Raw genomic sequence first — 111,570 nt, forward strand, 5'->3', positions numbered from 1 at the left:
GGAATATTCTAGTAATTTTGTCGGAGCGGTCTGGGGGTAGGGGCAAGTTTGTAAGTTATATTCTTTTAAATAAAAGATGCAGGGAAACGTCCTGCAAGTCAGTAGGACCGCAAGAGTAAGAAGCAGAGGCTGAAGAGTGGATGTCGTGGCGTTAAAACGGCTGACGGAGAGCCTGTTGGCTCCCCGTCAAACCAGCGTACTCAGCTGTTTGGCAGCAGACGGCAGGTGATGCTCTTGATGTAGCGAGTCTCGGCAATGGCCGGGTGTACCGGGTGATCCGGGCCCTGACCGCCGCGCTCCAGCATCTGGATGTTGCGGTCCAGGTGACGGGCGCTGGTCAGCAGAATGTTCTGCAGGTCGTCTTCCGGCAGGTGCATCGAGCACGAAGCGCTGACCAGGATGCCGTCCTTGCTAAGCAGGCGCATGGCTTGCTCGTTCAGGCGACGGTAGGCGCCTTCACCGTTTTTCATGTCTTTCTTGCGTTTGATGAAGGCAGGAGGGTCGGCCACGATGACGTCGAAACGCTCTTCGCTGGCTTTCAGTTCCTTCAGGGCTTCGAACACGTCGCCTTCGATGCAGGTCATTTTTTCGGCGACGCCGTTCAGTGCGGCGTTGCGCTCGACGCCGTCGAGGGCGAAGGCCGAAGCGTCGACGCAGAACACTTCACTGGCGCCGAAGGCAGCCGCTTGAACGCCCCAGCCGCCGATGTAGCTGTACAAGTCCAGTACGCGCTTGCCTTTGGCGTAAGGTGCCAGACGCGCGCGGTTCATGCGGTGGTCGTAGAACCAGCCGGTTTTCTGTCCCTGGATGACTGGTGCTTCGAATTTCACGCCATTCTCTTCCAGAGCGACCCATTCCGGCACCAGGCCGAACACGGTTTCGACGTAGCGGTTGAGGCCTTCGGCATCACGGGCAGCGGAGTCGTTCTTGAAAAGAATGCCGCTTGGCTTGAGCACTTGGGTCAGTGCCGCGATCACGTCATCTTTGTGAGCTTCCATGGTCGCCGAGGCGATCTGGACTACCAGAATGTCGCCGAAACGGTCGACCACCAGGCCTGGCAGCAGGTCGGAGTCGCCGTAGACCAGGCGATAGAACGGCTTGTCGAACAGGCGATCGCGCAGGGACAGGGCAACGTTCAGGCGATGCACCAGCAGCGACTTGTCCAGCGGCAACTTGATGTCGCGCGACAGCAGGCGGGCGCAGATCAGGTTGTTCGGGCTCATGGCAACGATGCCCAGCGGTTTGCCGCTGGCGGCTTCGAGAATCGCCTGGTCGCCGGCCTTGAAACCGTGCAAAGGCGTAGCGGCTACATCGATTTCGTTGCTATAGACCCACAAGTGGCCGTTCCGCAGGCGACGGTCGGCGTTGGCTTTGAGGCGCAGGCTAGGCAGGGACATGACGTCGCTCCGGAAAAAAGAGCGGGAGTATAGCGTGTTGAGGGAGTGGCGGGTTTGGTGGTCGATGAAACGCGGAGTCAGTAAGGTGCGGAACCTGTGGGAGCGAGCAAGCCCGCTCCCACATGAATGCGCTTGACTGACTGTCGGATCCATCTTCTTAAGGGTTAGAATCCCCGCCTGACCCGGAGTGTGTACTTATGTCCCAAGAGCTGACGAGCGAACAGATTCAACAGTCCCTGCAAGGCATCAGCGTGCCGGCCCAGCCGCAGATCATGGTGGATCTGCAGATGGAGCAGTACATGCCCGACCCGGACCTGGAAGTGATCGCCAAGCTGATCTCCCAGGACCCAGGCCTGTCCGGCGCCTTGCTGAAAATCGTCAACTCGCCGTATTACGGCTTGAGTAACAAGATCACCGCGATCCAGCGGGCAGTGAATCTGTTGGGCAGCCGTTCGATCATCAACCTGATCAATGCGCAGTCGATCAAGGGCGAGCTGAACGACGACGCCATCGTCACCCTCAACCGTTTCTGGGACACGGCGCAGGACGTGGCGATGACATGCCTGACCCTGGCCAAGCGTGTCGGAATCCAGGCCGGCGATGAAGCCTATGCACTGGGCCTGTTCCACGATTGCGGCATCCCGTTGATGCTCAAGAAATTCCCCGACTACATGAAAGTGCTGGAACAGGCCTATGGCAATGCCAGCGCCGAATGCCGCGTGGTGGATACCGAGAACAAGCAATACAACACCAACCACGCCGTGGTCGGGTATTACACCGCCAAGTCCTGGCGTCTGCCGGAACATGTCACCCAGGCTATTGCCAACCATCACAATGCCCTGGCCATTTTCAGCGATGAGTCATGCCGCAATACGCCGCTGAAAAACCTGCTGGCAATCCTGAAGATGGCCGAGCACATTTGCGCTTCCTATCGGGTGCTGGGCAACCAGTCTGAAGACCACGAATGGAACAATGTCGGGCATCTGGTGCTCGATTACATCGGTCTGTCGGAATACGATTTCGAAACCCAGAAACAAGAAATTCGCGACCTCGCCACGCGTTGAGTGTCGAACCTCGCCTGATTCGAGAGCCCCATGCCTGAACTGCCGGAAGTCGAAACCACCCGCCGCGGGATTGCACCGCACCTGGAAGGCCAGCGCGTCAGCCGGGTGATCGTGCGTGAGCGCCGTTTGCGCTGGCCGATCCCCGAAGACCTGGATGTGCGGCTGTCCGGTCAGCGCATCGTGCTGGTGGAACGGCGTGCCAAGTACCTGCTGATCAACGCCGAAGTCGGCACGCTGATCAGTCATTTGGGGATGTCGGGGAATCTGCGGCTGGTGGAAGTCGGCATGCCGGCGGCCAAGCATGAGCATGTGGACATTGAGCTGGAATCGGGCCTGGCCTTGCGTTACACCGACCCGCGACGCTTTGGCGCGATGCTCTGGAGTCTGGACCCGCTGAACCACGAACTGCTGGTTCGCCTAGGGCCGGAGCCGTTGACTGACCTGTTCGACGGCGAGCGACTGTTCCAGCAATCGCGCGGACGCTCCATGGCGGTCAAGCCGTTCATCATGGATAACGCGGTGGTGGTCGGCGTCGGCAATATCTATGCGACCGAAGCGTTGTTTGCGGCCGGCATTGACCCTCGCCGTGAAGCCAAGAGTATTTCCCGGGCGCGCTATTTGAAACTGGCGATCGAGATCAAGCGCATCCTTGCCCTCGCCATCGAGCGCGGCGGCACCACGTTGCGGGACTTTATCGGCGGCGACGGTCAGCCGGGTTACTTCCAGCAGGAACTGTTCGTGTACGGCCGTGGCGGTGAGCACTGCAAGGTCTGTGGCACGGGGCTGCGGGAAGTCAAGCTTGGGCAGCGCGCCAGCGTCTTTTGTCCGCGCTGTCAGAGCTGATATCGGCTACGGTCTATAGTCAGTGTTCTTACTGCCTAGCCGAAGGACCGTGCCATGAATTTGTTTCGAACCCTTGTCGTTGCGCTGCTGCTGAGCGCCGGTGCGCCCGCGCTGGCGGCTGAGAACGGCAGCGGCGATCCGCGTTACACCATCCAGAACCCACCGGCCTACGCCATGCTTGGCGATTTACTGATTGCCCGACCATTGTTGGTAGCGGCGACAGTGATCGGTGCCGGGGCGTTTGTGGTGTCGTTGCCGTTTACCGCGTTCGGTGGCGGTATTGGCGATGCGGGGCAGGCGTTGGTGGTCGATCCGGCGAAAGCCGCATTTGTGCGGTGCCTGGGGTGCATCGGGGAGGGGTTTGAGCAGCGGGAGTGAAGTCAGTTACATCTACGGTGTGGCTGATGGCCTCATCGCGGGCAAGCCCGCTCCCACAAGGACCGCGTAAACCCTGTGGGAGCGGGCTTGCCCGCGATGGCGTCTTCGAAGTTGCCGAATGACTCAAACCTTGCCGGTAATCTTGCGGTACTTCTCCATCAACTGTTCTTCAGTCTCCGGATGAGCCTCGTCCAGCGGGATGCAATCCACCGGGCAGACCTGCTGGCACTGCGGTTCGTCGTAGTGGCCGACACATTGTGTGCACAGGTTCGGGTCGATCACGTAGATCTCTTCGCCCTGGGAGATGGCGGCGTTCGGGCACTCGGGTTCGCAGACGTCGCAGTTGATGCAATCGTCGGTGATGATCAGGGACATGCTAACTCCAGCCGGGGCGGCAGGCCCGGGCGCAATAAATCAATGCGCACAATTGTGCCGCATTGGCGCCCGCAGTGCACGCGGGCGCGATCAAGTGCAGCGATCGAAGATTGCGATAGCCGTAAAAGATCGCAGCCTTCGGCAGCTCCTACTTTTTAAAGCGCAGGGTGAGGGCGTCGGCCACCGCCGGGTGGACGAACTTGGTGATATCGCCGCCCAGGGCCGCGATTTCACGCACCAGCGTCGAGGAAATGAATGAATAACGCTCGGACGGTGTGAGAAACAGGCTTTCCACATCCGGTGCCAGTTGGCGATTCATGTTGGCCAGCTGGAATTCGTATTCGAAGTCCGACACCGCGCGCAAACCACGCAGGAATATGTTGGCGTTCTTCTCTTTGGCGAAATGCGCGAGCAACGTCGAGAAACCGACGACTTCAACGTTCGGCAAATGTTTGGTGACCTCGCGGGCCAGCTCCACACGTTGTTCCAGGGGAAACAGCGGGTTTTTTTTCGGGCTGGCGGCGACGGCGATGATCACGTGATCGAACAGGCGCGAGGCGCGTTCGACCAGATCGCCATGGCCCTTGGTAATAGGGTCGAAGGTACCTGGGTACAACACTCGGTTCATCGCGTCGTCCTGGCGGGAGTCCGTTGGGGAGTCGGATGGTATCGCAGCCTTCCCGGTCGGCCAAGTCGCCTGTTGGGTAAGAAAGCACTATAGACGATGGGAATATTCCGCGTTTTCATGGGTTTTTCAAACGTTCGGCCAGCGAAGTGGCCAATTGCGCCGTCAGTCCGTAGACCGACAATTGGGGGTTTGCGCCAATGCTGGTGGGGAAAAGCGAGCCGTCATGAATCGACAGATTACGCAGTTGATGATGTCGACCAAGGCTGTCGGTCACAGCGCTTTTCGGATCTTCACCCATGGCACAACCGCCCATCACATGGGCACTGCCCAGACGCGTGCGATACAACTCAAGTCTCAAATCGTCGATCAATGCGCGCGCTTCGGCGAGGGTTTTCACGTAACGAGCGTCGGCGTGCATCGGCATCACGGCGTTGGCGCCACCGGCGAACTGGATCTCGGCCATGCTGTGGAAAGCCCGACGCACCCCGTCCCAGGTATACGGTGAAACCTGATAGTCGAGCACCGGTGTACCGTCACCGCGCAATTCGACGCTGCCACCAGGGCTGTCCGGGTGAAAACCGTCCCGCAGCAACGCCAACATGGCATGGGTGTGCGGCAGGTTTTCCATATGCCGGGCGCTTTCCGTGCCGAAGCCGCCAAGCAGGGTGCTGGCCAGCGCGGGGTGCAGCGGTGGAACCTCCAGTTTGTAAGACATCTTGCCGGTGGTGCCATCCTGCCACTGGAAATGGTCGGAATAGATCGACTGCGGCGCGCCATAGAACGGGTTGATCACCTCATCAAACAGCCCGGCGGACATGTTTACCAAGTGCAGGAAGGTCCGTTTACCCAGCCGCTCGTGAGGATCCGGCGCTTCGGAGCGCATTAGCAGCGCCGGGCTGTTGATCCCGCCGCCGGCCAGCACGTAATGCCGAGCCTTGACCGTAATCGTGCGTCCGGTAGGCGCAACGCAACGCTCATCCATCGCCACACATTGCAAGCCAGTGACCTTGCCGTCTTTGATCGACAGCTTTTCGGCGCGGGCCAGATAGAGTAGCTCGCCACCTTTTTCCAGGGTCGCCGGAATGGTCGTGACCAGCATCGATTGCTTGGCGTTGGTCGGGCAACCCATGCCGCAGTAGCCGATGTTCCAGCAACCGCGCACGTTGCGCGGAATCACATGCCAGGCGTAGCCGAGTTTTTCGCAGCCTTTGCGGATGACGTCGTTGTTGGCGTTGGGCGGCACCGGCCACGGGGCGACGCCCAGGCGTTGTTCCATTTGCTCGAACCAGGGCGTCATTTCGGCCGGCGTGTGACCTATGACGTCGTGCTCTTTGGCCCAGTGTTCCAGCGTCGGGTCCGGGGTGCGAAAGCTTGAGGTCCAGTTGATCAGCGTGGTGCCGCCCACTGCACGGCCCTGAAGGATGGTGATCGCGCCGTCCTTGCTCATGCGCCCGATGCCTTCCTGATAGAGGCTGGTGTAGGCCTGGTCTTCGAGCATCTTGAAATCGCTGCTGGTCTTGAGCGGGCCTTCTTCGATCAGCAACACCTTGTAGCCGGCGGCGCTGAGGATTTCGGCGGTGGTCCCGCCGCCGGCGCCGCTGCCGATGATTGCCACGTCCGTTTCGAGGGTCAGGTCCTGGGTCAGTCGGGCGCCGTTGTAGGTTTTCCAGCCACGGGCCAGGCCTTCGCGGAACGGATCGGGTACGGGCATGATGTTCGGGTTCTCTTATTATTTTGGATTCGGTGGTGATGCGGCTGACGCCATCGCGGGCAAGCCACGCTCCCACAGGATTTGAGATGGACCACCCTTTTGTGAGCGACTCAAACCCTGTGGGAGCGTGGCTTGCCCGCGATAGGGTCGACTCGGTCTCAAACGGTGGGCGGCCCCGGATACCCGCAATGCGCCCACGATTCAGCCCGGCTGTACCACGCCATCATCACCATTTGCAGCAACGAGCTGTGGCCCATGCGCAGCAGGCTCAACGAACTGTTTTCCCAACGGTCGAGAAAGTGCCGGATCTGTTCGCTGCTGGCGTTTTCCCAGCTGCCCCAGATTCCGGTCAGTGGCCCGCGAGTCACGGCCATCCCCAACACATCGAACAATTGCCGGGTCAGTTTGAGCATTTCCGGCGACAGGTGATTCAGGCCGTTATCCAGGCTGTACAGGGTCTCGGCGACGGCAGCCGGCATTTTTTCGATGGACACGGCGCCGTCGAGCATCACCGGAATCACTGCCCGCAGAAACAGCAGGTCACTGTTGCGAAGAATCGCGAAACCGCTGGCCGGGTTGCTCGATGAGCAGCCGCTGAGGCTCGCGCCTAATCCGGCCGTCGCTAGAAAAGCGCTGGCGCCGAGGCTGAATTTAAGCAAGCCGCGCCGTGATAGCGCGGGAGTGTCGGACAGGCTTGGGCTCATTATTGTTATTACCCGGCGGTGATGATCGTTAGCGGATAAACAGCTTCTGGATCAGTTTCTGAATGGACTTGCCGTACGGCGGATAGATCAGCTTCGCCGCATTGAAGCGCTGTTTGATCAGCACGCCTTTGGCCTTGCTGAAGGTCAGGAAACCTTCGTGGCCGTGGTAGTGGCCCATGCCCGAGGCACCGATGCCGCCGAACGGCATGTCGTCCTGAGCAACGTGCAGCAAGGTGTCATTGAGGCAAACGCCACCGGAATGGGTTTCGTTGAGGACGCGGTTTTGCTCGCGCTTGTCGTAGCCGAAGTAATACAGCGCCAGTGGGCGAGGGCGTTGGTTGATGTAGGCAAACGCTTCGTCGAGGTCTTTGTACGGCACAATCGGCAGCAACGGGCCGAAGATTTCGTCCTGCATCACCGTCATGTCGTCGTTGACGTTGAGCAGCAGGCTATGACCCATGCGCCGGCCCTGGCCCTGATCGAACAGCGGAATCAGCAGCGCGCCCTTGCTGGTGGCGTCGCTGAGGTAACCGTTGAGCCGCGCCAGCTGCCGGTCGTTGATGATAGCGGTGTAGTCCGGGTTGTCGGCCAGCGTCGGATAAAACCCGCGAACCGCCTGGCGATAGGCTTCGACGAAAGAGCCGATGCGGTCTTCCGGCACCAGCACGTAGTCCGGGGCGACACAGGTTTGCCCGGCGTTGAGGGTCTTACCGAAAGCGATGCGTTCGGCGGCGTCCTCAAGCGGCACATCGCGGGAAACGATGGCCGGGGACTTGCCACCCAGTTCGAGGGTCACTGGCGTCAGATTCTCGGCCGCCGCGCGCATCACGTGTTTGCCGATGCTGGTGGCGCCCGTGAACAGCAAATGATCGAAACGCAGCCGTGAGAACGCGACACCGATATCGGCCTCACCCAGCACCACGCAGACCAAGTCCTGAGGGAAAACCCGGCCCAGCAATTCCTTGAGCAGCAAACCAGTGGCGGGGGTCGATTCGCTGAGTTTGAGCATCACCCGATTGCCCGCCGACAACGCACCCACCAGCGGCCCGATGGCCAGGTAAAGCGGGTAGTTCCACGGCACGATCACTCCGACCACGCCCAACGGCTGATAAACCACTTTGGCCGATGCTGGCTGAAAGGCGAGGCCGACTTTGCGTCGCGAGGTTTTCATCCAGCCTTTGAGGTGCCGGCTGGCGTAGTGAATGCCGTGCAGGCTGGGCATCAACTCGGCGAGCAGGGTTTCATCGGCGCTGCGGTGGCTGAAGTCCTGGCTGATGGCGTCGATCAGGGCCTGGCGCTCATTGCTCAGCAGGTCCCGCAACGCTTTTAGCCATTGCTGGCGCTGAGCCGCGGGTGGCATCGGGTTGACTGCATACGCCGCGCGTTGAGCGTCGAACAGGGTTTGGAGCTCGTCCAGAGGCTGCTGCAGGTTCTTCAAGTAGGCGATGTCAGCAGGCATGGTCGCTCCGGATTTATTGTAATGAGGAACTTTTTAGAGTCCATGCTCTAGAAAGTCAAATGGCACTCTGACACAGCTTTGTTTTATCCATGCGCGGATAGGTCGTAAGATGCCCCTCATCGCACTCTGAATTAAAGCTCAAGCCATGGCCCCTCGGATCAAAACCAGCGAGCGCATCGTGCAGAACAGCCTGGAGCTGTTCAATCAACAGGGCGAGCGCAGTATCAGTACCAACCACATTGCTGCCCACATGGAGATTTCCCCGGGCAACCTGTACTACCACTTCCCCAACAAGCAGGCGATCATCGCCGTATTGTTCAGTGAGTACGAAAACCTGGTGGACAGCTTCCTGCGCCCGCCCCAGGGCCGCGCCGCAACGGTCGAAGACAAGCGCTTCTACCTCAAGGAATTGCTCTCCGCCATGTGGCGCTACCGCTTCCTGCATCGTGACCTCGAGCATTTGCTCGACAGCGATCCCGAGCTGGCCGCCCGTTACCGGCGCTTTTCCCAGCGCTGCCTGATCCAGGGTACCCACATCTATGCGGGCTTCGTCGAGGCCGGCATTCTGTGCATGGACAAGGTTCAGATCGAATCCCTGACCCTCAATGCCTGGATCATCCTCACATCGTGGGTGCGTTTTCTGTGCACCACGCGGGAAAACTCCAATCATCTGAGCGAACAGGCCATCAAACGGGGCGTGTATCAGGTACTGGTGCTGGAGGCCGGATTCGTCACCGATCAAGCTCACGATGCGGTGAATGCACTGTTCGAAGAGTTTTATGTGCCGCTGGCCCAGGCGCTGGAAGAAGTGGGATAAAGAGTGCAGCAGGATTGAAGCCGACAAAATCACAGGAGCCCGTTATGCCCATTGCGCAACTGATCAGCCCGCAAGCGTTGGACCTGAAAAAGGAGACGCCGGGGCTGGTGATTCTGGATTGTCGTTTTGCCCTCGAAGACCCTGATTACGGTCAACGCAGCTACGCCGAAGGGCATATTGCCGGATCGAGCTTTGCCGATCTTGAGCGTGATTTGAGCGGTGCAGTGGTCAAGGGGGTTACCGGGCGTCATCCATTGCCTGAACCCGTCGACTTGATCGAACGCTTTCAAGCCTGGGGCATCAACGCCGACAGCGAAGTGGTTTTGTACGATGACGGTCCCGGCGCCTACGCGGCGCGGGCCTGGTGGTTGCTGGCGTGGCTGGGCAAGCGCGATGGCGTATTCATTCTCGATGGAGGGTTGAAAGCCTGGCACGCCGCCGGATTGCCCCTGAGTCTTGATGCGCCGTCGATCACCCGTGGCACCTTCACCGGGACGCCGGACGCTTCGTTGGTGCTCAGCGCCGAACAACTCCAGCAACGTCTCGGCCAGCCCTCGCTGACCTTGCTCGACGCCCGCGGCTTGCCGCGCTTCAAGGGCGAAGTAGAGCCGATCGATCCGATTGCCGGGCACATCCCCGGCGCACAATGTGCCGCGTTCACCGATAACCTGGGCAGCGACGGGCGGTTCCTGCCGGCCGAACAGCTCAAGCAGCGGTTTGCCACAAAGCTCGGTGATCGTTCACCGACGGAGTTGGTCGCGTATTGCGGTTCCGGTGTGACCGCCTGCCACAACTTGTTCGCCCTGTGCCTGGCGGGTTATCCGTTGGGGTCGTTGTATGCCGGGTCGTGGAGTGAGTGGATCAACGATCCCGCGCGAGGCGTCGCCAAGGGCGAATAATCCCCTATCCATTGTGGGAGCGGGCTTGCTCGCGAAGACGATGTAACAGTCGACATTGATATCGACTGACCCACCGTCTTCGCGAGCAAGCCCGCTCCCACATTTGGATCTTTGTAGTCATCCATAACCGGGTAGTTGCCGCGCACTGCGATACGCCCCCGGTCCTACGCCATAAACCTGTTTGAACTGCCGACTCAGATGGCTCTGGTCGGCAAAACCCAACTGCGTCGCGACTTCCAGCGGCAGGCAGCCGCGCTGTAACAGCGCCCGTGCCCGGGCGATACGCTGCTGCATCAACCAGGTGTGTGGCGGCATGCCGGTGGCTCTGCGGAACACCCGGGCGAAGTGGAAAGGCGACAGGTTCACCGTCGCCGCCAGTTCCTCCAGCGAGGGCGGCGCCGCCAAGCGTGATTGCAGCAGTTCCTTGGCCAGGGTCACCGCCCGGTGCTCCTTGCCTGGTTTACCGGCGACCGGGACGGCTGCGTGACGTTGCAACAGCGACAGCATCATTTCCCGCCAGACCGTCTGCTGTTGCAGCGCCGTGGACGGACTTTCCAGCAACCGATGCAGTTGGCAGAACCCCTTCACCAGGTCTGGATCGCGATACAACGTGGCACTAAATGCCGGCAAGGTATCGGTAGGCAGTTCGAGCTCGTCCAGCAGTGAAAGAATCTGTCCACTGTCGGGATAAAACGCCCGGTACAACCAACCGTCTTCCGTTCCTTTGTGGCCGGTGTGCAGTTCATCCGGGTTGATCAGCACCAGCGTGCCGCTGCCGGCCAGATGCTCGGCGCCGCGATAGCGATAACGCTGGGCCCCGGCCATGATCATGCCGATCACATAGCCGTCATGCACATGGGGGGCGAAGCGGTGCTCGATGTAGCGCGCGGACAACAACTCGACCCCGGCCAACGGCGCCGTTTGCCAGAAGTGAATCGACTCGCCCTGAGCGGAATCCATGGGTTACTTGCGCCCTGTGGTGGCGAGCCATTGGGGAATGCGCCTTTCCAGGTAGTAACCCGGTTGCCGGAACGAGCCCTCGACGAAGCCGACATGGCCACCCTTGGCCTGCAACTCGAATTGCGTGCAGGCAGACAACTCGTCGGCTTGCGGCAGGCTATGAGGAAAGACAAACGGGTCATCCGCCGCCTGGATAATCAAGGTCGGTGTGCGAATCTCTCCAAGGAAATAACGACTCGAAGCGCGGCGATAGTAATCCGCGGCATCGGCGAAACCATTCAGCGGTGCGGTGACCCGGCCATCGAACTCCCAGAAGGTGCGCATGTTCTCCAGCGAGCCCAGCGCCGCCAATGCCGCCAGGCCATCCTGATGCCCTTCATACTGGAACCTGCGCTGCTTGTTCTTGATGTAGGCGACCATCTCCCGCATGAAATGCGCTTGATAGAATTTGGAAAAACCCTGGCTGATGCGATCGGCACAGTGATCGAGGCGAAACGGCACCGACACCGCCACGGCGCCGAGCACCCCGCTGTTGCTACCGGTTTCGCCCAAATGCTTGAGCAACACGTTACCGCCCATGGAATAACCGACCGCATACAACGGCGCGAGGGGGCGTTGGGTGCGCAGGTGCTTGATGGTTTCCGCCAAATCTTCACTGGCCCCGGAATGGTAGCTGCGCGGCAACAGATTGGGCTCGCCGGAGCAACCTCGCCAGTTCAGCGCGACACTGGCCCAACCCTGGGTGCTGAGCGCCTTCTGCATCCCGGCCACATAAGGCGAATTCGACGAGCCGGTCAGGCCGTGCAATACCAGCACCAACGGTGCATTCGCGCTGTGGGGGCCGTGCCAGTCCAGGTCAAGGAAATCGCCATCTTCAAGCCACAATCGCTCGCGCTCACGCTCGATATGTGTGGTTTTGCGCCATAGCGGTCCCCACAAGGTTTGTAAGTGCGGATTGCCCAGACCGTAGGCGGGCGTGAAGGCGGGAGTGAAACGTTCTGGCAGATGGGACACGATTGCTCTCGATGCAGCGGTGCTTACCCGCAGCGTTAACTGACTGAGCTTCGCACCGTTTTTACAGGCCGGACTAACCGGCGTTCCCTGCCATACGTTGCCACAACGCGTAGTACACCCGTCCTGATTTTTGCTCCCGATGCAGGCGCCAATTTTCTGGCAAACCCAATATCGACGGTGCCGTTTCGCTTTCAGTGTAGACCCACGCATCGTCACTCAGCCACTGACGCTCTTCGAGCAAAGTGCAAACGGCAGGCAACAGATTCTGATTAAACGGCGGGTCGAGAAACACCAGATCGAACGCCGTGGCTGGTTGGGTTTCCAGATAGCGCAAGGCGTCGGCAGTCTGTACCTGACCGGTCGTGCAGCGCAGGGTGCCCAGATGTTCCTTGATGCTCGCTACTGCGATGTTGCTCGCATCCAGTGCCTGGCCCATGGCTGCGCCACGGGACAAAGCCTCGAGAAACAACGCGCCGCTACCGGCAAATGGGTCGAGCACCTTGGCCCCGGCGACATAAGGCGCGAGCCAGTTGAACAGGGTTTCACGGACTCGGTCCGGCGTTGGACGCAAGCCTGGCGCATCGGGGAAGCTCAGCTTTCGGCTGCCCCATTCACCGCCGATGATGCGCAGTTGATTCACACCGTTGTGCACGTTGTGAACAGGTTTTTTAGAACGCGATGGACTGGCCATTAGTGCTCCGGAACCCCGAGCGGTTGCTCGGCAGGTTTGTCAGATGGGGCCGGCAACGGCTTTTGTGGCACGGTCGGGCCAGCGCTGACGATGACCAGTTTGTCCGTGCTCAGGTGTTTGTTCAATGCGGCTTTGACTTGCTCGACGGTCAGGCTCTGGGACTGCTGCATGAAGTCTTCCAGATAGGTCAGCGGCAAGTTGTAAAAACCCATGGCGCCAAGCTGCCCGACGATATCGGCGTTGCTGGCGGTGGACAGCGGGAAGCTGCCGGCCAGTTCGCGCTTGGCGTCGTCGAGTTCTTTCTCGGTGGGGCCGGTCTTAAGATAATCGGCGAGCACGTCCTGCACCAGTTTCAGCGTGCCTTCGCTCATCTCGGCGCGGGTTTGCAGGTTGATCATGAACGGGCCGCGAGCCTGCATCGGGCTGAAACCCGAATACACGCCGTAGGCCAGGCCGCGCTTCTCGCGCACTTCGCTCATCAAGCGAGTGCCGAAACCACCGCCGCCAAGGATCTGATTGCCCAGGGACAGCGCTGCGTAATCCGGATCGTCACGGTCGATGCCCAGTTGCGCGATCATCAGGTTGGTCTGCTTGGACGGAAACTCGATATGGCCAATGCTCGACTTGGGGTCAGTCGGCTGTTCGATTTTCGCCAGGGCCGGGCCTTTGGGCAGGTCGGCGGACACTTGGGCGGCAACCGCCTCGGCTTCAGCGCGCGACAGGTCGCCCACCAGCGCAATCACCACATTGCCGGCGGCGTAGGCTTTCTGATGGAAGGCTCGCAATTGCGCCAGGGTGATGGGTGGAATGCTCTTCGCCGTGCCGTCGCTTGCATGCGCGTAGGGGTGATCGCCGTACAAGCGATTCATCAGCTCGATGCTGGCGAGTTTGCCGGGGTTCTGTTTCTGATATTCGAAGCCGGCCAGCATCTGGTTCTTGATGCGCGCAAATGAGTCGGCGGGGAAGGTCGGTTTGCCGACGACTTCAGCGAACAGCTTCAAGGCAGGCTCGCGTTTGTCCGCGGCACTGAGGCTGCGCAGCGACGCAATCGCCATGTCTTTATAGGCGCCATTACCGAAGTCGGCCCCCAGGCCTTCGAAGCCTTGGGCGATAGCGCTGACGTCTTTGCCAGCCACACCTTCATTGAGCATGGCGTTGGTCAGCAGGGCCAGGCCGGATGCATCGCCGTCCTGGCTGCTGCCAGCGGCGAAGATCAGGCGTATATCGAACATCGGCAGCTCACGGGCTTCAACGAACAGCACCTTGGCGCCTTCGGTCGTGTTCCAGGTCTGCACGTTCAGCGAGCGATGGCTTGGGGCCTTGCCGTCGAGTTCTGCCAGCGATTGCAGCTTCTGGCTCGCCTTGGCTTTGTCGAGGGCTTCGCTGGCGCTGGTTTCGTCAGACTTGGAGAAATAAAAGGCGGCAGCCCCGAGCAATGCAATGACGACCAGGCCGATCAGGGCCAGGCGCGGTTTTTTACGCTCACTCATGAGTCGTCTCCTCTGGCAGTACATGGGCGACGCTGAGACGTGCGCGGGTGAAATACAGCTTGGCGGCTTTCTGGATGTCTTGCGGGGTCACGCTTTCCAGATCGGCGAGTTCGGTGTCCATCAGTTTCCAGGACAGCCCGACGGTTTCCAGTTGGCCGATGGCGGTGGCCTGGCTGGTGATCGAGTCACGCTCGTAGACCAGGCCGGCAATGACCTGCGCTCGCACCCGCTCCAGCTCTTCAGTGGACGGCGCGGTGGTTTTCAGCTGTTCGAGCAGTTTCCACAGGCCGGCTTCCGCCTGGGCCATGGTTTTCTTCTTCTGGGTGTTCGGCGTGGCCGACAAAGTGAACAGACTGTCGCCGCGGGTATAGGCGTCGTAGCTCGACGAACCGCCGGACACCAGCTCTTCGCCGCGTTCCAGTTGCGTCGGGATCCGGCCGCTGTAGCCGCCGTCGAGCAGGGCGGAGATCAGGCGCAGAGCGTTAACTGAACGCTTGTCTTCGGCGGTAGCGATGCTCGGCACGTTGAAGGCCAGCATCAGGCTCGGCAATTGAGTCTGCACATGCAGGGTGATCTTCCGTTCGCCGGGCTCGGCCAGTTCCAGCGGGATTTTCGCTGATGGCACGTCGCGCTTGGCGATCGGGCCGAAGTAACGCTGGGCCAGGGTTTTGACTTCATCCGGGGTCACGTCACCGACCACCACCAGGGTGGCGTTGTTCGGTACATACCAGGACTGATACCAATGGCGCAGTTCTTCGATTTTCATGCGGTCGAGGTCCGCCATCCAGCCGATGGTCGGCGTGTGATAACCGCTGGCGGGGTAGGCCATGGCCATGAAGCGTTCATAGGCCTTGGACATCGGCTTGTCGTCGGTGCGCAGGCGACGTTCTTCCTTGATCACCTCGATCTCGCGGGTGAACTCGTCGGCTGGCAGGCGCAGATTGGCCATGCGGTCCGCTTCCAGCTCGAAGGCCACGCCCAGACGATCACGGGCCAGCACCTGGTAATAGGCGGTGAAGTCATCGCTGGTGAAGGCGTTTTCTTCGGCACCGAGGTCGCGCAAGATCAGCGAGGCTTCACCGGGGCCGACCTTCTCGCTGCCCTTGAACATCATGTGTTCCAGCGCATGGGACAGCCCGGTCTGGCCCGGGGTCTCATAGCTTGAGCCAACCTTGTACCAGACCTGGGAAACGACGACCGGCGCACGATGGTCTTCGCGCACGACGACCTTCAGGCCGTTGTCGAGGGTGAATTCGTGGGTGGGTTGTGGATCGGCAGCCAGGGCTGAAAGTGGCAGACAAACTGTGCTGAACAGCAGGCCTGCAGCGCGGCGGGCTAAAGCATTCATTCGTTTTTAAACCTTTGGGGCTGCCCGCTTGGTCTTAGCCTAGGCGGGCGAGGAGGTGCTAGGATACTGATCCGTTTTACTGGCGGCCACGCCTATCAGGCCTTTGATCGGTCAGTAGGTTGTTTGGGTTTGCGGCTTGGGCTTTGAGTTTGTCAGCTAAACTCTGCGTTTTCGCCGACGATGCCGTTCCAGTCCTTCGTATTGATCAAACTTTGAGGTGCCGTTGGTACCTCGACAAAATGTTGCGCGTGAACAAGCTGGATGAATCGCAGTCTGTTCTGCATCGAATTATTTATTGCCGAGGCGCCCTTTGGCGCGTCGCTACCGTGAGATAGCCGTCCTCCATGTTTGGTTCCAACGACGACAAGAAGACCCCAGCTGCGGCTGGCGAGAAGAAAAGCCTGTTCGGATGGCTGCGCAAAAAGCCGCAGGAACCCGTTGTCGAACAGCCACAGCCACTTTCTGAGGCAACCCCTGCGCCAGTCATGGAAGAAGTGCCCGCGCCGATTGCCCTGCCGATCGCCGAGCCGGTGCTGCAATCCGCGGCCGAGCCTGCTTCTGAAACCGTAATCGTGGCCCCATTGCCGCTGACGCCCGTCGCCGAGCCGTGGCTGACGTTGCCGGTGGCGGAAGAGCCGGTGGCACTGGTCGAAGATGAGCAAGCAGCTCATATCACGCCGCCGATTCCGGCCCCGACTGCGTTCGCTCCTGAGCCGGTTCGGGCGCCAGTGGTTGCGCCGGTTGTTGAGCCTGTGTTCGTGGCTGAGCCTGCGCCGGTTGTTCCAGAGCCTGTAGTGCCGGCATTTGTTGCTCCCGCTCCGGTTGCTCCGGTTGCTCCGGTTGTTCAAGCGCGAGAGCCAGAGCCAGAGCCAGCACCTGCACCTGCACCGGTCATCGTTCCGGTTGTCGCCACGCCCGTTGCTCCAGTTGAAACTCCGGTCGAGCCTGTGCGTACCGAAGAGACCAAGGCCGGTTTCTTCGCCCGCCTCAAGCAAGGCTTGTCCAAGACCAGCGCCAGCATTGGCGAGGGCATGGCCAGTCTGTTCCTCGGCAAGAAAATCATCGATGACGAGTTGCTCGAAGACATCGAAACCCGTCTGCTGACCGCCGATGTCGGCGTCGAAGCGACGTCGGTGATCATTCAGCGCCTGACTCAGAAAGTCGCCCGCAAAGAATTGGCCGATGCCGATGCACTGTACAAATCCCTGCAGGCCGAACTGGCCGCCATGCTCAAACCGGTCGAGCAGCCACTGAAAATCACCTCACAGAACAAGCCGTTCGTGATTCTGGTGGTGGGCGTCAATGGTGCCGGCAAGACCACCACCATCGGCAAACTGGCGAAGAAGCTGCAACTGGAAGGCAAGAAAGTCATGCTCGCCGCCGGTGACACCTTTCGCGCCGCAGCGGTCGAGCAGTTGCAAGTCTGGGGTGAGCGCAACAAGATTCCGGTCATCGCCCAGCACACCGGCGCCGATTCGGCTTCGGTCATCTTCGATGCCGTGCAGGCCGCCAAGGCCCGTGGCATTGACGTGCTGATCGCCGACACCGCCGGTCGTTTGCACACCAAAGACAACCTGATGGAAGAACTGAAAAAAGTTCGTCGGGTAATCGGCAAGCTCGACGCCGATGCACCGCACGAGGTCCTGTTGGTGCTCGACGCCGGTACCGGCCAGAACGCCATCAACCAGGCCAAGCAATTCAACCAGACCGTCGAATTGACCGGCCTGGCGCTGACCAAACTCGACGGCACCGCCAAGGGTGGGGTGATTTTCGCCCTGGCCAAGCAGTTTGGCTTACCGATTCGCTATATCGGCGTCGGCGAAGGCATCGACGATTTGCGTACTTTTGAAGCAGAACCCTTTGTCCAGGCATTGTTTGCCGAGCGGGAGCGTTCATGATTCGTTTCGAACAGGTCGGTAAACGCTACCCGAATGGTCACGTCGGCTTGCATGAGCTGAGCTTTCGAGTCCGTCGGGGCGAATTCTTGTTTGTCACCGGCCATTCCGGCGCTGGCAAAAGCACCTTGTTGCGGCTGTTGCTGGCCATGGAGCGTCCGACCACCGGCAAATTGCTGCTGGCAGGGCAAGACCTGAGCACCATCAGCAATGCGCAGATTCCGTTCCTGCGCCGGCAAATCGGCGTGGTGTTTCAGAACCACCAGTTGCTGTTCGATCGCACGGTGTTCAACAACGTCGCGTTGCCGTTGCAGATCCTTGGCCTGTCCAAGGCCGAAGTCGCCAAGCGCGTGGACTCGGCCCTGGAGCGCGTGGCGCTCTCGGACAAAACCGATCTCTACCCCGGCGACCTGTCCACCGGCCAGCAACAGCGCGTCGGCATCGCCCGCGCCATCGTTCACCGTCCAGCCTTGCTGCTGGCGGACGAACCCACCGGTAACCTCGACCCGCGTCTGGCGGCAGAAATCATGGGCGTGTTCGAAGACATCAACCGTCTGGGCACCAGTGTGCTGATCGCCAGTCACGACCTGGCATTGATTGCCCGCATGCGTCATCGCATGCTCACGCTGCAGCGTGGCCGATTGATTGGTGACGGGGAGGCTGGCGTATGAGTGCAACACGTAGCCCCAAGGTTTCCGAGCGCGTGGCCCCGAAGGCCGCCGATCCGCAACCGCAGCAGAAGAAAAAGCGCGACGATGACGATGGTCCGGATTTCTCTACGCTGTTCCGCGCCTGGGTCGAAAGCCATCGTGCGAGTCTGCTGGACAGCTTGCGCCGCTTGGGCAAACACCCGATCGGCAGCTTTTTCACCTGCATGGTGATGGCGGTTGCCCTCAGTTTGCCGATGGGTCTGTCACTTTTGCTGAATAACGTCGAGCGCCTCGGTGGTTCCTGGCAGCGTGCGGCGCAGATTTCCCTGTACCTGCAACTCGATGCCAGTCCTGAACAAGGCGAGTCGTTGCGCGAGCAGATCAAGGGCATGCCGGGCGTGGCCGACGCCGAATACGTGGGTCGCGATCAGGCGCTGGAAGAGTTCCAGCAGCAGTCTGGACTGGGCGAAGCGCTCAAGGAACTTCCGGAAAACCCGCTGCCGGGCGTGGTCCTGGTGACCCCGAATGAGGTCGACAAACCCGCGCTTGAAGCATTGAGACAAAAACTTTCCGAATTGCCGAAGGTACAACAAGCGCAACTTGATCTAGTCTGGGTCGAGCGTCTGGCAGCCATCCTCAAGCTGGGCGACCGTTTTGTCTTCGGTCTGACCGTGCTTTTGGTTTCTGCATTACTTTTGGTGATAGGCAATACCATTCGTCTTCATATTGAAAACCGCCGCACAGAGATAGAAGTGATTAAACTCGTCGGCGGCACTGACAGCTATGTGCGCAGGCCCTTTCTGTATATGGGTGCGCTTTATGGCTTTGGTGCAGGGATTCTTTCCTGGGGTGTGTTGGCGTTCGGCCTGAACTGGCTGAACGACGCGGTAGTTGGACTGGCCGGTTTGTACGGCAGTGATTTTGCGCTGGCCGGAGTGCCAGTTGCCGACGGTCTATCGCTCTTGCTTGGCGCGGTGCTGTTGGGGTATATCGGTGCATGGATTGCAGTCGCACGCCACCTGCGGGAGCTTGCGCCAAAGTAATATCATTTTGCTCGTATTGACCTTTCAGCGTTTATGGGAACTTGTTTTTTGGTTTCCGGTCAATTTTCGCAGTGCTGAACTGCACGAGTTATGTAAGTCGGAGGTTTTTTCGTATGACCAATTCTTTGCAGCCTGCATATGCTCTGGTCCCGGGTGCGAACCTGGAGGCCTATGTGCACACGGTGAACAGCATTCCATTGCTGACGCCGGAGCAGGAGCGTGAACTGGCCGAGAGTCTCTATTATGAGCAGGATTTGGGGGCGGCTCGGCAGATGGTGCTCGCCCACCTGCGTTTTGTCGTACACATTGCCCGTAGCTATTCCGGCTACGGCCTGGCCCAGGCTGACCTGATCCAGGAAGGCAACGTCGGCCTGATGAAAGCGGTCAAGCGTTTCAACCCGGAAATGGGTGTTCGCCTGGTGTCCTTTGCGGTGCACTGGATCAAGGCGGAAATCCACGAGTTCATCCTGCGCAACTGGCGGATCGTGAAAGTCGCGACCACCAAGGCTCAGCGCAAGCTGTTCTTCAACCTGCGCAGCCAGAAGAAACGTCTGGCCTGGCTGAACAACGAGGAAGTCCATCGCGTGGCGGAAAGCCTCGGCGTAGAGCCGCGGGAAGTGCGCGAGATGGAAAGTCGCCTGACCGGCCATGACATGGCTTTCGACCCGGCCGCGGAAGCGGACGACGACAGTGCATTCCAGTCGCCGGCCAACTATCTGGAAGACCACCGGTACGACCCGGCCCGTCAACTGGAAGACGCCGACTGGAGCGACAACTCCAACCACAACCTGCACGAAGCGCTTGAAGTGCTGGACGACCGCAGCCGCGACATCCTCTACCAGCGCTGGCTGGCAGAAGAAAAAGCCACGCTGCACGACCTGGCGCAGAAGTACAACGTGTCGGCCGAGCGTATTCGTCAGCTCGAGAAGAGCGCGATGAACAAGCTCAAGTTGTCGATCGCTGCGTAACCCGCGCGAAGGCAATAAAAAACGCCCCGATCATTTGATCGGGGCGTTTTTGTTTGGGCCCATTTTTCAGCTTCGCCTTGGTCCCTGTGGGAGCGGGCTTGCCCGCGAAGGCGTAGTGTCAGTCGACATCAATGTTGAATGATCAGCCGTCATCGCGGGCAAGCCCGCTCCCATAGGGTTCTATAGTGCCCAAAAAATCGTGAGCGGTTACTGAGACCAAGGTGCCCGACGCGAATCGTTGAGCCCGAGCAGATAACTGTCCCCACCCAACTGACTCATCTGCTGGCGAATCCACCCGGCCCGTCTTGCAACGTAAGAGGTTGGATGGCTGGCGCTCCACACCCGCGGGTTCGGCAGTACCGCAGCCAGCAAACTCGCCTGCTGTCGGGATATCGAGCGAGCGCCGACACCAAAGTGATGCCGAGCCGCCGCTTCGGCGCCAAACACCCCTTCATCCCACTCGACGCTGTTGAGGTACACCTCAAGAATCCGCTGCTTGGGCCAGAACACCTCGATCAGCCCGGTAAACCAGACCTCCAGGCCTTTGCGCAGCCAGCTGCGGCCAGACCACAGAAACAGGTTCTTCGACACTTGCTGGCTCAGGGTGCTGGCACCGCGAATCGAGCCGCCGCGTTCGTTATGCGCAAACGCCGCCTGAATCGCGCCGATATCAAAGCCCCAATGCTCGGGAAACTTCTGGTCCTCACCGGCAATCACCGCGACTTTCAGGTTGTCGGAGATTTCATCCCAGGGTTTCCAGATGCGCTGCAAGTCAATCGGCTCGCCGTCGAACCAGGATTCGATCTTGCGCTCGACCATCAGCGCCGTTCCCGGTGGCGGCACCACCCGAAACAGCAACACCAGCAATACGCTACCGCCCGCGAACCAGAGCAGGGCCTTTGTGAGACGACGGAAAATTAACTGCAGCATAGAGATGGCTTGGCCGAACCCATTGAGCCGGCCATTATACAGACCCTGTTGATCGAGTCTGACTGGAGTTCTTCATGTTGCGTGGCTTCCTGATGTTGGCTGCTTTCTTCGGTTTCACCGGCGTAGCCTTGGGCGCATTCGCCGCCCACGGCCTGAAAAGCCGCCTGGCGCCTGAGTATTTGACGATTTTCCATACGGGCGTCACTTATCAACTGGTGCATACCTTGGCGTTGCTGGGTGTGGCGCTGTTGGCCGCGCAGATTCCCTGTCGCCTGATTACCTGGGCCGGAGCGTCATTTGCCATTGGTATTGTGTTGTTTTCCGGCAGCCTGTACCTGCTGACGATGACCGGCGTCAGCAAGCTCGGGATCGTTACACCCTTCGGTGGCCTGGCGTTCCTGGTCGGCTGGGTTTGCCTGGGGCTTGCCGCCTGGCGGTTGAGCTGACCACGCGGTCCATTTCGTGACGAATGGCTTGGGTCGGCCTGACTGATCGGGCTAGAATGCCAGCCCCTAAAAATGATGGCGGCATTCGGCATGCGCATTCAATTGAACGGCGAATCCCTTGAACTGCCCGACGGTGAAACCGTTGCGGCCCTGCTGACCCGTCTGGAACTGACCGGGCGCCGGGTGGCGGTCGAACTCAATCTGGATATCGTCCCGCGCAGCCAGCATGCCGACACCACGCTGAACGACGGCGATTGCGTCGAAGTGGTCCACGCCATCGGCGGCGGCTAGCTGCCCGGCCCGAGCGGCCACAGAATATTCTGCAAGAACCTCACCCCTACAGAGGATTTCCCATGAGCATCGTTCGTAGCGACAAGCCCTTCGTCCTGGCCGGTCGTACTTACCAGTCGCGTTTGCTGGTAGGCACCGGCAAATACCGCGACATGGAAGAAACCCGTCTGGCCATCGAAGCCTCGGGTGCCGAGATCGTCACCTTCGCCGTGCGCCGCACCAACCTCGGCCAGAACCCGGGCGAACCGAACCTGCTCGAAGTCCTGTCGCCGGATCGCTACACCTTCCTGCCTAACACCGCCGGTTGCTACGACGCCATTGAAGCCGTGCGCACCTGCCGCCTGGCCCGTGAGCTGCTCGACGGCCACAATCTGGTGAAGCTGGAAGTGCTGGCGGATCAGAAAACCCTGTTCCCCAACGTGATCGAAACCCTCAAGGCCGCCGAAGTGCTGGTCAAGGAAGGCTTCGACGTGATGGTGTACACCAGCGATGACCCGATCATTGCCCGTCAACTGGCGGAAATCGGCTGCATCGCGGTCATGCCGCTGGCCGGTCTGATCGGTTCCGGCCTGGGGATCTGCAACCCGTACAACCTGCAGATCATCCTCGAAGAAGCGAAAATTCCGGTGTTGGTGGATGCCGGTGTCGGTACGGCTTCCGACGCCACCATCGCCATGGAACTGGGCTGTGAAGCGGTGCTGATGAACTCGGCCATCGCCCATGCCCAGCAGCCGATCATGATGGCCGAAGCCATGAAACACGCCATCGTTGCAGGTCGCTTGGCCTACCTCGCCGGCCGCATGCCGAAAAAACTCTATGCCAGCGCCTCCTCGCCGCTGGATGGTCTGATCAAGTAAGAGCCATTGATGACTGAATCAAACGACACGCCTATCCAGACGGAAGAAGGCGAAGAGCGCCAACACCGCCGCATCAAGAGTTTCGTGATGCGCGCCGGGCGCATGACCGAAGGCCAACAGCGCGGTCTGGACCAAGGCACGCCGCTGTTTGTGCTGCCACTGGCGGACGCGCCGGTGGACTTCGACCAGGTATTCGGTCGCTCGGCACCGCGCTCCCTGGAAATCGGCTTCGGCATGGGCCATTCGCTGCTGGAAATGGCCGCAGCTTCGCCGGAGCAGGATTTCATTGGCGTTGAAGTTCATCGTCCGGGTGTCGGCGCGCTGCTCAATGGCGTGCTGACTCAGGGCCTGACCAACCTGCGTGTCTACGATTGCGATGCGATCGAAGTGCTCAACCGTTGCATCGCCGACAACAGCCTTGATCGCCTGATGCTGTTTTTCCCGGACCCGTGGCACAAGAGCCGTCACCACAAGCGTCGTATCGTTCAGGCATCGTTCGCTGAACTGGTGCGCAGCAAGCTGAAGGTCGGCGGCATTCTGCATATGGCGACCGACTGGGAACCGTACGCCGAGTACATGCTGGAAGTGATGAACGTCGCGCCGGGTTATCGCAACCTGGCCGAAGACGGCAAATGCGTGCCGCGCCCGGCCGAACGCCCGATCACCAAGTTCGAACGCCGCGGCGAACGTCTTGGGCATGGCGTGTGGGATTTGAAGTTCGAAAAACTGGCGTAAAACCTGTGGGAGCGGGCTTGCCCGCGATGGCGGTTTGACAGTCAACAGAGATGTTGAATGTTATGGCCTCATCGCGGGCAAGCCCGCTCCCACATTGTTTTGTGTGCTATTCGAATTTAGCGGCGGTCGGCTACGACGCCGATCAGCACCAGCACCACCAACAATACCGGCGCCAGGCTGTAGTTGTTGAACTGGCTCAGGCCTTTGATGATCCATGGCGTGGCATAGATCAGCGCCACGCCGCTGCCGACCATGCACAGCAGGGCCATCAGCGGGACGCGCAAGGCGCCGGCGATGCTGCCCAGGCGTTGGTCGACCCAGCCTTTGATGTCGGCGCCAAACAGCACCAGCAGGCAGCCCACCAGCGCCAGAGAGATTTCCGACAGGTTGCTACGGCTCCAGCGGGACACGGTGGCGAGCAGGTCGAGTACCAGATCCATTCGATTTCCTTATGTCAGAAATTTCTGCAGCAAGTCATTGAGAAAGAGTTGTCCGCGCATCGTGGCCGCCAGACGTGACGGTTCGACCTGCATTAAGCCGCTTTGTTCGGCCTCGCGGCGGCTTTCGGCAAGGCTTTCCAGGGGCAGTCCGGTGCGCTCCGGATACAACCGCGCTTCGACGCCCTCGGTCAGGCGCAAGGCGTTCATCAGGAACTCGAACGGCAGTTCTTCGTTGGTCAGCGCCTTCTCGCCAGCCTTGAAGCTTTTGGCCGGATTGAGGTAATCCTTCGGCAGGCGGGTCTTCCAGGTGCGCACGATGCGCCCGTCCGGATGGCTGAGCTTGCCGTGGGCACCGGCGCCGATGCCGATGAAGTCGCCGAAACTCCAGTAATTGAGATTATGCCGCGCCGGACGGCCGGGTTGGGCATAGGCCGAGACTTCGTACTGCGCGTAACCGTGTTCGGCCAACAGCGCCTGACCGGCCTCTTGAATGTCCCACAGGGTGTCATCTTCCGGCAGCGTCGGCGGCTGGTTCCAGAACACCGTGTTCGGCTCCAGCGTCAACTGATACCAGGACAGGTGCGTCGGCTTCAGGGCAATAGCCTGGCGCAGGTCGTTCAGAGCGTCATCCAGGGACTGATCGGGCAAACCGTGCATCAGGTCCAGATTGAAGTTCTCGAAGCCTGCCTGACGGGCCATGCCGGCGGCACGCACGGCTTCGTCGCTGTTGTGAATCCGCCCCAGGGCCTTGAGTTTCTCTTCCTGAAAGCTCTGGATGCCGATCGACAGGCGATTGATGCCCAGCGCCCGGTAAGCGCGGAATTTCTCCTGCTCGAACGTTCCGGGGTTGGCTTCCAGGGTGATTTCGATGTCACTGGCAAACGGAATGCGTTGTTCGACGCCCTTGAGCAAACGGCCCAGAGCCTCGGCGCTGAACAGGCTCGGCGTACCGCCACCGAAGAAGATCGAGCTCAGTTCGCGGCCATAGACCGCATGCAGATCCTGATCGAGGTCGGCCAGCAAGGCGTCGACATACTCTTCTTCCGGCAGCACCGGGCTGGCGGTGTGGGAGTTGAAGTCGCAATAGGGGCATTTGCGTACACACCACGGGATGTGGATGTACAACGCCAAGGGCGGCAGCACGGGCAGGGCCGCTCGAGGCGATTGTGCGGCGCCGCCGAAGATCAGCGGCGACGCGGATGATTCAAGGGTCATATCAGGCCTAGACGCTGGCGCAGCAGATCCATTGCACGGGCGCGGTGGCTGATGAGGTTCTTTTCGCTCGGGCTCAGCTCGGCGCTGGAGCAATCGCGCGATGGCACCCAGAACAGCGGGTCGTAGCCAAAACCGTGTTCGCCGCTGGCCTGGGTCAGGATGCGCCCATGCCACAGGCCTTCGCAGAGAATCGGTAGCGGATCATCGGCATGACGCACCAGCGCCAATACGCAGACGAACTGCGCGCCGCGCTCGGCCTGTGGCACGTCTTTCATCACGTCGAGCAGTTTGGCGTTGTTCGCCGCATCGCCCTTGCCGTCGGCGTAACGGGCCGAATAGATACCCGGCGCACCGCCGAGGAAGTCCACCGCCAGCCCCGAATCGTCGGCCAAGGCCGGCAGGCCGGAAATGCGTGAGGCATTGCGCGCCTTGAGAATGGCGTTCTCGACGAACGACAGGCCGGTTTCTTCAGGCTCGACGCTGCTGAACTCGCCGATCGAGCGCAAGTGCACCGATTCGCCGAGCATGGCCTGGAGTTCCTTGAGTTTGCCGGCGTTATGGCTGGCCAATACGAGTTGCGTGAAATTCATCATTGGCCGGGGAAGAGCTCTTGGTTGAAATTGATGGTGTTGATTTTGTCGCCGGTCTGCACCTTGATTTCAAAGGTGCGGATTTCCTGCTGCGGTACCGGGAACTGGGCGATGTAGTAGACCGCGCCTGCTTCAGTGATCTGCTTGAACTTCAGCGGCACTGGGGCGCTGATCAGGTCCTTGACCGTCCCGCTGACCTGCGCTGTCTGCGGTTTACCTTCCTTGAGGACCGATACGTTGATCACGCCCTGGTTTTTGCTGCGAGTCAGCTCGGCGGCTTTGGCGATATCCGGGGTCAGGAAGGTGGAATTGAAGGTGTTGTAATGCACCGTCACGTCGCCAAAGGTTTCCTTGCGCTCGCCCTTGATGACATCGGCGGCCATGGCGGTGACGCTCAGGCAGGCAGTAAGTAAAAACAGTGCTAGACGACCCATGATGGTTCTCCTCGAAGTGTCGGGATTCAGACCGCGACCTTGTGGTCCGGCAGACCGGGGCTGCTGACGCGATAGATGCCGATCTCACCTAACAGATTAGGCCATAGCTTACTGGCCCACCCATGCCGATGCTGTTGATCCACGGCAAGCCGATCAATGACCTTGGCTTCACGTTCGCGACACAGCGCTTCAAAGTCTTCGAAAGTACAGAAGTGGATGTTCGGCGTGTTGTACCAGGTGTACGGCAGAAACTCCGAAACCGGCATCCGGCCCTTGCTCGCCAGGTACCAGCGGCAGCGCCAGTGACCGAAGTTGGGGAAGGTGATGATGCACTGGCGACCGACCCGAAGCATTTCGTCGAGGATCTTGTCCGGGTAGTGCACAGCTTGCAGGGCCTGGGTCATGACCACGATGTCGAAGCTGTTGCTGGCGAAGTTGCCCAGGCCCTTGTCCAGGTCTTGCTCGATGACGTTGATGCCCTTGGCCACGCATTCGGCAATGTTGTCCGGGTCGTTTTCCAGGCCATAGCCGGTAACCTGCTTGTGGTCACGCAGCCAGGTCAGCAACTCGCCGTCACCGCAACCGAGGTCGAGCACGCGGCTGCCGGCGGGGATCCATTCCTGGATGATTTCCAGATCGGCTCTCATGTCTTCCTCAAAGCGCTATACGGTTCATGTAATTGCTGAAGGCCTGCAAGTAACGCGGGATCGGAATCAGGAAGGCGTCGTGGCCTTGCGGAGCGTCGATCTCCAGGTAGCAGACGTCTTTCCTGGCTGCCATCAGCGCGTCCACCAGTTCCCGCGAGCGGGCAGGGGAGAAGCGCCAGTCGGTGGTGAACGACATCACACAGAACTTGGCGGTGGCACCGGCGAAAGTTTTCGCCAGGTCATCGTTGAAGTTCGCCGCCGGGTCGAAGTAGTCCAGCGCCTTGGTCATCAGCAGGTAGGTGTTGGCGTCAAAACGTCCGGAAAATTCCTCACCCTGATAGCGCAGGTAGCTTTCGACCTGGAACTCGACGCTGTGGAAGTCGTAGTTGAGCTTTTCGCTCTTGAGGCCGCGACCGAATTTCTCACCCATGGAGTCGTCGGACAGGTACGTGATGTGCCCGACCATCCGCGCCAGCATCAGCCCGCGCTTGGGGATCACCCCCGCTTCCTGGAACGAGCCGCCGTGGAACTCCGGATCGGTGAGGATCGCCTGGCGTGCGACTTCGTTGAACGCGATGTTCTGCGCTGACAGTTTTGGTGCCGAGGCGATGGCCAGGCAGTGCCGCACGCGGTCCGGGTAGGTGATGGTCCATTGCAAGGCCTGCATGCCACCAAGGCTGCCGCCGATCACCGCGGCCCATTGGTGAATGCCGAGCAAATCAGCGAGACGCGCCTGGCTATGGACCCAGTCTTCCACGGTCAGCACCGGGAAATCGGCGCCGAATGGCTTGCCGGTTTCCGGATTGATGCTGCTGGGGCCGGTGGAACCGTTGCACCCGCCGAGATTATTCAGGCTGACCACGAAGAACTTGTTGGTGTCGATCGGCTTGCCGGGACCAATGCAGCTGTCCCACCAACCGGGTTTGCGGTCGTCGGGGCTGTGGAAGCCGGCGGCGTGATGGTGACCGGACAAGGCGTGGCAGATCAGCACGGCGTTGCTCGCCGTAGCGTTCAGCGTGCCGTAGGTTTCATAGATCAGGTCATAAGCGGGCAACGAACGTCCGCAGGCCAAGGCCAGGGGTTCACTGAAGTGCGCCACTTGCGGCGTCACCAGACCAACAGAATCGGGGGGAAAGGCAGCTGGCATCGACCCTGCTCTCATTGAAATGAGGCGTAAGTCTAAAGACCGCTGCCCGTAGCAGCAAGCGACGACCAACGATCGTTCCCACGCTCTGCGTGGGAATGCCGCCATGGACGCTCTGCGTCCGCTTTTGAGGTGACGCGGAGCGTCACGGGATGCATTCCCACGCGGAGCGTGGGAACGATCAGGGTGGTGTCAGGCCGGGTAGCCCCGGCAGCTTCTTCGGCGAGCAAATCCGAACTCGCTTCTGCCGGTTCAGCTCCCCGCTGATCAAGCTCACCTGACTCTTGGAAACCCCGAACGCCTTGGCCAGAAACGCTATCAAATACGCATTGGCCTTGCCTTCAACCGGCGGTGCAGTCAGGCGGATCTTCAGGCGATCGCCATGCAGCCCGCAGAAATCATCGCTGCGGGCCGCAGGTTGCAGGTGACATTCCAAAATCAGGTCATCACCGTCCCAACGAAAGTAACTCATCAGATCAGGCCGAACAGTTCCTTCGGCATGAGGGCGTAGTACGCAAGGCGTGGAATCAGCCAGCTTTGCAGCAACTGCAGTGCGATAAACGCGAAGATCGGCGAGATGTCGAGGCCGCCCAGGTTCGGCACGATCCGGCGGAACGGCGCGAGTACCGGTTCAGTGATCTGCTGGACCAGTTCTGCGCCCGGATTGTGGCTGCCAGGAGCAACCCAGGACAGAATCACACTGATGATCATCGCCCAGAACAGAATCTTCAAAAACAGCGCAAAGATACCAATCAATGCCCACGGCGCCAGAAACAGCACGTCGACCTCGTAGCCTTTGAGCAGCAGGATGACCGCGTACAGCGCCATTTGCACGATCAGCGCCAGTACCAGCGACGACATGTCCAGGCCGAACATGCTCGGGATAACCCGACGCAGTGGCTTGAGCAGCGGTTGAGTGGCTTTCACGGCGAACTGGCAGAGCGGGTTGTAGAAGTTCGCCCGCACCAGTTGCAGAATGAAGCGCAGCAGCACGATCAGCAGATACAGGCTGCACAGGGTTTGAATCACAAAAATGGCAGCGTCATTGAGTCCGAGCATCATTGATTCCTTTGTAAGAGCTGATTAGCGGCCGAGTTGCTCAGCCATCTCGGCCGAGCGGTGCGCAGCGGCGCCGAGTGCTTGTTCTACCAGGGCTTCGAAGCCGCCAGCCTGGAATGACTTGATCGCCGCTTCGGTGGTGCCCGCAGGCGACGTCACACGACGACGCAATTCAGCTGCGTCGACATCGCTTGCGACTGCCATGTGTGCAGCACCCAAAGCGGTTTGCACGGTCAGTTGGGCGGCGATGTCCGCTGGCAGGCCGAGCTTCACGCCCGCAGCGGTCATGGCTTCGATCAGCAGGAAGAAATACGCCGGGCCCGAGCCGGAAACAGCGGTGACCGCGTCCAGTTGCTGTTCTTCGTTCAGCCACAGGGCAATGCCAACCGCCGACAGCAGCTCTTCAGCTTGCTGGCGTTGTTCGGAGTTCACTTCGCTGGTGGCGAACAAACCGCTTACGCCCTGACGCAGCAGCGCCGGGGTGTTAGGCATGCAGCGCACGATAGGTTGGGCGCCAAGCCAGTTGTTCATGCTGGCGCAGGTGATGCCGGCCGCAATCGAAACCACCAATTGATTCGGCTTGAGGCTTGGGCGAATGGCTTCGCAAACGGCTTTCATCGCTTGGGGTTTGACCGCCAGCACGATCACGTCCACGCCCTGAATGGCGTCGGCGTTGTCGGCAAACACTTCGATGCCGTGTTCGGCGCTCACGCGGGCACGGGTTTCTTCACCCGGATCACTGGCGCGGATTTGCGCGGCGTCCAGACCTTTGGCGCGCAGGCCGCCGATCAGGCTGGCGGCCATGTTGCCGGCTCCGATAAAGGCAATACGAGTCTTGCTCATGTCAGGTCCTTATAGAGAGGTGAGTCAGCCATGTTCATGGTCGACTGTAATCACGGGCGCCAAACAGGGCCGTACCGATACGGACCCAAGTAGCGCCCTGGGCGATGGCCGACTCGAGGTCGTGGCTCATGCCCATGGAAAGTGTGTCGAGTGGCAGATTCAGGCTGGCTTGCAGGCTTTGCACGGCAGCAAAGGCGGCGTCCTGGGCGGCACGATCTTCAGTCGGCTCGGGAATCGCCATCAGCCCGCGAAATTTCAAGCGCGGCAGAGCGCTGATGGCATTGGCCAGGGCGGGTAAATCAGCCGGGGTGCAGCCGGACTTGCTGGCTTCACCACTGACGTTGACCTGGATGCAGATGTTCAAGGGCGGCAAATCGGCAGGGCGTTGTTCGGACAGGCGTTGTGCGATTTTCAAGCGATCCACGGAATGCACCCAGTCGAAGTGCTCGGCGATAGCACGAGTCTTGTTCGATTGAATGGGGCCGATGAAGTGCCAGATCAAGGGCAGGTCGGCCAGTTCGAGCTGTTTGCCCAAGGCTTCCTGCAGGTAGTTTTCGCCAAAGTCGCGGATCCCGGCGGCATAGGCTTCACGCAGGGCCTCGGCGGGCTTGGTTTTGCTCACGGCCAGCAGTTGGATGCTGTTCTCATCGCGGTGGGCGGCTTTGGCTGCTGCCTGGATGCGTGAACTAACCTGAAGAATGTTGTCTGCTATCGTGGACATCAAGAGGCGCCAGCGGTCTGAAGGTTCGCGGCATTCTACTGGAATTGAGGAGCGCTATGGATATCACTGAGCTGCTGGCTTTCAGCGCCAAACAAGGCGCGTCTGACCTGCACCTGTCCGCCGGCTTGCCACCGATGATTCGTGTTGACGGCGATGTGCGGCGCATCAACCTGCCGGCCCTGGATCACAAGGAAGTGCATGAGCTGATCTACGACATCATGAACGACCTCCAGCGGGTGGACTTCGAGAAGCATCTTGAAACCGATTTTTCCTTCGAAGTGCCCGGCGTGGCGCGTTTCCGGGTCAATGCCTTCAACCAGAACCGTGGCGCGGGCGCGGTATTCCGGACCATTCCGTCGAAGGTCCTGAGCATGGACGATCTGGGCATGGGGGACGTGTTTCGCAAGATTACCGAAGCGCCCCGAGGCCTGGTGCTGGTGACCGGCCCGACCGGTTCCGGCAAGTCCACCACGCTGGCGGCGATGATCGATTACCTGAACAACCATCGCCATCACCACATACTCACTATCGAAGACCCCATCGAGTTCGTCCACGAATCGCGCAAATGCCTGATCAATCAGCGCGAAGTCCATCGCGATACCCGCAGCTTCGCCACGGCGCTGCGCTCGGCCCTGCGCGAAGACCCGGACGTGATTCTGGTGGGGGAAATGCGTGATCTGGAGACTATTCGGCTGGCTTTGACTGCCGCAGAAACGGGTCACTTGGTATTCGGCACGCTGCACACCACGTCGGCGGCGAAAACCATCGACCGGGTGGTGGACGTGTTTCCGGGCGACGAGAAATCGATGGTACGTTCAATGCTCTCCGAGTCGTTGCTGGCGGTGGTGTCGCAGACATTGATCAAGAAAGTCGGCGGCGGGCGAATTGCCGCCCACGAAATCATGCTCGGCACCGCAGCGATCCGTAATCTGATTCGCGAAGACAAGGTGGCCCAGATGTACTCGTCGATTCAGACCGGAGGGTCGCTGGGGATGCAGACACTGGACATGTGCCTGAAGGAGTTGGTGACCAGGGGCGTGATCAGCCGCGAGCATGCGCGGGAGAAGGCGCGGTCGCCGGATAACTTCTGACAGGAAGTTGATCGTTCCCACGCTCTGCGTGGGGGAATGCCTCAAGGGACGCTCCGCGTTCCAGCTTTCGAAAGGGACGCGGAGCGTCCCGGGCTGCATTCCCACGCAGAGCGTGGGAACGATCAGTGTCGGATCAACGCTGAACAATCCGCAATGCGTTCTGTTCTTTTGGCAGAACCCGCTTGGCAACCACGTAGTGGCTTTCCCAGTACGGTTTCTTCAGGGTGTCGATGCTCACCGACTTGCCACGACGTGGTGCGTGGATGAAGCGGTCGTTGCCCAGGTAGATAGCAACGTGATTCACCCGGCGGCTCTTGAGTTTGAAGAAAATCAGGTCGCCTGGCTTCAGATCGTTGCGATCGACTTTCTCGCCATGACCACTGGCCATGGCATTGGAAGTGCGTGGCAGGTCGAACGTGGCGTCGTTGAACGCGTATTTCACCAGACCGCTGCAATCGAACCCTTTACTTGGGCTGCTGCCCCCCCAACGATAAGGCGTACCGAGCACGTTTACCGCACGGCTCAACACGTTGCTGCTTTCCTTGGTCGCCATCGGCGGGACTAGCTTGCTGTTTACGCTGCTCAGTTGGCTGGAGCGTTTTACTATTTGCTTGTTTTTGCTCGAAGGAGCAGAAACGTGGGATTTTGGGGTGTAACCATTAACGTTAGGAAGACGTTGCTCACGATTAGTGGCGTGGGCGGCCAGTGGCAATAATAGGCAAATGGTTAGCCATGTCTTGAAAAATGGACGCATTAGGCAAGGCTCATATGGGTGAACGCGCAACTTTATAACAGCTTTTTTGGCCCTTCCGAGGCCGTTGGTCGATTCACTTTGGCGGCAACGGAACCAAACAAGCTGAAAATTGACGCGATTGTCGGACAGAAGTCAGGCCCTACAAGGCTTTGACGGGAACGAAGGTAGCATCTGCCGTATGTCGGCCACCTGTAAAAAAGTCACAAAGAATTCAAGAATATTTCTCTATCGCGTGAATCGAGGCCATCCATGAACACCTATCGACAACCCGTTTCACAGCAAGATACGCACAGCAAAGTGATCGGTTACCTGCTGTGGATTTTTGGTTTTACCGGGGCTCACCGCTTCTATTACGGCAGGCCGGTGACCGGGACGATCTGGTTTTTCACCTTCGGCTTGCTGGGTATCGGCTGGCTGATCGACCTGTTTCTGATCCCTTCCATGGACCGTGAAGCGGACCTGCGTTTTTCCGCCGGCCCCATCGAATACAACGTTGCGTGGATTCTGTTGACGTTTCTCGGGGTATTTGGCGTACACCGGATGTATCAGGGGAAGTGGGTCAGCGGATTGCTGTACCTGGTGACGGGCGGGGTGTTCTTTCTGGGGGTGTTGTATGACTTCTGGACGTTGAATGACCAAGTGTCGATTCGCAACGCTCAGAATAGAGGCGCCTTCCAGTAAGTCATCGCGGGCAAGCCCGCTCCCACAGTGGATGTGTTGTGCGCAAATCTTGCGGCCAACCGAATACCCTGTGGGAGCGGGCTTGCCCGCGATTGGAGCACCGCGTTTTACGCCTGATGGCTGATCCGCCCATCCACCAACGTGTAACGCACCACACCCGGCAGGCTATGGCCAATGAACGGGCAGTTTTCGCCCTTGGACAGCCAGGTTTCACCAGCCACGGTCGAGGCCGCAGGGTCGAACAGCACGATATCTGCCGGCCCACCCACAGCCAACTTGCCCGCTGGCAGACGCAACGCTTCGGCAGGACCGGCGCTCAAGCGTGCTAGCAGAGTCGGCAAGTCGAGCAAACCATCTTCCACCAAGGTCATCGCCAGCGGCAGCAGCAGTTCAACACTGCTGATGCCAGGCTCGGTGGCGCCGAACGGTGCCAGTTTGGCATCGCGCTCATGGGGCTGGTGATGGCTGGAGATGGCTGACACCACCCCCGACTTCAGCGCTGCCCGCAGGCCATCGCGATCCGCACGGGTGCGCAGCGGCGGCTGGACGTGATAGAGGCTGCTGAAGTCGATCAACGCTTCGTCGGTGAGGATCAACTGATACAACGCCACATCCGCCGTGACCTTCAGGCCACGGGCCTGAGCCTGAGCGATCAGTGCCACACCGCGGGCGCTGGTGAGCTGGCTGAAGTGCGCACGCACGCCGCTTTGCTCGACCAGCAGCAGATCCCTGGCCAAGGCTACGGTTTCAGCGGTTTCCGGAATGCCCGGCAAACCGAGGAAACTCGCAGTCGGGCCTTCATGGGCCAAGCCACCTTCGGCCAGATCATGGTCCTGCGAGTTGAAAATCACCGTCAGGTCGAACGTCGCCGCGTATTCCAGTGCCCGGCACAGGGTGCGGGTGTTGCGAAAGCTCTCAAGACCGTTGCCAAAGGCCACGCAGCCGGCATCGCGCAACGCGACCAATTCGGCCAACTGCTCGCCGTCGAGGCCTTTGCTCAGAGCGCCGATCGGGAACACTTTGGTGTTGCCCGCCTCGCGGGCGCGGTCGAGGATCAGTTCGGCCACGGCCGAGGTGTCCAGCACTGGTTTGGTTTTCGGTGGGCAGCACAGGCTGGTCACGCCACCGGCCGCAGCGGCGCGGGTTTCGCTGGCGATCGAACCTTTGCGGCTGTAGCCCGGCTCGCGCAGGGCGACGTTCAGGTCAACCAGGCCCGGGGCGGCCACCAGGCCTTTGGCGTCGATGGTTTCTACAGCAGTGAAACCGGCTGGAGCGGCGCCAAGGGCGACGATCTTGCAGGCTTCAACGTGGATATCAGTCACTTGATCCAGGCCGCTGGCCGGATCGATAACGCGTGCGCCGAGAATGCTGAGCTTCACTGGGCGTTCTCCTGCTCGAATTGGCGCTGGGCTGTTTGCCCGCTCATGGCCATGGACAGCACGGCCATACGAATCGCGATGCCGTAGGTCACCTGATTGAGGATCACCGAGTGCGGACCGTCGGCCACCGCCGACTCAATTTCCACCCCGCGGTTGATCGGCCCCGGGTGCATGACGATGGAATCAGGTTTGGCGCCGGCCAGGCGCGCGGTGGTCAGGCCGAACAGGCGGTAGAACTCGCCTTCGCTCGGCAGCAGGCCGCCGGTCATGCGTTCACGCTGCAGGCGCAGCATGATCACCACGTCGACGTCTTTCAGGCCTTCGGTCATGTCGGTGTAGACCTTCACGCCGTATTGCTCGATGCCGATCGGCAGCAGGGTTTTCGGCGCAATCACGCGGATGTCCGGGCAGCCAAGGGTTTTCAGGGCGAGCATGTTCGAGCGCGCCACCCGCGAGTGCAGGATGTCGCCGACGATGGCCACCGAGAGGTTTTCGAAGCCGCCCTTGTGCCGACGGATGGTGAGCATGTCGAGCATGCCCTGGGTCGGGTGGGCGTGACGGCCGTCGCCACCGTTGATGATCGCCACTTGCGGGCAAACATGCTCGGCGATGAAGTGCGCGGCGCCGGAGTCACCGTGACGCACGACGAACATGTCGGCGGCCATGGCTTCCAGGTTGCGCAGGGTGTCGAGCAGGGTTTCGCCCTTGCTTGCCGACGACGTCGACACGTTCAGGGTGATCACGTCGGCCGACAGCCGTTGGGCCGCCAGTTCAAAGGTGGTGCGGGTGCGGGTGGAGTTCTCGAAGAACACGTTGCACACGGTCTTGCCGCGCAGCAACGGGACTTTCTTCACTGCCCGGGCACCGACTTCGAGGAATGAGTCGGCGGTGTCGAGGATTTCCGTCAGCAGCTCGCGGCGCAAACCGTCGAGTGAGAGGAAGTGGCGCAGCTGGCCCTGATCATTGAGCTGCAGCGGGCGCTTGGTTTCTAGAGGCGTCATCGCGAGGGGGACTCTCAATAGGGCGAGTTAAAGGGCGAGGTCTTGCAGTTCGAGCTTGAGTTCCGGGCCAGACAACTTCACGCGCTCATGGGCTGCCAGCGACAGCGTCGCGCCAACCACATTCGGGCGGATCGGCAGCTCACCGGCGTCCAGGTCCAGCAGGCACACCAGCGTCACGCTGGCCGGGCGACCGTAGTCGAACAGTTCGTTCATCGCGGCGCGGATGGTCCGACCACTCATCAGCACGTCATCGATCAGCACCAGATGCTGGCCTTCGATCTCGAACGGCAGTGCCGATGGGCGTACTTGCGGGTGCAGGCCGTTCTGGCTGAAGTCGTCGCGGTAGAACGAAACGTCCAGGGTGCCCAGGGGCGAATCGCTGCCCAGTTCATCGAGCAACGCCTGCGCGACCCAGACGCCACCGGTCCGAATGCCGATGTAACGCGGTTCGCTGATGCCACGGTTTTCCAGATAAGCCTTGAGACGGGTCGCCATCTGGCTGATCAGTTCGGCGGGATTGGGCAGGCTCATGGTTTGCTCCTTCTTGGTCCCGAGCCGGATGCTGCTTGAGTGGTGGCTCGGGTTGTAGCTTAGGGAGACGCCGCAGCGGCTCTTCAGAATTAGTGCGGTCAGGATTCGAACAGTGCGGTGTTTTCGTCGAGCCAGCCTTGCAGCAGCAGGGCGGCGGCGATGGCATCGACCGGGTTGTCGCGGTAACTGCCTTTCTGGCCGCCACGGACCAGGCGTTCGCCCTTGGCCTCGAAGGTGGTCAGGCGCTCGTCGTGAGTATAGAAGGGCAGGTTGTAGCGGCCGTTCAGGCGTCGGGCGAACTTTTCGGCCCGCAGGCACATATCGCTGGGTGTGCCATCCATGTTCAGCGGCAGGCCGACCACCACAGCGTCGGGTTTCCACTCTTTAATCAGGGCTTCGACCTGATTCCAGTCGGGAATGCCGTTTTGCGCCTTCAAGGTGCACAACTCGCGGGCCTGGCCGGTAATCACCTGGCCGACCGCAACGCCGATCTGTTTGGTGCCGTAGTCGAAACCCAAAATCAACCGCAGGGCCATCAGGCGTGCCCCGCCTGGCTGGTGAGCAGGCTGAGGTTGATACCCAAATGCTTGGCCGCTGCTTCGAGGCGCAATTCGCTGCTGGTGTTGAACAGGATGTCGGCGTGGAACGGGCAGGTCAGCCAGGCGTTATCGGCCAGTTCGGCTTCCAGTTGCCCGGCTTCCCAACCGGCGTAGCCGAGGGTGATCACGCTTTTAGCAGGGCCGACGCCGTCGGCGATGGCGAACAGCACATCCTGGGAGGTCGACAGCGACAACTCGCCGTCCAGATCAACGGTGGCCTGATAGGTTTTTCCCGACGGGTGCAGGACAAAACCGCGATCGGTTTGCACCGGCCCGCCGATAAAGATCGGCACATGCTGGCAGAGCACTGGCGGTTCGATATCGGGGCGTAATTGCTCGAGGATATCGGCCAGGTTCAGGTCCTGCGGGCGGTTGACCACCAGCCCCATGGCACCATTGGCCGTATGCTCGACGATGTAGGTCAAGGTGTGCGCAAAGTTCGGGTCGGCCATGTGAGGCATGGCGATCAGGAAGTGATGCTTGAGGTAGCTGGGGCTGACGTTCTTCATGAGCGCTAGTGTGGCGTTGGAGGGGCGAACTGACAAGCCGGGGATGCACAGGAAATGCCCCGAATCCCAGCAAACAACCTGTTCCCTGTGGGAGCGGGCTTGCCCGCGATGACGGCGGCACATCCAAAATAGTAGCGTCAGACAGACCGCTATCGCGGGCAAGCCCGCTCCCACAGGGATCCGTGGGGTGTCAGTTGCTGGAGAGCCGATCCCCGCGCGCAAACTTCCAGGTGCGGATGATTTCCAGACGGTCGATATCCGACAGATCCCCGGTAAACGGTGCAAACGGTGCCGCGAGCCTTACGATGCGCTGCGCCGCCTGGTCCAGCAACGGCTGGCCGGACGACTCCAGCACCAGCACTTCATACAGCGAACCGTCGCGGTTGATCGAGACCATCAGTCGCAAATTGCCGTAAATCTGTTTGCGCCGGGCTTCGTCGGGGTAGTTGAGGTTGCCGATGCGCTCGACCTTCTTGCGCCATTCATCTTTGTACCAGGCACCCTTGTCGCGCATGGTCGACGCGGCGCTCAAGCGGTGGATGCGCGGGCGCTTGGCGTACAGCTGTTGTTCGTTGGCCAGTTCCGCTTCCAGGCTGGCGATGTCGCTGGACAGCTGCGCGCTGTCGAACGTCGGTGCCGCCACTTGGGGTTTGGTTTGGGGCTTGGGTTCTTCGGTCTTGGTTGCGGCTTTTTTCGGCTTCGGCGCGACGGTGGTTACAGACGTCTTGGGCGCGGCTTCCTGCACTTGAGGCTTGGCCGCCGGCGGTGGGGTGACTTGCTGCACCTTGTTGTCCTGGAATGGCGCGACCTCGGTGGTCTTGGGAATCGCCTTTTTCTCCAGGGTGCCGCTGCCTTCCTGATTTTCCTGGGCGAGAAAATCAGCTTTCTCAGGCTTCTTTTCGCTTTTGAAAGTGGCGAGGGTAATTTCCAGGGTTTTACTGATTTGCTGGGGTTCGACCATGGAGAACCCGACGCCCAACAGCAAGGCCAGGTGAATCAGCGCCGCCAGAAACAGGGTAAAACCGAGGCGATCAGCCGGACGCACGCCACGGTGGGCGAGTTCTGGGGGCAGATCGGACGGGAGTGTCATAACAAGAAAACCAACATCGCGTTTTTTACAAGCCGGGGATGATAACGCAATGTTGGTTGTTTCTTGGCTGTTCTCGATCAACGCGTCTTGAGCTTCTGATCGATGGCATCCATCAGAAGGCCACCAATGTCGGTGCCGAACGCGTTATCGATCTCGCGAATGCAGGTCGGGCTGGTGACGTTGATTTCGGTCAGATGCTCACCGATTACGTCGAGACCGACGAACAGCAAGCCCTTCTCACGCAGGGTCGGGCCGACTTGCGCAGCGATCCAGCGATCTTTCTCGGTTAGCGGTCGGGCTTCGCCACGGCCACCGGCGGCGAGGTTGCCACGGGTTTCACCGAGCGCGGGAATCCGGGCCAGGCAGTAATCCACCGGCTCGCCGTCGATCATCAGGATGCGCTTGTCGCCATCAACGATCGCCGGCAGGTAACCCTGGATCATGATCTGCTGACGGCCATGCAAGGTCAGGGTTTCGAGGATCACCGACAGGTTCGGGTGGCCAGCGGTGTGCCGGAAGATCGACGAGCCGCCCATGCCGTCCAGCGGCTTGAGGATCACGTCACCGTGATGGTCGGCGAATTCACGCAACACATCCGGGCGACGGCTGACGATGGTCGGCGGCGTGCACTGCGGGAACAGCGTGGCGAACAGCTTTTCGTTGCAGTCGCGCAGGCTTTGCGGCTTGTTGACCACCAGTACGCCGGCATTTTCCGCTTGTTCCAGCAAATACGTGGAGTAGACGAATTCCATGTCGAACGGCGGATCCTTGCGCATCAGGATCACGTCCAGGTCGCTCAGCAGCGCATCGCTTTCGGCGCCCAGCTCAAACCATTTTTCCGGGTTGGCGAACACCTTCAGCGGACGCATCCGCCCGCGAGCCTCGCCTTCAGCCTGATACAAATCGCGCTGTTCCATATAGAACAGTTCCCAGCCACGCTTTTGCGCGGCCAGCAGCATGGCCAGCGAGCTATCCTTTTTATAGGAGATGCTGGCGATAGGATCCATGACAATCCCGACGCGAACGCTCATGGGGTTTTCCTCGAAATTGGGGTGGAAAGTGTTGTGAAAAAGTGGCGTCAGAGTGGCGCTGAGTGTGTTCCCGGTCAAGGAAAAACCACCGCCAGGGTCGCCCGATAGATTGGATGGGGAGACTGTGCTAAAAAGGCTGCCATGCCGTGTTGGCCCTTGAGTATCAAGGGTTTCGGGCCACCGACGAGTGGCAAACGGACATATTGATTCACAAAGGCGACGGTAGAGCCCCTATGGAACAGCATTCCAGCGCCTTGAAGGTCATGGTGATCGATGATTCGAAAACGATTCGTCGCACCGCCGAAACGCTATTGAAAAATGTGGGCTGTGAAGTCATCACCGCAATCGATGGTTTCGATGCCCTGGCCAAGATTGCCGACAATCACCCCGGCATCATCTTTGTCGACATCATGATGCCGCGTCTGGATGGTTATCAGACCTGCGCTTTAATCAAGAACAACAGTGCGTTCAAGTCCACGCCAGTGATTATGCTGTCGTCCAAGGACGGGTTGTTCGACAAGGCCAAGGGGCGGATCGTCGGTTCCGACCAGTTTTTGACCAAGCCTTTCAGCAAGGAAGAACTGCTGAACGCGATTCAGGCCCATGTACCGGGCTTTGCCGCCGTTTCGCCGCAGTAGGACACGCACAGTGATGCTCGGCCATGGGGCCCGGTGTCGACAAGAATGGGGAAGACCATGGCACGTATTCTGATCGTCGATGATTCGCCGACTGAAATGTACAAACTGACCGGCATGCTCGAAAAGCACGGGCATGAGGTGTTGAAAGCCGAAAACGGCGCCGACGGCGTGGCCCTGGCCCGTCAGGAAAAACCCGACGCGGTGCTGATGGACATCGTCATGCCCGGCCTCAACGGTTTCCAGGCGACCCGTCAGCTGACCAAAGACCCGGAAACCGGGCATATTCCAGTGATCATCATCACCACCAAGGATCAAGAAACCGACAAAGTCTGGGGCACGCGCCAGGGCGCCAAGGACTACCTGACCAAACCGGTCGACGAAGACACCCTGATCAAGACCCTGAACAACGTGCTGGCCGGTTGATCGTCCGGCCATGACCGAGTCGCTGACGGCTTTCGAACTGCTGCTGCAGATTGACCAGCGCTGTCGTCTGCTGGCGGCGGACCTGCCGTCCCAGGCGATCCGCCAGGACAGCTGGAGCGGCATCGGCTTTCGTTTGGGCGAGCATTGGTACGTCGCGCCCATGGGCGAAGTCAGCGAAGTCCTGCACGAACCGCGCGTTACACAATTGCCGGGGGTCAAACCCTGGGTCAAGGGCGTGGCTAACCTGCGCGGGCGTCTGCTGCCGATCATGGATTTGCATGGCTTTTTTCATGGTTATGAGCCCGGCCATGAACTGCCTGCCTTGCGCAAGCAACGGCGAATATTGGTGGTGGAACACAACGATGTGTTTGTAGGGTTGATGGTCGATGAGGTCTTCGGTTTGCAGCACTTTGCCCAGGACAGTCTGGAGCCGGTGCCGGCCGATGACTTGCAAGGGCCGATGTCGGCGTTCGTCAAAGGCCGGTTTCAGCGGGAACAGAATTGGCAGGTGTTCAGCCCGTTTGCGTTGGCGCAGTCGCAAGGATTCATGAACGTCGCCGCATAACCTGTGGGAGCGGGCTTGCCCGCGATAGCGGTGCGTCAGGTTCAATAAATGTCGACTGACACGCCCTCATCGCGGGCAAGCCCGCTCCCACAGGGTTCCTGTCAGGTCTCACAAGGGTGTTGGTTAACAGGCGAGGACCGATGATAAAAGCTAAAACAGACAAGCCAGAAGGGTCGCGCAGTCGGTCGCAGATCATCGTGCTGTTCATCGCGCTGATCGTCTTCATCATGCTGCTGTTCGCCAACTTCGCGTACCTCAACACCCAGGCGAATTACGACAAACAGTACATCGGCCACGCCGGTGAGCTGCGCGTGCTGTCCCAACGCATCGCCAAGAACGCCACTGAAGCCGCCGCTGGCAAGGCCGCGGCGTTCAAGTTGCTCAGCGATGCGCGCAACGACTTCGCCCAGCGTTGGGGCTATCTGAAGAAAGGCGATCCTTCCACCGGCCTGCCGCCGGCACCGTCCACCGTGCGCCCGGAAATGCGCGCCGTACAGCTGGATTGGGAGCGCTTGCTGAAAAACACTGACGCCATTCTCTCCAGCGAACAGACCGTGTTGTCGTTGCATCAAGTCGCCGCGACGCTGGCCGAAACCGTGCCGCAGTTGCAGGTCGAGTATGAAAAGGTCGTCGAAACCCTCCTGCAACGTGGCGCCCCGGCCACTCAGGTGGCGATGGCCCAGCGTCAGTCGCTGTTGGCCGAGCGGATTCTTGGAGCGGTGAACACCGTGCTGTCCGGCGATGAAAACTCGCAGCAGGCGGCCGATGCTTTCGGTCGCGACGCGGCGCGTTTCGGCCTGGTGCTCAACGGCATGCTTCAAGGCAATTCGGCACTGAAAATCAGTCAGGTCGAAGACCGTGATGCACGCGCCCGGCTGACCGAGATTTCCGAACTGTTCGAATTCGTCTCGGGTTCGGTGGACGAAATCCTCGAAACCTCGCCGGAGCTGTTCAAGGTCCGCGAATCGGCCACCAACATCTTTACCCTGTCGCAAACCCTGCTCGATGAAGCCTCGCACCTGGCCAGCCGTTTCGAAAACCTCGCTGGCGGGCGCAACACCGATACCATCGGCGGCTATGTGCTGGGCTTGCTCGCCTTGATGTCGATCATCCTCATCGGCCTGGTGATGGTGCGCGAAACCAACCGTCAGCTGCGTGAAACCGCCGAGAAAAACGAGCGTAACCAGAACGCGATCATGCGTTTGCTGGACGAAATCGAAGACCTCGCCGACGGCGATCTGACCGTGACCGCCTCGGTGACTGAAGACTTCACCGGGACCATCGCCGACTCGATCAACTATTCCGTCGACCAACTGCGCGATCTGGTAGCGACCATCAACCTCACTGCCGGCCAAGTCGCTGCCGCCGTGCAGGAAACCCAGGCCACCGCCATGCACCTGGCCCAGGCCTCGGAGCATCAGGCCCAGCAGATTTCCGAAGCCTCGACGGCGATCAACGACATGGCCCAGTCTATCGATCAGGTCTCGGCCAACGCCGCCGAATCCTCTGCGGTGGCCGAACGTTCGGTGGAGATCGCCAACAAGGGCAACGAAGTGGTGCACAACACCATCCACGGCATGGACAATATTCGCGAGCAGATTCAGGACACCGCCAAGCGCATCAAGCGGCTGGGTGAGTCTTCTCAGGAAATCGGCGACATTGTCAGCCTGATCGATGACATTGCCGATCAGACCAACATCCTCGCCCTCAACGCGGCGATTCAGGCCTCCATGGCCGGTGATGCCGGGCGCGGTTTTGCGGTGGTGGCCGACGAAGTGCAGCGCCTGGCCGAGCGTTCGTCCGCGGCGACCCGGCAGATCGAAACACTGGTGCGGGCGATTCAGACCGACACCAACGAAGCGGTGATTTCCATGGAGCAGACCACCACCGAAGTGGTGCGCGGCGCGCGTCTGGCGCAGGATGCCGGAGTGGCCCTGGAAGAAATCGAAGGTGTATCGAAGACCCTCGCGGCACTGATCCAGAGTATTTCCAACGCCGCGCAGCAACAGACTTCGTCGGCCGGCCAGATTTCCCTGACGATGAACGTGATCCAGCAGATCACCACGCAGACCTCGTCCGGCTCCACCGCCACCGCCGAGAGCATTGGCAACCTGGCGAAAATGGCCAGTCAGCTGCGACGTTCGGTGTCCGGTTTCACCTTGCCGGCCAAGTCTGCGGACAACGCTTGAACCGCCTCTGGGCGGATGCATCTTGATTGGAGTGGTTATGGGTGATCGGCACGACTATGTGGCCCTTGAGTGGGTCAAAGGCGAGATTGCCGAAACGCTGAAGCAGGCTCATCAGGCAATCGAAACCCTGATCGACGACCCGCAGGCGACGCACGCGCTGAGCGAGTGTCTGGCCTGTGTCCATCAGGTTCACGGTAGTTTGCAGATGGTCGAGTTTTACGGCGCGGCCCTGCTCGCCGAAGAAATCGAGCAACTGATCAGCGCCTTGCAGCAGAACCGCGTCAACCATCGTGACGAGGCGATCCATCTGTTGCTGCACGCCCTGGGGCAATTGCCGACTTACCTCGACCGGGTGCAAGGCGCCCGTCGCGATTTACCTTTAGTCGTGTTGCCGCTGATCAACGACCTGCGCAGCGCCCGTGGCGAAAGCCTGTTATCGGAAACCAGTCTGTTCAGCCCGCAACTACCGGAGCTGCCGCCCCTGAGCCAAGACGCCCTGGCGCTGCTGGAACCGTCCGACTTGCCAAATGTGCTGCGCAAATTGCGGCAGATGTTGCAGATGGCCTTGGTCGGTTTGTTGCGCGAGCAGGATGACGAAACCCACTTCGGTTATCTGGCCAGGGTGTTTGCGCGCCTCGAAGCGCTGTGCGGCAATGCGCCCCTGAGCCCGTTATGGCAAGTCGCTTCGGCGCTGGTCGAGGGCATGCGCAATGGCTCGATTGCCAACAGCCCGGCGTTGCGCAGCCTGTTCAAGGACGCCGACAAAGAGCTCAAGCGTTTGCTCGAACAAGGCATGCCCGGGATCAATCAACCGGCACCGCCAGAGCTGCTCAAGAGTTTGTTGTTCTATATTGCCAAGGCCGAACACCCCACCGGGCAGATGCTGACCATGAAAGATCGCTACTCACTTGACGATGCGCTACCCGACGGCGCAATGGTCGATGAAGAACGGGCACGGCTGGCCGGCCCTGACCGCGACGCCATGCGCTCGGTATTGTCGGCGCTGTGCGAAGAGCTGGTGCGGGTCAAGGAGCGCCTTGACTTGTTCGTGCGCAGCGACCGTCAGCACACCTCGGACCTCGAGAGCCTGCTGGCGCCCCTGCGGCAAATCGCCGACACCCTGGCGGTGCTCGGTTTCGGCCAGCCGCGCAAGGTCATCATCGATCAACTGGCGGTGGTGCTAAGCCTCGCTCAGGGCCAGCGTGAGCCCAACGACGCGACCCTCATGGACGTCGCCGGGGCCTTGCTCTACGTCGAAGCGACCCTGGCCGGCATGGTCGGTACCGTGGAGCCGGAAAGCCAGGAAGACAGCCGTCTGCCGACCACCGACCTGACGCAGATCCATCAGATCGTGATCAAGGAAGCGCGCATTTGCCTGCAACAGGCCAAGGACATGATCGTCGACTACATCGACGCCGACTGGGACCGCCAGCATTTGCAACCCTTGCCAGCGTTGCTGACCCAGGTGCGCGGTGCGTTGGCGATGATTCCGTTGACCCGCGCGGCGAGCCTGGTCGAGACCTGCAACGGCTTCATCCGCGAGCATCTGCTGGTGGACCCCGGCCAGCCCGGCTGGCAGCAACTGGACAGCCTGGCCGACGTCATCACCAGCATCGAGTATTACCTGGAGCGCCTCAGCGACGACCCCCAAGCACCGGGGGAACACCTGCTCGACGTCGCCGAAAAAGGCCTGGCCTCTCTCGGCTTCTTCCCCATCGAACAGCAGGTGCCGATGCTCAAGGATGTACTCAGCCCCAGTGAAGCCCTGGTCATGCAGGACATGCAGGAACTGGACGACCCCGAAACTGTTCAGTCTCTGGCCGATGTGTTGGCCAGCCCGGTGTCGTCCGTCAACCCGCCAGCCCTGACCACGCCGGGTAGCCTGTTGCCGCCACCCGCCGGTGAAGTACCGGTGGACGATGAGCTGCGAGACGTCTTCCTCGAAGAGACTGACGAGGTGCTGGAAATTCTCGAGGAGTATCTGCCGCGCTGGTCGGCCAGTCCCGACAGCACATCGGTCTTGAGTGAATTACGCCGCGCCTTCCACACCCTCAAAGGCAGTGGCCGGATGGTCCGTGCGCTGGTGCTGGGTGAGTTGGCCTGGGCGGTGGAAAACCTGCTCAACCGCGTGCTTGAACACAGCGTCGCCCCAGGGCCGGCGGTGCAACAACTGGTGGGCGATGCACTGAAGCTGTTGCCGGAACTGGTGGCCGAGTTTGCCGCTAATGCCCAGCGCCAACGCAACGATGTCGATCAATTGGCCGCCCGCGCCCATGCCCTCGCCAAGGGTGATAAGCCGGTGCCCGATGAGGACGTGCAGGACGTCGCGGCGCTCGATCCGCTGTTGCTGGAGATCTTCCGCAACGAAGCCGAAACCCATTTGAGCAGCCTCAACCGCTTCCTCGACCAAGCCTCCGAGCACGTACCGCTGCAGGCCAGCGACGAGTTGCAGCGGGCGTTGCATACGCTCAAGGGCAGCGCCTCGATGGCCGGCGTGCTGCCGATTGCCGAGCTGGCGGCGTCGCTGGATCAACTGGCCCGGGAATACAAGGCGCACCGGATTGCCCTCGACCTGGACGAAGTCGAATTGCTGCTGGAAGCCGAAGGGCTGTTCCGCCTTGGGCTGCGACAGCTCAAGAGCGACCCGTTGGCCGACATTCCCGATGCCCGCTCATTGATCGAGCGGACCCACGCAGTGCTGGCCGAGCGACTGCAAAGCCTGTCGAGCGCACCCAACACGGGGCTGCGGATCAAGCGCGATCCGCAACTGATCAACAACTTCCTCGCCCAGGGCATGGACATCCTGCTGGACGCCGAAAGCCTGTTGCAGCGCTGGCAGCAGCATCCCGGCGAGCGGCAGGAACTCAGCGCGCTGCTGGACGAACTGACCACCCTCGGCGAAGGCGCGCACCTGGCCGATCTGCATCCGGTGGATGAGCTCTGCGAAGCGTTGCTCGACCTGTATGGCGCCGTGGAAGAAAGCAGTCTGGCGGTCAGCGACAGGTTTTTCCATGAGGCGCAAAGTGCCCATGAAGCGCTGATCAACATGCTCGACGAACTGGCTGCCGGCCAGGAAGTCACTGCGCAACCGGAGCGCGTTCGGGCCTTGCGTGGCTTGCTCGATGAGAGTCTCGACCCCTCGTCCATGGGCCTGATCCGCAGCGACGGCAGTCGCACCCTGAGCATCCGCGAACTGGGCAGCGCCACCGCCGAGCTGGAGCAGAGCGCGACTCAGGTTGAGCTGGACGACGAAATCGTTTCGATCTTCCTTGAAGAAGCGGTGGATATCCTCGAAAGCGCCGGCCAGGCCTTGCAGCGCTGGCTGAGTGACCCGGATAACGCCGCGCCGCTGTCGTCCTTGCAGCGCGATTTGCACACCCTCAAGGGCGGCGCGCGGATGGCCGAGGTCGAGCCGGTCGGCGATCTGGCCCATGAGCTTGAAAGCCTTTACGAAGGCCTGGTGGATCGCCGCTACAGCCACAGCGAGGCGCTGGCGCAGTTGCTGCAAGAGAGCCATGACCGACTGGCCATGTTCCTTGATCAGTTGCGGCACAACCGTCCGTTGGGCGACCCGTGCGAATTGATCCAGGCTATTCGTGAGTTTCGCTTGGGCAATGCCGGCAGTGCGGACGTGATTGAACCGGCGGCCAGCAATGATTCGGCGAGCCATGATTCCGAGCTTCTGGAGATCTTCCTCGAGGAAGGTTTCGACATCATCGAAAACTCCGGCGCGGCACTGCTGCGCTGGCAGGCCGAGCCGTCGAATCGCCAGGAAGTGGAAACCCTGCTGCGCGATCTGCATACCCTCAAGGGGGGCGCGCGGATGGTGGAAATTGCGCCGATTGGCGACCTGGCCCATGAACTGGAATTCCTCTACGAAGGCTTGTCGGCGGGCGTGCTGCAACCCACCACCGAGTTATTTTCGTTGTTGCAACGCAGCCATGACCGACTGGCGCAGATGCTCGACGCCACCCGCGCCGGTCAGCCATTGCCGCCGGCCGATCGGCTGATCGATGCGATCAAGAATTTCAGCCATCCGGCGGTGCCCGAAACTTCGGCACCCGTGACGCTGCCTGTAGCGCCTAAAACCGAGCCAACCGCACCTCAATCCGAAGGCACCGACACGGTCAAGGTTTCGGCGGAGTTGCTCGACGACCTGGTCAACCTGGCCGGGGAAACTTCAATCTTCCGTGGCCGCATCGAACAACAGGTCAACGACGCACGGGTGGCCCTGAGCGAGATGGAAACCACCATCGAACGTATGCGCGACCAGTTGCGCCGTCTCGATACCGAAACCCAGGGGCGGATTCTCAGCCGTCAGCAAGTCGACGCCGAGCGCTTGGGCTACGAAGAGTTCGACCCGCTGGAGATGGACCGTCACTCGCAGCTGCAACAGTTGTCTCGGGCACTGTTCGAGTCTGCCTCCGACCTGCTCGACCTCAAGGAAACCCTCGAGCGGCGTAATCACGACGCGGAAAACCTGCTGCAACAGCAAGGCCGCATCAACACCGAATTGCAAGAAGGCCTGATGCGCACGCGCATGGTGCCGTTCGAGCGAATGCTGCCGCGTTTGAAGCGTATCGTTCGTCAGGTCGCCAGCGAACTGGGCAAGGACGTGGACTTCGTCGTTGGCAACGCCGAAGGCGAGATGGACCGCAACGTCCTCGAACGCATGGCCGCGCCGCTGGAACACATGCTGCGCAACGCCGTCGACCATGGGCTGGAATCGGCCGAGGTGCGGATCGCGGCGGGTAAACCGGCCCAAGGCAAGATCACCCTCGACCTGTCGCGAGAGGGCGGCGACATCATTTTCGACATCCGCGACGACGGTGCCGGCGTGCCGCTGGACGCCGTGCGACGCAAGGCAATCAAACGCGGGCTGCTCGACCCGGACAGCGACATCAGCGATCACGACGTGCTGCAATTCATTCTGCAACCGGGGTTCTCCACCGCCGAGAAAATCACCCAGATCTCCGGGCGTGGCGTCGGCATGGACGTGGTTCACGAAGAAGTCCGGCAGCTCGGCGGCAGCATGATCATCGACTCTGTGGCGGGTCAGGGCGTGCATTTCCGGATTCGCCTGCCATTCACCGTGTCGGTCAACCGCGCGCTGATGGTGCAATGCGGGGAGGATCAATACGCGATCCCGCTGAACACCATCGACGGCATCGTTCGCGTGTTGCCCAACGAACTGGAAGGGCATTACCGGCTCGATCCGCCAACCTACGAATACGCCGGGCAGCGTTATGAGTTGTGCTATCTCGGCGAACTGCTGAAAACCAGCACCCGTCCGAAACTACTGGGCCAGAGCCTGCCGTTGCCGGTGTTGCTGGTGCAGTGCAACGAGCGGCATGTCGCGGTGCAAGTGGATGCCATGGCCGGCACCCGGGAAATCGTGGTCAAAAGCCTTGGCCCGCAATTCGCCGCGGTGCAGGGTTTGTCCGGCGCGACGATTCTGGGTGATGGCCGGGTGGTGCTGATTCTCGACCTGCTGGCGCCGATCCGCGCGATGCAAGCGCGGGTGCCGCAACGGCCGGTGACCCAGGACGTAGAGCCCGAGTCGCAACGACCGTTGCTGGTGCTGGTGGTCGATGATTCGGTCACCGTGCGCAAGGTCACCAGCCGTTTGCTGGAGCGCCACGGCATGAACGTGCTGACCGCCAAGGACGGTGTCGACGCCATGCTATTGCTGGAAGAACACAGGCCCGACCTGATGCTGCTGGACATCGAAATGCCGCGCATGGACGGCTTCGAAGTGGCGACTCAGGTGCGCGCTGACGAACGCTTGCAGCATCTGCCAATCATCATGATCACCTCCCGCACCGGCCAGAAACATCGCGACCGCGCCATGGCCATCGGCGTCAACGACTACCTCGGCAAGCCATACCAGGAATCGGTGCTGCTCGACAGCATCGCCCGGTGGAGCAAAACCCATGCATGAACACCGCTCCAGCAACCTCACCGGCCTGTTGCTACCGTTGGCCGACCGCAACCTGATCCTGCCCAACGTCGCTGTCGCTGAACTGATCGACTATCAGCCGGGGGCTTTCGATCTCGATACACCACCGTGGTATCTGGGGCGGGTGGCGTGGCGGGAACGGCAAATTCCATTGCTCAGTTTCGAGTCGGCGTGTGGCAATAAAGTCGCGATCGGGGAACGGGCGCGGATCGTCATTCTCAATGCCCTTGGCGGGCGGCCTGAGCTGAAGTTCATTGCGCTGCTGGTGCAGGGGATTCCGCGTTCTTACAAGCTCGACAGTCAGTTGAGCTATGTGGATGTACCGTTGTGTTCGCTGGAGAAGGCGGCGGTGCAGGTGGGTGAGCAAGTGGCGAAGGTGCCTGACTTGCTCGCGCTGGAAGACCTGCTTGTTACAGCAGGGTTAGCCCACTGATCGTTCCCACGCTCCGCGTGGGAATGCCTCAAGGGACGCTCCGCGTTCCATCTCGCGAAAGGGACGCAGAGCGTCCCGGGCTGCATTCCCACGCAGAGCGTGGGAACGATCGTTTGTGCGCTAAACCCCGGCCCGAGCCTTCATCTGCAACGACTCATGATGATCCAGCACGCGCTCCACCAACAACTGCACGCCATCGGCCAAACGGCTGAGCGCCAAGGCTACGGAGCGGCGTGAGCCTTCCACATCGTCCGCCAGATCGGCCGCAATGGCGCTGATGGACAGCAGGTCTTCGGAGGCATTGGCCAGAAGGGCTTCGGTGTCGATATCGGGGGAGACGGTGAAGAGCTGGGATTTGCGGCGTTTGGCCGGTTTTTCGTGGAGTGGGGGGAAGTAATGGGAGAAGGCGCGGTCGGCGGCTTCCTTCATTTTTTCTGCATCGAGGGAGGCTTGGGAATCGACGTCGGTTTCCGGGGGATTGGGAGTAGCTTTGAACATAGTGAAGCTCCATTTAATGAGTTTCAGCTGCTCCATCGGGTTCCAATCGAAGGGGTGGCAGCTGTACGCGGGCTGGAACCCGGGCAAACGGACAAAACCCGACAGACACTAAGGTCTCCCGCGCACAGCCGCCATAACGGAGTGCACACATTAAAGGTGCGCAAGCATACGTTATGAAAGGCGCTTTTGCCTCGTTAACACCACGGGGTTCCAATCCCGGTCGCTGAGTTTGCAGCGACCCCCAAACGATAAAGATCAACGCAAAACCGCACCAGTCAGCGGGTTCCGGCATTGCTGTAGGCAGCGACGCCAGACTGCGTAGCCTCACACCGTTCCTACAGACAAACTTTTAAACACAAAACCCCAGGCTGTCGGACCTCGCCACAAAGGTTTATGCGTCAGGTTGAAGATTCCCAAAAAGGGACCGTTCGGTCCTATTTTGGGACTTCTCGGTTGTTTACTCTCTGCCATGAGCTACGGGGATTGTTCTGGCCCCTTCGCGGGCAAGCCCGCTCCCACAGGTCTTGTGGGTGGCTCAGGATTCGCTGATCGTTCCCACGCTCTGCGTGGGAATGCCTCAACGGACGCTCCGCGTTCGGCTTTTTGGGACGCAGAGCGTCCCGGGCTGCATTCCCACGCGGAGCGTGGGAACGATCATGAGACTCCATAACCAACCATTACCCTGACCGTAACAATCCAACACGCTGCTTGATTGATGCCCCCCACCCAACACTCCTAAGGTGACCCCACGACAGCGAACCCGTGGAGTGGTCATGACAACAACAATATCCCCCGACTCGCGATGGACGCGGCGGCGCAGCGAAAAGCAGCGGCGTCTCGAGCTGGTGAAGGGGCTTGCCGACGGTGTGGTGCTGCCCACCGACAAGATCGTTGCGGCGCTGGAGGCGTTGATTCTGCCCGGCGACCGTGTGGTGCTGGAGGGCAATAACCAGAAGCAGGCGGATTTCCTGTCTCGCTCCCTGGCCAAGGCCGATCCGGGCAAGCTGCATGACTTGCACATGATCATGCCCAGCGTCGGGCGTTCCGAGCACCTGGACCTGTTCGAGCGCGGCATCGCGCGCAAGCTCGACTTCTCGTTCGCCGGCACCCAAAGCCTGCGCATCAGCCAGTTGCTCGAAGATGGCCTGCTGGAAATCGGCGCGATCCACACCTACATCGAGCTCTATGCGCGGCTGGTGGTGGACTTGATCCCCAACGTCGTACTCTCGGCCGGTTTCATGGCCGACCGTGCCGGCAACATTTACACCGGCCCAAGCACCGAAGACACGCCCGCGTTGATCGAACCAGCGGCCTTCAGTGACGGCATCGTCATCGTCCAGGTCAATCAATTGGTGGACGATGTCAGCGACCTGCCTCGCGTGGATATCCCCGCGTCCTGGGTCGACTTCGTGGTAGTGGCCGACAAGCCGTTCTACATCGAGCCGCTGTTCACCCGCGACCCTCGGCACATCAAGCCTGTGCACGTGTTGATGGCGATGATGGCGATCCGCGGGATCTACGAAAAACACAACGTTCAGTCGCTCAACCACGGCATCGGTTTCAACACCGCCGCCATCGAATTGATCCTGCCGACTTACGGCGAGTCCCTCGGCCTCAAGGGTAAGATCTGCCGCAACTGGACGCTTAATCCGCACCCGACCCTGATCCCGGCCATCGAAAGTGGTTGGGTCGAAAGCGTGCATTGCTTCGGCACTGAACTGGGCATGGAAAACTACATCGCCGCCCGGCCTGATGTGTTCTTCACCGGGCGCGATGGTTCCCTGCGTTCCAACCGGATGTTTTGCCAACTGGCCGGGCAATACGCAGTGGACCTGTTCATCGGCGCGACGTTGCAAGTGGATGGCGACGGTCATTCCTCCACCGTGACTCGCGGTCGTCTGGCCGGTTTCGGTGGCGCGCCGAACATGGGCCACGACCCGCGCGGTCGCCGCCATGGCACGCCGGCCTGGCTCGATATGCGTCACGACGATGCGCCCGAAGCGTTGCTGGAGCGCGGCAAGAAACTCGTGGTGCAGATGGTCGAGACCTTCCAGGAGGGCGGCAAACCGACCTTCGTCGAAACCCTCGACGCGGTGGAGGTGGCGAAGAAAAGCGGCATGCCGTTGGCGCCGATCATGATCTATGGCGACGACGTCACCCACCTGCTCACTGAGGAAGGCATCGCCTATTTGTACAAGGCCCGTTCCCTCGAAGAACGTCAGGCGATGATCGCGGCCGTGGCCGGGGTGACCGCCATCGGCCTGCGCCATAACCCCAAAGACACCGCGCGCATGCGCCGCGAAGGCCTTATCGCCTTGCCCGAAGACCTCGGCATCCGCCGTACCGACGCCACCCGTGAGTTGCTCGCAGCGAAAAGCGTGGCCGATCTGGTGGAGTGGTCCGGTGGCCTCTACAACCCGCCCGCAAAGTTCAGGAGCTGGTAATGCACGCATTCAACCTGCAACCGAAACCTTTAACCCTGGCTGAGCGGCTGGCGGATCTCGCGGTGGACGCGCTGATCGACGAAGCGGATCTGTCGCCGAAACCGGCGCTGGTGGACCGTCGCGGCAATGGTGCGCACACCGATTTGCACCTCGGGCTGATGCACGCTTCGGCGTTGTCCCTGTGGCCGGCGTTCAAGGCAATGGCGGACGCGGCCATCGAGTTTGGCGAAGTCGGTTTATCACTGCGCGAAACCGTTGGGCGGATTGGTCGTGAAGGCGAGCAAGAAATGCTCGTCACCACCAACGGCGTGAACACCCATCGTGGGGCGATCTGGGCGTTGGGTCTTTTGGTCACTGCCGTCGCGCTGGAACCTCAATCCTGTGCCGCAAGCTCAATCGCTTTGCGCGCTGCGCGCTTGGCCTTGCTCGACGACCGTTACTCGCCACGTCCTTTAAGCCACGGTGTCCAGGTCGCCCAACGCTACGGCGCACGCGGTGCTCGTGAAGAGGCGCAGCTTGGTTTCCCTGCAGTGATTCAACGCGCACTGCCGCAACTCAAGCTTAGTCGCGCCGCCGGCCACGGCGAACAGAACGCCCGGCTCGACGCCTTGCTGGCGATCATGACGACACTGTCTGACACCTGCGTGCTCTACCGCGCAGGCGAGCTTGGCCTGCACACCATGCAACTTGGCGCTCAAGCGGTGCTCGACGCCGGCGGCAGTGCCAGCCTCGCCGGTCGCCGCCGTTTGCATGAGCTGGACCAACAATTAATCGCGTTGAATGCCTCGCCCGGCGGCGCTGCGGACTTGCTCGCAGCCTGCCTGTTCATCGACCGTATCGACTCGGGCGACGGCATCTTCCAGGGAGCGTTTTGATGGAAACCTTATCCTTTGAATTCCCCGCCGGGCAGCCGCCACGGGGCAGGGCGCTGGTGGGCTGCGTGGGGTCGGGCGATCTGGAAGTGCTGATCGAGCCGGGGCTGGCGGGCAAATTGACGATCCAGGTGCAGACCTCGGTCAATGGCAGCGAACAACGCTGGCAGCATCTGTTCGCGCGGATGTTCGATGGCCAGACGCCGCCGGCGATGACGATCGATATCCACGATTTCGGCGCTACCCCCGGCGTAGTGCGCTTGCGTCTGGAACAGGGCTTTGAGGAGATCGGTCATGACTGATAGCGCAGCGCTTCTCAACAAACACAGCTTCGTCGAACTCGGCGCTCGGCAACGAGCGAAAGCCTTGCTCGACGCGGGTACTTTTCGTGAACTGCTCGACCCGTTTCAGCGGGTCATGTCGCCATGGCTCTCGCGCCAGGGCGTGGTGCCGCAAGCCGATGACGGTGTAGTGATCGCCAAAGGCAACATCGGTGGTTTGCCGGTGGTGATCGCGGCCATCGAAGGCGCGTTTCAGGGCGGCAGCCTGGGTGAGGTCGGCGGGGCGAAGATCGCCGGTGCGCTGGAATTGGCCGCCGAGGACAACCGCAAAGGCATTCCCACGCGCGCCGTGTTGCTGCTGGAAACCGGTGGCGTGCGTTTGCAGGAGGCCAATCTCGGGCTGGCGGCGATTGCCGATATTCATGCGGCGATTGTCGATTTGCGCCAGTACCAACCGGTAGTCGGCGTGGTCGCCGGCAGCGTCGGCTGTTTTGGTGGGATGTCGATTGCCGCCGGGTTGTGCAGTTATTTGCTGGTGACCCAGGAAGCGCGCCTTGGTCTCAATGGCCCGCAGGTGATCGAGCAGGAAGCCGGGCTTGAAGAATACGACTCCCGCGATCGTCCGTTTATCTGGAGCCTGACCGGTGGCGAGCAACGTTTCGCCAGTGGGTTGGTGGATCGCTATGTCGCTGACGACGTGGCGCAGATTCAGCAGCAGCAGGTTAGCGAGTTGCTCCAGCAGGGTTTGCCGGCGCAGCAACGTAGCCGCCAGGCCGAATGGTTTCTGCAACGGCTGGCCAGCCTGGACGCCGAACCGCAAATCGAGCCGGCGACGGTTCGCGATCTGTATCAAGGAGAGCGCTCATGAGTTCGTATTCCCTGAGAGGCTTGAACTGGTTCAACGCCTTGAGTGCCGGCGCGAAACCGGTCGAAGGTTTGCCGGCGTCGTTGAAAGTCGCTGACGGCTTGTTGGGTGGGCAGCCCGTGCGGTTTATCGCGGTGGTGGCCGATCCTGACAACCGTTTCGTCCGTGCCCGCAATGGCGAGGTCGGTTTGCTGGAAGGCTGGGGCCTGGCCAAAGCGGTGGATGACGTCATTGCCGCGGATAACGACAAACCTCAAAAACGCGCCTTGATCGCCATTGTCGATGTGCCGAGCCAGGCTTACGGCCGGCGCGAAGAAGCCCTCGGCATTCATCAGGCCCTGGCCGGTGCGGCGGACAGTTATGCCCGTGCCCGGTTGGCCGGCCACGCAGTGATCGGTTTGCTGGTGGGTAAAGCAATGTCCGGGGCGTTTCTCGCTCATGGTTATCAGGCCAACCGGCTGATCGCGTTGCGCGATCCGGGCGTGATGGTGCATGCGATGGGCAAGGCGTCGGCGGCGCGGGTGACCTTGCGCAGCGTCGAAGAACTGGAGGCGTTGGCCGCCAGCGTGCCGCCGATGGCGTATGACATCGACAGCTTTGCTAGCCTGGGTTTGCTTTGGGAAACCTTGTCGGTAGAGCAGATCGAGCAGCCGACGACGGCGGATCTGGCGCGGGTGAACGAGTGTCTGGTTCAGGCGATTGAAGATGTCGAGGCCGGTCGTCGCGATTTGAGCGGCCGCTTGGGTGCGAACAATCGCGCCGCGTCGAGCAAGGTTCGCCAATTGCTGAGAGCGCAGTGGTGAATACGTTTCTGGCCCACGACCTGCTGTGGGGGATGACCCCGGAGCAGTTGCCTGCGGATGCGCCTGCGTGGGTGGTCGAGTCGATCAGCGCGGGTCAGCCGGTGGTGGTTCGGCGTGCGATGACTGCGCCGGATCAGATTGCGGTCGGGGTGCGCGGACGCTTGCGCGAGCAGCGTTATGCAACGTCGATGGCGATCACGGCGATTTCACGTCGGGTAAGGCCGGAAGAGCTGTGTCATGTCGAGACGACTCGGGATCTGCCGGCCCTGCGAGCGCTGGCGCAATTGCGACCAATGCTCGACACCTGCGATTGGGTGTGGGGTGTCAGCGGCAGCGCCGGGTTTGAATTGGCCAGCGGTTTTGCGGCGTTGCATGAGCGTAGCGATCTCGATTTGATCCTGCGTACTCCGCAACCGCTGAGCCGACTTCAAGCGCAAGAATTGGTGACGCTTCTCGGCACCGCTGAGTGCCAGGTGGACATGCAGTTGCAGACGCCCTACGGCGCTGTTGCTCTGCGCGAATGGGCCGGTCCTTCACATCGGGTTTTACTCAAAAACGCCAATCAAGCGTGTCTGGTCAGCGATCCGTGGAACCCACAGGAGCAAGCAGCGTGAGCAGCTTGTTGGTGTTCCCCGGCCAGGGCGCGCAGCAACCGGGCATGCTCCATCGTTTGCCTCGGGAAACGGTTAACGAAGCAAGTGAAGTCCTCGGTGAAGACGCTTTGCTTTTTGACTCCGCCGAGGCGTTGCAGTCGACGAGGGCGGTTCAGCTATGCCTGCTGATTGCCGGAGTTGCCGCTTCACGTCAGTTAGCAATGGCGCCGGATTACGTGGCCGGATTGTCCATCGGTGCTTATCCGGCAGCGGTGATCGCGGGGGCCTTGAGCTTCAGCGATGCGCTGCATCTGGTCAGCCTGCGCGGTGAACTGATGCAGCAGGCTTATCCTCAGGGCTACGGGATGACGGCGATCATCGGTCTGGAACTGGCGACGGTGGAAGGGTTGCTGGCGCAGGTTCACAGCGTCGACACACCAGTCTATCTGGCCAATATCAACGCCGATAACCAGATGGTCATCGCTGGCAGCGATGGTGCGATGAAAGCCGTTGCCGAGTTGGCGAAAGGGTGTGGCGCCGGGCTGGCCAAGCGTCTGGCGGTCAGCGTGCCGTCCCATTGCCCGCTGTTGGAAACACCGGCGAAAACCCTGGCCGAAGCCTTCGCCAAGGTGCAATTGAAAACGCCGACGCTGGGTTATCTGAGCGGCAGCCGCGCCCGGCCTGTCACCCAGCCCGACGCCTTGCGCGACGACCTGGCCTTCAACATGTGCCGCGTGGTGGATTGGCGCGGCACGGTGCAAAGCGCTTACGAGCGTGGCGTACGCCTACAGATCGAACTGCCGCCCGGTGCGGTGTTGACCGGGCTGGCGCGCCGGGTGTTCGAGCAAGGCACCGTGATTGCCTTCGACGGTGCGCGGCTCGATACCTTGCAGGCGCTGTTGCGTGAGGAGGGAAGCCGACAACCCTAGATCACCGACTCAGGCTGCGAACTACAAAAACAACAATTCCGACGATGCACTTTGAGGACTACAGCAATGATTATTTACGGTGTGGCGCTGTTGGCGATCTGTACGCTGGCAGGGGTGATCATGGGTGACATGCTTGGCGCGTTGCTGGGCGTGAAGTCCAATGTCGGCGGGGTCGGGATCGCAATGATCCTGCTGATTTGCGCGCGGTTGTGGATGCACAAACGCGGCGGCATGACCAAGGATTGCGAGATGGGCGTCGGCTTCTGGGGCGCCATGTACATTCCGGTGGTGGTGGCGATGGCCGCGCAACAGAACGTCGTTACCGCTCTGCACGGCGGCCCGGTGGCGGTGTTGGCGGCGATCGGTTCGGTGGTGCTCTGCGGCTGCACCATTGCCCTGATCAGCCGGACCCACAAAGGCGAACCCTTGCCCGATGAACCTGCGGACATAACGCCGGTTGGCGCACCGGCAGGAGGTCGCTGATATGTGGGAACTCATCGAGAAAGGTCTGGAACATAACGGTCTGATCACGGCGTTCGCGTTCGTTGGCGTGATCATGTGGGTGTCGGTGGTGTTGTCCAAACGCCTGACCTTCGGACGAATTCACGGCTCGGCGATTGCCATCGTCATAGGCCTGGTGCTGGCCTGGGTCGGCGGCACCATGACCGGTGGGCAAAAAGGCCTGGCGGACCTGACGCTGTTTTCCGGCATTGGTTTGATGGGCGGCGCGATGTTGCGTGACTTCGCCATTGTCGCCACCGCGTTCGAGGTGCAGGCCACCGAAGCGAAAAAGGCCGGGATGATTGGCGTCATCGCACTGCTGCTGGGCACGATTCTGCCGTTCATTGTCGGGGCGAGCATGGCCTGGGTGTTCGGTTATCGCGATGCGATCAGCATGACCACCATTGGCGCAGGCGCGGTGACCTACATCGTCGGGCCAGTGACCGGGGCAGCGATCGGTGCCACGTCCGATGTGATGGCGTTGTCGATTGCCACCGGGCTGATCAAGGCGATTCTGGTGATGGTCGGTACGCCAATGGCGGCGCGCTGGATGGGACTGGATAACCCGCGCTCGGCGATGGTGTTTGGCGGGTTGGCCGGGACTGTCAGCGGTGTGACCGCCGGGTTGGCGGCGACGGATCGGCGGTTGGTGCCGTATGGCGCGCTGACGGCGACGTTCCACACCGGGCTTGGGTGCTTGCTTGGGCCTTCGTTGCTGTACTTCATTGTTCGCGGAATTGTCGGCTGACTGATCGTTCCCACGCTCCGCGTGGGAATGCAGCCCGGGACGCTCCGCGTCCCAAAGCGGACGCAGAGCGTCCATTGATTCATTCCCACGCAGAGCGTGGGAACGATCATTGGGTGGCCTGCCGATTGGCATACATCCGACACTCCGCCAACAACGCCAGCAAATTCGGGTCACGCTCCTTGGCCTTCAGAAACACCACGCCAATGTGCTGCTGCAACCGGTACTTTTCCTGCAATGGGATCAGCTTCACCCGGTTCTCATACACCGCCGCAATCCTTCCCGGCAGCAACGCATAACCCACCCCGGAGCTGACCATGCTCAGCAGGGTGAAGATGTCGTTGACCTGCATCGCCACCTTCGGCTCGAACCCCGCCTGCTTGAACACCCGAATACCGTCCTGGTGCGTGGCGAAGCCTTGGGTCAAGGTGATGAATGTCTCGTCACGCACCTCGGCCAGATCGACTTCGGCCCGCTGGGCAAAGGGCGAGTCAGCCGGGGTGGCGAGGAAGATGTCATCGGAAAACAGCGGAATCTGTTCACAGTCCGGGTCGTTGACGCTGTCGTCCAGCGACACCAGGATCGCGTCGACTTCCATGTTCTTGAGCTTGTACAACAGGTCGATGTTCGAGCCCAGGATCAGGTCGATATTGAGTTCACTGCGGCGGATTTTCAGGCCCATGATCAGCTGCGGCACGGTCTTCACCGTCAGTGAATACAGTGACCCAAGCTTGAAACGCTCAGCCGAGAACCCGGCGGCTTCGCGGGTCAGGCGCACGCTTTCGAGCACGTCCTGGATCAGCTTCTGCGCGCGCTCTTCCAGCACATAAGCGCTTTCGAGTGGGGTCAGGTTGCGGCCTTCGTGTTTGAATAGCGGGCAACGCAGGGCACTTTCCAGAGAGTGGATGGCGCGGTGCACGCTGACGTTGCTGGTTTGCAACTCGGCGGCGGCGCGGGCCAGGTTGCCGGTGCGCATGAAGGCCAGGAACACCTCGAGTTTTTTCAGGGTCAACTCTTCATCGATCAGCATGGGCCAGACTCTTATTCGAATCGTTCGATTGTGCCCAATTGGCTGACGTTTGGCTCGATGGCTTTTTGTAGGAGCGGCGCTATACGGAAACATTGCGCTTTTAACCTTGAGGCCTGAGCCTTGCGCGATGCGGCAATGAATTTTGAGGTGAGCAACGCATGTATCACGGGGAAAGATTGAACGCCTGGACGCATTTGTTCGGGGCGGTGGCGGCGTTTGTCGGGGGCGTGTGGCTGCTGGTGATCGCCAGTATGGACGGCAGTCCGTGGAAGATTGTCAGCGTGGCGATTTACGCCTTCACCTTGCTGGTGCTTTACAGCGCCTCGACCGTGTATCACAGCGTGCGCGGGCGCAAGAAAGCGATCATGCAGAAGGTCGATCACTTTTCGATCTACCTGCTGATTGCCGGCAGTTACACACCGTTTTGCCTGGTGACCCTGCGCGGGCCATGGGGTTGGACGCTGTTCGGGATTGTCTGGGGGCTGGCGCTGATCGGCATTTTGCAAGAAATCAAACCCCGCTCGGAAGCGCGGATTCTGTCGATCGTGATTTATGCGGTGATGGGCTGGATCGTGCTGGTAGCAGTCAAGCCGTTACTGGCGGCACTGGGCCCTGTCGGCTTCGCCTGGCTGGCGTCGGGCGGGGTGTTTTATACCGTGGGAATTATCTTTTTTGCCCTCGATCATCGTCTGCGCCATGCCCACGGGATCTGGCATCTGTTCGTGATCGCCGGGAGTTTGCTGCACTTTGTGGCGATTTGGTTCTACGTGCTTTAAGGCCTTTACAGGATCAAGCGATCCAGTTGCGCCTGCGCCCGTCGGCTGAATACTTGCAACAAATCGCTCAAGGTGTGCGGTGGCGGTTCGTCGGCGCGGGTCACCGCGTACAGGGTGATCGGCAGCGCCGGCGCCAAGGGGCGAATCGCCGTGGTGGCGGGGGACGCGCCGAGTGCGGTGAACGGGTCGATCACTGCCAACCCTGCACCGGATTCAACCATTGCCCGCGCCAGCGAATAGGTCTGCACGGCGATGCGTACCTTTGGCGGCGGATCGACCGCCTCAAGGTAGCTGTCGAGTCTGGCGGCCAGCGGGTCGGCGCTGGACAGGCCGATCAGCGGCGCACCGGCCAGTTCGATTAACGGCAGTGGTTTGCCGTGAGTGTCGTCGGCCCAATAGCCCTTCGGCGCCAGCGCCACCAGCATTCCACTGGCCAGAGGCTGCGCCTTCAGGCCCGGGTGATCCGGCGCTTGCAGCGTCAGGGCGACATCCACTTCGCGCATCAGCAAATTCTGCATCAGCTCGCGGCTGTGGGCGCTGGACAGTTCGCAGGCGATTTCCGGGTAGCGTTGTGTCCATTCGTTGATCGCCGGCGGCAGCAGCGACAAGGCCAGCGCCGGGATCGCGCCGATCCGTACACTGTGGCCCGGCTCGCGGCGCAGGCTTTGGGCCAGGCGTCGCACGCCTTGCAGGCTTTCAGTGACCTTATCGACCTCGCGCTCAAGCTCCAGGGCTTCGGGCGTCGGCTGCAATTTACCGCGTACCCGCAGGAACAACGGAAAGCCCAATTGCTGTTCGGCGTGTTGCAGCACTTTGCTTACCGCCGGCTGCGACACGTGCAGCAACTGTGCGGCGCCACTGACCGAACCGGTCTGGCGAATGGCCTGGAAGATCTCGATGTGTCGCAGTCGCATGACAAGTCCATAACCTTTGTTTATGGGTCAGGCATCTTTATGCATTGTTCAACGGCTGTCACCTGGTCCTAACCTGAAGCACGTTCCAACAACGCTTAAGGACAGACATGGCTCAGCGGGTTTGCATCATCGGTGGCGGCGTCATCGGGCTGACAACGGCTTACGCACTGGTTCGCGACGGCATCGATGTGACGCTGATCGAGGCCCGGGATTCGTTTGCCAGCGAAACCAGTTTCGCCAACGGCGGCCAGCTGTCCTACCGCTATGTCGCGCCACTGGCCGATGCCGGCGTGCCGTTGCAGGCGCTGGGCTGGATGTTGCGCGGCGACTCGCCGCTGAAGCTGCGTCCGCGTCTGGACCCGGCGCAATGGCGTTGGATGGCGTCCTTTCTGGCGGCCTGTCGGCGTTCGGTGAATCAGCGCAACGGCGCACACCTGCTGCGTCTGGCGCTGCTGAGCCAGGCCACGCTGCAAGGTTGGCGCGACGAAGACCTCCTCGACGGTTTCGACTGGCGGCGCAACGGCAAACTGGTGACGTTTCGTGAAGCCGCGAGTTTCGAGCACGCGCGCCAAGGGCTGGCTGATCCACGACAGCAACAGGTGTTGTCCCGGGCCGAGTGCGCACAGCTGGAGCCGGCACTTGCTGAGGCGCCGTTTGTGGGCGCGATCTACACGCCCGATGAAGAAGTCGCCGATTGCCATGCTTTCTGCCTGCAACTTGTGGCTCGGCTCAAGGCGTCGGGGCGTTGTGAGTTTTTGCCGAGCCGCACGGTCACCGGCATTCGCCATGGGGACGGCGCGGTGCAGGCCATCGAAATGGGCGCTCAGGTATTGCCGGTTGAGCAATTGGTGATCGCCGCCGGGCATCGCAGCCCGGCGCTGGCGTTGCCGGGCATGAACCTGCCGCTGTACCCGCTCAAGGGCTACAGCCTGACCCTGCCGATCCGCGCCGAACATCGCGCGCCGGAGCTGAGCATCACCGATTACAACCGCAAGATCGTTTACGCCCGCATCGGGGCACAACTGCGGGTGGCGGCGATGGTCGACATTGTCGGTTTCGACCCGGCGCTCGATCCCAAGCGTCTGGCGCTGATCAAGCGCCAGGCGCAGGAAACCTTGCCCAATGCCGGCGATTACGACGCCGCTATCGCGTGGGCCGGCATGCGCCCGGCGACTCCCAGCGGCGTGCCGTTGATTGGCGCCACGGCGTACCGCAATCTCTGGCTCAACCTCGGCCATGGTGCCTTGGGCTTTACTTTGGCCTGCGGCAGCGCTCGGTTGCTTGGCGATTTGATTAGCCGACGCGCGCCTCCGATCGAAATACAGGGCCTGACACCCCTGCGTCACCGCTAATCGCCTTACCCACAACGGAGAATAACAATGCAAAAAATCACGTTGATCGGCTGCACCCTCGGCCTGCTGCTCGCCAGTCAGATCCAGGCCAGTGAAGCGCCGCTGACCGGCACGCTGAACAAGGTCGCCAATGCCAAGAGCATTACGCTGGGCTATCGCGACGCGTCGGTGCCGTTCTCTTACGTGGGTGATCACACGGGGCAGCCGATGGGCTATTCGGTGGACCTGGCGAGCAAGATTGTCGAGCGCATCAAACAAAAACTCGAGCTGCCGGATCTGCAGGTGAAGTACAACCTGGTGACCTCGCAAACGCGCATTCCGCTGGTGCAGAACGGCACGGTCGACCTCGAGTGCGGCTCGACCGGCGTGACCGCCGAGCGCATGCAGCAAGTGGCGTTTTCCTACGGGTTTATCTACGTGAAGGGGCAGTTGCTCACGGCGAAGGACAGCGGCATCAAGAGTTTCGCCGATCTGCGTGGCAAGAACGTCGTGACCACCGCTGGCACCACCAATGAGCGGTTTCTGAAGAGCTACAACGTCGATCACAAGATCGATATGTTCGTGATCAGCGCCAAGGACCACGGCGAAGCATTCCAGATGCTGCAATCAGGGCGGGCGGCGGCGTTCTATATGGATGATGCGTTGCTTTACGGCGAACGGGCCAAGGCCCGCGATCCGCATAAGTGGGTCGTGGTGGGCGAGGAGCAATCGCGGGAAATCTACAGCTGCATGGTGCGCAAGGGCGATCCGCAATTACTCGAGTTGGTGAATGCGACGCTGGCCGATCTGTATAGCTCGGGGGAAATCAATGGCATCTACAACCGCTGGTTCCAGCAGCCGATTCCGCCGAAGGGGTTGAACCTGGAGTTTCCGATGACCAGCGAGTTGAAGGCGATTATCGCCAAGCCGGTGAGCGACCCGGTGCAGTAGGATCGTTCCCACGCTCTGCGTGGGAATGCCTCTAGGGACGCTCTGCGTCCAGTGACGCGGAGCGTCACGGGCTGCATTCCCACGCAGAGCGTGGGAACGATCAAACCTAAAAGTCGCCCCACAACTGCTGGGCCACCGCCAACGCCACCACCGGCGCGGTTTCGGTGCGCAACACGCGAGGGCCGAGGCGGGCGGCGCGAAAACCGCCAGCCTTGGCCTGCTCGACTTCAATGTCGGACAACCCGCCTTCCGGGCCGATCAGAAACGCCAGTGTCGCCGGCTTCGCATGGCTCACCAGTGGCTCGGCCACCGGGTGCAGCACCAGCTTCAATTCGGCCTCCGTCTGCTTCAGCCAGTCGGCCAACAGCAGCGGAGGATGAATCACCGGCACCCGCGAACGCCCGCACTGCTCGCAGGCGCTGATCGCCACCTGACGCCAGTGCATCAGGCGTTTATCGGCGCGCTCGTCCTTGAGGCGGACTTCGCAGCGGTCAGTGAAGATCGGGGTGATTTCGCTGACACCCAGTTCGGTGGCTTTCTGAATCGCCCAGTCCATCCGCTCGCCACGGGACAAACCCTGGCCGAGATGGACCGCCAGCGACGACTCGACCTGCCCGGCGAAGCTTTCATCGATCTGCACGACGACGCGCTTCTTGCCGACTTCCGCCAGCGTGCCGCGAAACTCATGACCCGAGCCGTCGAACAATTGCACCGCATCACCCTCGGCCATGCGCAGCACACGGCTGATGTAATGGGCCTGGGCCTCGGGAAGCTCGTGTTCGCCGGTGCTCAAGGGGGCGTCGATAAAGAAGCGGGACAGTCTCATCAATGGTCTCTGTAAAAGTGTGGAAGTCTGGCGGCCCCATCGCGGGCAAGCCCGCTCCCACAGGTTTTGCGCCGATCCTGTGGGAGCGGGCTTGCCCGCGATGACGGTAGTCCGGTCACCGCTGAAGCTTAGGTGAAGTCAATCAGCCCGGATCACGATAGCCCGGATGAAAGTCCTTCGGCACCGCCACGCTGATGCTGTCGCGGGTGGCGATGTCGATGCCTTCGCTGGCCACCTCGGCCAGAAAATCGATCTGCTCCGGGGTAATCACGTAGGGCGGCAGGAAATACACCACGCTGCCCAAAGGCCGCAGTAAAGCACCACGCTCCAGCGCATGCTGGAACACTTTCAAACCACGACGTTCCTGCCACGGATAAGCGGTCTTGCTTGCCTTGTCCTTGACCATCTCGATGGCCAGCACCATACCGGTCTGGCGCACTTCGGCAACGTTCGGGTGATCAGCCAGGTGCGCGGTGGAGGAGGCCATGCGCTGGGCCAGGGCCTTGTTGTTCTCGATGACGTTGTCTTCTTCGAAGATATCCAGCGTCGCCAATGCCGCCGCGCATGCCAGCGGATTGCCGGTGTAGCTGTGGGAATGCAGAAAGGCGCGCAGGGTCGGGTAGTCGTCGTAGAAGGCGCTGTAGACCTCATCGGTGGTCAGGCAGGCCGCCAACGGTAAGTAACCGCCGGTCAGGGCTTTGGACAGGCAGAGGAAATCCGGGCGGATACCGGCCTGTTCGCAGGCGAACATCGTTCCGGTGCGGCCGAAGCCGACGGCGATTTCATCGTGGATCAGGTGCACGCCATAACGATCGCAGGCGTCGCGCAGCAGCTTGAGGTACACCGGGTGATACATGCGCATCCCGCCGGCGCCCTGGATCAGCGGCTCCAGAATCACCGCGGCCACGGTGTCGTGGTTGTCGGCCAGCGTCTGCTCCATGGCGGCGAACATGTTGCGCGAGTGTTCTTCCCAGCTCATGCCCTCGGGGCGCAGGTAGCAATCGGGGCTCGGCACCTTGATGGTGTCCATCAGCAGGGCTTTGTAGGTTTCGGTGAACAGCGGCACGTCACCCACCGCCATCGCCGCCATGGTCTCGCCGTGGTAACCGTTCGTGAGGGTGACGAAGCGCTTCTTGTTCGGCTGGCCGCGGTTGAGCCAGTAGTGAAAGCTCATTTTCAGCGCGATTTCGATGCACGACGAACCGTTATCGCCATAGAAGCACCGGGTCAGGCCTTCGGGCGTCATCTTCACCAGACGCTCCGACAGTTCGATCACCGGCTGATGGCTGAAACCGGCGAGGATCACGTGTTCCAGCTGATCGACCTGATCCTTGATGCGCTGGTTGATCCGCGGGTTGGCATGCCCGAACACGTTGACCCACCAGGAGCTGACTGCGTCGAGGTAGCGTTTGCCTTCGAAGTCTTCCAGCCAGACGCCTTCGCCGCGTTTGATCGGGATCAGCGGCAGCTGTTCGTGGTCTTTCATCTGGGTGCAGGGATGCCACAACACCGCGAGATCGCGTTGCATCCACTGATTATTCAGGCCCATGTTCAGTCTCCTCGAGGCGGCTCGCTGGGTGCGCGGGCAAACAATCGCGCAAGCCTATGCAATGCGCGTCATCGGGACAACCCATTGTGTCGATTGAGCTACTTTGTATAAGGAGATAGACGTCGCTGGCGGCGTTTTGATGGCTGACGTATTCTTCGCGGTTCTTTGAGTCGTCTGACTCGTAAAACCGCTATTTCCCTCGTGTATTTCCGGAGTTCGCTGAATGTCTGCTGGTTGGCTGCGCGCCTGTGCGCTGGTGATGTTGGGGCTGTTCAGCGTTTCGGCGCTGGCCAAGGATAAAACGGTGATCGTGGTCGGCGGCGGGCTCTCGGGCCTCACCGCGGCGTACGAACTGCAGAACAAAGGCTGGCAGGTCACCCTGCTGGAAGCCAAGCCGACTTTGGGCGGTCGCTCCGGCATGGCCACCAGTGAGTGGATCGGCAATGACAAGGCCCAGCCGGTGCTGAACAAGTACGTCTCGACGTTCAAGCTGACCACCACGCCAGCCCCCGAATTCGTGCGGACCCCGAGCTACCTGATCGACGGCGTGTATTTCACCGCTGCGGACCTGGCGACTAAACAGCCGGCCACCGCCGAGGCGCTGAAACGCTACGAAACGACCCTGGATGATCTGGCGCGTTCGATCGAGGACCCGCAGAACCCGGCCGCCAACAGCACGCTGTTTGCCCTGGACCAGATCAACGTGTCCAACTGGCTCGATCGCTTGAATCTGCCAGCCACTGCGCGTCAGTTGGTGAATCAGCAGATTCGTACCCGCTATGACGAACCTTCGCGTCTGTCGCTGCTGTACTTCGCACAACAGAGCCGCGTCTACCGTGGCGTTGCCGACCGTGACCTGCGCGCCTCCCGTCTGCCTGGTGGCAGCCCGGTGCTGGCCCAGGCTTTCGTCAAACAACTGAAAACCATCAAGACCAGCTCCCCGGTTTCGGCCATTACTCAGGACAAGGACGGCGTGACCGTCAAAGTCGGCAGTGTTGGCTATCAGGCGGACTACGTTGTGCTGGCCGTGCCATTGCGTGCGCTGAACAAGATCCAGATGACCCCGGCGCTGGATGCCCAGCACCTGGGCGCCATCAAGGGCACCAACTACGGCTGGCGTGACCAGATCATGCTGAAGTTCAAGACGCCGGTGTGGGAAAGCAAGGCGCGCATGTCCGGCGAGATCTACAGCAACACCGGCCTGGGCATGATGTGGGTCGAGCCTGCGCTGAAGGGCGGCGCCAACGTGGTGATCAACCTGTCCGGCGACAATGCGCGCGTGATGCAGGCTTTCGGCGACAAGCAGATGGTCGATCAGGTGCTGATTCGCCTGCACGCCTTTTATCCACAGGCACGCGGTTCGTTTACCGGTTATGAAATCCGTCGCTACAGCACTGACCCATCGATGGGCGGCGCTTACCTGGCCTTCGGCCCGGGCCAGATCAGCAAGTACTGGCGTCTGTGGGAGCGTCCTATTCAACGTGTAGCCTTTGCCGGCGAACACACCGATACCTTGTACCCAGGCACTCTGGAAGGCGCATTGCGCACCGGTCAGCGTGCAGCCAGTCAGGTAGAAGACCTGGCGGCAGGCAAATCGTTTGAGCCGGCGAAAGTTGTTCCGGCGGCGACCGCAGCAGCGGCAGGTGCAGTGGCGGCGAAGAAAGGCAACTTCTTCACCAACCTGTTCGGTGGTTCTGACGACAAAGCGGCACCGGCCAAGGCACCAGCACCCGTGGCACCGGTTGCTCCGGCACCCGCCCCAGTACTTGCGCCGACTCCAGCGCCAGCACCGGTTGAGCCGCCGAAGCCTGCGGCACCGGTGAAAGCAGAGCCTGCCAGGAAAGCACCGGCCAAAGCCCCCGTGAAAAAGCCTGCTGCCAAAACCGAGGCCAAAAAAGCTCCGGTCAAGGCAACGGCGAAAAAGACTGAGCCGGTGAAGAAACCAGCGGTCAGCACTGCTGCGAAGACCCCGGCGACGACTGAAACCAAGACGCAGTAAGTCCTGGAATCAAAAAAAGCGCGGCAGTGATGCCGCGCTTTTTTTATATCTTGCGTAGGTCGCTGCTGATTTTGCTTTGACGCTAAGCTAGATCGACACTATGTACTTCGTCTTTTTGGTAGTCGCTGATATAGGCGTGGTTGTGTTTATCAAGAACCATGTCATACGGGTCAAAAGCGCCAGGGATTGGAACCCGGCGAACAATCTCATGGGTGGTGGTACTCACTTCCACGACCTCTTTTCTGGTTTGATCCACGGCATAAGCGTTTCTTTCGCCGAATACTACTTTCCCTTCGCACGTCACAAAGTCGAAATGCCTGACGATCGATGACCGGGTGTCCAACACGGTCAGTTTTCGAGCGTCCATACCCACGATATACACTTTGCTGCCGTCGGGGCTGACGGTAACCGCTGACGGATATTGTTCGGTTTTGATGATGCTGATGACTTTGAAGGTCTTGCTGCTAATGACGGTGAGCGCGTCCTGATAAGGACCGCCAGGGGAGTTGGTGCTGGAAATATAAAGACGCGAATCGTCCTGGCTGATATCCACACTTATAGAGGGAGAGGGTAATCCTCGCACTCTGCTCACCGCATAAGTGCGGGTGTCAATAATTGCCAGCCACTCTTTATCTTGTCGAACGGTGACGTAAACATGCTTCCCGTCCCGGCTGACGACGATTCCCCGAGGATGTCTTCCCACCGTGACGTTACCCACCGCATAGGTTTCAGTATCAATAACTGAAACCGAACTTGAACCGTAGTTGGTCACGTAAGCTCTTTTCCCTCCATGGGCAAGGACGATGTTTTGGGGATAACGCTCGACGGCGATGGTGCGGATTACCTTTCTGTTCCGGGTGTTGATCACTGACACATTGCCGGAAATGTAATTGCAAACAAAAACCCGTGATCCATCGTCGTTGATGGCTATCCCTCGCGGTCCTTCCCCTACGGGTATCGAATTGGATAGGTTGCGCGTAGTGGCGGGGGATGAACTCGAATGGTGACTCATAGTAGAACTCCTGTTCAGACGCTCGGACAACCGCCCGAGATCAGGTTCATCAATGACCTGTATTGGTGGCTACTGTCAGATATGACAGTTCTGACGAGTGGTAAAGGCTTTTTGGAAGCGAATATGGGACAGCGTCTGTAGGTTTTTTCTTCCGGTTAACACTCTCTTAACATCTCGACCTCAAGGTCATGATCGTATTTCTCGATGTTTCAGAGCGAAATTTTCCGCTTTAAGTCGATAGATAACTCGATAATCTTGGGCGCAGTTCTTACAGGATTTGGGCAATGCAGCTACGTAACTCTTCTTCCCGCTACGGTTGGGTCAGCATCTTCATGCACTGGGGTGTGGCGCTCGCCGTCTTCGGCCTGTTCGCATTAGGGCTGTGGATGGTCGGTCTCGACTACTACAGCTCCTGGCGTAAAGATGCGCCGGATCTGCACAAGAGCATTGGCCTGGTGTTGTTCGCCGTCATGCTGCTGCGGGTGTTGTGGCGCTTCATCAGCCCACCTCCACCGCCCCTGCAAAGTTATAGCCGCATGACGCGTCTTGGCGCCGTGTTCGGCCACGCCTTCCTCTATCTCGGGCTGTTCGCTGTGATGATTGCCGGTTACCTGATTTCCACCGCAGACGGTGTCGGAATCCCGGTGTTTGGCCTGTTTGAAGTTCCTGCACTGGTTTCCGGACTACCGGACCAGGCAGACACCGCTGGTGTAATCCATTTGTACCTGGCTTGGGCGCTGGTAATTTTTTCCGGCCTCCATGCGTTGGCAGCATTGAAACACCACTTTATCGATCGTGATGCGACCCTGGCGCGAATGCTGGGACGCAAAGCCTGATGTTCAACCTCGACTCCAAAGGAATAGAAAGCATGTTGAAAAAGACGCTCGCCGCTCTGGCAATCGGTTCTGCCCTGCTGTCGGCTAACGTGATGGCGGCCGATTATGTTGTCGACAAAGAAGGCCAGCACGCCTTCGTTGACTTCAAGATCAGCCACCTGGGTTACAGCTACATCACCGGTACCTTCAAGGATATCGACGGCAAGTTCAGCTTCGACGCTGCCAAGCCGGAAGACAGCAAGATCGAGTTCAACGTGCGCACCGCCAGCGTGTTCACCAACCACGCCGAACGTGACAAGCACGTCGCCAGCGATGACTTCCTGAACGTGGGTAAATTCGCCGACGCCAAGTTCGTCTCCACCAGCGTCAAATCCACCGGCAAAAACGCCGCTGGCAAAGACACTGCCGACGTAACCGGTAACCTGACCTTGCTGGGTGTGACCAAGCCAATCGTGGTCAAAGCCACCTTCCTGGGTGAAGGCAAGGATCCATGGGGCGGCTACCGTGCCGGCTTCGAAGGCACCACCAGCATCAAGCGTTCCGATTTCGGCAAACAGAAAGATTTGGGCCCAACGTCCGATGCGGTTGAACTGTACGTTACGTTTGAAGGTGTGAAAGCGAAGTGAAATTCGCTGCTTGAACAAAAACGCCCCTGATCTCGCGATCCGGGGCGTTTTTTATGGTCTGCCAGAATCCATACGGACGGTGCCGAGCTACTGTGGGAGCGGGCTTGCCCGCGATGGCGGTGGGTCAGTCAATATCAATGTTTGCTGGACGGACGTCATCGCGGGCAAGCCCGCTCCCACAGGGTTCTTCGCCAGCATAAAAAAATGCCCCGGATCGCGAGATCCGGGGCATTTTTCATATCAGCGATAAATCAGCGATTGCGGGTCAGCAACGCTGGTTTTTCGCCGCGCGGACGGCCTGGGAGTTGATCAAGTTGTTCAGGTGTCGGGAAGCGATCGCTTTTCGACTCCTTGTGAATGATCTTCGGTGCCGGGCCCCGCGGGTTCTGCACGGCCGGTTCCGAACGAGGTTGTTCGTCACGGGCCGGGCGGCGGTTGCGGGACTCTTCGCGACGGGCCTGGCCATCACGTGGAGCACCGTTGCGTGGGCCGCTGCGCTTGGCCGGTGGCGTGCCGGTGGTTGCGCCGCTGCTGTTGCGCGGACCGTTCTGGCGACCTTGTGGCTGACCGGTGCGCGGAGCACTCGCGCCTGCGCCTTGTGCCGGAGCGCCCGGACGGCGGCCACGGCCCTGAGCAGGTTTCTGCTGAGGCACGTAGTCGACGCGGTTACCAAAGTTATCGACATCGTCGTCCAGGAACTCGTCCGGAGCACGGTCAGCGGCGGCGCGAGGTGCCGGGCGCTGTTGCTCGCGGGCCGGGGTACCTTCGCGAGGCTTGTGTTCACGGGCAGGGCGATCGCCACGGCCAGTGGCGGCAGGTTTTTCCTTGCCGCCCTTGTCCTTGCCTTTGTCTTTACGACCGCCGCCACCACCGCTGCCGTTCGGACCATCGCCGCGCGGGCCACGTGGGTTGCGCGGGTTACGCACATCCGGACGCTCGCGAACTTCTGGTTTCTCGGCTTCCACGGCGCTGGAATCGAAGCCCATCAGGTCGCCGTCGGCGATTTTCTGCTTGGTCATGCGCTCGATGCTTTTCAGCAGCTTTTCTTCGTCCGGAGCGACCAGCGAGATCGCCTCGCCCGAACGACCGGCACGGCCGGTACGACCGATGCGGTGCACGTAATCTTCATCGACGTTCGGCAGTTCGAAGTTGACCACGTGGGGCAACTGGTCGATGTCCAGGCCGCGAGCGGCGATGTCGGTGGCGACCAGGATGCGCACTTCACCGGCCTTGAAGTCGGCCAGGGCTTTGGTGCGGGCGTTCTGGCTCTTGTTGCCGTGGATGGCGACGGCGGTGAGGCCGTGTTTGTCCAGGTACTCGGCCAAACGGTTGGCGCCGTGCTTGGTGCGGGTGAACACCAGCACCTGTTCCCAGGCACCAGCGGTGATCAGGTGCGCGAGCAGCGAACGCTTGTGGTTGGCTGGCAGACGGAAAACACGCTGTTCGATCCGCTCGACCGTGGTGTTCGGCGGCGTGACTTCGATGCGTTCCGGGTTGTGCAGCAGCTTGCCGGCGAGGTCGGTGATGTCTTTGGAGAACGTCGCCGAGAACAGCAGGTTCTGGCGCTTGCTCGGCAGACGGGCAAGGACCTTTTTCACGTCATGGACAAAGCCCATGTCGAGCATGCGGTCGGCTTCGTCCAGCACGAGGATTTCCACGTGGGACAGATCGACACTGCCTTGGCCAGCGAGGTCGAGCAGGCGGCCGGGGCAGGCCACCAGCACGTCGACACCGCGGGACATGGCCTGAACCTGTGGGTTCATGCCGACGCCGCCGAAGATGCAGGCGCTGACGAACTTCAGGTCACGGGCATAGACCTTGAAGCTCTCGTGCACCTGGGCCGCGAGTTCGCGGGTTGGGGTCAGGACCAGTACGCGCGGTTGGCGCGGGCCGTGACGCTGGGATTTGTCCGGGTGACCGTTGGGAAACAACCGCTCCAGAATCGGAAGGGCGAAGCCGCCGGTTTTACCAGTACCTGTCTGTGCCGCAACCATCAGGTCGCGACCTTGCAACACGGCGGGAATGGCCCGCTGTTGCACCGGAGTAGGCTCGGTATAGCCCGCTGCCTCGATGGCGCGGACTAAAGCCTCGGAGAGACCGAGGGAAGCAAAGGACATGAGTAATCCTGTTTTAGTTAGGGCTTGGCCCAATGGGAGTCTTGCCTGGCGCGAATGGCGTTTAAGAGGACGCAATCCCGTCCGGTCCTGCTGGGCCTCGAAGGCTCGTCTGGAGCGCTCGCGCGGGCTGAAAAGCTGCGCTGTAGCGGGATCGAGATGCCTTGAACAAGTCCGAGCGTCCGGGCGTGAGCCTGGCGGGAAGGCCGGAGTATAACAGAGCAATCACTGCGCGCCGCTTTCCTGCTGCTCAACGGTTTTTCCGCCGGTTGCGGTGGCGTTGGCGGCCCGTGCTTCGATGGCTGGGCCGGCGCCATAGCGGGCGCTCAGTTCGGCATAGGCCGGCTCGCGCTTGAAACGTTTGAGCTCGGCACCGAAACGCTGCACCAACAAATCCATCCCGGCATTGCGGCGTACCGCCAGAAACTGGCTTTGCTGGCTGATGATGACCGGGTTCTCGGTGATCTTGTCGCGGATATTCAGTTGATCGAGCAAATGCTGGCCGACCCGGCGATCAGTGATCAGCAGGTCGATGCGACCGCGCACCAGTTTGCCGAAGTTGGCTTCATGGGTGGGAGCCGGTTCTTGGGTGAACAGCGTCGATTCGCTGAAGTCCTTGCTGTACAGGTAGCCCGGCGAGGTACCGATGGTCAGGCCTTTCAGGTCGTCCAGGGTGCGAAATGGAAACGGCCGTTCATTGGCGTAGAACATCACGAACTCGACTTGCGAGAGCGGTTCGCTGGGGTAGAGCAGGGTCGCTTCGCGTTCATTGCTGTGGAAAATATCCAGCACACCATCTGCCTGGCCTTGCTCGAGCATCGACAGGCAGCGTTTCCACGGCAGGAACTGCCATTCCACGTCGATCCCGAGGCGTTTGAAGACGATGGCCGTGGTTTCGTAGTCCAGGCCCAGCGATTTGCCGTTTTCCTCGTACACGTAAGGTGCCCAAGGTTCGGTGACAATACGCAACTTCTCGCCCCGAGCGGTGAGGCTCAGGCAAGTGAACAGAAGCACGGTGAGTAACTGAGCGATCAGGGGCATGGCTTGAGATTACGACGAGAAATCATAAAGAGCCAGAAACCGGATCCAGAAGCTCTGGATCGGACATCAAAAGCAAAAGATCGCAGTCTTCGGTAGCGCCTGCAGAGGTACGTATTCCCCTGCAGGATCTGCCGAAGGCTGCGATCTTTTGATCGTGCGTTAACGATTATTAGCGTGGCAACTTCAGGTTGTTCCACACCGCCAGGCTCGGTTCAGCCTGATTCAGCGTGTAAAAGTGCAGCCCCGGTGCACCACCTTGCAGCAGGCGTTCGCACATCTCGGTGATGACTTGCTCACCAAAGCTTTGAATGCTTTGGGTGTCGTCGCCGTAAGCTTCCAGTTGCTTGCGGATCCAGCGCGGAATTTCCGCACCGCAAGCGTCGGAAAAGCGCGCCAGCTTGCTGTAGTTGGTGATCGGCATGATCCCCGGCACGATCGGGATGTTCACGCCCTTGGCCCGTACACGCTCGACGAAGTAGAAATAGCTGTCGGCGTTGAAGAAGTACTGGGTGATCGCACTGTTGGCGCCGGCGTTGGCCTTACGCACAAAGTTGTTGAGATCGTCTTCGAAATTTCGCGCTTGCGGATGCATCTCCGGGTAAGCGGCGACTTCGATGTGGAAATGATCGCCGGTTTCTTCACGAATGAATTCAACCAGGTCATTGGCGTGACGCATCTCGCCGCTGGCCATGCCCATGCCCGAGGGCAGGTCACCGCGAAGCGCAACGATACGTGTGATGCCGGCTGCCTTGTACTGGCTCAGCAGGCCGCGCAGGTCGGCCTTGCTGTCGCCCACGCAGGACAAATGCGGTGCAGCAGGGACTTTGACTTCGCTTTCAAGCTGCAACACGGTGTTGAGGGTGCGATCACGGGTCGAACCACCAGCGCCGTAGGTGCAGGAGAAGAAGTCGGGATTGTAGGTCGCCAGGTGACGGGCAGTGGCGATCAGTTTTTCATGCCCAGCATCGGTCTTCGTAGGGAAGAATTCGAAGCTGTAGCGACGGTCTTGGGACATGGTCATATCCTTGGAAACACGTAAGCCGGACGCTTGCACATCCCAATGTGGGAGCGGGCTTTTGTGGGAGTCGGGCTTGCCCGCGATGCTGGCACCTCGGTGTTTCAGGAACACTGAGGAGATGCTATCGCAGGCAAGCCAGCTCCCACAAAAAGCCCGCTCCCACAAGGGAGAGCAGGCAGCAGGACCGATCAGTAGCGGTAGGCGTGCGGCTTGAACGGGCCTTCGACGGTCACGCCGATGTAGTCAGCCTGTTGCTTGGTCAGTTGAGTGACCACGCCACCGAAACCGCGGACCATTTCCAGGGCCACTTCTTCGTCGAGTTTCTTCGGCAGTACTTCAACGGTCAGGCGCTCGGCTTTCTGGGCTGGCGACAGGTCGGCGTACTTCTGGCCGAACAGGAAGATCTGCGCCAGAACCTGGTTGGCGAACGAACCGTCCATGATGCGGCTTGGGTGGCCGGTGGCATTGCCCAGGTTAACCAGACGCCCTTCGGCCAGCAGGATCAGGTAGTCGTCGTTCTGAGCGTCGAAAGCGCCTGGACCGGTGCGGTGAACCTTGTGAACCTGCGGCTTCACCTCTTCCCATGCCCAGTTCTTGCGCATGAAAGCGGTGTCGATTTCGTTGTCGAAGTGGCCGATGTTGCAGACAACAGCGCGCTTCTTCAGGGCTTTGAGCATGTTTGCGTCGCAAACATTGACGTTGCCGGTGGTGGTCACGATCAGATCGATCTTGCCCAGCAGTGCTTTGTCGATGCTCGCTTCGGTACCGTTGTTGATACCGTCGATGAACGGCGAAACCAGTTCGAAACCGTCCATGCAGGCTTGCATGGCGCAGATCGGGTCGACTTCGGAGACTTTAACGATCATGCCTTCCTGACGCAGGGACTGGGCCGAGCCCTTGCCCACGTCACCGTAACCGATGACCAGCGCTTGCTTGCCGGACAGCAGGTGGTCGGTACCGCGCTTGATCGCGTCGTTCAGGCTGTGACGGCAGCCGTACTTGTTGTCGTTCTTGCTCTTGGTCACCGAGTCGTTGACGTTGATGGCCGGGATCTTCAGCTCGCCCTTGGCCAGCATGTCCAGCAGGCGGTGAACGCCGGTGGTGGTTTCTTCGGTGACGCCGTGGACACGGTCCAGGATCGCCGGGTATTTCTTGTGCAGCAGCTCGGTCAGGTCGCCGCCGTCGTCGAGGATCATGTTGGCATCCCAAGGCGCGCCATCTTTCAGGATGGTTTGCTCCAGGCACCACTCGTACTCTTCTTCAGTCTCGCCTTTCCAGGCGAAAACCGGGATACCGGCAGCAGCGATAGCGGCAGCGGCCTGGTCTTGAGTCGAGAAAATGTTGCAGGACGACCAACGCACTTCGGCACCCAGGGCAACCAGGGTTTCGATCAGCACGGCAGTCTGAATAGTCATGTGGATGCAGCCGAGGATCTTCGCGCCTTTGAGCGGTTGCTCGGCGGAGTATTTGCGGCGCAGACCCATCAGGGCTGGCATTTCGGATTCGGCGATGATGGTTTCGCGACGGCCCCAGGCAGCCAGGGACATGTCGGCGACTTTGTAATCGTTAAAATCTACAGGCGTGATAACAGCGCTCATGATGAGCCTCCATTCGTAATGTATGCGAATGGGCGCCGTTGTGCGTTTAGTGTCTGGCCGTGGCCAGTCAACGCCCCATCCGAGCCTGACAGGTCGAACCTGCTGCAGCGCCCCTCGGACAGGTGGCGGGAAAACGGTAGCAAGTGAACATTACCGTTTTGAAACGGGGGCGATTATAGCGGGCTATGCTGATCTTCCAAAGCGTTTCTGTTGGTCAATGTCCGAACGGTAATCGAGACCATAGTCGATGCGTAATAGAGCTCTAGTCCGGGCTCTGCCATGATGGCCGGCATCAATCGGCAAGACGGTCAGGAGTGAGCATGAATTTCCACACCCGCAAATGGGTAAAACCCGAAGACCTCAACCCCAACGGCACGCTGTTCGGCGGCAGCCTGTTGCGCTGGATCGACGAAGAAGCGGCGATCTACGCCATCGTCCAGCTGGGTAATCAGCGCGTGGTCACCAAATACATTTCCGAGATCAATTTTGTCAGCGCCTCGCGTCAGGGCGACATCATCGAACTGGGCATCACCGCCACCGAGTTCGGTCGCACCTCGATCACGCTGACCTGCGAAGTGCGCAACAAGATCACCCGCAAGAGCATCCTGACGGTGGAGAAGATGGTTTTCGTCAACCTGGGTGAAGACGGCCTGCCCGCGCCGCACGGCCGGACCGAGATCAGGTACGTCAAAGACCAGTTCAAGGATGATGACATCGTCGGATAAGCGAACCTCCTACAGAACGGACCTGAACCCCGCGTGTCGTAATTAAACGACACGCCACTGGTTCAGGAGCTTTATGGACACGTCCAAAGACGGCAAGACCCCGGACCTCTCGGCGAAAGAACAGCGCGAGGTCGACAAGAACCAGCCACCGCGCGCGGCGGTGCTGCACGAAATCATTCGCACCCAGGGTGATAAGGAGCTCGAGCGTAGTGTCGCGGCGCTGTGGTGGTCGGCCCTGGCTGCCGGCCTGACCATGGGTTTGTCGCTGATGGGCATGGGGCTGCTCAACTCGCGTCTGCCGGACGGCGAGGGCTTCAAGGTGATCGCCAGCTTCGGTTACTGCGCAGGTTTTCTCGCGGTGATTCTCGCCCGCCAGCAACTCTTCACCGAAAATACCCTGACTGCCGTACTGCCGATCATGAGCAAACCTACGCTGGGTAACTTCGGTCGGCTTCTGCGACTGTGGTCGGTAGTGCTGGTGGGCAACCTCTGCGGCACCTTGCTGGTGGCGTATGTGATGTTGCACCTGCCGATTTTCGACACCAAGACCGATCTGGCCTTCCTCGACATCGGGCGCAAGGTCATGGAGAACGATGCCAGCAAAATGTTCGCCAAAGGCATCATCTCCGGCTGGATGATTGCCACCATGGTCTGGATGATCCCGTCCATGGAAAGCGCCAAGATGTGGATCATCATCCTCATCACCTATTTCATGGCCCTTGGAGATTTCACCCACATCGTGGTCGGATCGGTCGAGGTTTCCTACCTGGTATTTGCCGGCGACTTACCGTGGAAGGATTTCTGGCTGGTATTCGCAGGTCCCACGCTGGTGGGGAACATCATCGGTGGCAGTTTTATCTTCGCGCTGATCAGTCACGCGCAGATTCGCAGTGAAATCGGGCCGGCGAAGACGTCGGCGGAGCGGGACCAGGAGCCCGAACCGCAGAAGATCAAAAAATGATCAGTGGCAAAACTGACTCTGTCAGCCGGACACATTGACCGTGACAGCACTGTGACGCTGCAGGTAGATGAAAAGCAGCGCCGTCAGTACCGTCAACCCGCTGACCAGTGCGCCGGTCCACGGCAAGTCCGCCAGGTCCGCGCCACTGGCCACCACCAGCCCGCCAATCCATGCCCCGGCTGCGTTGCCGAGATTGAATGCGCTTTGATTCAACGTCGATCCAAGGTTCGGCGCTTCATGAGCCTGATCGATGATCAGCAATTGCAGGATCGGGCACAGCGCAAACGCGAAGATGCCCCACAACACCAGCGTGATCGCCGCCGGGATCACTGAGTGACTGGTCTGACTGAAAGCGGCCAGCACGATGACCACGGCCAGCGCCATGCCCACCAGAGAAGGCAGCAAACGACTGTCCGCCAATCGGCCGCCAAGCATGCTGCCTGCCGTCAGACCGACCCCGAACAACAGCAACATGATCGTCACGCCATGCGGGCTGACACCGGTGATGTCTTGCAGGATCGGCGCGATATAGGTGAACACGCTGAACAGACTGGTGGACGCCAGCACGCTCATGCCCAGCGCCAGCAGCACGTTGACCTTGCCCAGCACTTTGAACTCGCTGGCCAGGTTGGCCTTGTCCATGGGGATTTCCTTGGGCAGCCAAACCCACTGCGCAATGGCCGCAATCACACCGATCACCGAGACCGCCCAAAACGTCGAGCGCCAGCCGGCGTATTGCCCGAGCGCGGTGCCCAATGGAACGCCCAGCACGTTGGCCAGCGTCAGGCCGGTGAACATCATGGCAATCGCTTGGGCTCGTTTGTTCGGTGCCACCAAGCCGGCAGCGACCACCGAACCGATGCCGAAAAACGCACCATGGCACAGCGCCGTAATTACCCGCGCGGCCATCAAAGTGGCGTAGTTCGGCGCCAGGGCGCAGAGGATGTTGCCGAGAATGAACATCAGCGTCATGCCCAACAGCGTGGCTTTGCGCGGCATGTCGGCGGTACCGACCGCGAGGATCGGCGCACCGAACACCACGCCCAGGGCGTAACCGGTGATGAGCAGGCCCGCGTGAGGAATGCTCACGGCGAGGTCGCGGGCGACATCGGGCAGTAAGCCCATGATGACGAATTCAGTGGTGCCGATGCCGAAGGCGGCAACAGCCAGTGCAAGCAAGGCGAGTGGCATGCGCAAGGTCTCTGTCGGTAGTCTTGACGCTTTGATCAGGCATACGCAGGCCGACGACCGTTCTCGGTGAGAGCGGGCAGAGGCAGGAATTATTGGAATTAGTGTGTGCGCAACTGAGTGCGGCGTGGTCGCTTGCAGTATAAACAGCTGCAGACATATGGCGAATCAATTCTCTGCCCCATGATGTGAGGGGGAGGGTGGGGCAAAATAAGGAGTGTGCCGTGCTTGCGACGGGTCTGGTGTTGGTGGCAGCGCTGTTGCACGCGGCGTGGAATACCCTGATCAAATTCAGCGCGGAGCGGCTGTTGGTGGTGGCCTGCATGGACAGCGTGGCGCTGCTGTTTGTCGCCCTGATGCTGCCCTTCGTGGCGCTGCCGCCACTGGAGATGTGGCCGTGGATTCTCGCGTCAGCGGCATTCGAGTTGCTCTATCGCTACCTGTTGATCCAGGCCTATCGGGTCGGCGATCTCGGTCTGGTCTATCCCTTGATGCGTGGCCTGTCGCCGCTGGTGGTACTGGCACTGACGCTGATCTTCGCCGGGGAAGTGCTGACGGCTCAGCAGATCTTCGGGATTTTGCTGATCCCGTTCGGCATGTTGTGCCTGCTCTGGCAAGGCGGTGGCGGGGTGCGACTGCCATGGTCGATGCTGCCGGTGGTGGCGCTGATCGGGTTGTGCATCGGTTGCTATACCTTCATCGATGGTCAGGCCTTACGGCGCTGGTCCCACCCATTGGATTACCTGGTGTGGGTCACCTTGCTCAGCGCCTGGCCGTTCCCATTACTGGCGCTGGTGCGCAAGCGGCCGGCGTTCATGCTGTTCTGGCGCGAGCAGTGGCGGTTGGGGTTGGCGGTCGGGTTTTGCGTACTGTTCAGCTACGCTCTGGTGCTGTGGGCCATGCAGCTCGGCTCGATTGCCGAAGCAGCGGCGTTGCGCGAGATCAGTGTGATTCTGGTGGTGCTGTTTGGCATGCGCTACCTGAAAGAACCTTTCGGCAGGCCCCGTCTCTTAGCCTGTGGGCTGGTGCTGATCGGCATGTTGGTGATGAAGTTTTAGTCGCCCCTGATGGAATTCGATTTTCTATAACTTGAAGAAGGGACTGCGTTATGACGGTTGCTCTGTGGTGCATTTTGATTGCGATCTGCTTGCCTTATTTGTGCATAGGTATCGCCAAGATCAGTGGCGGGTATGGGCTTAGACACAATCATGACCCTCGGGGGTTTCTCGACTCTCTGGAGGGCTTGGGCAAGCGGGCGTATGCGGCGCAACTGAATAGTTTTGAAGTGACCCCGGCGTTTGCGGCGGCGGTGATCGTGGCTCACTTGGCCGGCAATGCCGAACTGGTGACAATCAATGTGCTGTCGGTGCTGTTCATCACCAGTCGGCTGCTCTTCATCATTTGCTATTTGGCGGACTGGGCAATGCTACGGTCGCTGGTGTGGTTTGTGGGGATGGGGTTGATCGTCAGTTTCTTTGTTGTGTCGGTCTGAATCTGGTCGTTGAAACTTCCGGTGTTTGTCAGGGCCTCTTCGCGAGCAAGCCCGCTCCCACATTGAATCTTCAGTGAACACAAGATGTGTGTCCGCCGATAATTCAATGTAGGAGCGGGCTTGCTCGCGAATGCAGTAGTGCTGTCGATCCAACTCTTAAGGATTAGCTTTAGCCGTATCGGCAACCTGCGGCACTTGAGGCAACGCCGCCCCTTTAGGCCAAAGCATCCAGATCTGTCCCTGCTGTTTCATGTCGCCGGCCAATTGCCCGGCCGCCTCGCCCGTGCCCCAGAACAGGTCCGCGCGGACCTCGCCGGCAATCGCGCCGCCAGTATCTTGCGCGGCCACCGGACGTACCAGCGCGCTGCCGTCCGGGCGTGTGGTCGATAACCACAACAGACTGCCGAGCGGAATCACCTTGCGGTCCACCGCCGCGCTATAACCCGCGGTCAGCGGTACATTCAGCGAACCGCGTGGCCCTTCATTGCTGTCGGGGTTGCGGGTGAAGAACACGTAGCTGGGGTTGCTGCCGAGCAGTTCGGGAATGCGCGCAGGATTGGCCTTGGCCCAGGTGCTGATAGCACCCATGGTCACGTCTTCTTTCTTCAGCTCACCTTGGTCCACCAGCCAGCGGCCGATGGGGCGATAGGGGTGGCCGTTCTGGTCGGCATAGCCGATGCGCAATTGACGACCGTCATCAAGCTGGATGCGACCCGAACCCTGGATTTGCAGAAACTGCAGGTTCATCGGGTCGGTCAGCCAGGCAATCACCGGCGCCTTCACACCGTTGGTTTCAATCGTTGCCGCGTCGTCGTACGGCTTGAGCACGCGACCTTCGAGTCTGCCCCGCAGGCGCTTGCCTTTGAGTTCCGGATAGATACTGTCCAGCGAGACGATGATCATGTCCTCGGGCACACCGTACACCGGGATGTTGGCTTCCTCGGTCTGGGTCAGGCTGCCGGGGTACACCGGTTCGTAGTAACCGGTAATCAGACCGTTGGGGTTGTCATTGGCGGCACGCAGGCCATAGACGTCCAGGTTCTGTTTGAGGAAACCACGGATGTCATTGGCGGTTGGCTGCACATTGACGGAAGCTGCACAGGTGCCGCCCCAGACCGGGTCAGCCTTGAGTCGGGTGCAGGCGCTGCGCCACGAGCCGAAGCCGGCGACGAGGTCGTTGTCGGACACCGCCGGAAGCGCTTCCCAAGTGGCGCTGGAGTAGGTCGCCAGTGCATGGGTTTTCGGTTTGCTGCTGTCGCCGCCGGTGCAACCTGCCAGCACGGCCACCATCGGAAGGGTCCAGGCCAGATTGTGACGCCATGCCTTGAAACGGCTGTTCATGGAGTAATTCCTTTGTCGGTTGCCTGAGTGCTCCATGCGCTCAAACAACCCGTATTGATAATAGGGCTATTGGTCTTTGCCGGTGACGCGAGGATACTGGCCGCCGTTTCCAGTGACCTGAAGCCACCATGACTCTTAAAAGACTTTCTGTTGTATTGCTGGCCTGCCTGACCTTGTCCGCCTGCGGTGGAGTCGACCCGAACTCGCCGCTGGGTCAGCGCAAGGCGATCTTCAAGCAGATGCTCAAGACCGGCGAAGACCTGGGCGGTATGTTGCGTGGGCGTATTCCGTTCGATGGCCCGAAATTCGTCGACGGCGCCATGAAACTCGATGCTTTGTCCCATGAGCCGTGGAAACATTTCCCGCAGGTGCGCGAAGAAGATCACACCAGCGCCAAGGACGATGTCTGGCAGAAGCAGGCACGCTTCCAGGAAATGGCCCGCACTCTTGAAGGCGCCACCGGTGACCTGGTGATTGCCAGCAAGGTTCAGCCCTACAAGGTCAGTAATCTGGGGCCGGCGGTACAGAAAGTCGAAGATGCCTGCAGTGCGTGCCATAAAGAGTTTCGGGATCATTGATTCCAGAAAAGATCGCAGGTAGGAACTGTCGGAGGTTGCGATCTTTTGAGTTCAAAATGATTGCTTACTTATCCAGCTCATCCAGCGCTTCCTGCAACTCTTTGCGCGATTGAGCCAGTTTGTCTTTGCGCTTGTTGATCTTCTCGGCGTCGCCTTTTTTCATTGCCTTGTCGAGGTCGGCCTGACGTGTGCTGACTTCGTGCTTGGCGTCGAGCACCTTGTTTTCCCGTTCCTTCTTCAAGGAGGCGTCGGTGCAGTGGGCAGTGACTTCGCTCAGGGCAGTTTCCAGGCCCGCCTGTTGATCGGCGTTGCCGCGAGACTTGGCCAGTTCAATCTGGTTGATGATGCCTTGTTTTTTGGCGGCGCAGCCGGTGAGGCCCGGTGCATCTTCGGCGGCCATCAATGGAGCGGCCATCACGCTGCACAGGGTCAACAAGGCGAGCGGTGAAAGAAGTTTCATAAAAGCTCCAGGTGAAAAATTCGATATAGCGATGGGCTGTTTGAGCGCATCGGCACCTTTGGGTTCCCGGTTCTCGGGCCGGGCTGGCGTCTAGAAGCCGTCAATCCCGGCAACACGTAATGTTTCACTCAAGGCCAGGACCTGCGGGTCGCGGAAAAATGCGCTCAATTGCGCTGCGCGCCCCGGGCCGATGCCGGCTTCGGCCTGCCATTGTTCGGTGTTTCGTTGCGCCAGCGCCTGCCAGGAGTCGGCCAGGTTGGCTTGGCCGGTCGGCGGCAAGCCCAAGGCTTTGAGCCAGCGAGCGAACGGACGTTGTCGGGCGCTGTTGAAACTGTTCAAGAGACGAACACTGCTGCGCTCGCCGAAGCCGTCAATGTTAGCAAGCTCTTGCTCATCGAGGGTCAACCAATCGAGCAGGTTGCCAAGACGTTCAGCCTTGAGCAGTTTCTCCCAGGTGCCTGGCCCGACGTGAGCCAAGGCCAGCCCCTGTTTGCCGCTGAGCCAGGTCAGGCGTGCGAGGAATTGGCTTTCACATCCTGGTGTTGGTTGCCAGCAGCTTAAAGAATGAAAGTCTGCCGCCCGCGGTACGTTCAATACAGGGCGTTCGGTGCTGCGCAATACGACACCCTCGAGCCTGGGGATGGTCAGCCCCGCCAGGCTGATGGCGACCCGATCGCCGGGACGAATGTCCAGCGCTTCCCAGCGTTGCAGCGAGCTGACGCTCACGCGCTTGATTTGCCGGTCATCGAGCATCACCGGCGCCAGATCCAGCACCGGCGTGATCCGGCCGGTCCGCCCGATCTTGAAGTGGACCTTGCGCACCTCGGCCAGCGCTTGGGCAAAGGGGTATTTCCAGGCGACGCTCCAGTAAGGCGTTTTCGCCTGCCAACGCTCGGCCGATGGGCGTTGGCCCTGACGCATAACGATGCCATCGCTGGCAAAGGGCAGGGGGGAGCGATACCAGTGATCGCGCCAGCGTTCGGCATCGGCAAATGCCTTGATCCGCTGACTGTAGGGCGCCGTGCTCGGGAACCCCAATTCATCCAGAGCCGCCACCCGGTCGGGCAGATTTTTCGGGCCTTGCGGCCAGTCCCAGACAAATAATCCGATACCGGCGGCTTGCTCGGTGCTCAGCACCTTGCGTGCCATCAACCCGGCCACCGTGGCGCGGGCATTGAGGCTGCCAGCCTGGGCTTGTACGTGTTCGCTCAGGCGCCAATAGAGTTCGCCTTGCAGCAGCAAGTCCAGCGACCGCGGAAGCTTTTGAGGGATGGCGGCGATCTGGCGCGCCGAGGCGGTCCAGTCCTGGCCCTTTACCCCATCCCCCCGACTGATCGCCTGATGCAGCCGGCCGTTGCGATAGATCAACGTCACCGCCACGCCGTCGACCTTGGGCTGAATCCAGACCTCTCCCCGATCTTTTAGCCAGGCTTCGACAGCGCGCCCATCGCGTAGTTTTTCCAGGCCGGTGTGGGCGATGGGGTGAGCCACCGTGCCGCCAGCCGTACGCAATGGTTCGGTGGAGGGGCCTGAATCAAAGCACTCGCGCCATTCGGTCAGTCGCGCGCGGGACTGATCGTAGAGTTCATCGGCGATCAGCGACTGGCCTTCACGGTGGTAGCTGTCGTCCCAGCGATCGATTTGCTGTTGCAGGGTGGTGATTTCTTCCTGCGCGCGGGCGGGCGGCCAGTCGGGGCATTCGGCGGCATTGGCGGTCAGGTAGGTGAGGGTCAGCAGGAAACCGAAAAACAGGCGCAGGTTGGGCAGCATCGAGAGCGTCCTTGCTCGTTGGGATGCTTGAAGGCTAGATCAGTACTGGTAGGCGCGAAGGGTGGTTTTTTTGCTGAGTGTTTCTGGCATGAGGCAGAGGTGACCGGGCTGGCCTCTTGCTCGCGAAGGCGGCGACACGGTCTCAAGCAGCAAGGCAATAAAAAGCCCCGCACGGCAAACCGTGCGGGGCTTTGGGTACCGCCGGGGAAGTCTTACAGGCCGGCCGCGACACGCAGGTCGTCGGCGCGGTCGGTTTTTTCCCAGGTGAAAGTGGTGAACGTGTCGTCGCCCACAGTCTTGGTTGCCGGAGTGCGACCGAAGTGGCCGTACGCTGCGGTTTCCTGGTACATCGGGTGCAGCAGGTCGAGCATGGTGGTGATCGCGTATGGACGCAGGTCGAACACTTCGCGAACCAGTTTGACGATCTTGTCGTCGCTGATTTTGCCGGTGCCGAAGGTGTTCAACGAAATCGACGTAGGCTGGGCAACACCAATCGCGTAGGAAACCTGGATCTCGCAACGCTCGGCCAGGCCGGCAGCGACGATGTTCTTGGCCACGTAACGACCGGCGTAGGCTGCCGAACGGTCAACCTTCGATGGATCCTTGCCGGAGAATGCGCCGCCGCCGTGACGGGCCATGCCGCCGTAGCTGTCGACGATGATCTTGCGACCGGTCAGGCCGCAGTCGCCAACCGGGCCACCGATGATGAATTGGCCGGTCGGGTTGATGTGGAACTGGGTGTCCTTGGACAGCAGCTCGGCAGGCAGTACGTGCTTGACGATCAGTTCCATCACGCCTTCGCGCAGGTCTTTGTAGGACACGTCAGGGTTGTGCTGGGTCGACAGTACAACGGCGTCGATACCGACAACCTTGCCGCCTTCGTAACGGCAAGTCACTTGGGACTTGGCGTCCGGGCGCAGCCAAGGCAGCAGGCCGGATTTACGGGCTTCAGCCTGACGTTGAACCAACTGGTGCGAGAAGGTGATCGGTGCGGGCATCAGCACGTCGGTTTCGTTGCTGGCGTAGCCGAACATCAGGCCCTGGTCGCCGGCGCCCTGGTCTTCAGGCTTGGCACGATCAACACCTTGGTTGATGTCAGGGGACTGCTTGCCGATGATGTTCATCACGCCGCAGGTCGCGCCGTCGAAACCGACATTGGAGCTGTTGTAGCCGATGTCGAGAATCACGTTCCGGACGATGTCTTCCAGGTCGACCCAGGCCGACGTGGTGACTTCACCTGCAATGATTGCCACGCCGGTTTTTACCAGAGTCTCGACCGCTACACGGGCGAATTTGTCTTCAGCAATGATGGCGTCCAGCACCGCATCGGAAATCTGGTCGGCGATTTTGTCCGGATGCCCTTCGGACACGGACTCGGAGGTGAAGAGGGAGTATTCGCTCATCTCGATTTTTTCCTGAATTTACCGATGGTGAGTGTCGCCAGCCGGTCGCTGAAAATGGCGGACCTGAATCTGGAAACCATTACGTAAGCCTACATAGAGGCTTTCCCCGGGAACGAGTCCCGCAGCGGTGGCCCAACGGGCCAGATCGTCCTGTTCAAACCCCAACCACAGATCACCGCAGGCCTCCCTGGCCCAACTCTGGTTGTGGCTACATAACTCTGTCACGAGCAGGCTACCGCCCGGTTGCAGCAAGTCGGCCATGCGCTTGAGTGCTTCGGCCGGCGCGGCGAAATGGTGCAGTACCATGTTCAATACAACGCAATCAGCCTTGAGGCTTACACCGTTCAATGCATCGGCCAATTGCAGGCTGACGTTAGCCAGCGTTTCACGTTCACAGACCTGACGGGCCAGATCGAGCATCGCCGGGCTGTTGTCCAGCGCCGTGACTTGAGCGAAACGACGCGCCAGTTCTGGCAAAAAACCGCCGTCGCCAGGGCCCACTTCGATGGCTGTGGCGCCGGGGCCGAAACTCAACTTGTCGAGCAGTGCCACCACGCTTTCGCGGTATTGCGGCAGGCCGGCGATCAAGTCTTTGCTGGGCGCGAAACTTCTCCGCGACCCGTGAGAAAAAATCCTGGCTGGCCGCCGCCCGTTGCCCATGGACCTGACCGATCCGCGACTGAACGTCAGTCGGCAGGGTCAGGTTGTCCACTTCTTCCAGCAGCGCGGCATGCAGCTTGCCACCCAGCAGATCGGTGTGAGGCAGGGCGCGACGGTAGAAAATCGCATTGCCTTCACGACGGGTCGCCACCAGATCGGCCTGGGCCAACACCTTGAGGTGATGACTCATGCCGGACTGGCCGATGCCGAAGATCTGCGCCAGTTCCAGTACGCCAAACGAATCGTTGGCCAGCGCGCGCAATACATTCAGCCGCAGAGGATCGCCGCCGGCCTTGCACAGGGCCGCCAGCTCATCGCAATCGTCGTGTCGAATGGAGGGTGCGCGTAAGTTCATAAGGCCAGCAGTCTAGTGACGCTCAGAAATCACCGCAAGAGCAATATCAAAAAGTTTTGATATTGCTCGATAGATGGCACTTCTCAGCGTTAGGTTCAGTCAGCAAACGAACGGCGGAAAGGTTTCACCAGTCGAATACGTCGTTATCCATTGGAAAAACGCCTTCAGATGACTATCTGTCATTGCCCCGAAGGCGGTCGGTGAGGGAAAATGCTCGCCTTTTTTCCGTTTCGTTTTATTCACTCTCGATTCAATATCCGCAGGAGATCAGCGATGCCCAGCCGTCGTGAGCGTGCCAACGCCATTCGTGCCCTCAGCATGGATGCCGTGCAAAAAGCCAACAGCGGCCATCCCGGTGCCCCTATGGGTATGGCGGATATCGCCGAAGTACTTTGGCGTGACTACCTGAAGCACAGCCCGAGCAATCCATCGTTCGCTGACCGTGACCGCTTCGTGCTGTCCAACGGTCACGGTTCGATGCTGATCTACTCGCTGCTGCACCTGACCGGCTACGACCTGTCGATCGATGACCTGAAAAACTTCCGCCAGTTGCACAGCCGCACCCCGGGTCACCCGGAATTCGGTTACACCCCGGGTGTTGAAACCACCACCGGTCCATTGGGCCAAGGCCTGGCCAACGCCGTGGGTTTCGCTCTGGCAGAAAAAGTCCTGGCGGCGCAGTTCAACCGTCCCGGCCATAACATTGTCGATCACCACACCTACGTGTTCCTGGGTGATGGCTGCATGATGGAAGGCATTTCCCACGAAGTCAGCTCTCTGGCCGGTACGCTGGGCCTGGGCAAGCTGATCGCCTTCTATGATGACAACGGCATCTCCATCGACGGCGAAGTCGAAGGCTGGTTCACCGACGACACGCCGAAGCGTTTTGAGGCCTACAACTGGCAAGTGATCCGCAACGTCGACGGTCACGACCCGGAAGAAATCAAGATCGCCATCGACACGGCGCGCAAAAGCGAGCAGCCGACGCTGATCTGCTGCAAGACCACCATCGGTTTCGGTTCGCCGAACAAGCAAGGCAAGGAAGACTGCCACGGCGCCCCATTGGGTGACGCGGAAATCGCCCTGACCCGTGAAGCACTGAAGTGGAACCACGGCCCGTTCGAAATCCCGGCCAACATTTATGCCGAGTGGGACGCCAAGGAAGCCGGTCGCGCTGCCGAAGCCGAGTGGGATCAGCGTTTCGCTGCTTACTCCGCTGCCTTCCCGGAGCTGGCCAACGAACTGATTCGTCGTCTGAGCGGTGACCTGCCGGAAGACTTCGCTGAAAAAGCCTCGGCGTATATCGCTGAAGTCGCGGCCAAGGGCGAAACCATCGCCAGCCGTAAAGCCAGCCAGAACGCCCTGAACGCGTTCGGCCCGCTGCTGCCGGAATTGCTCGGCGGTTCGGCTGACCTGGCCGGTTCCAACCTGACCCTGTGGAAAGGTTGCAAAGGCGTCACCGCGGAAGACGCCAGCGGCAACTACATGTACTACGGCGTTCGCGAGTTCGGCATGAGCGCGATCATGAACGGCGTGGCCCTGCACGGCGGCCTGGTGCCTTACGGCGCGACCTTCCTGATGTTCATGGAATACGCCCGCAACGCAGTGCGCATGTCGGCTCTGATGAAGAAACGCATCATCTATGTGTTCACCCACGACTCCATCGGTCTGGGCGAAGACGGCCCGACTCACCAGCCGATCGAGCAGCTGGCCAGCCTGCGCTGCACGCCGAACCTCGACACCTGGCGTCCAGCCGATGCCGTTGAATCGGCAGTGGCCTGGAAATGCGCTCTGGAGCGTGACGACGGTCCTTCGGCACTGATCTTCTCCCGTCAGAACCTGCAGCACCAAACCCGCAATGCGATCCAGATCGAAGAGATCGCCCGTGGCGGTTACGTGCTGAAGGACTGCGCAGGCGAGCCTGAACTGATCCTGATCGCCACCGGTTCGGAAGTCGGCCTGGCCGTTCAAGCCTTCGACAAATTGACCGAGCAAGGCCGCAAGGTCCGTGTGGTGTCGATGCCGTGCACTAGCGTCTTCGAAGCCCAGGACGCCGGCTACAAGCAAGCGGTTCTGCCGTTGCAGGTCAGCGCGCGTATCGCCATCGAAGCCGCCCACGCGGACTACTGGTACAAGTACGTGGGCCTGGAAGGCCGCGTGATCGGCATGACCACCTACGGCGAGTCGGCGCCTGCGCCTGCCTTGTTCGAAGAGTTCGGCTTCACCCTGGAAAACATCCTGGGTCAGGCTGAAGAGCTGCTGGAAGACTAAGTTCAGGGTATGTATTGCCTGTTCTGACGCTATCGCGGGCAAGCCCGCTCCCACAGGGATTTTCACCGTCCATGTGGGAGCGGGCTTGCCCGCGATAGCGGTCGGTGGGGCAACACTGCAATGACGGATTCACCACGGTAATCGAGAACCCCATGCCTCAACCGCGTCCTTACAAAGTTGCACTCAACGGCTACGGCCGGATTGGTCGTTGCGTCTTGCGTGCGTTGTTTGAGCGAGGCGAGAAGGCCGGGTTTGAAATTGTCGCGATCAACGATCTGGCCGACATGGCCAGCATCGAATACCTGACACGCTTCGACTCCACTCACGGGCGGTTTCCCGGCGAAGTGAGGGTCGAGGGCGATTGTCTGCATATTAATGGCGACTGCGTGAAGGTCCTGCGCAGTGCCACCCCCGAAGGCATCGATTGGGCGTCACTGGGCGTCGATCTGGTGCTGGAGTGCTCCGGCGCTTACCACACCCGTCAGGATGGCCAGCGTTTCCTCGACGCCGGTGCGCCACGGGTGCTGTTCTCCCAGCCGATGGCCAGCGAGGCGGATGTCGACGCCACCATCGTCTACGGCGTAAACCAGGATTGCCTGACCGGCGACGAGCTGCTGGTGTCCAACGCGTCCTGCACCACCAACTGCGGCGTGCCGCTGTTGCGCCTGCTGGACCAGGCCATTGGTCTGGAATACGTGTCGATCACCACCATTCACTCGGCGATGAACGATCAGCCGGTGATTGACGCCTATCACCACGAAGATCTGCGCCGCACCCGTTCGGCGTTCCAGTCGGTGATTCCGGTGTCCACTGGTCTGGCGCGAGGCATTGAGCGCCTGCTGCCGGAACTTGCGGGGCGAATTCAGGCCAAAGCCGTGCGGGTGCCGACGGTTAACGTGTCTTGCCTCGATATTACGATGCAGACCGTGAGCGATACCGACGCCACCGAGGTCAACCGGATTCTGCGCGAGGCCGCCACCCATGGCCCGCTCAAAGGCCTTCTGGCCTACACCGAGTTGCCTCACGCCAGTTGTGATTTTAATCATGACCCACATTCGGCCATCGTCGATGCCAGTCAGACCCGCGTTTCCGGCCCACGGCTGGTGAACATCCTGGCCTGGTTCGACAACGAATGGGGTTTTGCCAATCGAATGCTGGACGTTGCAGAACACTATTTGCAAACAGCTGCACCACAACCAAAACCTGCTCTCTAAAACAGCTATCCAGGAAATGCGACCCATGACCGTGTTGAAGATGACCGACCTCGATCTGCAAGGTAAGCGCGTACTGATCCGCGAAGACCTCAACGTCCCTGTCAAGGACGGTGTTGTCACCAGCGATGCGCGAATCCTGGCTTCGCTGCCGACCATCAAGCTGGCCCTGGAAAAAGGCGCGGCCGTGATGGTCTGCTCGCACCTTGGCCGTCCGACCGAAGGCGAGTTCTCGGCCGAGAACAGCCTTGCGCCGGTGGCTGACTACCTGAGCAAGGCGCTGGGCCGCGAAGTGCCGCTGGTGTCCGACTACCTGAGCGGCGTCGACGTGAAAGCCGGCGACATCGTGCTGTTCGAAAACGTGCGCTTCAACAAGGGCGAGAAAAAGAACGCTGACGAACTGGCCAAGCAATACGCCGCCCTGTGCGACGTGTTCGTGATGGACGCCTTCGGCACTGCTCACCGCGCCGAGGGTTCGACCCATGGCGTGGCCAAGTTCGCCAAAGTCGCCGCCGCTGGTCCGCTGCTGGCCGCCGAACTGGACGCACTGGGCAAGGCCCTGGGCGCCCCGGCGCAACCAATGGCCGCTATCGTTGCCGGCTCCAAAGTGTCGACCAAACTCGATGTGCTCAACAGCCTGAGCCAGATCTGCAACCAGCTGATCGTCGGTGGCGGCATCGCCAACACCTTCCTGGCCGCTGCCGGTCACCCGGTCGGCAAATCCTTGTACGAGCCGGACCTGCTGGACACCGCTCGCGAAATCGCCGCCAAGGTCAGCGTTCCGCTGCCGGTCGACGTGGTGGTTGCCAAGGAATTCGCTGAAAGCGCGACCGCGACCGTCAAGCTGATTGCCGACGTGGCCGCCGACGACATGATCCTGGACATCGGCCCACAGACCGCGGCGAATTTCGCCGAGCTGCTGAAGTCGTCCAAGACCATCCTGTGGAACGGCCCGGTGGGTGTGTTCGAATTCGACCAGTTCGGTAACGGCACCAAAGTGCTGGCCCAGGCCATCGCCGAAAGCTCGGCGTTCTCCATCGCTGGCGGCGGCGACACCCTGGCAGCCATCGATAAATATGGCGTTGCCGAGCAAATCTCCTACATTTCTACCGGCGGCGGCGCGTTCCTCGAATTCGTCGAAGGCAAAGTACTGCCGGCCGTTGAAGTCCTGGAAAGCCGGGCCAAGGCCTGAGGCCGCGCATTTGACCAGGCAAAGGAGTGTTCACATGGTCAGGACATTAATGCTGTTGATCGCCGCGGGTATGCTGGCGGCTTGCGGGAGTAACCCGAAAGCCACGCCGGAACCCGCGCTATCCGCGTCGGATAAAGGCTGTTACCAGGCCGACTGGCAAGCGGAAACCAACCCGGTGATCAACAAGCGCTCGGGGCCCGATGGCCTGGACAAATACGAGACACAGGTCCCGGCCAAGGAACATGGTTGCCCTTGAGGGGTCAGACTCTTTACTCAAGGCTGGCAGCGTGCGCTGTCAGTCGAGGAACACGGATGAAACGCTTTATCGCCGTTGCGGCACTGGCATTGCTGGCAGGTTGCGCCAATTTGAACCTGTTCAACACTGCCGAGCCAGCGGACAGCTGGACCACCTGGACTTGCGACAGCCAGGCCAAAGTGCTCTGGCGCTACACTGACATCAACCGCAAGGAAGTCGATGTTCGCCTGGGCGGTGCTGATCAGGTCTACCGCTTGAAGCTTGAGCCGGGCGCCGAGGGTTCGCTGTACAGCAACGACATGCTGGCGTTTCACGTAAAAGGTGAGGAAGGCCTGGTGTACTGGGTCGCCACCAATGATTTGATCGGCCGCGGTTGTAAAGCGCAGTAATTGACACACCACGGACCTAATGTCCCACAGTGGTCCTGTGTAGTTCTTGAGATTTTAGTGACACCGAATTCGCAGCCCGGGCCAACCCTCGATCTGCAATAACTTGAATAGCCGCCGCCGCTACGGCAGGCTGGCACGATTAACGACCCTCAACCGGGAGAGACACACACAATGGCACTTATCAGCATGCGCCAGATGCTGGACCACGCAGCCGAGTTCGGCTACGGCGTTCCAGCCTTCAACGTCAACAACCTTGAACAGATGCGCGCCATCATGGAAGCCGCTGACAAGACTGACTCCCCGGTGATCGTCCAGGCCTCGGCCGGTGCTCGCAAATACGCAGGCGCCCCGTTCCTGCGTCACCTGATCCTGGCGGCCATCGAAGAATTCCCGCACATCCCGGTGTGCATGCACCAGGACCACGGCACCAGCCCTGACGTCTGCCAGCGCTCCATCCAACTGGGCTTCAGCTCGGTCATGATGGACGGCTCCCTGGGTGAAGACGGCAAGACCCCGACCGACTACGACTACAACGTTCGCGTCACCCAACAAACCGTGGCCATGGCTCACGCCTGCGGCGTCTCGGTAGAAGGCGAGCTGGGCTGCCTGGGTTCGCTGGAAACCGGCATGGCCGGTGAAGAAGACGGCATCGGCGCCGAAGGCGTTCTGGATCACAGCCAAATGCTGACCGACCCGGAAGAAGCTGCGGACTTCGTCAAGAAAACCCAGGTCGACGCCCTGGCCATCGCCATCGGCACCAGCCACGGCGCCTACAAGTTCACCAAGCCACCTACCGGCGACGTGCTGGCCATCGACCGCATCAAAGAAATCCACAAACGCATCCCGAACACCCACCTGGTGATGCACGGTTCGTCTTCGGTTCCGCAAGAGTGGCTGGCGATCATCAACCAGTACGGCGGCGACATCAAAGAAACCTACGGCGTACCGGTTGAAGAAATCGTCGAAGGCATCAAGCACGGCGTGCGCAAGGTCAACATTGATACTGACCTGCGTTTGGCTTCTACCGGTGCGATGCGTCGTTTGATGGCTACCAATCCTAGCGAGTTCGATCCGCGTAAGTTCTTCGGTGCGACTGTTACTGCGATGCGTGATGTGTGTATTGCGCGTTATGAGCAGTTTGGTACTGCCGGTAATGCTTCGAAGATCAAGCCGATCTCGTTGGAAGCGATGTATCAGCGGTATTTGAAGGGTGAGTTGAGCGCTAAGGTTAATTAAGCCTGAGTGTTAAACCGCGTTGATGAAAAACCCGCCGAGAGGTGTAATGCTGTTCACTTAAGCATTTGAGTCTCAGCTGGGCTTATCCGAAAATCCGATGCCAGATATCTGGCATCGGATTTTTTATGTCTGTTCAACAGGACCTGCTCGACCTCGGCGACCTTTTCAACTTCTGCGACCTGAGCACCTTCACCCAAAACATCCCCATAGAGTGGGTCGCGTCTGCGCTGGATCTTTCCAGTCAGGCCACCATTCGTCGACGTCGCCTGCCCGCTGACCAAGTGCTTTGGCTGGTGCTCGGCATGGCGCTGTTTCGTGATGAACCGGTTCACGAAGTGGCCAGACGTTTGAACATCTGCGCCCAAGGCCTGGCCTCTGACCACCTGTTGGCCGTAGCGGTCTGACCGAAGCGCGTAAGCGGCTCGGCGCCGATCCCGTTGAGTGGCTGTTCCGCAAGACGGGAACTCAATGGGGCGCGGAGCGCTATGACGGTGACGCCTGGCATGAACTGCAGGTGTTCGCAGTGGACGGAGCACTCTTGCGCACCCCGGATACGCCCGAGCTTCGGGACCACTTCGGGTCGGGAAACACCCCGAGCGACCGCCAGACTCCGTTTCCCATGCGCTGGTGGCGTTGATGAATGTACGTTCGCACGTGATCCTGGATGCGCAATTGAGCCCTTACCGACGCAGTGAAATGCGCTTGGCCGACGAGTTCCTGCAGCAGATCCCCGATCACTCGGTGACGTTGTTCGACAAAGGATTCTGGGGGGCCGAACTGCTGTCGAGCCTGAGCAGTGCTGGTAGCAACCGTCATTGGTTGATCCCGGCAAAAAAGGAATGGTCTGCGAAGAAGTGACCCGCTACAGCCAGCGATCGTTGGGTGCGCATGAAAGTCTCGCCGCAGGCCAGGAAGCGAAACCCGACCCTTCCAACGCATTGGGAGGCCCGCGAAGTCAGTTATGAAATTCAAGGCAAGCTAAAGACCGTCATGACGTCATTGCCGGCTAACGCCTACAACGCCAAGGCCGTGGCCAAGCTGTATCAGGAACGCTGGGAGATCGAATTGGGCTTCAGGGACATCAAGAGCTCGATGCAGCAGAACGCAGTGACCTTGCGTAGCAAAAAAGTCGACTTGGTCTATCAGGAGGTTTGGGGACTTTTGTTGGCTTATAACGTGATTCGTCGGGAAGCCAGCCAGGCGGCGGTGGCGTTTGGCCGAGCCCCCTCGGACATTCGTTTCAAACCGGCTTGCCAGTACATTGCCGTGCAACTGATAGTGATGGCAGCGGCCAACCCGATTTCAGCCACAGGCAGACGATTGGCAGAGTTAAGGGCAGGTATCGGAGGATTGTTTCTGGATCACCGTCCAAGACCTTCAAGGCCAAGGACGGTGAAAATATCAAAGACCCGGTTTCCAGTAGACCGTAAGGCTGCTCCGCTTAAGTGAACAGCATTACGCCGAGAGGTGGGTTTTTTGTGGTCGGAGATTTATGCGACGCAGCTTATGCTCAGCGAATCAAATGTCACCTATAACGGACATTTGTGAGGCTTGAGGCGGAAAAGTCCGATATAGGTGACATCGATCTTGTTTCAGCGGTTCAATTTTCGTCAAACCCGTGCTGCTCAGTCATCCACAACACGATCAAGCATTGGATCACGTCGAACTATGGTTAGGTTGGGAAAAGCATTCCCTAGTTTTTATTGTAAGAGCCTGGATGTTTGTAGGCATTGCTGGGTAATGGATTGTTTCCTGGAGAGCCCGGTGGCAACAACTGTAGTGACTGTAATGCTGGAAGTTGGACGGTAGTTGTAGGGGGTATTTGGCCTGACAAAAATTGCAGGTTTCATGCTATTTTATAATTAGCGTTATTCTTTATTGCTATAAGTTATGTTTTTTGGCGACAGCTTTGATTGAAACTCGAACATGTATCTACCAAGCGGTCAGTGACTGCCTGAGCTGTCCGTTAAGGGCGCAATGCGCCGACGCCTAACGCCGATACATCTCACGCCACGAATAAAAAAGGGGACACCCATTAGCCGGTCTCGAGTCAAGGCTAATGGGTGTCCCCTTTACTCAGCGAGACTGGAAACAGGCTGGTCTGACTGCGGGACTGTCCTTGGATGTAAGCCATAACGAAAAATGCTCCGTATCTTTCGATACGGAGCATTTTCTTTGAGCACCGCGCAGATTGCTAGGTTTTCACACAGTCTGAATGGCGGGTTTTTGATGGGTTAAATAAAGAGTGATGATGGGCTGTCTACCATGGTTGCATCCTAGGAAGTTAGCGGGGAGGAGAATTTCTCGCTTCCTCTGCATTTTCTTTGACAAATTCCGCATTCCGGGGGTCGTCGATATATGTGTAAGTAGATCGGACAAAAATGGTTTTAAGAAATGCTTTATCTTCGTCATATGTGCTTGATGATTTATACGCCTCAAGTTCCTTGGCTTTCTGTTCGGCCTCTGCTTCGCTTTTTGCCTTGGCGTCGGCCAGTTCTTTAGTATATTGCGTTGGGTTTAAAGGTCCTGCGAAGTAACCCCCTACACCTTGGCAACCGCAAAAGACGTAGTTCGGGTCTAATCTGCAAACGCAGCCATAGGGGTGTGAGATTGTCTCAGCTTTCCAAGTGTAAGAACCAGGCATTTTGGTGCTCCCTGCAAGATCAAATATATTGATGTTCGAGCCGCTGGTGGCTGGCTCAGATTTTTTGTGTTTCGATAAGAAGAGTAGGAGTATCGGCAGGAAGATACACCTGTCAGACTTGACAGGTTTTAAGATGTTTTTATGGTAATTGATATCGCGGAAAGTTTGATTGCCGATGGTTTAAGGTAGCCGCAGACTTGCCGCATTGAGAATGGATACAAAAAGGGGACGCAAAAAATCAACAAAAAAGGGGACAGATTTATTTAATTTTGTTGTTCAACTGGGTTCAGTGAGTTGAGCGCTAAGATGAATTGAGCCTGAGCGTTAAGCTGCATTGATAAAAGCCCGCCGCGAGCGGGTTTTTTATTGGAAGCAAGTTTGCTCGCCTTGCTCCTACCGAACTGCGATTACTCCTTCGGTTCGACGTGATCCAGTGCCTGGTTCACCGCCAATTCGCCGAGCATGACCACTTGCGCAATGCCCAGCAAGGTCTTGCGATGTGAAGTCTCCAGCAACGCCGCGAAATTGGTGAGCATGACGGTGGCCGAGCCGAGTGTTTCGCTGGCGTTGGCCAGTAGGGCTTCGGTGTTGTACTTCGGATTGGCGAGGTACATGGGCTCGGGTTCGTTGGTGCTGGCCATGATTTGGGCGGCCGGGTTTAGGTAGTGGTCGAGGGCGCGTTCGGCGGCTTCGTGGAGTTTTTTTGGATTGAGGGATTCGTAGGGGGATGCCGGGTCGGTGACCGGCGGATGCGGCGTTGATTTAGTCATTTGCTCGAAACCTGATTGGAGTGCCCCCTCTCTGGCTACTAATCAAAGTGGAGGCAACTGTACGCAGGTTAGTAGACCGGGATTTCGAGCAAGCCGGCGCACCCGAAGGTGCCCTGCGCACAGCTACCATCAAGCGCAGGAATCGAAATCCCTGACTGACAGATGCTTGTGCACCAAGCTCGAAACCACAGGCTACTAAACCCGATCACTGGAAATCAGTGATGCGAATCAAGTTACCGATGGCCTCCCAGACGCACAAGCCGGCGGATTCTGGCGTACCTGTAGGTGGTGACGCAAGCCGTTGTAGGCCTTATGAAGTAACGCCGAGTGTCTTTAAACGTGGGCGTTTAAGTGGGGCCAGATGCCGGTCAGGGAAGAGATGGACTTGGACATAAAAAACCTGTGGCGAGGGAGCTTGCTCCCGCTGGGACGCGAAGCGGCCCCCCAAAAAGAGGGACTGCTGCGCAGCCCAACGGGAGCAAGCTCCCTCGCCACAGGTTCAGTGTCTGGCTTGGCTGCCAGTTGTTAGTGCAAAGCCCCATCACCACATGGGCGCTGGCTCCAACAGGCGTTACGTATCGTGATCGATATCCAGATGGCTGAACGTCACTTGCCCGCCTTCAGTGGTGTACCCGGTATTGTCCTGCACATAGGCGCCGGCCTTGAAGTACAGCGGTTTATCACGCCACATCGCGCTGATGTCGGTGTCCCATTGGTTGCCCGCCGCACTGATGCCCAATGCACCGCCGGGGCTGAGGTGGATGAGGTAGGAAAATTCCCGATCGAGTTTTATGCCAGTGGCGATGGTGATGACCCGGGCGGTGTCATCGTCGGGGTGCATGCGGACTTTGGCGACGATGTTTCCGGTTTCGCTGGAGTCCTTGTATTGATACTCGAGCTTCACCATGGGCTTCTGGCTTTTGTAGGCATGGATCTGACCAATGACGATCTTGCCCGTGCTGGGTACCTTGCTGACCGTAAGGGTCGCACGCAGCGAGTTATCCGCGTCGGGGTAGTACCAGTTTTTCAGCGTGCCATTGCTGTAGGTTTCGCGGAGTTCGGTGCGAGGGTAAACCGCGTTTTCGGTGCGGGTGCCGGTGACCGGCGTCCAGAAAAACAAGGTGCCGGTGTCGGAGTGGAAGTATTGATCCTTGAAGCCGTCCACCAGTTTGGTTGTTTCGACGGTGTACGGCGGACTGCCGACAGGAACGCTGAGGTTCCAGGTTGCGAGATCGATCATATTCAAGCTTCCACTTTTTTCTGTACGCACGTGCCAGAAGCTCTAGCGCGCGCCATCGGGCCATCTTTATAAGCGTAGAACGGTTGTTTGTTAATGCCCGTTTGGCAGATGGTTGACGTCAACATCCTGTCGAAATGCCACCTTTCCCGGTTTACGGGGGCTGTAGGACTGACCGTTAGTCGGCTACGTGAAACTTTACTGAAGTGACGGCACTCCGGCAGCTTCTGCTTTCGCGTATCCGGGTCTAGAGTGAAGTCGCACTATGTGTCCGGTTTTCACAAGAGACCGGCCTGAGGTCCCGAACAAGAGATGCAGCATGGAATGCGCACAACCTACGCCAGCTGAAGGCAGCTCAATCCTTTTAATTGTTGATGATTACCCCGAAAACCTGATCAGCATGCGCGCGTTGTTACAGCGCCAGGACTGGCAGGTCATCACCGCGGCTTCCGGCTTTGAAGCGCTCAGCCTGTTGCTCGAACACGATGTCGACCTGGTGCTGCTGGATGTGCAGATGCCGGGTATGGACGGTTTTGAAGTGGCGCGCTTGATGCGTGGCAGCCAGCGAACCCGCCTCACGCCGATCATTTTCCTGACCGCCAACGAACAATCCCAGGACGCAGTGATCAAGGGCTACGCCAGTGGTGCGGTGGATTACCTGTTCAAACCGTTCGACCCGCAAATTCTCAAACCCAAAGTCCAGGCACTGCTCGAGCATCAGCGTAATCGCCGTGCCTTGCAGCAGTTGAGCCATGACCTGGAAGTCGCCCGGGCCTTCAATGCCTCGGTGTTGGATAACGCCGCCGAAGGCATTCTGGTGGTGCGCGAGGATGGGCTGATCCGCTTTGCCAACCCGGCAATGTCTCGTCTGCTCAATGCCACGGTGCACGAATTGCAAGGCAAAGAGTTTCTGGATTTCCTGCAAAAGCCGCACATCCCGATCTGGGCCGACTCCGAATTGTTTGCCGGCTACAAGCGCGGTGAAACCTTGCGCCTGCACGATGCGTTGCTGCGAACCGCGCCCGGTCAGCAAGTGCCGGTGGCGTTGTCTTGTGCGCCTTTGCCCACCGAACAACATGCCATGGTGGTGACGGTGCTGGACATGTCGGTGGTGCGCCATCTGCATCAGCAACTGGAGTTCCAGGCGGTGACCGATCCGCTGACCGGGCTGCTCAATCGCCGGGGGTTCTACCAGACCGTTGAAAACCTGCTGCTGCGCGGCGAACGCTCCGACAGCACGTGGGTGCTGTTGTACCTGGACCTCGACGGCTTCAAGCGGGTCAATGATTCCCTTGGCCACGATGCCGGCGACCGGGTGCTGCGTTGGGTGTCCGAGCAGTTGAAGGCGTGTCTGCGGCCCTTCGATATTTTGGCGCGGATGGGTGGCGATGAGTTCACCGCGCTGCTGGATCTTGAGCTCCCCGAGCAGGCGGCGAAGATTGCCGAGAAACTTATCGAGCGGGTGTCGATCTGTCAGCAAATCGAAGGCATGGACATCGCCTTGGGTGCCAGCATCGGCATCGCCACTTACCCCGATTGTGGGGCTAATCTCGACGGGTTGATGCGCGCGTCCGACATCGCCATGTACGAAGCCAAGCGCGCCGGGCGTCAGCAATATCGCTTCTACGATCATGAAATGAATGGCCGGGCGCGCTCGCGGCTGATGCTCGAAGAGAGCGTGCGCACGGCCATTGAGAACCGCGATTTCAATTTGGTGTATCAGCCTCAGGTGGCCATTGCCGACGGGCAGATTCGTGGGTTCGAGGCGTTGCTGCGCTGGCAGCATCCGAGTGTCGGCGATGTACCGCCGGGGCTGTTTTTGCCGTTGCTGGAAGAGGCGCGGTTGATCAGTCGCCTGGGCAGCTGGATTTACCATCGCGGGGCCAAACAACGAAAGGCCTGGGAAACCTTGTTTGCCGAAGACCTGGTGCTGGGCGTCAGTTTGAGCAGCACGCAGTTCGGTTTGCCCAACCTGGTCACCGAATTGCGTCAGGTGCTGGAGCGCCATGGTTTGAAGCCGCGACAGCTGGAGGTCGAGGTCACGGAAGAGGCCTTGATGCTTAACCCCGACGAAACCCGCAAGCAGCTGCGTTTGCTGCGCAATTTGGGGGTGCGGGTAGCGCTGGATGATTTTGGCTCCGGGGCTTGTTCGCTGGCGCACTTGCGAGACCTGGAACTGGACACGCTCAAACTCGACCGGCATTTGATCGCCCGGTTGCCGGGGTCCGAACGGGATGCGGCGCTGGCTCGCAGCGTCATCGATTTGTGCAAACAGTTTGGTTTGTTAGTCATCGCTGAAGGGGTGGAGACGGTGGCGCAATATGAATGGCTGCAAGCCAACGGCTGCCAGTATGTGCAGGGGTTTCTGGTCGCGCGGCCGTTGATGGCCGAGGACACCCGTCTCTTTGCCGAGCCCTTCGACTGGAACGCACTGACGAGTTGAATTCGTTACACTGGTGACCTTTTCGTGACTCGTGTTGCCGCCCCAATGACCGCGTTGAAATACCTCCAGGCCTATCCCGCTACGTTGCAGGACCAGGTGCGTCAGCTGATCGCCGAAGGTCGGCTGGGCGACTACCTGAGCCAGCGGTACCCGGAAAAGCACGGGGTGCAGAGCGACAAGGCGCTGTACACCTATGCACTGGATCTCAAGCAGGAATACCTGCGTAACGCCCCGGCGATCGACAAGGTGTTATTCGACAACCGTCTGGACCTGACCCACCGTGCGCTCGGCCTGCACACTGCGATTTCCCGGGTGCAAGGCGGCAAGCTCAAGGCCAAGAAAGAAATTCGTGTGGCCTCGTTGTTCAAGGACGCGCCCTCCGAGTTTCTGAAAATGATCGTGGTGCATGAGCTGGCGCACTTCAAGGAGTCGGACCACAACAAGGCGTTCTACAAGCTGTGCGAACACATGTTGCCGGGGTATCACCAGGTGGAGTTCGATTTGCGGGTGTACCTGACTTGGCGGGATATGCAATAGAAGATCTTCTAATAAGGACCGCATGGATGGACGTGAGCAAGACCAAAAGCAGCTTCTACCGCCGGTTGTACGTGGCGTACCTGATCGACAGCGGGCTGGCCAGCAGCGTCCCGGCGTTGACCGAAGTCACCGGCATGCCCCGGCGCACGGCCCAGGACACCATCGCGGCGTTGGCGGATCTGGATATCGTTTGTGAATTCGAGCAGGAAGAGGGCGCGCGCAACCATGCGGGGCGCTATCGGATTCGCGAGTGGGGGGCGATTGATCGGGGATGGATTGAGCGTAATCTGCGGCAGATCAAAGCGGTCCTCGAGTATCCCTGAGTTTCTGTGGTGATCCGGCTGACGCCATCGCGGGCAAGCCCGCTCCCACAGGGATTTCACTGTACCTGTGGGAGCGGGCTTGCCCGCGATGAGGCCCTCAAGAACGACGCATCCCGATATGCGGAATATCATCCTCCAGGTATTCCTCACCCACCACCACAAATCCGTACCGCCCGTAGTACCCCTGCAAATGCGCCTGGGCCGAGAGGTAGATCGGTACTTCAGGCCAGTGTTTCCCGGCCTGCTTCAACGCCTGTGTCATCAACTCGTGCCCAAGCCCGGTGCCGCGTGCAGCGGGAGCAATGATCACTCGGCCTATCACCACATCGCCGCCCTGTAACTCCGGGTCGAGCAATCGCAGGTACGCCACCAGTCGATCCCCGTCCCAGCCCATCAAGTGGCAGGTGTCACCTTCCAGGTCCTGGCCATCGATGTCCTGATAAAGGCATTTCTGCTCGACGACAAACACCTCGGCGCGCAGCTGCAAAATGGCATACAGCTGCTCTTTACCCAGGTCACTGTGGTGTTTGCAGACCCAATCGATTGTCATCTTCAGATTCCTTGAACAACGTTGCTCCGATACTAAGCGTCCTGACGCGGGATGTCTTGATGGCTGAGAAATCTGTGACAAAGTCCAAAATGCCATCATTCATTTCTCGCGAGATTGTCTTCTTTGTGTAATCTGCGATGAAGCGCTGTGCAATGTCGTCGATAAGCTAATGTTAGGACCTGGGTTTCGCCGGTAGAGGGGCCTTGGAGTTTTGGCTGAAAAACACGTCGGGCAGCCCGCCCGCTAAGGATTTTCTAGCATGCCGCGATTGCATCGAGCGTTTGCTTTGATCGGATTGCTGTTGCTGACACAGGCCGCGGCAGCGCAAAAGCTGCGTCTGGTCGCCGATGCCTGGCCGCCCTTCACCGACGCTACGCTGGTCAATGGCGGATTGGCCACGGACATCGTCAGTACTGCACTGACCCGGGCCGGCTATGCCAGTGATTTCGAACAGGTGCCGTGGGCGCGGGCCTTATTTGGGGTAGGCGAGGGACGTTACGACGTGCTGGTCAACGCCTGGTACACCGACGAGCGCACGAAACTGGGGCAGTTTTCCGGCGAGTACCTGCTCAATCGCGTGCGCTTTCTCAAGCGCAAAGACGTGCCGATTGAATTCACGAATCTGCAACAACTGCACACCTATCCGATAGCGGTGGTGCGCGGTTATGCCTATTCGCAAGCATTCGACGACGATGTGTCGCTGCAGAAAGTCCCCGTGCATAGCTTCGCCATGGCCGTGCGCATGCTCGCGGCCGACCGGGTCAAGCTGACCCTGGAAGACGAGTTCGTCGCCCGGTATTACCTCGCCCGCGAGTCACCCAAAGTGCGCAATGCCGTGGAGTTTTTACCCAAGCCGTTGAGTGAGAACAGCCTGCATATTCTGGTGAGCCTGAAGAACCCCCTGCATGAACAGATCGTCGCCGGGTTCGACCGTGAGATTGCGGCGATGAAGGCTGACGGGAGCTATGAGAAATTGCTCAAGCAGCATGGGATGTAGTGGGTTTGATTCGGTGTTTGTGTTGAAGCTGCCGGCCTCATCGCGGGCAAGCCCGCTCCCACAGTTTTCGTGGTTGGCCACAAAACAGTGGTTCACCGCCGAACCCTGTGGGAGCGGGCTTGCCCGCGATGACGTCAGGCCAGTCACCACAAATCTCAGGCTTCGCTAGTGTCCTTGATGAGATGCGCCGCCAACGTCCGCAACGGCCCCAGCTGCCGGCAGATCAACGCCAGTTGCGTCTGCACCAACCGCTGCCCTTCATCGATCTCATCCGGCATTTGCTCAAGTCCATTGGCCAGGGCTTCTTCCTCATCGCTCTGAATCGCAATCGGCTGTTTGCTCGCCAGACCCTGAGCGATTTCGTCGAGGCTGGCAGCCAGGTTCACACCGGCACCGTCGATCAAATGCTCACGCACGTCCGACGGTAGTTGAGTTTCACGGTGTGCCCCCAGCCCCGACAAATAGCTGAGCAAGGTGTGCGACAGCACCAGGAAACGGAACCCGACATCCGCTTCCTTACGGAAGTGCCCTGGCTCCATCAGCATGTTGGCCAGCGTCGTCGACAACGCGGCATCGGCGTTGTGCGCGTTGCGTCGGGCCAGGCGATAAGCCAGGTCGTCGCTTTTACCGGCAGCGTATTGCTGCATGATCTGGCGCAGGTAAATGCTGTTGCAGGTCAGGGTGTTGGCCAGCACTTTGTTCAGGCGTCGACCCTGCCAGTCCGGCAGGAACAGGAATACCGCCAGCCCGGCGATCAGGCTGCCGAGCAGGGTATCGAACAGTCGCGGTAGAAGCAGCCCATAACCATCGCCCACCTGGTTGAAACAGAACAGCACCATGAGCGTGATCGCAGCAGTCGCCAGGGTGTAGCGGGTGGTGCGGTTGGTAAAGAACACCACCCCGGCAAGGATGGCGAAGCTCGACTGGATCAACGGGTTCGGGAACAGATCGAACAACGCCCAGGCCACGGTCAGGCCGATAGCGGTGCCGATGATTCGCTGCCCGAGTTTGCGGCGGGTGGCGCCGTAGTTCGGCTGACAGACAAACAGCGTGGTGAGGATGATCCAGTAACCTTGCGACGGGTGGATCAAATGCACCATGCCATAGCCGATGCTCAACGCCAGGGGCAGGCGCAGGGCATGGCGGAACAGCAAGGACGTCGGCGTCAGCTGCGTGCGCAAACGTATCCAGACATCCTTGAGGCTGCGTGGCGAACGGTCGAGCAGGGTGCTGTCGGTAGCGTCTGCGAGCGCATCGGGGTTGCTGGCGTCGCTGAGCAAACGGTCGAGCGTGCCGAGGTTGGCGGCCAGCGCGCGCAACGAACGCAGCAGACCGCGCCAGGCCGGATTGCTCTGGATACGCAGATGTTCGAGGGACGCGTGCAGGTCGCTCAGGGCCTCGGCAAAGCTTGCGTCATAAGTGAACGGCTGGCGCATCTGGATCGACTCGGCCAGCGCGCGGCAAGCCTTGCCTTGCTGGCGCAACAGGCGCTGACAGCGGAACAGCACGTCGCTGTGGAAGAACGCTTCGGCCAGCGCGTTGTAGGGGTAGTGTGAGGAACTGGCACGCTCGTGGATGTCCTGGGCGAGGAAGTACAGCTTCAGATAACGGCTGACTTTCACGCCCGGCCGACCGTCGCCGACCCGATGCAGAATGATTTCCTTGGCGGCGTTCAGGGCCGCCACCACCCGACCGTTTTGTTGCGCCAGTTCCAGCCGCTGCGCTTCCACGTCCAGCTGCCGGATCGGTTCGAACAGCGACGATTTCAGTTTCAGGTAATAACCCAGTTCACGGAAGAGCCGCGCCAGGCTCTGCTGCACTGGCTGGTTGGAAAACAGCGCCTGCCACAGCACGGAGAGCAAGCCGTACCAGGCCGCACCGGCCACCAGCAGTACCGGCTCGTGCCAGAAATCAGTGACCGCGCCGCCGCGCTGGTCCACGCCGATCATGGTGTAGACCGACAGAATCAGTGTTGCCGAAGCAATCGCGCCATAACGTTCGCCCAGCGCGCCGAGCATGGTCAGGCAAAAGCTGGCCAGCGCAAAGGCGATGATAAAGAGGACGGGGTAGGGGAAGAGCAGTTCGACGGACAGGGCGGCGACCATGAAACACACTAGCGTCACGGCGAGCGCGTTGAGGCGGCCCTGCCAACTGTCGTCGGTTTCGGCCAGGGCGCTGGCGATGATTCCCAGGAACAACGGGATCAGCAACCCCATTTGATCCTGATACCAACACAGCGCCATGGTGCCGGTCAGGGCGATGAATACCCGAACGCTGTAGCTGAATTTATCCAGCGCCCAGAGGCGACGCAGAGACTGCCGAAATGTGGTCGATGACATGAAGTGCGAAGGCCTTCCGAGGCAATGACGCTAAATTGAGCCACTAATGACGTCGACGCAATGGCGCCGATCACATCTGACAGCAAAATCTGTTCCCGGGAGTACGAGGGATCTGTTGCCGATAAAAAAATCTGTGGTTGGCAGAGAAACCTGTGGGAGCGGGCTTGCCCGCGAAGAGGCCGGTACATTCAACATCTATGTTGACTGTCAGACCGCTATCGCAGCCAAGCCAGCTCCCACAATTGACCGCATTCCACATTCAGGTTGCGTGAGTCAGACAAATTGCGCGGCAGCGTAACCGGAGGCCCAGGCCCACTGGAAATTGAAGCCCCCCAGATGCCCGGTGACATCGAGCACTTCGCCGATGAAATACAGCCCAGGGCTTTTCAGCGATTCCATGGTCTTGGACGAAACTTCGCGCGTGTCGACGCCGCCCAGGGTCACTTCGGCAGTGCGGTAGCCTTCAGTGCCAGCCGGCACGACTTTCCAGCTCGCCAGTTTTTCGGCAATGTCCGCCAGCTCGGCGTGGGTGTACTGCTTCATCGGTTTGGAGACGAACCAGTTATCCGCCAACAGATTGGCCATCTTCTTGGTGAAGATTTCACCGAGCAAGGTTTTCAACTCGCTATTCGGGCGTTCGGCCTGCTGCTGTTGCAGCCAGTCAGGCACGTCGTGATCCGGCATCAGGTTGATTTGCACCGTGTCGCCGGATTCCCAGAACGATGAAATCTGCAAGATCGCCGGCCCGCTAAGGCCGCGGTGAGTGAACAGGATATTCTCGCGGAAACTCTGATCGTTGCAGCTCACCAGGCAATCCACCGACGTGCCCGACAGCTCGGTGCAAAGCTCCTTGAGCTGATCGGTGATAGTGAACGGCACGAGGCCGGCGCGGGTCGGCAGCAGGTCGTGACCGAACTGCTTGGCGACTTGATATCCGAAGCCGGTGGCGCCCAGGGTCGGAATCGACAGGCCACCGGTGGCGATCACCAGAGACTCACAGGTAATTTGGTCGAGGGTGGTTTGCAGCAGATAGCCGCTTTCCATTTTCTCGATGTGCTGGATCGAGGTATCCAGGTGCAGGCTGACGCCGACCTGATCGCACTCGTCGAGCAGCAGGCCAAGGATGTCGCTGGATTTGTTATCGCAGAACAACTGGCCGAGTTTCTTCTCGTGGTACGGCACGCCGTGTTTGGCCACCAGACCGATGAAATCCCACTGGGTGTAGCGCGCCAGGGCGGATTTGCAGAAATGCTCATTCTGCGAGAGGAAATTGCCCGGCTCGGTGTACATGTTGGTGAAATTGCAGCGTCCACCGCCCGACATCAGGGATTTTCTTGCCGGCCTTGTTCGCATGGTCGAGCAACATCACCTTGCGCCCGCGCCCGGCGGCGGTCAGCGCACACATCAACCCTGCGGCGCCAGCGCCAATGATCACGACTTCGGTAGAGCGCAAAACGGTGTCCTCACACTAATTTTAAATTCACCGGCAAACCAATGTGGGAGCGGGCTTGCCCGCGATGGCGGACTGACAGACAACATTGTGTTGAATGTACTGGCCTCATCGCGGGCAAGCCCGCTCCCACAGGGAAGTGCGCTGTTTTTAAAGGATGCGTACGCGCAACGAGCGGCCTTTGATTTTACCGTCGTTCAGGCGCTGCAAGGCTTGCTTGGCGATTCCGCGTTCCACGGCCACATAGGCCTGGAAGTCGAAAATCGCAATCTTGCCGACCTGGGCACCCGGGATGCCGGCGTCACCCGTCAGTGCACCAAGAATGTCGCCCGGACGTACCTTGTCTTTACGGCCCGCACCAATGCACAGCGTGCTCATCACCGGCAGCAGCGGTGCGCCGCCCTGGGACTTGAGGTTGTCCAACTGATCCCAGCTCAACGGCGACTTCTGCAGTTGCTCGATGGCCTGGGCGCGGTGCGCTTCGGACGGTGCGACCAGGCTGATCGCGATGCCTTTCTCGCCCGCACGACCGGTACGGCCGACACGGTGAATGTGGATTTCCGAGTCGCGGGCCAGTTCGACGTTGATCACCATGTCCAGCATATCGATGTCCAGACCGCGCGCGGCGACGTCGGTGGCGACCAGTACCGAAGTACTGCGGTTGGCGAACATGGCCAATACCTGATCGCGGTCACGCTGTTCCAGATCACCCTGCAGACCCACGGCGGAGATGCCTTTGGAGGTCAGGTGATCAACGGTTTCCTGAACCTGCTGCTTGGTGAAGCAGAAGGCCACGCAGGACGCCGGACGGAAATGCGCGAGGACTTTGACCACCGCGTCCATACGCTCTTCCGGAGAGATTTCGTAGAAGCGCTGCTCGATCTGCGTATCGTCGTGGAACGCCTCGGCCTTCACGATCTGAGGGGTGCGCATGAATTTCGACGCCAGTTGCTTGATGCCCACCGGGTACGTGGCGGAGAACAGCAGGGTCTGGCGGCGCTCCGGGGTCTGGGCGATGATTTCTTCGATGGAATCGTAGAAACCCATGTCGAGCATGCGGTCGGCTTCGTCGAGGATCAGCGTGTTCAGGCCATGGAGCACCAGCGAACCCTTGCGCAAGTGCTGCTGGATGCGCCCCGGGGTGCCGACGATGATGTGCGCGCCATGCTCCAGCGAGCCGATCTGCGGGCCGAAGGACACGCCGCCGCACAGGGTCAGCACCTTGATGTTGTCTTCGGCACGGGCCAGACGACGGATTTCCTTGGCAACCTGGTCAGCCAACTCGCGAGTCGGGCAAATGACCAGCGCCTGGCAACCGAAGAAGCGCGGATTGATCGGGTTCAGCAGGCCGATACCGAAGGCGGCGGTCTTGCCGCTGCCGGTCTTGGCCTGGGCGATCAGGTCCATCCCCTTGAGGATCACCGGCAAGCTTTGCGCCTGGATCGGCGTCATCTGGGCATAACCGAGGGAGTCGAGGTTAGCCAGCATGGCGGCGGACAGCGGCAAAGTATTAAAAGCGGTGGCGATGGTGGTCACGGGACTGGCCTGCAAAACAAAATGTCGCGCAGTGTATCAGTCTCGTGGCCATTCGCCCTAAGGCTCGATGTGTTCTTCCGGATGCCTGACGCGCCGTCCGTCAGTTCTAGACAGCTGCGAGAAGATCGTTGCAGCCAGCATCGCCATGATTCCGACCGTCACAAACGTCAGCTGGAACGCGCCCAGAACCGTGTCTACGCCGTCATTGCCGATCTCCGCCGTGAAGCCACCGAGCAAGGCGCCGGCGCAGGCCACACCGAGGCTCAGGGACAATTGCGCGACCACCGACAGCAAACTGTTGCCGCTGCTGGCGCTGGCGTCGTCGAGGTCGATCAGCGTGACGGTGTTCATTGCGGTGAACTGCAAGGAGTTGATCGCTCCCAGAATGGCCAACTGAGCCAGCAGCAGCCAATACGGCGTCTGCTCGCTGACCAGGCCCATGCTTGCCAGCATGATTCCCAGCGCCAATGTGTTACCGGTCAGCACGCTGCGGTAGCCGAAACGTTCGATCAGCGGCCGCGCCACCGACTTGGCGACCATCGCGGCCGCAGCCAGGGGCAACATGCTCATCCCGGCCTGTGACGGTGAGTAACCCAGCGCCACTTGCAGCAGCAACGGCACCAGGAACGGTAATGCGCCGCTGCCGAGGCGAGCGAACAGGTTGCCGAGGATGCCCACGGCGAAGGTCCGGGTCTTGAACAGCGACGGCGCAAACAGCGGATTGTCGATGTGCCCGGCCCGTAGCCAATACGCCGCCAGACACGCCATGCCGCCAAACAGCAGCAACATCACTCGCAGGTGCGGCAGGTGCAATTCACCGAGGCCTTCCATGGCGATGGTGATCAGCACCATCGCCGCGCCGAACAGCAAAAAGCCCAGGCTATCGAAGCGGGTGCGCTCACTGCCGCGCAGGTCGGGAATGAATTTCCATACCGCGTAGCAACCGAGGACACCCACCGGCAGGTTGATCAGGAAGATCCAGTGCCAGGTCAGGTATTGCACCATCCAGCCGCCCATGGGCGGACCGATCAGCGGGCCGAGCAGGCCAGGAATGGTAATGAACCCCATGATCCGCACCAGCTCCGAGCGCGGATACGCGCGCAGCACCACCAATCGCCCGACCGGCAGCATCAACGCGCCGCCCAAGCCCTGAATCACCCGGGCGCCGATGAGCATGCTCAGGGTGCTGGACAAGGCGCAGAGCAATGAGCCGAAGCTGAACAGGAGGATCGCGCCGAAGAAGATTTTCCGAGTACCGAAGCGGTCGGCGATCCAGCCGGAGGCGGGGATCAGTAAGGCGACGGTGAGCATGTAGGCGATGATGACGCCTTGCATGCGCAACGGGTCTTCGGCCAGGTCCCGGGCCATGGCGGGGAGGGCGGTGTTGAGGATCGTCCCGTCGAGGGATTGCATGAAGAAAGCAATGGCCACAACCCACGGTAACCAGCGGGCGGTGACAGCGTCGAGAGGTGGGCGGTTGGGCATGGGACCTCTTGTGGGTTGGTCTGGTAACCGTTGATCGTTCCCACGCTCCGCGTGGGAATGCATCCTGTGACGCTCTGCGTCACGCCTGCATTGGGACGCGGAGCGTCCCGGGCGGCATTCCCATGCAGAGCGTGGGAACGATCTGTGTCAGAGGGTCAAGGTCAATCGGCTGACGAGCGCGCCCGGCAACAACGCCGAGGCCGTGGCTCGCTGACTGTAGGTGCTGGCCGACAACATCAGCTCGCGTTCCTCGGTCAACGCTTCCAGCTGCGAACCGAGCAGGCTGTAGGCGCTGTCATCGAAACGCATGGTGCTGACCGGTGCCTGAATCTCGCCGTTCTCGACCCAGAAGGTCGCGAACCGTGTCATGCCGGTCAGGCGCGCCGCCGGTTGGTCCGAGTAGTTCAGGTACCACAGGTTGCTGATATACAAACCGGTGCCCAGTTGCTTGAGGATCTCGGCGTCAGGCAACGAGCCGGCCGCCATGTTCAACGCACTTGGCGCTTCACCGCCGCCAGCACCGTTGGCGGTCAGGCCGTACTCGGCGGCGCTGCGTGAACCGACCAGTTGCTCACCCGCCTTGCCCTCAACAATCAGCCGCAGATCACTGCGCGGATAACCTTCACCGGAGAACGCCGGGCTCAGGGAGCCGCTGACTTTTTCATCCAGGGACACCAACGGGCTGAACGAACTGTCGCCACCGTAGAGCTTCTGCAACGGACTGCTTTTGCTGGCAATCGACTGCGCCGAGAACCCGCCCCAGCTGAGCATGCCCATGATTTCTTCCAGGGCCGCCGGCGCGAGGTAGGCGCGGTACTGACCCGGCGCCAGCGTGCGCAATGGCCGCCCGAGAAACGCCAACTGCTCGCGGGCCTGCTGGAAACGCCGGGCAAAGCCTTCGCTGCTCCAGTCGTGCCCGGCATAGCTGGCTTTCACCGCCTGACCGTTTTCATGGAACAGGCTGAAATCGAAGTTGAAGCTGTTGGCCTGATGCCAGCCGAACGCGCCCGAAGAACTGGCGAAACCGCGACTGATCGGCCCGGCGGCATAGAAACCGACCAGATCCAGCCCCTCGCCGGCCTGAGTGATTTCAGCGACCACCTGCTCGGTGTCCGGCAGCGGATGATCCTGCACGTTGTTGCTCTGCCAGTCGTCATGGTTGAGCAGCAGGTACGGGTCCTGAGGCAGCAACGGCAGGGTTTCGCGCAACTGTTGTAGCCCATCGGCCAGACGCTGAAGGTCGACTTCCGGATCGCCCGACAACGTGATATCGAGGTCGGCGTGGCGGCCGTCGTTGATCAGTTTGAAGCCGATGCTTGCCTGCTGCACCTGCCCGGCCTGACGGACTTTGGCGTGGTTGAAGCGCACGAAAGCCGACGACTCGGCGGCGTAGCTGAGGGTGAACTGCTCCGGCGTGCGCAGTGCCTCGCGCAGCCAATTGACCAGCTCCTTGAATGACTCGGCCTGGCTATTTGAAGTGCTCGTGGAAGTACTCATCAGGCGTCTCCTCCAAACACATCCACATTGCTGAACACACAGGCCGGCGACGCATGGCCGACGCGGATCACCTGGTTCGGTTCGCCCTTGCCACAGTTCGGCGTGCCTAGCACTTTGACGGTGTTGGCATCGCCGACAGCGCTGAGGCTTTTCCAGAATTGTGCGGAAATCGCCCGGTAGTTCGGGTTCTTCACCACACCCTTGAGCTCGCCGTTTTCGATCAACTGGCCCCATTCGCAACCAAACTGGAACTTGTTGCGCGCATCGTCGATCGACCACGAACGGTTGGTGCTCATCAAAATGCCGTGCTCGATATTGCCGATCAGCTGCTCCAGCGGCTGATCGCCGGGCTCGATGTTGAGGTTGGCCATGCGGTCGATCGGCGGGCGGTTCCAGCCGCAGGCGCGGCTGTTGGCAACGCCATCCATGCCGGCACGAAATTGCGACAGCGCGCCGCCCAATGGCCGCAGCAGCAAACCTTCTTTAATCAGAAATTGCTTGCTGGCGGCGCTGCCGTCGTCGTCATGGCCGTAGCTGGCGAGTTGCTCGGGGATGTCCGGGTC

105 protein-coding genes, 3 pseudogenes and 1 riboswitch (1 of these 109 only partly in view) are annotated in these 111,570 nt (G+C 60.1%); of the genes and pseudogenes, 52 read left to right on the top strand and 56 right to left on the bottom strand.

Going from position 1 to position 111,570, the window contains the following annotated elements:
- Positions 1-200 precede the first annotated feature (200 nt).
- Positions 201-1,397, bottom strand: a complete 1,197-nt coding sequence (locus tag PSH65_RS01855) for a class I SAM-dependent rRNA methyltransferase (RefSeq protein ID WP_007897847.1) — start codon at positions 1,395-1,397, stop codon at positions 201-203.
- Between the two features lie 251 nt (positions 1,398-1,648).
- On the opposite strand from PSH65_RS01855, the gene PSH65_RS01860 reads away from it, so the two are divergent.
- From PSH65_RS01860 to PSH65_RS01870, 3 genes are read left to right on the top strand one after another with little or no spacing between them, the layout of a single operon-like run.
- Positions 1,649-2,461 carry an HDOD domain-containing protein gene (locus tag PSH65_RS01860; protein WP_305426929.1) on the top strand — a complete coding sequence of 271 codons (813 nt, stop codon included), beginning with the start codon at positions 1,649-1,651 and terminating at the stop codon, positions 2,459-2,461.
- 30 nt (positions 2,462-2,491) lie between these two features.
- Entirely contained in the window at positions 2,492-3,304 is an 813-nt protein-coding gene (gene mutM, locus PSH65_RS01865) for a bifunctional DNA-formamidopyrimidine glycosylase/DNA-(apurinic or apyrimidinic site) lyase (protein ID WP_305424676.1), read from the top strand.
- Between the two features lie 54 nt (positions 3,305-3,358).
- Positions 3,359-3,682: a multidrug transporter gene (locus PSH65_RS01870; protein WP_305424677.1), complete on the top strand. Its 324-nt coding sequence runs from the start codon at positions 3,359-3,361 to the stop codon at positions 3,680-3,682.
- A gap of 123 nt (positions 3,683-3,805) precedes the next feature.
- Here PSH65_RS01870 and PSH65_RS01875 read toward each other — a convergent pair whose 3' ends face one another.
- The 5 genes from PSH65_RS01875 to PSH65_RS01895 form a co-directional block, all read right to left on the bottom strand.
- Entirely contained in the window at positions 3,806-4,057 is a 252-nt protein-coding gene (locus tag PSH65_RS01875) for a YfhL family 4Fe-4S dicluster ferredoxin (RefSeq protein WP_095057374.1), read from the bottom strand.
- 148 nt (positions 4,058-4,205) lie between these two features.
- On the bottom strand, positions 4,206-4,685 hold the full coding sequence (gene coaD / locus PSH65_RS01880; RefSeq protein ID WP_038980940.1) for a pantetheine-phosphate adenylyltransferase: 480 nt from the start codon (positions 4,683-4,685) through the stop codon (positions 4,206-4,208).
- A 115-nt stretch (positions 4,686-4,800) separates the two neighbouring features.
- Positions 4,801-6,396, bottom strand: a complete 1,596-nt coding sequence (locus PSH65_RS01885; RefSeq protein WP_305424679.1) for a GMC family oxidoreductase — start codon at positions 6,394-6,396, stop codon at positions 4,801-4,803.
- 158 nt (positions 6,397-6,554) lie between these two features.
- On the bottom strand, positions 6,555-7,100 hold the full coding sequence (locus tag PSH65_RS01890) for a twin-arginine translocation pathway signal protein (RefSeq protein ID WP_305424680.1): 546 nt from the start codon (positions 7,098-7,100) through the stop codon (positions 6,555-6,557).
- 28 nt (positions 7,101-7,128) lie between these two features.
- Positions 7,129-8,559, bottom strand: coding sequence for a coniferyl aldehyde dehydrogenase (locus tag PSH65_RS01895; protein ID WP_305424681.1), 1,431 nt, complete (start codon positions 8,557-8,559; stop codon positions 7,129-7,131).
- 145 nt (positions 8,560-8,704) lie between these two features.
- Between PSH65_RS01895 and PSH65_RS01900 the strand changes: the two genes are divergently transcribed.
- A complete protein-coding gene (locus PSH65_RS01900) occupies positions 8,705-9,376 on the top strand; it encodes a TetR/AcrR family transcriptional regulator (protein WP_008007386.1) in 672 nt (223 codons plus the stop codon).
- A gap of 44 nt (positions 9,377-9,420) precedes the next feature.
- Positions 9,421-10,275: a sulfurtransferase gene (locus PSH65_RS01905; protein WP_305424682.1), complete on the top strand. Its 855-nt coding sequence runs from the start codon at positions 9,421-9,423 to the stop codon at positions 10,273-10,275.
- A gap of 117 nt (positions 10,276-10,392) precedes the next feature.
- Here PSH65_RS01905 and PSH65_RS01910 read toward each other — a convergent pair whose 3' ends face one another.
- The 5 genes from PSH65_RS01910 to PSH65_RS01930 form a co-directional block, all read right to left on the bottom strand.
- Complete coding sequence (locus tag PSH65_RS01910) at positions 10,393-11,235, bottom strand: AraC family transcriptional regulator (RefSeq protein ID WP_305424683.1); 843 nt, start codon at positions 11,233-11,235, stop codon at positions 10,393-10,395.
- Positions 11,236-11,238: 3 nt separating this feature from the next.
- Positions 11,239-12,249: a hydrolase gene (locus PSH65_RS01915; RefSeq protein ID WP_305424684.1), complete on the bottom strand. Its 1,011-nt coding sequence runs from the start codon at positions 12,247-12,249 to the stop codon at positions 11,239-11,241.
- 73 nt (positions 12,250-12,322) lie between these two features.
- Positions 12,323-12,940, bottom strand: a complete 618-nt coding sequence (rsmD, locus tag PSH65_RS01920) for a 16S rRNA (guanine(966)-N(2))-methyltransferase RsmD (protein ID WP_305424686.1) — start codon at positions 12,938-12,940, stop codon at positions 12,323-12,325.
- Positions 12,940-14,430, bottom strand: a complete 1,491-nt coding sequence (locus PSH65_RS01925) for a pitrilysin family protein (RefSeq protein ID WP_305424688.1) — start codon at positions 14,428-14,430, stop codon at positions 12,940-12,942. The genes rsmD and PSH65_RS01925 overlap by 1 nt, the downstream gene beginning before the upstream one ends.
- Positions 14,423-15,778, bottom strand: coding sequence for a pitrilysin family protein (locus tag PSH65_RS01930; RefSeq protein WP_305424689.1), 1,356 nt, complete (start codon positions 15,776-15,778; stop codon positions 14,423-14,425). The genes PSH65_RS01925 and PSH65_RS01930 overlap by 8 nt, the downstream gene beginning before the upstream one ends.
- A 344-nt stretch (positions 15,779-16,122) precedes the next feature.
- Between PSH65_RS01930 and ftsY the strand changes: the two genes are divergently transcribed.
- The 4 genes from ftsY (at position 16,123) to rpoH (ending at position 20,334) form a co-directional block, all read left to right on the top strand.
- Positions 16,123-17,676, top strand: coding sequence for a signal recognition particle-docking protein FtsY (ftsY, locus tag PSH65_RS01935; RefSeq protein WP_305424690.1), 1,554 nt, complete (start codon positions 16,123-16,125; stop codon positions 17,674-17,676).
- The gene (gene ftsE, locus PSH65_RS01940; RefSeq protein WP_007897888.1) at positions 17,673-18,344 is read left to right on the top strand and encodes a cell division ATP-binding protein FtsE; all 672 of its coding nucleotides are present in this window, start codon (positions 17,673-17,675) and stop codon (positions 18,342-18,344) included. Before ftsY ends, ftsE begins: the two co-directional genes overlap by 4 nt.
- The gene (gene ftsX, locus PSH65_RS01945) at positions 18,341-19,366 is read left to right on the top strand and encodes a permease-like cell division protein FtsX (RefSeq protein ID WP_305424691.1); all 1,026 of its coding nucleotides are present in this window, start codon (positions 18,341-18,343) and stop codon (positions 19,364-19,366) included. The genes ftsE and ftsX overlap by 4 nt, the downstream gene beginning before the upstream one ends.
- Before the next feature lie 113 nt (positions 19,367-19,479).
- A complete protein-coding gene (gene rpoH / locus PSH65_RS01950) occupies positions 19,480-20,334 on the top strand; it encodes an RNA polymerase sigma factor RpoH (RefSeq protein WP_007897890.1) in 855 nt (284 codons plus the stop codon).
- A 207-nt stretch (positions 20,335-20,541) separates the two neighbouring features.
- On the opposite strand, the gene mtgA is transcribed toward rpoH, so the two are convergent.
- Entirely contained in the window at positions 20,542-21,264 is a 723-nt protein-coding gene (gene mtgA, locus PSH65_RS01955; RefSeq protein WP_305424693.1) for a monofunctional biosynthetic peptidoglycan transglycosylase, read from the bottom strand.
- Positions 21,265-21,338: 74 nt separating this feature from the next.
- Between mtgA and PSH65_RS01960 the strand changes: the two genes are divergently transcribed.
- The 4 genes from PSH65_RS01960 (at position 21,339) to trmB (ending at position 23,593) form a co-directional block, all read left to right on the top strand.
- The gene (locus tag PSH65_RS01960; RefSeq protein ID WP_305424694.1) at positions 21,339-21,710 is read left to right on the top strand and encodes a DUF423 domain-containing protein; all 372 of its coding nucleotides are present in this window, start codon (positions 21,339-21,341) and stop codon (positions 21,708-21,710) included.
- Between the two features lie 90 nt (positions 21,711-21,800).
- Positions 21,801-22,001 (top strand): sulfur carrier protein ThiS, encoded by a 201-nt coding sequence (gene thiS, locus PSH65_RS01965; RefSeq protein WP_161807490.1) that lies wholly within the window; start codon positions 21,801-21,803, stop codon positions 21,999-22,001.
- Positions 22,002-22,063: 62 nt separating this feature from the next.
- Positions 22,064-22,858: a thiazole synthase gene (locus PSH65_RS01970; protein WP_007939343.1), complete on the top strand. Its 795-nt coding sequence runs from the start codon at positions 22,064-22,066 to the stop codon at positions 22,856-22,858.
- A 9-nt stretch (positions 22,859-22,867) separates the two neighbouring features.
- Positions 22,868-23,593 carry a tRNA (guanosine(46)-N7)-methyltransferase TrmB gene (gene trmB, locus PSH65_RS01975; protein ID WP_305424695.1) on the top strand — a complete coding sequence of 242 codons (726 nt, stop codon included), beginning with the start codon at positions 22,868-22,870 and terminating at the stop codon, positions 23,591-23,593.
- A 116-nt stretch (positions 23,594-23,709) separates the two neighbouring features.
- Here the strand turns inward: trmB and PSH65_RS01980 are convergent, their stop codons facing one another.
- The 10 genes from PSH65_RS01980 to PSH65_RS02025 all read right to left on the bottom strand — a co-directional run bounded on the left by PSH65_RS01980 (position 23,710) and on the right by PSH65_RS02025 (position 30,686).
- Entirely contained in the window at positions 23,710-24,033 is a 324-nt protein-coding gene (locus PSH65_RS01980) for a DUF3392 domain-containing protein (RefSeq protein WP_007897907.1), read from the bottom strand.
- Positions 24,034-24,042: 9 nt separating this feature from the next.
- On the bottom strand, positions 24,043-25,248 hold the full coding sequence (hemW, locus tag PSH65_RS01985; protein ID WP_305424696.1) for a radical SAM family heme chaperone HemW: 1,206 nt from the start codon (positions 25,246-25,248) through the stop codon (positions 24,043-24,045).
- Positions 25,245-25,841: an RdgB/HAM1 family non-canonical purine NTP pyrophosphatase gene (gene rdgB / locus PSH65_RS01990; RefSeq protein WP_305424697.1), complete on the bottom strand. Its 597-nt coding sequence runs from the start codon at positions 25,839-25,841 to the stop codon at positions 25,245-25,247. The genes hemW and rdgB overlap by 4 nt, the downstream gene beginning before the upstream one ends.
- Complete coding sequence (locus PSH65_RS01995) at positions 25,838-26,272, bottom strand: DUF4426 domain-containing protein (RefSeq protein ID WP_305424698.1); 435 nt, start codon at positions 26,270-26,272, stop codon at positions 25,838-25,840. The genes rdgB and PSH65_RS01995 overlap by 4 nt, the downstream gene beginning before the upstream one ends.
- 26 nt (positions 26,273-26,298) lie before the next feature.
- A complete protein-coding gene (gene metW / locus PSH65_RS02000) occupies positions 26,299-26,919 on the bottom strand; it encodes a methionine biosynthesis protein MetW (protein ID WP_007939351.1) in 621 nt (206 codons plus the stop codon).
- 7 nt (positions 26,920-26,926) lie between these two features.
- A complete protein-coding gene (locus PSH65_RS02005) occupies positions 26,927-28,066 on the bottom strand; it encodes a homoserine O-acetyltransferase (protein WP_305424699.1) in 1,140 nt (379 codons plus the stop codon).
- A gap of 178 nt (positions 28,067-28,244) precedes the next feature.
- Positions 28,245-28,535 carry a DUF167 domain-containing protein gene (locus PSH65_RS02010; RefSeq protein ID WP_305424700.1) on the bottom strand — a complete coding sequence of 97 codons (291 nt, stop codon included), beginning with the start codon at positions 28,533-28,535 and terminating at the stop codon, positions 28,245-28,247.
- Positions 28,535-29,122, bottom strand: a complete 588-nt coding sequence (locus PSH65_RS02015; RefSeq protein WP_305424701.1) for a YggT family protein — start codon at positions 29,120-29,122, stop codon at positions 28,535-28,537. The genes PSH65_RS02010 and PSH65_RS02015 overlap by 1 nt, the downstream gene beginning before the upstream one ends.
- A 24-nt stretch (positions 29,123-29,146) precedes the next feature.
- Positions 29,147-29,965, bottom strand: coding sequence for a pyrroline-5-carboxylate reductase (gene proC / locus PSH65_RS02020; RefSeq protein ID WP_305424702.1), 819 nt, complete (start codon positions 29,963-29,965; stop codon positions 29,147-29,149).
- A gap of 34 nt (positions 29,966-29,999) precedes the next feature.
- Entirely contained in the window at positions 30,000-30,686 is a 687-nt protein-coding gene (locus PSH65_RS02025; protein ID WP_305424704.1) for a YggS family pyridoxal phosphate-dependent enzyme, read from the bottom strand.
- A gap of 56 nt (positions 30,687-30,742) precedes the next feature.
- Between PSH65_RS02025 and PSH65_RS02030 the strand changes: the two genes are divergently transcribed.
- Complete coding sequence (locus PSH65_RS02030; RefSeq protein ID WP_305424706.1) at positions 30,743-31,777, top strand: type IV pilus twitching motility protein PilT; 1,035 nt, start codon at positions 30,743-30,745, stop codon at positions 31,775-31,777.
- A gap of 133 nt (positions 31,778-31,910) precedes the next feature.
- Here PSH65_RS02030 and PSH65_RS02035 read toward each other — a convergent pair whose 3' ends face one another.
- On the bottom strand, positions 31,911-32,531 hold the full coding sequence (locus PSH65_RS02035) for a C40 family peptidase (protein ID WP_305424707.1): 621 nt from the start codon (positions 32,529-32,531) through the stop codon (positions 31,911-31,913).
- Positions 32,532-32,780: 249 nt separating this feature from the next.
- Here PSH65_RS02035 and PSH65_RS02040 point away from each other — a divergent pair, with 249 nt between their 5' ends.
- Positions 32,781-33,212, top strand: a complete 432-nt coding sequence (locus PSH65_RS02040) for a TM2 domain-containing protein (protein WP_305424708.1) — start codon at positions 32,781-32,783, stop codon at positions 33,210-33,212.
- Between the two features lie 107 nt (positions 33,213-33,319).
- On the opposite strand, the gene PSH65_RS02045 is transcribed toward PSH65_RS02040, so the two are convergent.
- The 7 genes from PSH65_RS02045 to gshB all read right to left on the bottom strand — a co-directional run bounded on the left by PSH65_RS02045 (position 33,320) and on the right by gshB (position 39,352).
- Positions 33,320-34,591, bottom strand: a complete 1,272-nt coding sequence (locus PSH65_RS02045) for a dihydroorotase (protein ID WP_305424709.1) — start codon at positions 34,589-34,591, stop codon at positions 33,320-33,322.
- Positions 34,588-35,592, bottom strand: coding sequence for an aspartate carbamoyltransferase catalytic subunit (locus PSH65_RS02050; protein WP_305424711.1), 1,005 nt, complete (start codon positions 35,590-35,592; stop codon positions 34,588-34,590). The genes PSH65_RS02045 and PSH65_RS02050 overlap by 4 nt, the downstream gene beginning before the upstream one ends.
- A 27-nt stretch (positions 35,593-35,619) precedes the next feature.
- Positions 35,620-36,123, bottom strand: a complete 504-nt coding sequence (gene pyrR, locus PSH65_RS02055; RefSeq protein WP_305424712.1) for a bifunctional pyr operon transcriptional regulator/uracil phosphoribosyltransferase PyrR — start codon at positions 36,121-36,123, stop codon at positions 35,620-35,622.
- Positions 36,124-36,221: 98 nt separating this feature from the next.
- Positions 36,222-36,659, bottom strand: coding sequence for a Holliday junction resolvase RuvX (ruvX, locus tag PSH65_RS02060; RefSeq protein ID WP_007897947.1), 438 nt, complete (start codon positions 36,657-36,659; stop codon positions 36,222-36,224).
- A complete protein-coding gene (locus PSH65_RS02065; RefSeq protein WP_019650230.1) occupies positions 36,659-37,231 on the bottom strand; it encodes a YqgE/AlgH family protein in 573 nt (190 codons plus the stop codon). Before PSH65_RS02065 ends, ruvX begins: the two co-directional genes overlap by 1 nt.
- A gap of 190 nt (positions 37,232-37,421) precedes the next feature.
- Positions 37,422-38,321, bottom strand: a complete 900-nt coding sequence (locus PSH65_RS02070; RefSeq protein ID WP_305424713.1) for an energy transducer TonB — start codon at positions 38,319-38,321, stop codon at positions 37,422-37,424.
- A gap of 77 nt (positions 38,322-38,398) precedes the next feature.
- Positions 38,399-39,352, bottom strand: coding sequence for a glutathione synthase (gene gshB / locus PSH65_RS02075; RefSeq protein WP_038980983.1), 954 nt, complete (start codon positions 39,350-39,352; stop codon positions 38,399-38,401).
- 233 nt (positions 39,353-39,585) lie between these two features.
- Between gshB and pilG the strand changes: the two genes are divergently transcribed.
- The 6 genes from pilG (at position 39,586) to PSH65_RS02105 (ending at position 49,559) form a co-directional block, all read left to right on the top strand.
- Positions 39,586-39,990: a twitching motility response regulator PilG gene (pilG, locus tag PSH65_RS02080; RefSeq protein WP_038980984.1), complete on the top strand. Its 405-nt coding sequence runs from the start codon at positions 39,586-39,588 to the stop codon at positions 39,988-39,990.
- 57 nt (positions 39,991-40,047) lie between these two features.
- A complete protein-coding gene (pilH, locus tag PSH65_RS02085) occupies positions 40,048-40,413 on the top strand; it encodes a twitching motility response regulator PilH (protein ID WP_007897961.1) in 366 nt (121 codons plus the stop codon).
- A 10-nt stretch (positions 40,414-40,423) separates the two neighbouring features.
- Positions 40,424-40,978 (top strand): chemotaxis protein CheW, encoded by a 555-nt coding sequence (locus PSH65_RS02090; RefSeq protein ID WP_305424715.1) that lies wholly within the window; start codon positions 40,424-40,426, stop codon positions 40,976-40,978.
- Positions 40,979-41,118: 140 nt separating this feature from the next.
- On the top strand, positions 41,119-43,167 hold the full coding sequence (locus PSH65_RS02095; protein ID WP_305424716.1) for a methyl-accepting chemotaxis protein: 2,049 nt from the start codon (positions 41,119-41,121) through the stop codon (positions 43,165-43,167).
- A 37-nt stretch (positions 43,168-43,204) separates the two neighbouring features.
- Positions 43,205-49,108 (top strand): Hpt domain-containing protein, encoded by a 5,904-nt coding sequence (locus PSH65_RS02100; RefSeq protein WP_305424717.1) that lies wholly within the window; start codon positions 43,205-43,207, stop codon positions 49,106-49,108.
- On the top strand, positions 49,101-49,559 hold the full coding sequence (locus tag PSH65_RS02105) for a chemotaxis protein CheW (protein WP_305424718.1): 459 nt from the start codon (positions 49,101-49,103) through the stop codon (positions 49,557-49,559). The genes PSH65_RS02100 and PSH65_RS02105 overlap by 8 nt, the downstream gene beginning before the upstream one ends.
- A 120-nt stretch (positions 49,560-49,679) precedes the next feature.
- On the opposite strand, the gene PSH65_RS02110 is transcribed toward PSH65_RS02105, so the two are convergent.
- Positions 49,680-50,057, bottom strand: a complete 378-nt coding sequence (locus PSH65_RS02110) for a DUF6124 family protein (protein WP_305424719.1) — start codon at positions 50,055-50,057, stop codon at positions 49,680-49,682.
- Between the two features lie 773 nt (positions 50,058-50,830).
- Between PSH65_RS02110 and mdcA the strand changes: the two genes are divergently transcribed.
- From mdcA to madM, 9 genes are all read left to right on the top strand, one after another.
- Positions 50,831-52,501 carry a malonate decarboxylase subunit alpha gene (gene mdcA, locus PSH65_RS02115; protein ID WP_305424720.1) on the top strand — a complete coding sequence of 557 codons (1,671 nt, stop codon included), beginning with the start codon at positions 50,831-50,833 and terminating at the stop codon, positions 52,499-52,501.
- A complete protein-coding gene (locus PSH65_RS02120) occupies positions 52,501-53,376 on the top strand; it encodes a triphosphoribosyl-dephospho-CoA synthase (RefSeq protein WP_305424721.1) in 876 nt (291 codons plus the stop codon). Before mdcA ends, PSH65_RS02120 begins: the two co-directional genes overlap by 1 nt.
- Positions 53,376-53,675 carry a malonate decarboxylase subunit delta gene (locus PSH65_RS02125; protein ID WP_305424722.1) on the top strand — a complete coding sequence of 100 codons (300 nt, stop codon included), beginning with the start codon at positions 53,376-53,378 and terminating at the stop codon, positions 53,673-53,675. The genes PSH65_RS02120 and PSH65_RS02125 overlap by 1 nt, the downstream gene beginning before the upstream one ends.
- Entirely contained in the window at positions 53,668-54,522 is an 855-nt protein-coding gene (locus PSH65_RS02130) for a biotin-independent malonate decarboxylase subunit beta (RefSeq protein WP_305424723.1), read from the top strand. The genes PSH65_RS02125 and PSH65_RS02130 overlap by 8 nt, the downstream gene beginning before the upstream one ends.
- The gene (mdcE, locus tag PSH65_RS02135; protein WP_305424724.1) at positions 54,519-55,322 is read left to right on the top strand and encodes a biotin-independent malonate decarboxylase subunit gamma; all 804 of its coding nucleotides are present in this window, start codon (positions 54,519-54,521) and stop codon (positions 55,320-55,322) included. The genes PSH65_RS02130 and mdcE overlap by 4 nt, the downstream gene beginning before the upstream one ends.
- Positions 55,316-55,936, top strand: a complete 621-nt coding sequence (locus tag PSH65_RS02140) for a malonate decarboxylase holo-ACP synthase (RefSeq protein ID WP_305424725.1) — start codon at positions 55,316-55,318, stop codon at positions 55,934-55,936. The genes mdcE and PSH65_RS02140 overlap by 7 nt, the downstream gene beginning before the upstream one ends.
- Complete coding sequence (mdcH, locus tag PSH65_RS02145) at positions 55,933-56,844, top strand: malonate decarboxylase subunit epsilon (RefSeq protein ID WP_305424726.1); 912 nt, start codon at positions 55,933-55,935, stop codon at positions 56,842-56,844. The genes PSH65_RS02140 and mdcH overlap by 4 nt, the downstream gene beginning before the upstream one ends.
- A gap of 66 nt (positions 56,845-56,910) precedes the next feature.
- The gene (gene madL / locus PSH65_RS02150; RefSeq protein WP_305424727.1) at positions 56,911-57,327 is read left to right on the top strand and encodes a malonate transporter subunit MadL; all 417 of its coding nucleotides are present in this window, start codon (positions 56,911-56,913) and stop codon (positions 57,325-57,327) included.
- Between the two features lies 1 nt (position 57,328).
- On the top strand, positions 57,329-58,093 hold the full coding sequence (gene madM / locus PSH65_RS02155; protein WP_305424728.1) for a malonate transporter subunit MadM: 765 nt from the start codon (positions 57,329-57,331) through the stop codon (positions 58,091-58,093).
- A gap of 106 nt (positions 58,094-58,199) precedes the next feature.
- On the opposite strand, the gene PSH65_RS02160 is transcribed toward madM, so the two are convergent.
- A complete protein-coding gene (locus PSH65_RS02160; protein ID WP_305424729.1) occupies positions 58,200-59,120 on the bottom strand; it encodes a LysR substrate-binding domain-containing protein in 921 nt (306 codons plus the stop codon).
- Positions 59,121-59,278: 158 nt separating this feature from the next.
- Here PSH65_RS02160 and PSH65_RS02165 point away from each other — a divergent pair, with 158 nt between their 5' ends.
- Positions 59,279-59,896, top strand: coding sequence for a hemolysin III family protein (locus tag PSH65_RS02165; RefSeq protein WP_305424731.1), 618 nt, complete (start codon positions 59,279-59,281; stop codon positions 59,894-59,896).
- 5 nt (positions 59,897-59,901) lie between these two features.
- Here the strand turns inward: PSH65_RS02165 and PSH65_RS02170 are convergent, their stop codons facing one another.
- Positions 59,902-60,810: a LysR family transcriptional regulator gene (locus tag PSH65_RS02170; RefSeq protein WP_305424732.1), complete on the bottom strand. Its 909-nt coding sequence runs from the start codon at positions 60,808-60,810 to the stop codon at positions 59,902-59,904.
- A 107-nt stretch (positions 60,811-60,917) separates the two neighbouring features.
- On the opposite strand from PSH65_RS02170, the gene PSH65_RS02175 reads away from it, so the two are divergent.
- Together PSH65_RS02175 and PSH65_RS02180 are read left to right on the top strand one after the other, a co-directional pair.
- On the top strand, positions 60,918-62,162 hold the full coding sequence (locus PSH65_RS02175) for a D-amino acid dehydrogenase (protein ID WP_305424733.1): 1,245 nt from the start codon (positions 60,918-60,920) through the stop codon (positions 62,160-62,162).
- Positions 62,163-62,189: 27 nt separating this feature from the next.
- Positions 62,190-63,092, top strand: a complete 903-nt coding sequence (locus PSH65_RS02180; RefSeq protein WP_305424734.1) for a transporter substrate-binding domain-containing protein — start codon at positions 62,190-62,192, stop codon at positions 63,090-63,092.
- A 106-nt stretch (positions 63,093-63,198) separates the two neighbouring features.
- On the opposite strand, the gene PSH65_RS02185 is transcribed toward PSH65_RS02180, so the two are convergent.
- Positions 63,199-63,918, bottom strand: coding sequence for a 16S rRNA (uracil(1498)-N(3))-methyltransferase (locus PSH65_RS02185; protein ID WP_305424735.1), 720 nt, complete (start codon positions 63,916-63,918; stop codon positions 63,199-63,201).
- Between the two features lie 142 nt (positions 63,919-64,060).
- Positions 64,061-65,467, bottom strand: a complete 1,407-nt coding sequence (locus PSH65_RS02190; RefSeq protein WP_305424736.1) for an adenosylmethionine--8-amino-7-oxononanoate transaminase — start codon at positions 65,465-65,467, stop codon at positions 64,061-64,063.
- Positions 65,468-65,690: 223 nt separating this feature from the next.
- Here PSH65_RS02190 and PSH65_RS02195 point away from each other — a divergent pair, with 223 nt between their 5' ends.
- On the top strand, positions 65,691-67,466 hold the full coding sequence (locus tag PSH65_RS02195; RefSeq protein ID WP_305424737.1) for a flavin monoamine oxidase family protein: 1,776 nt from the start codon (positions 65,691-65,693) through the stop codon (positions 67,464-67,466).
- An 82-nt stretch (positions 67,467-67,548) separates the two neighbouring features.
- Here the strand turns inward: PSH65_RS02195 and PSH65_RS02200 are convergent, their stop codons facing one another.
- The gene (locus PSH65_RS02200; protein WP_305424738.1) at positions 67,549-68,478 is read right to left on the bottom strand and encodes a YncE family protein; all 930 of its coding nucleotides are present in this window, start codon (positions 68,476-68,478) and stop codon (positions 67,549-67,551) included.
- Positions 68,479-68,762: 284 nt separating this feature from the next.
- Between PSH65_RS02200 and PSH65_RS02205 the strand changes: the two genes are divergently transcribed.
- Both PSH65_RS02205 and PSH65_RS02210 read left to right on the top strand, forming a co-directional pair.
- Complete coding sequence (locus PSH65_RS02205; protein ID WP_305424739.1) at positions 68,763-69,314, top strand: cytochrome b; 552 nt, start codon at positions 68,763-68,765, stop codon at positions 69,312-69,314.
- A 32-nt stretch (positions 69,315-69,346) separates the two neighbouring features.
- Positions 69,347-69,940: a YceI family protein gene (locus PSH65_RS02210; protein WP_305424740.1), complete on the top strand. Its 594-nt coding sequence runs from the start codon at positions 69,347-69,349 to the stop codon at positions 69,938-69,940.
- Positions 69,941-70,191: 251 nt separating this feature from the next.
- Here PSH65_RS02210 and PSH65_RS02215 read toward each other — a convergent pair whose 3' ends face one another.
- The 4 genes from PSH65_RS02215 to ahcY all read right to left on the bottom strand — a co-directional run bounded on the left by PSH65_RS02215 (position 70,192) and on the right by ahcY (position 75,711).
- Positions 70,192-72,057: a DEAD/DEAH box helicase gene (locus PSH65_RS02215; protein ID WP_305424741.1), complete on the bottom strand. Its 1,866-nt coding sequence runs from the start codon at positions 72,055-72,057 to the stop codon at positions 70,192-70,194.
- Positions 72,058-72,279: 222 nt separating this feature from the next.
- Positions 72,280-73,095, bottom strand: coding sequence for an ABC transporter substrate-binding protein (locus PSH65_RS02220; RefSeq protein ID WP_305424742.1), 816 nt, complete (start codon positions 73,093-73,095; stop codon positions 72,280-72,282).
- A 169-nt stretch (positions 73,096-73,264) separates the two neighbouring features.
- The gene (metF, locus tag PSH65_RS02225) at positions 73,265-74,110 is read right to left on the bottom strand and encodes a methylenetetrahydrofolate reductase [NAD(P)H] (protein ID WP_305424743.1); all 846 of its coding nucleotides are present in this window, start codon (positions 74,108-74,110) and stop codon (positions 73,265-73,267) included.
- 191 nt (positions 74,111-74,301) lie between these two features.
- Entirely contained in the window at positions 74,302-75,711 is a 1,410-nt protein-coding gene (gene ahcY, locus PSH65_RS02230; protein ID WP_007898042.1) for an adenosylhomocysteinase, read from the bottom strand.
- 23 nt (positions 75,712-75,734) lie between these two features.
- A riboswitch (S-adenosyl-L-homocysteine riboswitch) is annotated at positions 75,735-75,833 on the bottom strand.
- 198 nt (positions 75,834-76,031) lie between these two features.
- Between ahcY and PSH65_RS02235 the strand changes: the two genes are divergently transcribed.
- Complete coding sequence (locus PSH65_RS02235) at positions 76,032-76,436, top strand: acyl-CoA thioesterase (RefSeq protein ID WP_052965028.1); 405 nt, start codon at positions 76,032-76,034, stop codon at positions 76,434-76,436.
- Positions 76,437-76,509: 73 nt separating this feature from the next.
- Complete coding sequence (locus PSH65_RS02240) at positions 76,510-77,397, top strand: formate/nitrite transporter family protein (protein ID WP_305424744.1); 888 nt, start codon at positions 76,510-76,512, stop codon at positions 77,395-77,397.
- 21 nt (positions 77,398-77,418) lie between these two features.
- On the opposite strand, the gene PSH65_RS02245 is transcribed toward PSH65_RS02240, so the two are convergent.
- Complete coding sequence (locus PSH65_RS02245) at positions 77,419-78,588, bottom strand: MFS transporter (RefSeq protein ID WP_305424745.1); 1,170 nt, start codon at positions 78,586-78,588, stop codon at positions 77,419-77,421.
- A gap of 221 nt (positions 78,589-78,809) precedes the next feature.
- On the opposite strand from PSH65_RS02245, the gene PSH65_RS02250 reads away from it, so the two are divergent.
- Positions 78,810-79,643: an EamA family transporter gene (locus tag PSH65_RS02250; protein WP_305424746.1), complete on the top strand. Its 834-nt coding sequence runs from the start codon at positions 78,810-78,812 to the stop codon at positions 79,641-79,643.
- 50 nt (positions 79,644-79,693) lie between these two features.
- Positions 79,694-80,077 (top strand): MAPEG family protein, encoded by a 384-nt coding sequence (locus PSH65_RS02255; protein ID WP_305424748.1) that lies wholly within the window; start codon positions 79,694-79,696, stop codon positions 80,075-80,077.
- A gap of 156 nt (positions 80,078-80,233) precedes the next feature.
- On the opposite strand, the gene PSH65_RS02260 is transcribed toward PSH65_RS02255, so the two are convergent.
- The gene (locus tag PSH65_RS02260; RefSeq protein WP_305424749.1) at positions 80,234-81,418 is read right to left on the bottom strand and encodes a murein transglycosylase A; all 1,185 of its coding nucleotides are present in this window, start codon (positions 81,416-81,418) and stop codon (positions 80,234-80,236) included.
- A gap of 128 nt (positions 81,419-81,546) precedes the next feature.
- Between PSH65_RS02260 and PSH65_RS02265 the strand changes: the two genes are divergently transcribed.
- A complete protein-coding gene (locus tag PSH65_RS02265) occupies positions 81,547-81,996 on the top strand; it encodes a cytochrome c (RefSeq protein WP_305424750.1) in 450 nt (149 codons plus the stop codon).
- Positions 81,997-82,060: 64 nt separating this feature from the next.
- Here the strand turns inward: PSH65_RS02265 and PSH65_RS02270 are convergent, their stop codons facing one another.
- The 4 genes and pseudogenes from PSH65_RS02270 to PSH65_RS02285 form a co-directional block, all read right to left on the bottom strand.
- Positions 82,061-82,456, bottom strand: a complete 396-nt coding sequence (locus PSH65_RS02270; RefSeq protein ID WP_253546534.1) for a DUF1090 domain-containing protein — start codon at positions 82,454-82,456, stop codon at positions 82,061-82,063.
- A gap of 90 nt (positions 82,457-82,546) precedes the next feature.
- The gene (ligB, locus tag PSH65_RS02275; protein ID WP_305424751.1) at positions 82,547-84,226 is read right to left on the bottom strand and encodes an NAD-dependent DNA ligase LigB; all 1,680 of its coding nucleotides are present in this window, start codon (positions 84,224-84,226) and stop codon (positions 82,547-82,549) included.
- Between the two features lie 212 nt (positions 84,227-84,438).
- On the bottom strand, positions 84,439-85,629 hold the full coding sequence (gene metK / locus PSH65_RS02280) for a methionine adenosyltransferase (protein WP_123500165.1): 1,191 nt from the start codon (positions 85,627-85,629) through the stop codon (positions 84,439-84,441).
- 18 nt (positions 85,630-85,647) lie between these two features.
- Positions 85,648-86,644, bottom strand: a pseudogene (locus PSH65_RS02285) (ArsR/SmtB family transcription factor).
- Positions 86,645-86,917: 273 nt separating this feature from the next.
- Here PSH65_RS02285 and tkt point away from each other — a divergent pair.
- From tkt to PSH65_RS02320, 7 genes and pseudogenes are all read left to right on the top strand, one after another.
- Positions 86,918-88,915, top strand: coding sequence for a transketolase (gene tkt, locus PSH65_RS02290; protein WP_305424754.1), 1,998 nt, complete (start codon positions 86,918-86,920; stop codon positions 88,913-88,915).
- A gap of 152 nt (positions 88,916-89,067) precedes the next feature.
- On the top strand, positions 89,068-90,129 hold the full coding sequence (gene epd / locus PSH65_RS02295; protein ID WP_305424756.1) for an erythrose-4-phosphate dehydrogenase: 1,062 nt from the start codon (positions 89,068-89,070) through the stop codon (positions 90,127-90,129).
- A gap of 25 nt (positions 90,130-90,154) precedes the next feature.
- A complete protein-coding gene (locus PSH65_RS02300; protein ID WP_305424757.1) occupies positions 90,155-91,318 on the top strand; it encodes a phosphoglycerate kinase in 1,164 nt (387 codons plus the stop codon).
- 34 nt (positions 91,319-91,352) lie between these two features.
- A complete protein-coding gene (locus tag PSH65_RS02305) occupies positions 91,353-91,574 on the top strand; it encodes a hypothetical protein (protein WP_305424758.1) in 222 nt (73 codons plus the stop codon).
- Between the two features lie 56 nt (positions 91,575-91,630).
- Positions 91,631-91,963 (top strand): MliC family protein, encoded by a 333-nt coding sequence (locus PSH65_RS02310; RefSeq protein WP_305424760.1) that lies wholly within the window; start codon positions 91,631-91,633, stop codon positions 91,961-91,963.
- 171 nt (positions 91,964-92,134) lie between these two features.
- Positions 92,135-93,199 (top strand): class II fructose-bisphosphate aldolase, encoded by a 1,065-nt coding sequence (fba, locus tag PSH65_RS02315; RefSeq protein WP_305424761.1) that lies wholly within the window; start codon positions 92,135-92,137, stop codon positions 93,197-93,199.
- 125 nt (positions 93,200-93,324) lie between these two features.
- Positions 93,325-94,648 (top strand): annotated as a pseudogene (locus PSH65_RS02320) (IS4 family transposase).
- Between the two features lie 835 nt (positions 94,649-95,483).
- Here PSH65_RS02320 and PSH65_RS02325 read toward each other — a convergent pair.
- The 3 genes from PSH65_RS02325 to PSH65_RS02335 form a co-directional block, all read right to left on the bottom strand.
- The gene (locus tag PSH65_RS02325) at positions 95,484-95,843 is read right to left on the bottom strand and encodes a hypothetical protein (protein ID WP_305424762.1); all 360 of its coding nucleotides are present in this window, start codon (positions 95,841-95,843) and stop codon (positions 95,484-95,486) included.
- Between the two features lie 407 nt (positions 95,844-96,250).
- Positions 96,251-96,613: a hypothetical protein gene (locus tag PSH65_RS02330; protein WP_305424763.1), complete on the bottom strand. Its 363-nt coding sequence runs from the start codon at positions 96,611-96,613 to the stop codon at positions 96,251-96,253.
- 571 nt (positions 96,614-97,184) lie between these two features.
- The gene (locus PSH65_RS02335) at positions 97,185-97,853 is read right to left on the bottom strand and encodes a polysaccharide lyase family 7 protein (RefSeq protein ID WP_305424765.1); all 669 of its coding nucleotides are present in this window, start codon (positions 97,851-97,853) and stop codon (positions 97,185-97,187) included.
- A 316-nt stretch (positions 97,854-98,169) separates the two neighbouring features.
- Between PSH65_RS02335 and PSH65_RS02340 the strand changes: the two genes are divergently transcribed.
- The 3 genes from PSH65_RS02340 to PSH65_RS02350 are packed head-to-tail and all read left to right on the top strand — an operon-like array spanning position 98,170 to position 101,153.
- A complete protein-coding gene (locus PSH65_RS02340) occupies positions 98,170-100,293 on the top strand; it encodes a bifunctional diguanylate cyclase/phosphodiesterase (protein WP_305424766.1) in 2,124 nt (707 codons plus the stop codon).
- Positions 100,294-100,338: 45 nt separating this feature from the next.
- Positions 100,339-100,830 (top strand): M48 family metallopeptidase, encoded by a 492-nt coding sequence (locus PSH65_RS02345; protein WP_305426930.1) that lies wholly within the window; start codon positions 100,339-100,341, stop codon positions 100,828-100,830.
- Between the two features lie 26 nt (positions 100,831-100,856).
- Positions 100,857-101,153, top strand: coding sequence for a helix-turn-helix domain-containing protein (locus PSH65_RS02350; RefSeq protein WP_007894945.1), 297 nt, complete (start codon positions 100,857-100,859; stop codon positions 101,151-101,153).
- A gap of 97 nt (positions 101,154-101,250) precedes the next feature.
- On the opposite strand, the gene PSH65_RS02355 is transcribed toward PSH65_RS02350, so the two are convergent.
- A complete protein-coding gene (locus tag PSH65_RS02355; protein ID WP_305424767.1) occupies positions 101,251-101,703 on the bottom strand; it encodes a GNAT family N-acetyltransferase in 453 nt (150 codons plus the stop codon).
- 259 nt (positions 101,704-101,962) lie between these two features.
- Here PSH65_RS02355 and PSH65_RS02360 point away from each other — a divergent pair, with 259 nt between their 5' ends.
- Positions 101,963-102,700 carry an ABC transporter substrate-binding protein gene (locus PSH65_RS02360; protein WP_305424768.1) on the top strand — a complete coding sequence of 246 codons (738 nt, stop codon included), beginning with the start codon at positions 101,963-101,965 and terminating at the stop codon, positions 102,698-102,700.
- A 155-nt stretch (positions 102,701-102,855) separates the two neighbouring features.
- On the opposite strand, the gene yccS is transcribed toward PSH65_RS02360, so the two are convergent.
- The 6 genes and pseudogenes from yccS to PSH65_RS02390 all read right to left on the bottom strand — a co-directional run.
- Complete coding sequence (yccS, locus tag PSH65_RS02365) at positions 102,856-105,039, bottom strand: YccS family putative transporter (RefSeq protein ID WP_305424769.1); 2,184 nt, start codon at positions 105,037-105,039, stop codon at positions 102,856-102,858.
- Positions 105,040-105,312: 273 nt separating this feature from the next.
- Positions 105,313-106,492: pseudogene (locus PSH65_RS02370) on the bottom strand (NAD(P)/FAD-dependent oxidoreductase).
- Positions 106,493-106,639: 147 nt separating this feature from the next.
- Positions 106,640-107,977, bottom strand: a complete 1,338-nt coding sequence (gene dbpA, locus PSH65_RS02375) for an ATP-dependent RNA helicase DbpA (RefSeq protein ID WP_229768771.1) — start codon at positions 107,975-107,977, stop codon at positions 106,640-106,642.
- 105 nt (positions 107,978-108,082) lie between these two features.
- Complete coding sequence (gene mdtD, locus PSH65_RS02380; RefSeq protein ID WP_305424771.1) at positions 108,083-109,510, bottom strand: multidrug transporter subunit MdtD; 1,428 nt, start codon at positions 109,508-109,510, stop codon at positions 108,083-108,085.
- Positions 109,511-109,657: 147 nt separating this feature from the next.
- Positions 109,658-111,007 carry a TldD/PmbA family protein gene (locus PSH65_RS02385; RefSeq protein ID WP_305424772.1) on the bottom strand — a complete coding sequence of 450 codons (1,350 nt, stop codon included), beginning with the start codon at positions 111,005-111,007 and terminating at the stop codon, positions 109,658-109,660.
- Positions 111,007-111,570 carry the end of a TldD/PmbA family protein gene (locus PSH65_RS02390; RefSeq protein WP_305424773.1) on the bottom strand. The gene runs 879 nt beyond the window's last position, so the window shows 564 of its 1,443 coding nt (coding positions 880-1,443); its start codon lies beyond the right edge, outside the window; its stop codon occupies positions 111,007-111,009. The genes PSH65_RS02385 and PSH65_RS02390 overlap by 1 nt, the downstream gene beginning before the upstream one ends.

Origin of the sequence: Pseudomonas sp. FP603 (genome assembly GCF_030687415.1) — a bacterium.
GTDB classification, from domain to species: Bacteria; Pseudomonadota; Gammaproteobacteria; order Pseudomonadales; family Pseudomonadaceae; genus Aquipseudomonas; species Aquipseudomonas wuhanensis.

Excerpts from the sequence above, each read along its gene's own strand:
- PSH65_RS02025 (WP_305424704.1), bottom strand. The coding sequence starts at position 30,686 with ATGTCCACGATAGCAGACAACATTCTTCAGGTTAGTTCACGCATCCAG.
- PSH65_RS02300 (WP_305424757.1), top strand. The coding sequence starts at position 90,155 with ATGACCGTGTTGAAGATGACCGACCTCGATCTGCAAGGTAAGCGCGTA.
- PSH65_RS02005 (WP_305424699.1), bottom strand. The coding sequence starts at position 28,066 with ATGCCAGCTGCCTTTCCCCCCGATTCTGTTGGTCTGGTGACGCCGCAA.
- PSH65_RS02095 (WP_305424716.1), top strand. The coding sequence starts at position 41,119 with ATGATAAAAGCTAAAACAGACAAGCCAGAAGGGTCGCGCAGTCGGTCG.
- mdcE (WP_305424724.1), top strand. The coding sequence starts at position 54,519 with ATGAGTTCGTATTCCCTGAGAGGCTTGAACTGGTTCAACGCCTTGAGT.
- PSH65_RS02330 (WP_305424763.1), bottom strand. The coding sequence starts at position 96,613 with ATGACTAAATCAACGCCGCATCCGCCGGTCACCGACCCGGCATCCCCC.
- mdcA (WP_305424720.1), top strand. The coding sequence starts at position 50,831 with ATGACAACAACAATATCCCCCGACTCGCGATGGACGCGGCGGCGCAGC.
- proC (WP_305424702.1), bottom strand. The coding sequence starts at position 29,965 with ATGAGCAAGACTCGTATTGCCTTTATCGGAGCCGGCAACATGGCCGCC.
- PSH65_RS02190 (WP_305424736.1), bottom strand. The coding sequence starts at position 65,467 with ATGGGCCTGAATAATCAGTGGATGCAACGCGATCTCGCGGTGTTGTGG.
- PSH65_RS02070 (WP_305424713.1), bottom strand. The coding sequence starts at position 38,321 with ATGACACTCCCGTCCGATCTGCCCCCAGAACTCGCCCACCGTGGCGTG.
- PSH65_RS02245 (WP_305424745.1), bottom strand. The coding sequence starts at position 78,588 with ATGCCACTCGCCTTGCTTGCACTGGCTGTTGCCGCCTTCGGCATCGGC.
- PSH65_RS02200 (WP_305424738.1), bottom strand. The coding sequence starts at position 68,478 with ATGAGTCACCATTCGAGTTCATCCCCCGCCACTACGCGCAACCTATCC.
- metK (WP_123500165.1), bottom strand. The coding sequence starts at position 85,629 with ATGAGCGAATACTCCCTCTTCACCTCCGAGTCCGTGTCCGAAGGGCAT.
- pilG (WP_038980984.1), top strand. The coding sequence starts at position 39,586 with ATGGAACAGCATTCCAGCGCCTTGAAGGTCATGGTGATCGATGATTCG.
- fba (WP_305424761.1), top strand. The coding sequence starts at position 92,135 with ATGGCACTTATCAGCATGCGCCAGATGCTGGACCACGCAGCCGAGTTC.
- PSH65_RS01970 (WP_007939343.1), top strand. The coding sequence starts at position 22,064 with ATGAGCATCGTTCGTAGCGACAAGCCCTTCGTCCTGGCCGGTCGTACT.
- metW (WP_007939351.1), bottom strand. The coding sequence starts at position 26,919 with ATGAGAGCCGATCTGGAAATCATCCAGGAATGGATCCCCGCCGGCAGC.
- PSH65_RS02030 (WP_305424706.1), top strand. The coding sequence starts at position 30,743 with ATGGATATCACTGAGCTGCTGGCTTTCAGCGCCAAACAAGGCGCGTCT.
- PSH65_RS02355 (WP_305424767.1), bottom strand. The coding sequence starts at position 101,703 with ATGACAATCGATTGGGTCTGCAAACACCACAGTGACCTGGGTAAAGAG.
- metF (WP_305424743.1), bottom strand. The coding sequence starts at position 74,110 with ATGTCCCAAGACCGTCGCTACAGCTTCGAATTCTTCCCTACGAAGACC.
- hemW (WP_305424696.1), bottom strand. The coding sequence starts at position 25,248 with ATGACCCTTGAATCATCCGCGTCGCCGCTGATCTTCGGCGGCGCCGCA.
- PSH65_RS01930 (WP_305424689.1), bottom strand. The coding sequence starts at position 15,778 with ATGAATGCTTTAGCCCGCCGCGCTGCAGGCCTGCTGTTCAGCACAGTT.
- PSH65_RS02240 (WP_305424744.1), top strand. The coding sequence starts at position 76,510 with ATGGACACGTCCAAAGACGGCAAGACCCCGGACCTCTCGGCGAAAGAA.
- PSH65_RS02385 (WP_305424772.1), bottom strand. The coding sequence starts at position 111,007 with ATGAGTACTTCCACGAGCACTTCAAATAGCCAGGCCGAGTCATTCAAG.
- PSH65_RS02160 (WP_305424729.1), bottom strand. The coding sequence starts at position 59,120 with ATGCTGATCGATGAAGAGTTGACCCTGAAAAAACTCGAGGTGTTCCTG.
- PSH65_RS01885 (WP_305424679.1), bottom strand. The coding sequence starts at position 6,396 with ATGCCCGTACCCGATCCGTTCCGCGAAGGCCTGGCCCGTGGCTGGAAA.
- ftsX (WP_305424691.1), top strand. The coding sequence starts at position 18,341 with ATGAGTGCAACACGTAGCCCCAAGGTTTCCGAGCGCGTGGCCCCGAAG.
- PSH65_RS02360 (WP_305424768.1), top strand. The coding sequence starts at position 101,963 with ATGCCGCGATTGCATCGAGCGTTTGCTTTGATCGGATTGCTGTTGCTG.
- PSH65_RS02205 (WP_305424739.1), top strand. The coding sequence starts at position 68,763 with ATGCAGCTACGTAACTCTTCTTCCCGCTACGGTTGGGTCAGCATCTTC.
- PSH65_RS02125 (WP_305424722.1), top strand. The coding sequence starts at position 53,376 with ATGGAAACCTTATCCTTTGAATTCCCCGCCGGGCAGCCGCCACGGGGC.
- ahcY (WP_007898042.1), bottom strand. The coding sequence starts at position 75,711 with ATGAGCGCTGTTATCACGCCTGTAGATTTTAACGATTACAAAGTCGCC.
- PSH65_RS01890 (WP_305424680.1), bottom strand. The coding sequence starts at position 7,100 with ATGAGCCCAAGCCTGTCCGACACTCCCGCGCTATCACGGCGCGGCTTG.
- PSH65_RS02210 (WP_305424740.1), top strand. The coding sequence starts at position 69,347 with ATGTTGAAAAAGACGCTCGCCGCTCTGGCAATCGGTTCTGCCCTGCTG.
- gshB (WP_038980983.1), bottom strand. The coding sequence starts at position 39,352 with ATGAGCGTTCGCGTCGGGATTGTCATGGATCCTATCGCCAGCATCTCC.
- PSH65_RS02015 (WP_305424701.1), bottom strand. The coding sequence starts at position 29,122 with ATGCTCGGACTCAATGACGCTGCCATTTTTGTGATTCAAACCCTGTGC.
- PSH65_RS02185 (WP_305424735.1), bottom strand. The coding sequence starts at position 63,918 with ATGAGACTGTCCCGCTTCTTTATCGACGCCCCCTTGAGCACCGGCGAA.
- PSH65_RS01995 (WP_305424698.1), bottom strand. The coding sequence starts at position 26,272 with ATGGGTCGTCTAGCACTGTTTTTACTTACTGCCTGCCTGAGCGTCACC.
- ligB (WP_305424751.1), bottom strand. The coding sequence starts at position 84,226 with ATGCTGCCCAACCTGCGCCTGTTTTTCGGTTTCCTGCTGACCCTCACC.
- mdtD (WP_305424771.1), bottom strand. The coding sequence starts at position 109,510 with ATGCCCAACCGCCCACCTCTCGACGCTGTCACCGCCCGCTGGTTACCG.
- PSH65_RS01910 (WP_305424683.1), bottom strand. The coding sequence starts at position 11,235 with ATGGATTCCGCTCAGGGCGAGTCGATTCACTTCTGGCAAACGGCGCCG.
- PSH65_RS01855 (WP_007897847.1), bottom strand. The coding sequence starts at position 1,397 with ATGTCCCTGCCTAGCCTGCGCCTCAAAGCCAACGCCGACCGTCGCCTG.
- PSH65_RS01905 (WP_305424682.1), top strand. The coding sequence starts at position 9,421 with ATGCCCATTGCGCAACTGATCAGCCCGCAAGCGTTGGACCTGAAAAAG.
- PSH65_RS02010 (WP_305424700.1), bottom strand. The coding sequence starts at position 28,535 with ATGAGTTACTTTCGTTGGGACGGTGATGACCTGATTTTGGAATGTCAC.
- PSH65_RS02040 (WP_305424708.1), top strand. The coding sequence starts at position 32,781 with ATGAACACCTATCGACAACCCGTTTCACAGCAAGATACGCACAGCAAA.
- madL (WP_305424727.1), top strand. The coding sequence starts at position 56,911 with ATGATTATTTACGGTGTGGCGCTGTTGGCGATCTGTACGCTGGCAGGG.
- PSH65_RS02035 (WP_305424707.1), bottom strand. The coding sequence starts at position 32,531 with ATGCGTCCATTTTTCAAGACATGGCTAACCATTTGCCTATTATTGCCA.
- PSH65_RS01900 (WP_008007386.1), top strand. The coding sequence starts at position 8,705 with ATGGCCCCTCGGATCAAAACCAGCGAGCGCATCGTGCAGAACAGCCTG.
- thiS (WP_161807490.1), top strand. The coding sequence starts at position 21,801 with ATGCGCATTCAATTGAACGGCGAATCCCTTGAACTGCCCGACGGTGAA.
- PSH65_RS02170 (WP_305424732.1), bottom strand. The coding sequence starts at position 60,810 with ATGCGACTGCGACACATCGAGATCTTCCAGGCCATTCGCCAGACCGGT.
- PSH65_RS02305 (WP_305424758.1), top strand. The coding sequence starts at position 91,353 with ATGGTCAGGACATTAATGCTGTTGATCGCCGCGGGTATGCTGGCGGCT.
- PSH65_RS02090 (WP_305424715.1), top strand. The coding sequence starts at position 40,424 with ATGACCGAGTCGCTGACGGCTTTCGAACTGCTGCTGCAGATTGACCAG.
- PSH65_RS02260 (WP_305424749.1), bottom strand. The coding sequence starts at position 81,418 with ATGAACAGCCGTTTCAAGGCATGGCGTCACAATCTGGCCTGGACCCTT.
- PSH65_RS02175 (WP_305424733.1), top strand. The coding sequence starts at position 60,918 with ATGGCTCAGCGGGTTTGCATCATCGGTGGCGGCGTCATCGGGCTGACA.
- PSH65_RS01870 (WP_305424677.1), top strand. The coding sequence starts at position 3,359 with ATGAATTTGTTTCGAACCCTTGTCGTTGCGCTGCTGCTGAGCGCCGGT.
- ruvX (WP_007897947.1), bottom strand. The coding sequence starts at position 36,659 with ATGGCCCTGCGGTTGATTTTGGGTTTCGACTACGGCACCAAACAGATC.
- tkt (WP_305424754.1), top strand. The coding sequence starts at position 86,918 with ATGCCCAGCCGTCGTGAGCGTGCCAACGCCATTCGTGCCCTCAGCATG.
- PSH65_RS02325 (WP_305424762.1), bottom strand. The coding sequence starts at position 95,843 with ATGCCTGGTTCTTACACTTGGAAAGCTGAGACAATCTCACACCCCTAT.
- PSH65_RS02350 (WP_007894945.1), top strand. The coding sequence starts at position 100,857 with ATGGACGTGAGCAAGACCAAAAGCAGCTTCTACCGCCGGTTGTACGTG.
- PSH65_RS02235 (WP_052965028.1), top strand. The coding sequence starts at position 76,032 with ATGAATTTCCACACCCGCAAATGGGTAAAACCCGAAGACCTCAACCCC.
- mtgA (WP_305424693.1), bottom strand. The coding sequence starts at position 21,264 with ATGCTGCAGTTAATTTTCCGTCGTCTCACAAAGGCCCTGCTCTGGTTC.
- mutM (WP_305424676.1), top strand. The coding sequence starts at position 2,492 with ATGCCTGAACTGCCGGAAGTCGAAACCACCCGCCGCGGGATTGCACCG.
- PSH65_RS02265 (WP_305424750.1), top strand. The coding sequence starts at position 81,547 with ATGACTCTTAAAAGACTTTCTGTTGTATTGCTGGCCTGCCTGACCTTG.
- PSH65_RS02105 (WP_305424718.1), top strand. The coding sequence starts at position 49,101 with ATGCATGAACACCGCTCCAGCAACCTCACCGGCCTGTTGCTACCGTTG.
- epd (WP_305424756.1), top strand. The coding sequence starts at position 89,068 with ATGCCTCAACCGCGTCCTTACAAAGTTGCACTCAACGGCTACGGCCGG.
- ftsE (WP_007897888.1), top strand. The coding sequence starts at position 17,673 with ATGATTCGTTTCGAACAGGTCGGTAAACGCTACCCGAATGGTCACGTC.
- PSH65_RS02255 (WP_305424748.1), top strand. The coding sequence starts at position 79,694 with ATGACGGTTGCTCTGTGGTGCATTTTGATTGCGATCTGCTTGCCTTAT.
- PSH65_RS02065 (WP_019650230.1), bottom strand. The coding sequence starts at position 37,231 with ATGAAGAACGTCAGCCCCAGCTACCTCAAGCATCACTTCCTGATCGCC.
- PSH65_RS01925 (WP_305424688.1), bottom strand. The coding sequence starts at position 14,430 with ATGAGTGAGCGTAAAAAACCGCGCCTGGCCCTGATCGGCCTGGTCGTC.
- trmB (WP_305424695.1), top strand. The coding sequence starts at position 22,868 with ATGACTGAATCAAACGACACGCCTATCCAGACGGAAGAAGGCGAAGAG.
- PSH65_RS02120 (WP_305424721.1), top strand. The coding sequence starts at position 52,501 with ATGCACGCATTCAACCTGCAACCGAAACCTTTAACCCTGGCTGAGCGG.
- PSH65_RS02100 (WP_305424717.1), top strand. The coding sequence starts at position 43,205 with ATGGGTGATCGGCACGACTATGTGGCCCTTGAGTGGGTCAAAGGCGAG.
- PSH65_RS01980 (WP_007897907.1), bottom strand. The coding sequence starts at position 24,033 with ATGGATCTGGTACTCGACCTGCTCGCCACCGTGTCCCGCTGGAGCCGT.
- rpoH (WP_007897890.1), top strand. The coding sequence starts at position 19,480 with ATGACCAATTCTTTGCAGCCTGCATATGCTCTGGTCCCGGGTGCGAAC.
- PSH65_RS02165 (WP_305424731.1), top strand. The coding sequence starts at position 59,279 with ATGTATCACGGGGAAAGATTGAACGCCTGGACGCATTTGTTCGGGGCG.
- PSH65_RS01895 (WP_305424681.1), bottom strand. The coding sequence starts at position 8,559 with ATGCCTGCTGACATCGCCTACTTGAAGAACCTGCAGCAGCCTCTGGAC.
- PSH65_RS02220 (WP_305424742.1), bottom strand. The coding sequence starts at position 73,095 with ATGCCCCTGATCGCTCAGTTACTCACCGTGCTTCTGTTCACTTGCCTG.
- PSH65_RS01960 (WP_305424694.1), top strand. The coding sequence starts at position 21,339 with ATGTTGCGTGGCTTCCTGATGTTGGCTGCTTTCTTCGGTTTCACCGGC.
- rdgB (WP_305424697.1), bottom strand. The coding sequence starts at position 25,841 with ATGATGAATTTCACGCAACTCGTATTGGCCAGCCATAACGCCGGCAAA.
- PSH65_RS02180 (WP_305424734.1), top strand. The coding sequence starts at position 62,190 with ATGCAAAAAATCACGTTGATCGGCTGCACCCTCGGCCTGCTGCTCGCC.
- PSH65_RS02335 (WP_305424765.1), bottom strand. The coding sequence starts at position 97,853 with ATGATCGATCTCGCAACCTGGAACCTCAGCGTTCCTGTCGGCAGTCCG.
- PSH65_RS02050 (WP_305424711.1), bottom strand. The coding sequence starts at position 35,592 with ATGACGCCTCTAGAAACCAAGCGCCCGCTGCAGCTCAATGATCAGGGC.
- ftsY (WP_305424690.1), top strand. The coding sequence starts at position 16,123 with ATGTTTGGTTCCAACGACGACAAGAAGACCCCAGCTGCGGCTGGCGAG.
- PSH65_RS02340 (WP_305424766.1), top strand. The coding sequence starts at position 98,170 with ATGGAATGCGCACAACCTACGCCAGCTGAAGGCAGCTCAATCCTTTTA.
- PSH65_RS02345 (WP_305426930.1), top strand. The coding sequence starts at position 100,339 with ATGACCGCGTTGAAATACCTCCAGGCCTATCCCGCTACGTTGCAGGAC.
- PSH65_RS02310 (WP_305424760.1), top strand. The coding sequence starts at position 91,631 with ATGAAACGCTTTATCGCCGTTGCGGCACTGGCATTGCTGGCAGGTTGC.
- madM (WP_305424728.1), top strand. The coding sequence starts at position 57,329 with ATGTGGGAACTCATCGAGAAAGGTCTGGAACATAACGGTCTGATCACG.
- PSH65_RS02110 (WP_305424719.1), bottom strand. The coding sequence starts at position 50,057 with ATGTTCAAAGCTACTCCCAATCCCCCGGAAACCGACGTCGATTCCCAA.
- pyrR (WP_305424712.1), bottom strand. The coding sequence starts at position 36,123 with ATGAGCCTGCCCAATCCCGCCGAACTGATCAGCCAGATGGCGACCCGT.
- pilH (WP_007897961.1), top strand. The coding sequence starts at position 40,048 with ATGGCACGTATTCTGATCGTCGATGATTCGCCGACTGAAATGTACAAA.
- yccS (WP_305424769.1), bottom strand. The coding sequence starts at position 105,039 with ATGTCATCGACCACATTTCGGCAGTCTCTGCGTCGCCTCTGGGCGCTG.
- dbpA (WP_229768771.1), bottom strand. The coding sequence starts at position 107,977 with ATGCTGGCTAACCTCGACTCCCTCGGTTATGCCCAGATGACGCCGATC.
- PSH65_RS01875 (WP_095057374.1), bottom strand. The coding sequence starts at position 4,057 with ATGTCCCTGATCATCACCGACGATTGCATCAACTGCGACGTCTGCGAA.
- rsmD (WP_305424686.1), bottom strand. The coding sequence starts at position 12,940 with ATGGCCAGTCCATCGCGTTCTAAAAAACCTGTTCACAACGTGCACAAC.
- PSH65_RS02215 (WP_305424741.1), bottom strand. The coding sequence starts at position 72,057 with ATGTCCTTTGCTTCCCTCGGTCTCTCCGAGGCTTTAGTCCGCGCCATC.
- PSH65_RS02195 (WP_305424737.1), top strand. The coding sequence starts at position 65,691 with ATGTCTGCTGGTTGGCTGCGCGCCTGTGCGCTGGTGATGTTGGGGCTG.
- PSH65_RS02270 (WP_253546534.1), bottom strand. The coding sequence starts at position 82,456 with ATGAAACTTCTTTCACCGCTCGCCTTGTTGACCCTGTGCAGCGTGATG.
- PSH65_RS02130 (WP_305424723.1), top strand. The coding sequence starts at position 53,668 with ATGACTGATAGCGCAGCGCTTCTCAACAAACACAGCTTCGTCGAACTC.
- coaD (WP_038980940.1), bottom strand. The coding sequence starts at position 4,685 with ATGAACCGAGTGTTGTACCCAGGTACCTTCGACCCTATTACCAAGGGC.